This is a genomic window from Ferruginibacter profundus (assembly GCF_054783275.1).
This window is the reverse complement of sequence record NZ_BAAGQW010000002.1, coordinates 1,730,143-1,845,485: the sequence shown is the minus strand read 5'-3', so window position 1 is coordinate 1,845,485 and position 115,343 is coordinate 1,730,143. Positions and strand designations below refer to the sequence as shown.

Below are 115,343 nucleotides of genomic sequence, written 5' to 3'. Positions count from 1 at the left end.
CAGAAGATCATCATCAAAAAAAATGCACCACAACTGCTGCGTAAATTTTTAATGCATCCTAAATGGGATGCCACACCCATCATGCTTAGTGGCAATACCGATTGCTACCAGCCGGCTGAACAGAAATACCGCTTAACCAGGGGGCTACTCGAAGTTTGTAATGAATTCAATCAGCCGGTGGGCATACTTACTAAAAACGCATGGATATTAAAAGACAAAGATATACTGCAGGAGATGGGAAAGAAAGGCATTGTATCCGCCATGGTGTCAATCACTTCCTTTAATGAAGACCTGCGGCGGATGATGGAACCAAGAACGGTTACTGCCAGGCAAAAACTAAAAGTGATCAACGAACTCAGCAGTGCCGGTGTGCGCATGGGTATTATGATGGGGCCGATGATACCGGGCCTGAACGAACACGAAATGCAACGCATTATGAAAGCCGCAGCGGATAATGGTGCCACATTCACTGCCTATACTTTCATCCGTTTAAATGGTGCTATTAAATTTTTATTTCACGATTGGTTGTATAAAAACTTTCCTAACCATGCTGATAAGGTATGGCATTTGATAGAGCAAAGTCATGATGGTCAAGTAAACGATACCCGCTGGGGTGTGCGCATGCGTGGTGAAGGTGGCATTGCAGATATGGTGGCGCAGACCTACAAAAAATACGGCAAACTGTACAGGATGAATGCAGAAGAATGGCATTTGGATACAACTAAATTCAGGGTGCCGGGCGGGCAGGGAAAATTATTCTGATTCTTTAAATAAAAATTTATGAAGGGCATTACAAGAGAATATTTATTATATGTGATCAACGACTGTATCAGGATCACTATTCATTACCGGAGAAAAACGGCAGATAATTATTTTGCAAAAGAAATTACAGCAGCTACTGAAGAAGAGCTGATAGATTTTATTGCTACCATTCCTTACTTTACTATTGAGCTGAAAGATTTTTTAATGGGCAATTTAACCGTGCAAACCATCATCATCAGCCAGGATTGGGAAAAAGATTTTGCAAGAAAAAGTATTGCCTGGGCCACCAACCCCCAATGGACAGAAACCGATATGTCTTTTTTAGCAACTAATTTTAAGAATGTGATAGTAGGGGATGCGTTGACGATGCCGTATTAGGGGAGTAAAAGGAGAAATAAATGAGAAATTGTTTTGATGTATATTTAACAAACCCTAAAAAAGTACATGATGAATTATTTTGGTGGTAATTGGACAAAAATTAAAATAGAAATATTAGTAGAGTATGCAAGGGCATATTTAACAATTATGAAAAATAGGCGGTTTTTTAAATTACTTTACTTCGATGGTTTTGCAGGTTCTGGAGAAATAATAAAAGTTAGTGATGATCCTGAACAAGGAGTTTATGATGTTGATATAACTATTGGAGCTGCAAGGCGAATTATAGAGATTGAAGCGCCCCGTTCCTTTGATGAATATTATTTTGTTGAAAAGAAAGAAGAAAATTATAGGTTATTAGAACAAAGCACTAAGAATGCATTCCCAAAGAAAAAAATATTCACAATTCAAGAAGATTGTAATAAAAAACTTCTGGATTTAGCTAACTATTTAAGAAAGCCGTCAAATAAGAATTATAGGACATTGGCTTATGTTGATCCCTGTGGAATGCAAGTAGAATGGAGGTCTATAGAATGTCTGAGAGGACTGCCTATTGATTTATGGGTATTAGTTCCAACAGGTATGGGAGTAAATAGACTACTTAAAAAAAATGGACAAATATCTGATGCTTGGTTAGAAAGACTTGAGATTTTTCTGGGTTTAGAAAGACAAGAAATAGAAAAATATTTTTATAAAAAAAGTGAAACCTTATTTCCTGATATAACGGATGTTAAGAAAGAAACTGATGCAATTACTAAATCTGCTAAGCTTTATCGAAATAGATTAAAAGAAGTCTTTGAATTTGTTTCTAAGCCATATGAGTTAAGGAATTCTTCAAATTCTATAATGTTTCATTTATTTTTGACATCAAATAACGAAGCTGCTATAAAAATCGGAAACGACATTGTAAATAAATATACAAAATAAGCTATGGCACAATCATCAATTGAGTGGACAGAAATGACCTGGAATCCAACAACAGGTTGTACAAAAATTTCGGCAGGCTGCAAATTTTGCTATGCTGAAGTAATGACACGTCGCTTAATGGCAATGGGTATTGATAAATATAAAGATGGCTTTAAAGTAAGGACTCACGAGGATTCATTAATGACTCCCTATGAATGGAAAAAACCTAAGGTTGTTTTTGTGAATTCAATGAGTGATTTGTTTCACCCAAAAGTTCCAATCGAATTTATCAAAAAAGTATTTCATGTAATGAATGATACTCCGCTTCATACATACCAGGTTCTTACCAAAAGAGGCGACAGGCTTTTCCAGATTCATCACGAACTTACCTGGACAGATAATATCTGGATGGGTGTTTCTGTGGAAAATGAAAAAGTAACAGACCGGATTGATTTTTTAAGAGAAACAAATGCTAAAATAAAATTCCTTTCTTGCGAACCGTTGATCGGGCCTTTATCAAATTTAAACTTGGCTGGAATTAATTGGGTTATTGTTGGTGGCGAGAGCGGAAGAACACCAAGGAAAATGGATGAAGATTGGGTTTTAGATATACAGGATCAGTGTGCTAAAAATAAAGTAGCATTCTTTTTTAAACAATGGGGTGGAACAAATAAAAAGAAAGCTGGCAGAGAATTAAATGGTAAAATTTATGATGAAATGCCTTCAATTGAAATGGAAGCTGTATAGTTTTTAATTTGACACCAATGTTGGTAGCTGACGGAAATCTAACATGATAAAAGGTTACAATTGGAATACCGCTCAACAAATTGAGCGAATGGTAAATCTAAAAAATAAATGAAAAGTATAAAATACTATATTTAGAAAAAAATTATGCTATTAAGAAGAATCATTGCCGTTAGTTTTTTACTAAGCCCTGTACTTGCAAAATCACAAAATATAAAAATTCTTGACTCTATTATAAATGCTTCCAAATTAAGTTTTGAAATAGTAAACGATAAACCTGCAGGCAATGGATGGGATTTTTTAATGAAGCAATATGCCGAAAATAATTATGTGGGGTGGGGGGAGTATCACAATTCACCTTTAATTTCTTTACTTACTAAAGAAGCATTGGCAGAAGCGTCAAAGAATAACTATAATGCATGGGCAGTAGAAATAAGCCCGATGGCAGCAGCGGCTTTAGAAACTTATGCAGTGGATACATCAGCTTATCAAAAATACAGAAGGGCAAACGAGGTTTTCCAGGGCAAAAATTTTAAAGCCTTTACACTTACACCATTTTTTTATACTGCGCCAGATTCTTTAATGTTATTGGCTGCCGTAAAAAACAATATAAAACTCTGGGGTTTAGATCATGAGTTTCAGCTTAGTTTTCACTTGTATATAAACCAGGCGTATAATAATTTAACCAAAGCCAGCCAGGTGAAATGTAAAGCAGCCTACGATTCTGCTATAAAATACTGGTACATGCCGCTGCCTGAGGATATAGATGCAATAATTGCTTTGAGTAAAAGTAAAAAAGATATTGCCGATTTAAACGAGGTAAAAAAAGCAGTAGATATTTATACGAAACATGAAAGAAGAAAAACAATTTATCAATCGTTGACCGGCAGAACAGATTTGATGAAGCAACACTATTATACTTATTTAAAAGCATTTGAGGCTAAATACAAAAAAAGCCCGAAAGTATTTTTTAAAATGGGAGATAACCACCTGGCCAAAGGAATAAATATGGAAAAGCAACAGTATGATGTGGGCAATATGATTTACGAGTTATCGAAAATGGAAGGCGTGAATTTTACTAATATAGAATTTGTACCAAGAATGAGTAAAGACAATAACGATAAAATAGTGGATGAACTGGCGGATCCTAATACACCTTACTCGCCTTATTTTTTAAAGCAGTACGATGCCAAGAAATGGATTGTGATCGACCTCAGGCCTATGAGGGCTTTTATAACAAGAACCGATGGGTCAATAGACGAAAACGGGTACGAAATAATTAAGAAGTACGATATAATGGTACTATCGCCGGAAATAAACTAAAACAAAAATATCATTCGTGAATACCGGATGTTCTTTAATGATAAACAACATCCGGTATTCATCAATTTTACTGCAACATCCCCTTACCACCTCCTCCTCAGCTTATCCTTTAATAATTTTAGTTTACCGCATAAGGTAATAATCTGGCGGGCATCGTCCATTATAGAGAGCCGGTTCAGCGAGTCGTTGATCTTGTTAATTTCTTCGGTATAAAATGCAGCCCTGGTTTCAAATGAATCCCAGTTAAAATCAGTGTCGGCGGCGAGTTGTAATGCGGTAGCTCTTTTTTTTGTAGCCATAGTTTGTTTCATAACTTTTGCTTTAAGTAATAAGATAAAATCGCTGGCAATAAAAGGTTGTTAGGGAGATGCTGCTGTAAAGGTGCATCATGCACTATTGAAAAACAAGGGTAGCGCTACTGATAATGTCAGGTAGTTGTTACATTAAAAAAACGTAGTTCTACGCATGGGTATAAGCAGGTATATTTCTATTTTTAATCTTAAGTTTAAAAAATTCATACCATGCAACAATTTAAAAAACTAGTGTCTGCCGTAACACAACGGCCTTTAGTGCTACTGCTGACTGCGGTATTCTTTATTACCTCCTGTACAGAAGAAAAAGGTGATGGGGTGTTTGTCCCGGTGCCTAAAGACACTTCTGCGCTGGGCAAGATCGATCACTTTATTTCGAGGCAGCAAATAAAAGACTACCAGGCGGCTTTTGCCAGGGACAGGGATTCTCTGCAAAAATTCCGGCCGGGCTTCTCCATCCCCTTCAGCGAAGCCTTTAATAAAAAAGCGCTGATCGAAATTTTACAGATTCCGGATTGCGTAGGTATAAAAGTATTGTATGGATTGAAAAAAGATGGCGATAGCAGCAGCATGCGTTTGATGCTGGTAGGTGTAGATAGCAAAGGCAACAATTTGTATTTGCATGAAGACGGCAAATCGCACCAGGCAACTGATGAGCCTGTTGCAAAAAAAGATACCGCTGCCCCGGCTCCACGGGCTGCCAGGACTGCCAGCCGTATGCCCGGCGATAGTACCGGTGGAGTAGAGCAGGGCCAGTGCGACCCACCTTGTACAAGCTATTAAACCCTGAAGCCTTAAACCTTATCAACTTCGTACCTGATATATGAAAATCGAAGTAATACAATTTATTCTGAGTCTTAGTATAGCCCCTGCCGTAATTATAGGGATAATAAAATTTAAAACAATAGACAAATCTTATTATCCCTTTTTTTACCTGGCGGATATTGCATTACTGGTAGAAATTGTGAATTACCTGCTTCTTGAAAAAGAAACCTATGCAATAAAAGTTGTTCTGATAAATGTGTATTGTTTTGTCGAGTTTTTCTTTTACACCTGGTTATTTCATTTATGGGGCTTGTTTAATTTTAAGCAACGGTATTTTGTATATGTAACGGTATGTATGTTTGTGGTTTGGCTGGTATGCAGTTTTTACATTACCAGCTTTACAAGCCCTAATATGTATTTCAGGGTTATTTATGGTACAATACTTTTGTTTTTTGCGGTTACTGCTTTTAATAAACTGGTGATCCAGGACCGGGCTTATTTATTAAAAAACCCTAAATTCTGGATACTCCTGGGTGTCATTATTTTCTTTGCTTTTTATATTCTAAGCCGTACCGCCACTCTTTCGTTGTATGGTATTGATACCAGCAAACAATTGCAAAGAGGTTTACACGGAGTTATTGATTATTCAAATCTAATTGTTAATTTGATGTTTGCAATAGGCGCCTTATGCATACCCAGGAAGAAGAATTTTACCACGCTATTTTAATTGTTGCTTCACTGGTAAGCATCATTCTGTTATATTTTATTATAACGGCTATTGGCTACCATAGAAAAAGCATCCGTATGCACAAGGATAAAATTCAGGCAGAAATTGATACGCTGGAAAATGAAAGAAGAAGAATTGCATCCGACCTGCATGATGAGCTGGGCCCTTTACTATCTGCCGTAAAACTACAGATCAACAATATAGAAACTGTGGGTGCCGAAGATCAGCAACTGGTGGCAAAATCAAGCCAGCATATTGATAGTATCATTCATAAATTAAGGGAGATATCCAATAACCTTATGCCTAATACGCTATTGCGCAAAGGATTAAAAATTGCAATAGAAGAATTGGCTGAAACCTATAAAAAAGCCAGTAAACTGGAAATAAGGTTTACCTGCGAACAGGATATAAGGCTGGATCAGAATAAAGAAATTAATATCTACAGAATTGTGCAGGAGGTATTGCACAATACCATTAAACATTCCGGCGCAAATTTACTATTGATCAGTTTACGTAAAGACGATGGCCGCATACTGCTTGCTACTGCTGATAACGGAAAGGGGTTTGATTTTTTTTCGACCGTAAAAGAACTTAAAGGCCTTGGGTTGCGTAACTTGCAGAGCCGCACCGAAGTAATGGGCGGTGAAATGGTCTGTAATTCCCAATCCGGAAAAGGAGTTACCTATATTTTTGATATTCCTTTTTAGTAACTACAATGAATACACGTATTATTAAAGTTATAATAGCCGACGACCATGAGATATTCAGGGATGGTTTAAAATTAATGCTGCAAAAGCAACCTGATATTGAAGTGGCAGGAGAAGCAGGCGATGGCAAAGAACTGATTGCTATGGTAAAGCAAACTTTACCTGATGTGGTGATCACTGATGTAAAAATGCCTACCCTGGATGGCGTTACTGCAACAAAACATCTTACCGAACATTATCCTTCCATTGGCATTATTGCCTTAACTATGTTTGATGAAGAAGACCTGATTGTGGACATGCTGGAAGCTGGTGCTAAAGGATATCTTTTAAAAAATGCCGACAAAACAGAAATTATTGAAGCGGTGCATACCGTTGCTGACAACGAGCCGCATTACTGCCGTCTCACGTCGCAAAAGCTGGCCAGCATGGTGGCTAAAAGCAGGTTTCAACTGCTTCTGAAAAAAGACAAACCGGAATTTAATGAAAGGGAAAAAGAAATTATTCAGTACATCTGTGAAGGATTGACCAATAAAGAAATTGGCGAAAGAATATTTTTAAGTGTAAGAACGGTGGAAGGGCTTCGCATGAAAATTATTGAAAAGATGGACGTGAAAAATACTGCGGGTATTATCATTTACGCTATCAGGGAACATCTTTACCTGCCTAAAATATAATTTCTTCAACACAATTAACGCACCTGATTTTTGTTTTATTCTGTCACATTTTTTATTCAGACTAATGGCTGAAAAAAAATATTTTTAATTTTTTTGAAAAAAATTTGGCAGTATCGAAAAAATAAATTCATCTTTGCATTGCAAAACAAAATTTAAAAACAACAAAACATGTTACGCATACAACTACATATGGAGTGCACAAATTGGTTTAGTCCTAAAGGCTATGATACCAATTGCGGGGCATGTTACACTGTTGAATAGTACAAAAACTAATTCGCTATAACTTAAGCCCCGCCTGAATCAGCGGGGTTTTTTGTTGGTAACCGTTTAAAGTAACGTAACCCTGTGAGGCGGTTACAAATGCTGGCGGTGGTTGTACATGGCGAAGAAAAAAATATATCAATGCATCAACAACACAACAGACAAATAACAGAATGCCTGCAATCGGTAAAAGGTAAAACTGCGTTTATGCCTATAGGTAATAGTATGCCGTTTAATGAAAATATTGGTGATTATAACATAACACGACTGTGTAAAAGCGAATGAGTAAGTAAAAAACTTATTGAGCAGAAGCCCGGTCGTAATTAAAACGACCGGGCTTTTGTTTTTAACAATAGCCTCAAAAGAAAGGAGGGTAAAATGGAAACATTACACGTATTGAAATTTTTGCTGATCATGATACACTTACTGGCACCCATCATTGTAAAGGCAGAAAAAAGAAATCGTAAATACTAAGTATTTTAAAAACCAGGGTATGAAATTTATAATAGTGATATGGTTTATCAAAATAACGATCAGCACGGTGGATGACTGGATAACCCGGATCAATGAAAAAGAAAATAAGGTATTGTAAAATATCAGCTGCAGAAGGAGGAATAAAGCTTTCCCCGTGAGATGCAACGGGGAAGCTTTTTAATACTTCGACTGCTTAGCGAAAAAAAGCAAAAATATAGTAGCATTCCAATTGGTTGGATACTCCGCCTGGACCGGAGAGGCTGCAAGTTCGAATCTTGCCTACTATACCAGGCACATGGTCTCACGTCCCGTCTGACCATGTGAAAGAGAAATGGTCTGATGGTTCAGGATACTAAGCTTTCCGCTTAGTGATTCCGCCAGGAGCGGGACAAATACAAACCCCTGAAACGTAGTGTGCAGTACTGTTTCAGTCAGTACTCCACTATAATGGTTCGTTGGTGTAATGGCTAACATCACAGATTGTCGATCTGTTGTAACGGGTTCTCCCGATAGCTATCGGAACGTACGAACCGCAAAAAATATTGAGTGATGTAATGGTAACATGCCGGACTTTGACTCTGGATTTATTAGTTCGGATCTAATCTCGATAACAAAAAATTGCAGTATATGCGTTGATGGCGGCGTGCCGGTCTTCCACACCGGAGGAGAGTGTTCGAATCACTCATACTGCACAGGATTAAATGTTGGCTTTAGCTTATCTGGTAAAGTACCACACTGTGAATGTGGAGAACAAGGTTCGAGTCCTGGAGTCAACCAATGCGGTTGAGTGTAATGGTAACATGATCATCTTCCTCTTTTTCTAAGAGGTAAACATAAGAGGATTGTATCCGGACTGCCTGCCGGTAGCCAGGTTCAAATCCGGAAGCCGCACAAAATAGTCTGAACGGGGATTTGGGTAGATAAAAATGATTAAAAGGTTTTTATTGTGACTTGGTGTAATGGTAACATGTCGGTCTCATAAGCCGGAGGATGCAAGTTCGAATCTTGTGGTCGCAACAGATAAACTGACTCGTAGCTCAATGGTTAAAGCAAGAACCTTATGCGTTCGGGGGTAACAGTTCGGGTCTGTTCAGGTCAACAGAAAATAAAAATGCGGTTTAGCTCAACGGCAGAGTATTACCCTGATACGGTAAAGGTTACTGGTTCGAATCCATTAACCGCAACAAAACAGTTTCGTAGCTCAATGGTTAGATGCACCGGACTTTTAATTCGGGGGTTGTGAGTTCGAGTCTCACCGGAACTACAAATAATGGATGAATAGCTCAATGGCAGAGCGTCCCGTTGTTAGCGGGAGGGTTAAAAGTTCGAATCTTTTTTCATCCTCAAAACCCTGGCAGTGCCGATAAATCGGAACAAACCCTGTTGGTGTTTACAAAATGTGAGTGCGGCGAAGATGGCGATTCGTAGCAGACTGTAAATCTGTTGTTCAAAAGACTTAGGTGGTTCGAATCCACCCACTCACACAAAATGGAGAGCGTCCGGTTGGTCCGGGAAGCTGTCTTGAAAACAGTTGACTGTAAAAGGTTCGGTTCAAAGAACTCCTTCGGAGGGGTTCGAGTCTTTTACTCTCCGCAAATGTCCTGCTGGCAGACATGGCGTATGCATTCGACTGCAAATCGAAAGAAAGAAGTTCGAGTCTTCTGCAGGACTCAGGGAAATAAAAATTGTTTGATAACAGATGAATTCGAAGATGAGGAAATAAGGATCAATCAACAAATCTGTAGCAAACAATTATGGACGAATAACTCAATGGTAGAGTGCCTGTCTGAAGAGCTGGTAGTGCAAGTTCGAGTCTTGCTTCGTCCGCAAGATTGTTGGAACAGGGATTTGGGTGGATGAAAAAGATTAAAAGGATATTAAATTTCAGCATCCTTTTAATCCTGTCAATCTTTTAAAATCATCGTTCAGACAAAAAATAAAATGTGGAAAAAGATGACCAAAGAAAAAATGTTGAATGGAGCGTCGCCAATGTCGCTCAATTGAAAAACAAATGTTGGTAAACAAAAAAAGTAAAAAATAAAACAATGGAAACAGATCAACAGCAATGGAGAAAATTAAATGGGAAAAAAATATGCATACCAATTGAGGATGAGGTAAAAGCCACTATCATCAGAGAAAGAGCAATGGGGCACGAGCTGAAAGTGTGTATTGGTACCGATAGCCAGGTGAAAGGAAAGGAAACGGAATTTGCAACCGTGATAGTTTTTATCCGTAAAGGTAAAGGTGGATTTATGTACATCTGCAACGAAATCACTTTGCAAAAAATGAGTATCAAACAAAGGATGCTGACAGAAGTGGCAAAGAGCGTGGAAGTTGCTTATCCGTTGTGCAATATTTTCAGCAGGTACAGTGTGGATATGGAAGTACATGTTGATATCAATACCAATCCTAATTTTAAAAGTAATGATGCGTTGAAAGAAGCAATGGGGTATATCATGGGAATGGGCTTTGCTTTTAAAGCCAAGCCTGATGCTTTTGCAAGTTCCAGCTGTGCCAATAAAATTGTGCATTAGTGTATCAATAAAAAAGTGAAGAAAAAATTTATAAAGAATTAAAAACAAAAAGAATGGGACCGGTAATATTAGCTTTTGCAATGCTGTTTTTGATCTGGTTGGTGCCGGATGTAAAAAACTTTCTGCAAAGTGCATGGAGGCAGATAAAACAAAGGTTTAGCCGCAATAAAAATGCGTCCATCTTTGAATCTTATTACATAGAGGTAAAAGCCTTTTACATAAAAGAATTTAATGCAACACCTTGTATAACTGCCATTAGTAACATTGATGCAACAAAAGCATATGAGTATATCAACAGCGGACTGGCGGGAAAAATACTGGCGATTTATCAACGTAATTATTATAGTTGGCAGGATAGCCGGCAGAACTTTGGTACAACGGTATTTAAATTAGAAAACAAAGTGCTGGTGAAATTGAGTGATGAATATGCGGAAGTTTTGTTTGGTAATACCAACTATGAGTATGCAAACGCATTGATAGCCGCTTTTGCTGCTTTTAAAGTACCGGAAAAGGAAGATCCGTTTGAAATAAACATCATCACACAAACAAGTACAGGCCTTGATTTGAAGCAATTGGAAATAAAACCAACCGTACTGGATATCGATCTTTATTACAACGATGATTTTAAGCCGATAGATGCCATTATCAAACAACGTTTGGAAAAAGAAAATGATAAAGGGATTATTTTGTTACATGGTTTACCGGGTACAGGCAAAACTACTTACTTACGCCATTTGATAGGCAGCATGAAGAAAAAAGTATTGTTTGTTTCACCAGGTGTGGCGGGTAATTTGATGAACCCGGAATTTATTGATCTGCTGATCGATAATCCAAATGCAGTATTGATCATTGAAGATGCAGAGAATATCATCATGGATAGAAAATTCAGCAGCAACAGCAGTGTGAGTAATTTGCTGAACATCAGCGACGGCTTGCTGAGTGATTGCCTGAATGTGCAGATCATTTGCACTTTCAACAGTGCCTTAAGTATGGTTGATAGTGCGTTGCTGAGAAAAGGCAGATTGATAGCGAAGTATGAGTTTGATAAACTGAATGCCGAAAAAGCACAGCGGTTAAGCGATCACTTGGGATTTAAAAATCGCATTCATAAACCAATGACCATTGCTGAAATAGCCAACCCGGATGATATGGAAGTGAAACAGCCGGCAATGCAGGTAGTGGGTTTCAGGAGAGAAGCGGTGATGAATTAAGTCGTGGGCAAAGGAAGCCAGGTTTTAAAAAACTGACTTCCTTAATCCTGATATAGTTCCTGCATCAAACGCACTTTTCTTTTCATCTGCCTTACAATATTGCTAGGTGATAAAACTTTAAGTCCTTCACCAAAACCAATCAGCTCACGTTCCATTTCAAAATTGGGAATTACTTCAATACTGAAATGTGTACCGCCTTGTACCTCCTCCACAATTTTTTGTGAAGCGTGGATTGGTTTGGTTTTGATATAAGGTGCATGATAAGAGCTGGCCCAGAAAATAATGGTGGTGGGCTTTTCGGCAAAGTTCCGTGTAACGCCGATGATATCATCAAAATAACTGTGTGGCTCAAATTTTTTGTGCTGCACAAAAAGTTCTTTGTCTTGTGGTCTAATGTTTTGAATGCGGTCTAAAGCAAAAGTGATAATTTCTTTGCCTTGTTTTTTCATACCAAGAATAAACCAGCGGTTACGGAATTCTTTCAGCAGGTAAGGATAAAAAATAATATCGCTGGCCTGCCTGGCTTTAAAAGACTGATAGGTGAGCAGCAGGGGTGTTTTATGTACAATGGCTTTGTATAAAATGTCCAGCCATTCGATACCGGTGAGCAGGTCATTTTTTTCAAAATCAATTACAGACGCCTGTTGGTTTTGTTCGCTGTAAATCTTGTCTTCCAGCTTATTCACCATTTCACTCACTTCATTAAAGTGGCTGAAACCTTTAAACTGGCGGAGTAAATGTGATACCTCCTGCAATATGCCCAGGTCTTGTGTAGTAAGCGGACTGTTGGCAATGGAGTACTCCGGATCTTCATACGTATAAAACTTTTTGTTGTTTACGATGATGGGTGCATTATAGCCTAAAGAATCACTACGCATGGCGTTCAGGTCTGAGCGGATGGTACGCATGCTGATATTGGTATACACACCTTCGTACTCGTACAAGGCTTCGTTGCAGGCATCAATCAAATCCTCAATGGTCCATTTGCGGCGGCGGTTTTGGAGGCATTTGTCAATAGTGCGGTAACGGATCAAAGCATTGCGGTTTACAGGCATGGGGAAACTTTTTTTAAAAATAATGAAAATATTTTTTACTGTGCAAATAGGTTGCACAGATGCGATGGAAGTTTGTATTGTCAAAGCGATGACATAGTTCTTTACAAACATTCTTTAGCATAAAAGGAAGTGCTGCGGAAAAATTAAGCGTATCCGTGGAGTGGCCGGAAGATGGCGTTCAGACTGCTCGTTTGAATGAATATAATTTACAGTGCACCAAAATCTGAAAGATGAAAGTAGGGAAGCGTATTTACAGCCGGCCTGTTGCGAAAGCAAAGTGTGAGTTCGAATCTCACAAGAATGACAAAAAATAGTTCTTTAAAATATTGTTGAAGTAAAACTCAGCACAAAAGCTTGCTTAACAGCAAGACTGGTATACACCTGCAGAAAACAAACCAGGTTAGTGTTTTAAAACACAACAGTGCAGACGTAGTAACTATCTGTATGCTATTGTTGCTGTAAGGTATGCCAGCCATCACGTTGTGTGTCGAAGGTTTGAATCCTTCTCCCGGTAAAACGGGGTAGCTCAGTTGATTAGAGCAACAACTCCAGGCACAGGTTCGACTCCTGTTCCGGCTCAAAACCGGGTAGCTCAGTTGGTAGAGCACTACACTGTTAATGTAGCATGAAGAAGTACACCGCTTCTTAAAAAATGGTGATCTATAAAAGTTGAAATTGAGTTGCCTGCTGTTTGTAAATGGTTGCAACTTTTACAGCAAAGCAAATTCAGTAAACGCTTTGTAAATGATGAAATGGACTGATACCGAATAGCACTTTGTTTATTTAAACGATACTAAAATAGTTTGGTAAATAATAATAAACACAGTGTTATAACTTATCTGAAAAGAAATCATTTCCGTGATTACAGAATGGTAAACAATTTCAACTTTATTAAAAACAAAATTTAATCAGCGCCATCTGCGAAATCAGCGGGCAAAATAAAAAACAAAATGAAACAAGTAAAAATCAACGCCTACCAAATAGCATTGGTATTTAAAAATGGCGTGTACCAAAAAATGTTAACTGAAGGTAAATACCGGATGTGGTTTAATGAAACTGTAATGATATACGATGTAACCCAGCAGTTTAACGCACCCGTTGCATTAAATATTTTATTGCAGGATACTGCATTGGCCGATGCCTTGCAGGTAATTGAAGCCGGGGATAACGAAATTGTATTGCAATACCAGGATGGTTTATTAAAACAGGTGTTAACTGCAGGCCGTTATGCTTTTTGGAAAAACGCGGTCAACAACTACGAGTTTATAAAAGCAGATATCAGCAAAATAGACATTACTGAAAATATCAGCCGTGCTGTATTGCAAAACAAACTGGTAGCGCCATATGTGCGTAGCTATACTATAGAAAATTACGAGCAGGCCATCTTATTCATTGACGGTAAGTATGCACAAATATTGCCAGCGGGTATTTATTACTGGTGGAAAAACAACATTACCATTGTAGTTGGAAAAGCCGATACCCGTATGCAGCAAATTGAAATTAATGGCCAGGAGATCCTGACCAAAGACAAAGCGGCATTGCGTATCAACGGTTATGCCCAATACAAAGTGGCCGACATTGAAAAAGCTTTGTTGCAAAACAAAGATTACGAACGCCAGTTGTATGTAGCTTTTCAGTTGGCATTGCGGGAGTATATTGGTGCCTTGGGTTTTGATGAGTTGCTGGAGAAAAAAGATACCATCGTACCATTTATTTTGGAAGCCGTAAAAAACACTGCCGGTAATCTGGGTGTTGCGGTAAATGGTTTCGGTATCCGGGATATCATTTTGCCAGGCGATGTAAAAGACATCATGAACAAAGTGTTGGTGGCAGAAAAAAATGCACAAGCCAACAGCATCATGCGCCGTGAAGAAACCGCCAGTACCCGTAGTTTGTTAAACACTGCCAAATTAATGGAAGACAATACCATGTTGTGGAAATTGAAAGAGATGGAATACGTGGAAAAAATTGCCGACAAGATCAGCAATATCAGCGTAAGTGGTAATGGCGCCTTGATTGAACAGTTGAAACAGATTTTTGTGGCGCAGCAGTAGCCAAAGAAGTCAAGTTTTAAAAACTTGACTTCTTTAACCAGCAATAGCAACAACATCCGGTATCATTCCGGTACCGGATGTTTTTTCTTTTTTGAACCGAACTTTAGAAATTCTATTTAGCTTCATTCACGTCATCCCGGTGCATCGGGATACGACATATCTTTATTGCGCTTTTATGGCAACAGAGGATTGCAGACTATTAAAATACACCAGATGATTGATGATGTAATACATAAAATAAGGAATGAACTTACAACGGCGTTTGAAGAAGTGTACCGCTGGTTTAATATGAATGCAGGGCAATTAAATTATCAGCCCGCTAACAATGGGTGGAGTATCAGAAAAGTATTGGAACATATTTTACTTACCAATCATTTTCTTTTGATCTTGATTAAAAAAGGCACGGTAAAAGCTATTGCAAAAGCAGAGGATATTGATTACGCTGACTTGTTAGTTGATTATGATCTTGAATGGGATAAATTAAAAGCAATTGGTGAACATCAATCATTTTATTGGAACAGGCCTGAACATATGGAACCGTCGGGTACCGTGGATATGAATACAATAAAAAGTAAATTGGGGCACCAATTGAGTGAATGCCTCAACTGTTTAGCACAATTAAAAAATGGGGAAGGTATTTTGTACAAGACAACAATGTCAGTGAATGGTTTAGGTAAAATTGATGTATATCATTATATTTTATTTCTTGCACTGCATATTAAACGGCACCTGGCACAAATGGAAAAGATTAAAAAAGAATTTGAACAGCACTGAATTAAATGGAAAATATAAAAGACATACTCTCCGGAATAGAGCGAAAGAAAAACATCAAAATACTCTATGCCTGCGAAACGGGCAGCAGGGCATGGGGTTTTCCTTCGCCGGATAGCGATTTTGATATCCGCTTTATGTATATGCATGACAGAGATTGGTATTTATCGTTGAGTGTAAAAAAAGATACCGTGGAGATAATGGATGGTGACCTGGATATAACAGGCTGGGATCTTAAAAAATCTTTAACCCTGCTTAAAAAATCAAATGCGCCATTGATAGAAAGATTTAATTCACCAATAGAATATTTTTCTGTTCCGGGATTCAGGGATGAATTTCAAGATTTAATAGCAAATTATTATTCACCCATCGCAGTTTTCTTTCATCACTATTCCCTGGCAAAAAACTTTTGGGAAGAGTTGAAAGATAAAAAAGAACTGAAGCTGAAAAGTTATTTCTACCTGGTAAGGTCTTTACTTTCCTGCAATTGGATAATAAAAGACAATACAGTTTTACCCATGCACATAGAAGGATTGATGAAATATGTGGAAGAGGAATATAAAGAAAGGTTGAGAGCATTAATAGCAGTAAAGGCAACTGTGGGTGAAAAGTATGTACACAAAAAGGATGAAAAGTTAAATGAATGGATATTGCATTTGTTTGAATACGTAGAAGCCGGAAAAGAAAACCTGGCAGTAAACAACGCAGACATGGGATTATTAAATGATTTCTTTTTAAAAATGTTGTATGCAAAAGCTCACCATTGATTGGATAAAAGAAAACGGGCTGCTGGTTTTTGAAGTAATAACCGGTAGCAGATCTTATGGACTGGATACACCAACATCAGATACCGATATCAAGGGCGTGTTTGTGCTGCCGAAAAATATGTTCTATGGTTTGGAATATACAGCACAGGTTAATAACGATAGCAATGATATTGTGTATTACGAATTGAAAAGGTTTATGGAGTTGTTGTCGAAAAGTAACCCCAACATATTAGAAATGTTGAATGTGCCGGATGACTGTGTTTTGCAGAAACACCCCATCATGGACATGTTGCACCCGGAAATGTTTATATCCAAACAATGCGAACAGAGTTTTGCCAACTATGCTTTTACACAAATAAAAAAAGCATACGGACTGGAAAAGAAAATTGTTAATCCGGTGGAAGCAGAAAGAAGATCGGTGCTGGATTTTTGTTTTGTACATGAGGATAAGGAAGCGGTGCCTTTGAAAAAGTACCTGGAGGAAAAAGGGTTGGAGCAAAATAACATCGGCCTGGCAGCTATAGCGCACTTAAGGGATTGTTACAATTTGTATTATTCTGATGAATTGAATTATTCCGGCGTAGCAAAAAAGGATAATGCCAACGACGTAAGTTTAAGCAGCGTCCCTAAAGGCGAAAAGCCAATCGGTATGTTGTATTTTAATAAAGATGCGTATTCTATCTATTGCAAACAATACAAAGAGTATTGGGATTGGGTGGCAAAGCGTAATGAACAACGCTATGATACCACCATACTGCATGGCAAAAAGTACGACTCAAAAAATATGATGCATGTATTCAGGCTTTTACTGATGGCAAAGGAAATTGCTGTTGAGGGAAAAATAAATGTTTTAAGGCATGACAGAGATTTTTTGCTGGCGATAAAAGCAGGCAAATTTGAGTACGATGAATTGGTGCAAAAGGCAGAAGCATTAAAAGATGAATTGCCCCTGTTGTACCGGCAATCGAACCTGGTAAATGAGCCCGGTGTGGCAGCTATCAATGAATTGCTGGTGAAAATGAGAGAGAAATATTATTCAGAATTTTAAAACAAAAACAATGAGTTACATTATAGTAGATGTTGAATCAGACGGCCCCATACCACATGCCTATTCGATGGTATGTTTTGGTGCGGTAGTACTGGAGCCAACTCTAAGCAAAACCTTTTATGGCAAAACAAAACCCATTTCGGAGCAATGGATTCCCGAAGCATTGGCCGTAAGTGGTATCAGCCGGCAGGAACACGAACAATTTGAAACACCGAAAAAAGTAATGGAGGATTTTGCCAAATGGTTAGCAGAAAATTCAAAGAACAGACCGGTTTTTATCAGCGATAACCCTGCTTTCGACTGGCAATGGATCAACTGGTATTTTCATACTTACCTGGGTAAAAATCCTTTTGGGTTTTCAGCAAGGCGCATTGGCGATCTGTATTGCGGCATGAAGATGGACACCGGTTTAAATGCAGAATGGAAAAAATTGTTCCGTAAAACAACACATGATCACAACCCGGTAAATGATGCCTTAGGCAATGCAGAAGCTTTGCTGGCCATGAAAGCGATGGGGTTGAAGATACCAGCACATTAAAAAATAAAACAGGAAAGAGAAGTCAGGTTTTTAAAACCTGCCTTCTCTGGAAAAAAAAATCAGCACCCTCAGCGAAAGCTGCGGGCAAATTAAAAAATGAGCAAATTAAAATTAACCGGAAAACAGATCCGTGCTATTGGCTACGAAGAAGGGCCTGTGGTAAGTGTAGCCATGCATACCATGTGTACACATTTTAAACATTCCACTGAAGACGAAGCGTTAACGATATTAAAAGATATTTTAGCTGCACCGGAAAATTACCTGGCAGATGAAGTGTTGCGTAAGATTGCCGAAAAATTAATTGTAGTGGCAGAAGAAGTTGCAACAGAAATTCCGCTGCATGAAAAAGGAGTGGCATATAACGTCTTTGGTGCAAAACATATTGAGGAGGGCGCTTTAGCACAAATGCAGGTGGCCGTTAAATTACCTGTGGCTGTTGCCGGCGCATTAATGCCCGATGCACACCAGGGTTATGGTTTACCTATTGGCGGTGTGCTGGCAACAAACAATGCCATCATTCCCTATGCAGTAGGTGTGGATATTGGTTGCAGAATGTGCCTGAGTATTTTTGCAATTGATCCTGATGAATTGAAAAAAAGGGAAGCGAACTTTCAAAGAGAATTAGTAGCCCATACCTTGTTTGGTGCAGGAAGGGAATTTACAGAAAGAACAGAACATGCAGTACTGGATAGAAATGAATTCAATGATATCGCTTTCTTGCAACCATTGCAGCATAAAGCATTAAAGCAACTAGGTTCTTCAGGAAGTGGTAATCATTTTGTAGAATTTGGTAAAGTAGAAATTACTGATGCCAACAATCCAATGAGTTTACCCATTGGAAATTATGTGGGTTTGTTAAGCCATAGCGGAAGCCGTGGACTGGGCGCCAACATTGCCAATCACTACACACAAATTGCGATGCAGAAAACAGTGTTGCCAAAAGAAGCAAAACATCTGGCATGGCTTGGCCTCGATACTCAGGAAGGAATGGAATATTGGTTAGCGATGAATTTAGCAGGTGATTATGCAAGTGCCTGTCATCATACCATACATGAAAAAATTGCAAAGGCCATTGGAGAAAAACCATTGGCAAGAGTAGAGAACCACCACAACTTTGCATGGAAAGAAATGTTCGAAGGAAATGAAGTGATCGTTCACCGTAAAGGTGCCACACCTGCAGGTAAAGATGTATTGGGCATTATTCCCGGCTCTATGACGGCACCGGGGTTTATCGTAAAAGGTAAGGGTGAAGCAGCGGCCTTAAATTCTGCTTCTCATGGCGCCGGAAGAAAAATGAGCAGGAGCAAAGCGTTGGCCAACATTACGCATGAAGCATTAAAAAAAGAATTGAAAGACCATGGCGTAAAATTAATTGGCGGCGGCCTGGATGAAGCGCCATTTGCCTACAAGGATATTAATGAAGTTATGCAAAGCCAGACCACCCTGGTGGATGTGCTGGGAAAATTCTATCCTGCTATTGTGCAAATGGATGGCAGCGATCCCCAAAAATTCAGGAAGAGAAAAGACGAGACGGCCGGAGAGTAAAATGCAGATTTAATATTGTGGTAACATTGGCGGAGTAATTTTGTGTAAGATGAATGAAAGGTTAGCAAAGAGGAAAGAAAATTATACAAGGTACTTAAGAGAGGAATTTGAAAAAAAGCCACAACGATGGTGGCAGCAAAGAACGGCAGAATACATCGCCACAGCAGATGCCGGTGGCGGAAACAGGTACCAGCCGGATTGGAACGAGATAATAATACGATACGATTTAAAAAGAGCGCTTAAACAAAGCGCTCTTTTTGTTATAATTAACTTCCTGATTGTTTTTATTGTGGACATAAACCGGAAGGAAATAAATGCTTCATTTTTATTTTTCAACTTCCTTATATTCATAGTAATGTTGTGTATTTCCCTTGGCGCTTATTTTAAAGGACCTTATGTTATTTTTAATAGTGCCGGATTTTGGATAAACGGTATGGAAAAAAGAATGCCATGGCAAAACCTTGTCGCTTCCTATATAAAAATAGATGACAACGGCGAAAGTGCCAGCTATTATTTACAATTGCATTACTACGATGAAGGGCAGGATTGCTTTGTATATGACGAGTGTACGCTGGATGGCCTGGAGATACAGCGTGAAGAAATAGCTTTTTATATCGAATGCTGGAAAATGAAAATCCAATAAAATCTATTTGTCATTCCTGTTGCTCCATTGCAGCCTCACTCACATTGGTTACAACATAACGGCAACCATTACAAGCTGCAGCACCTTCCTGCGAAAACCATCGGCAGGTTTCTCTGATAGAACAAGCCGGCAGGTCGTTGCCGGCAGGGATGCTTTCTAAAGCCAGTACTGCTTTTATCACACCACATTCTTTACCTGTCCATTGCCTGCAACCACTTTGTATACATTTATTACTAAACCTGAAGCGGCGCTCCAGCGATTCATTATCACCTGCGTCTTCTAAAAACTCAGGCGTTACTTCAATAGGTGCTCCAAAAAAGCCTACGGTTCCGGAGGGGTTTACCACACCTAATAAATTTGAACCAACCTGCCCCAATGAACTGGGACAGGTTTTGTTTTGATTCGTTTCCATACTACTTACTTTAAAATTTCTTAAACCCGCCTGCTTTAAGTGCGGCCAGGTCTTTAAAATTTTTCATCCAGATGCCGAGCCATTCAGGGTTCTTCATACCCCAGATGCTTTCTTTTGGAAAAGCCCGTGCATTTTTAGCAATGAAAGAAGCAGCCGTTGCCGTAATTGCTTTTTGCAAGCCGTCAGCCTGTGCCTTTGAAAGTTCAACGCCATCCAATTGCACTTTGAAAATTTGTTTTGCCATAATGAATTAGTTTAAAATATTGTGTGGTAAAAGTATTGTGCAGGTATTATTGCTGCAATACCCTAAACTGGTATTTCTTTGGAGAAGGCAGTAATGCTGCCTGCAAAAACGAATAGCCAATGATGCCGGGAAAAACACTGCTTTTAAATCGTTTGGGGGCTGTTTTATTTTAAACTATTTTTACCTGCGTAAAACCGATCAATGTATACTACTACAGACAGAATAAAGGAACTCTTTACAGGTTATTCAAAAGAAGCCATCACTTCAATTGATAAACTGCCACAGGCCGGAAGTGAGCGGCATTATTTCCGTATTCACACAGCGGCTAAAAATTATATTGCAACTTATGGTGCCAATATAAAAGAAAATGATGCCTTCATTTATTTTTCAGAACATTTTAAAAAGAAGGGGCTTGCCACAGCGCAGATACTGGCTATCAATAAAGAAAAAGATATTTATATACAGCAGGATTTTGGTGATGTATCATTGCTGAATAAACTGGAAGAACATGGCTATACCGAAACGGTATATGCATTGTATAAAGAAAGTTTGCACCAACTGGCATTGCTGCAGGTAAAAGGCCACGAGGGGCTGGATTATAAAAAATGCCTTACCAACAGTTCCTTTGGTAAAGAGGCCATCATGGCGGATCTCTTGTATTTTAAATATTATTTTTTAGATGCTTTGCGCAGGCCTTACGATAAACAAAAACTCATTAAGGATTTTGAAGCACTGAGTAATTATTTATCGCATACCGAGTATAAATTTTTTATGTTCCGTGATTTTCAAAGCCGGAATATTATGGTAACTCCTCCTCTTCTTAAGGAGGGGCCGGGGGAGGTTCACTTTATAGATTACCAGGGTGGTATGAAGGGGGCACCACAATATGATGTGGCTTCTTTGCTCTCGCAGGCAAAAGCTAACTTACCCGACGACTGGAAACATAATTTATTGGAGGATTACATTAATTCTTTTGAAACCATTGTTGGCGAAACGGTGGACAGAGATGTTTTTCGCAGCCAATACAATGGTTATGTACTGATACGTTTGTTACAGGTACTGGGCGCTTATGGCTTCCGTGGTTTGTTTGAACGCAAGGCACATTTTCTAACCAGCATTCCGTTGGCTTTGCAGAATTTGAAATCATTTATTACACACCAGAGTATTGGTATATCAGTAACGGAATTTAAAAAAGTACTGGAGCTTTGCATCAGTGACGAAGTGATAGAAGAATTTACTCCTGTACAAGCTACTGATGATACACCACTGGTGGTTACCATCAATAGTTTTTCTTTTATTAAAACAGGTTATCCAAAAGATGATACAGCCAACGGCGGTGGTTTTGTTTTTGATATGAGAGGTATTTTAAATCCCGGAAGATTTGATGATTACAAACATTTATCAGGCCTGGATAAACCGGTAAAAGATTTTTTAGAACAACAAACCAAGATGCCGGAATTTTTAAACAGTGTGTATAGCATTGTCGATATTGCAGTAGAAGATTACATCAGGCGTGGCTTTGAGAGCCTGATGATCAATTTTGGCTGCACCGGTGGCCAGCACCGTAGTGTGTATGCGGCAGAGGCAATTGCCCGGCATTTAAGAAATAAGTTTAAAGTTAAAATTGTATTGAATCACACCAACAAAGAAAATTGGAAAACCGAGATACCCCCCCGCCCCTAAAAAGGAGCTTTGCCTAAAATTTGTTACAGGAATTAAAATAGAAATTTAGTGATTGAAATTGGTGATACAGTGCATAATAAAGAAGATGTAAAAATAAATGATGCCATCAGGCAAAAAAATTGATGCACCTGGTATAACAGTAATCCTTTTCACAAATTCACAAGTAAAAAATAGTATTGAAAAAATAGTGGATACAATAAACAAAAAAATAATAGTGTTACAAAATATCAGAGACCAAAGCTCCCATTTAGAGGCGGCGGGGCTAAAGCTTCGTGCAATAATATTCTCAGCTGGTTTAGGCACCCGCTTTAAACCCTGGACTGATGCTCATCCTAAAGCATTGGCTATTGTAAATGGTAAATCTTTATTGCAACGTAATATTGAATACCTGCAACAATACGGTATTACAGATGTGGTGGTAAATATTCATCATTTTCCTCAGCAGATTATTGATGCTGTTAATGAAAATAAAGGTTGGGGAAGTAATATTATCATTAGTGATGAAAGTGATAAAGTACTGGAAACAGGCGGCGGGTTAATGAAGGCAAAAGCGTTGCTGGATAATGGCCGGCCTTTTTTTTCATTGAATGTAGATATTCTTACTAACCTGGATTTAAATAAACTGATGGCTTTTCATCAGCAACATAAACCTTTGGTTACATTCGGCGTAACTAACAGGAAGTCATCAAGGGTTTTATTATTTGATAATGATAACCGTTTATGCGGCTGGAAAAATGTGCAGACTGGTGAAACTAAAATTTCCATTGATAAACCCGGGCTTATTGAAAAAGCATACAGTTGTGTGGTGATTTACGAACCACAAATTTTTTCTTTAATAAAACAGAAGGGCAAATTTTCTATCATGGATGCTTATCTTGACCTGGCGGCTGAGCATATCATACTTGGTTACGATCATAGCGGCGATAATCTGGTGGATGTTGGTAAACCGGAAAGTGTTGCTGTTGCAGAGAAATTATTTTCATAGGGTAGGTCACCCCAATAAGGGTGGCTCACCCATAATTTTCCAGGGTGAGTCACTTTTTATGAGGAGCTTCACCCTAATTACTCTCCACCGGCGCAGCGCCAAATGCTGCATTCTCCTTCGGTTTACTCAGTCCAAAATTATACCGTAAAGTAAGTCCCAATCTTCTGGTATCATTTACTCTTGAACCGGCACTGTTAACATTGCCTTGTTTTAAAGTAAAGTCTACATGATTGGTTTGTAAAGCATCATTTACAGAAAGAATGATGTTGGCTTTTTTCTTCAACACACTTTTATTAACAGAAAGAAATAATCCGCCAAAATTATTAAGCTCATAAAAATTCTGTACGGCTTTGGTACGCATAAAACCCTGTGCACTTACAATAACAGAAGGCGTGGCTTTAAACTCCTGGTACATAAAAAATAACCAGCTGCCTCGTTTGTAATTAAAAGGCAGGTTTTGATAAATACCATCATAGGCATTGTAGTTATATTGGCTACCCATATAAAAAAAATATTTTCCGCCCGGTGGTATACCGGCAATTATGCGAAAATACACTTCTTTGTTCTTGCCTAAATTATCATACGTACGGTAAACAATTTTTGTGCTGTTATCCTGGTAGGTAACATTGCTGAAAATATCTTTCGTTTGATTTACACCCACCGCAAATACAGGAAAATCCTGGAACATTACATTGAACTCATAGTTGGTAGTAAACTGTGGCCGTAAATTCGGATTACCTGTATCAAACAGATACTGGTCGATGTATTTTGGATAAGGATTCAGTATTTCATAATAAGGCCGCCTGATGCTGCGGCGGTAAATGGCACTCGCCATCAGGTCGGTTTTAAATAAAGTAAATAATTTGTGGCGCAGAAAAACATAGGGAAAAAGATCAGTACGTTTTATAGATAAAGTAGTGTCTTTTGGAATCGTTTGCCGGCCATAGATATCCGTGGTTTCCAAACGCAGGCCGGGTTTTAAAGTAAAGCCATAAAATGTTTTTGACGCCTGCAGGTAAGCTGCGGTTATTGTTTCTTTATATCTGAAAGTATTGGTTTGGTACAGATCGGGCCTTCTGCCCGTAGCGGCACTATCAAAAAAATACACCGCACTGTTATTGCTATTACTGATGGTTGCTTTAAACCCGGTTTCTACAGTAAACTTTTTGGGCAATTTAAGTACCAGGTCTGTTTGTGCCACAAAAATATTCTTATCATTTTTATTGATACCATCACCCACCACAGCGGGCTTTGCCGGTAAAGTATAGGTGTTGGTATAATCCTGTGTATTATGATTATTAAAATAGTTGTAATCAAACTCTGTTGTCCACTCACTGCCAACGGAATCAATTTTATATTTTGATGTAAGGGTGTTGCTGAGGAAAAAGGCATCTGTGGCATTTAAAATAGCAGAGCGGTTATTACCGAGCAAGGCTTGCGTGGAATTTTTCAGGATATCAATATTATTAAGGGCATTACTTTTACTATTGGTATTGCTTAACCTGAAATCGCAGGCAACATTAAATTTTTTGGTAAATGCCAAATCAACACCACCGCCCAGGTAATTATTTACAGAAGGATAAGTAGTGTAAGAATTCTGAGCCAGTAAAGAATCGGTTTTTGCAAAACGATCAGAATTTAATTGTTCATAATTTTTCCTGTTGGTGTACTGGTAACTCAGATAGGTGTTAGCCTTACCAATGCTCTTATTAATATTGGCACCGGCGGTAACAGTTGCGTATACGCCCTGAAAGTAGCCGATATTGGCGCTGCCGCTGCTGCCTAATTTTACGCCTTTCTTCAATACAATATTTACAATGCCGCCACTGCTTGCTGCATCATACTTTGCAGAAGGGCTGCGTAATATTTCTATTTTACTTACGCTGCCGGCGGGCAAACTTTTTAATAAAGAAGCCAGGTCGGCACTGCTCAGTTTCATTTCTCTTCCATTAATAAAAACAGTTGCGGGGCTCATGCTGCTCAGGTATACATTGCCATCCTGGTCTACAATGGCACCGGGTGTTTTTTCCAGCACTTCGTAGGCATTGGTACTGCTGTTGGCTAATACGGTAGCATCCACTACGGTTTTATCATCATCCTGTTTTATCAATGGTTTTTTTGAAACCACCGTAACACTTTGCAAACTGCTGGTATTTCTTTTTAGTACACATGTTGTTACAACCGGCTTATCAATAATGCTGATCGTTTTACTGGTAGTTTCAAAACCAATACAGGAAATAGTAATAATGTATTTAGATAATTGGGTTACAGTAAAACCGTTGCCACTTTTATTATAGAGCTGCGATGTTATTAAAATGGTATCGGGTAACAGGTACAATTGTACGGTGGCATTATTTACAGAATCGTTTTTTGCAACCTGCACAAAAACTTTAAGTGTGGTGGTTTTGATTTGGGCATTCACATGCCGAATGCAGAACAGCATCAGCAGTGCTGTACATAATTTTGTTTTCAATATCCGGCTCTCTTTAAATGATGTTAAATAAGTACGTTATAAACAAAAAATTGAAAAACAATATTATTTTGCTTTTCAATTTTTTTATAAATGATAATAATTATCTTACCCGGGCCCGCCTTTTTAGGGTGGGGGAGATGGTTTTACTTCTTCTCAAACAACTCTTTCTTATCTACTACTTTTACTTTATCACCTTCCTTTAAAGTTTTGCTCACCACATCGTAAGGGCCGGTAATTACTTCATCGCCAGCCTTAAGGCCGCTGGTAATTTCTATGTTGTTAATATCCTGTATGTCTGTTTTTACTTTTACTTTTTTTATTTTACCTTCTTTGTCCAAAACAAAAACCACTACTTCAAGGTCATCATAAGAATTAGCAGTAACGTTTGCTGTTGTATTACCATCTACAGGTTTTGTTTTGTTTGCTTTGGTGCTGTCATTTTTATCCCTTGTGGTAACAGCATTAATAGGAATGCTTAAAACATTCTGGTGTGTTTTGGTTTGTATATCTGCATTGGCACTCATGCCCGGCCTGAAGGGGAAACTGCCTTTGCCGATCAGGTCCATATAACTTTCGGGTAACAGGCGTACATATACTTTGTATTGTGTAACATCTGTACTGGTGCTGCTTAATGCACTTTGTGTGGCAGCACCGTTATTACTGCTGGCTATTTGTGTTACCAGGCCTTTAAATTTTCTGTCACTGTAAGCATCCACAGTTATTACTGCACTATCGCCCAGTTTAACTTTAGGAATATCATTTTCTCCAACATCAACCCTTACTTCAATTTTTTGCATGTCAGCAATTCGCATCATTTCGGTACCCACATTAAAACTATTACCGGCTACTTTTTCACCTTTCTTTACATTTAATAAAGAGATCACACCATCAGTAGGTGCAGTTATCACTGTGCGGCCAAGGTCTTTATTAGCTTTTTGTAAACTGGCCTGAGCACTCTGTACACTCGCCTGCCCGCCACGTATACCTTGCACAGCAGCGTTATAATTTGCTTTAGAAGTTTTGTAATTGGCTTCGGCAATATTGAATTCATTTCGGCTGATCACTTTGTCATCAAACAATTGCTTTTGCATGGTATAGGTTTTCTCTGCCTGCTCCAGCTGTGCTTTTAAAGCATCTAACGCTGCGGTTGAATTACTTACCTGTGCCTGGCTTTGCGCTACGCCGCTTGCCGCCTGGTTACGTTGTATATCATAGATATCTGCATAAATGCGTGCCAGCACCTGGCCTTTTTTTACAGTATCACCTTCCTGCACATTCAGTTCAGTGATCTCGCCACTGATATCCGGGCTCACTTTTACTTCTATTTCCGGGTAAATTTTTCCACTGGCATTTACTATTTCTGTAATGGTTCTTTGCTGTACTTTTTCTGAAGTAACTTTTATTCCTTCATTTTTACCAAATACCCCGGCCTTAGAAAGTGCTACCATGGCTGCAAGCAGAATACCGGCAGCAATCAAGATCCATTTAAGCGTTTTACTCATTGTTTATTTTTTGTGAGCCGGGGCAATGTTTTTTAGATTTCATCGACAGCTGACTCTTGTACAATTTCCTTTTAGTTAATCTATTTAAATCGTTACAGTTTTAATTTGAAAATAAGGTACAATTATCCTGCACCAGGTTTCCCTTCAGGGGCGGAGGGGTATGTGGATTCTACAATTTCAATCCCTGCCCTTTATAAAATTCCAGCACTTTCATTTTAAAAACATAATCAAACTGGTTGAGTGCATTTTGCAAACGTTGTGTAAATAAATTATTTTGATTGGTAATTAATTCAAAAGTTGATAGCATACCTACATCAGCTCTTTTTTGAGCAAAGGAATAACTACGTTCTGCAGTTTCCACACTTTTTTTACTGGCATTATATTTTTCCAATGCAACAAGGGCATTATTGTAAGCCGTATAAATATCCTGTTTTGTTTTTTGATTGTCTACCTGTTTCTGCAACTCCAGGTTTACAAGGGTAAGTTTGCTTCTCTCCAGCGCAGTACGGGTACTGCCGCCGTTAAAAATAGGAACACTCAAACTAATACCAACCGACTTCCTGAAATTATCATTCAGCTGCGGAAAAAAACTTCTTTTGCCAACAACTGCGTTCACCCTCGTAAAAGTATTCAGGGAAAGCACATCATAAGGCGTGGCACCCACTGTAACAGAACCAATCTTGTAAGGAGTTATAGGAAGTACCAGGGTATCAGCGCCACGCACTTCATAGGTTTTATCATTAAAGCCCGAGTTTAAACTACCAAACCCTGATAAAGTAGGATATAAACTTCCCTTGGCGGCATCCCTGTTTTTTTGAGCGGCTTTAAGTTTTAATTCGTTATAACGTTGCTGAGGTAAATTGGCCAGGGCAGAGGCATACACAATTTCCGGTTGCAGGTCGGCAATTTTTTCTACCGGTATCATATCCACGGGAGGTGTTTCTACTTCAAAAGGCTCGGCAGCATCAACGCTCATATAAGCCTTTAAAGAAAGTATATTGGTAGTTACATTTCCTTTGGCTGCAATTACATTGGCACTGTCTTTTGCAATCTGTGCTTCCAGTTCGGCGGCATTCAATTCCGGTAATGATCCTGCATCCACCAGCTTACGGGTATTACTGTATTGTGCCTGGCTTTGCAGTAATTGTCTCTCCGCAATCTGCACCTGTTCCTGGGCCAGCAACACCTGCAAATAAAAATTAGCTACCGTTAAAGCAATATCATTTTTTAATTTATCGGTATTGGCTTTTGCAGCCTGGGCTTCCCATTCATTGGCAGCAATGGTATTTTTTTTGCTGAACCAGTTAAAAATTTCAACGCTGCTTTGCAGGCTGCCACTATAGGAAAATGACCCGCCATTCACCCGGTTAAAAGCAGCATCCTGCACAATGCCATAATTATAGCTTAAGTTATTATTAAAGTTGGCAGTAGGGTATTGTGATAACTCACTTTGTTTAAGTGTAAGGTCGCTGAATTTCTCCTGTAATGCGGTTTGCTTAATAGTAAGATTATTTGCCATTGCATAATCCACGCACTTGCGCAAATCCCATTTTTGCTGGGCATTTGCCTGAAAACCAGTTATTATAAACAGCAGGAAGAGAGGGGATTTATAACGCATGCTACAAAAATAATCCATCTGCCTGAGAACTTAATGAACCTTTTTATGACTGGTATCAGCTCTATTAACTCATATTTAACTTTTCTGTATGCAACTAATTGGCATTCTGTTTGTCCTTAGGGTTGTATAGCCATAAGTTTATGATAATCAAAGAAGACTACTTTCAGTATATTACCGAAGGCGTAAAGCCTATTAATGATGGTAAAAACCGTATCTATTACGGCGAGGTAAACGAGTTTTTCAGTACCGAAGTGTTCAGGAATTTCAGTATCAAACTGGCGCTCCAGGGTACTATACATTATAAGACACAACAACAGGAATACCGCCTTAGTTCCAATAATTTTTTGCTCAGCAACCGGCAGCCGGGTACTGTAGTGGTAGATTCCGCCAGCCTGGTAAGGGGTATTTTTATTGATATACAACAGGAAACCATTGATGAAGCCTGCAATGTAATAACAGCAGGCGATGATTGCGATTTTGATAACCTGCAGGCGGGTTATTTTTTCTCCCCTGCTTTTTTTGAAAATACATATACTTTAAAAAATAAGGCTTTGGATAAAGCCTTAAAGCAGCTGGTATATGATCTTACTACAAATACGCTAAGGCCTGGTGAAGAAACTTTTTTATCGCTGGCAGAAAAAGTAGTGGAACAGGAAACTGGGAATTATAAGAGCCTGGCTAACCTTAAATCGGTACGCTCTTCTACAAAGCAGGAATTATTAAAGCGCCTGCTGCAGGGTAAAGATTATATTGACGATAACTTTCTTAAAACTCCAGGCATTGCAGAAATTGTGAAGCACTGCAACATGTCTTCCTTTCATTTTTTCAGAAGTTTTAAACAGGCTTTTGGCTGCTCGCCCTATCAGTACATCATTAATAAACGGTTGGAACATGCTAAAATACTGATCCGTACCGGCGAATCATTTACTTCAATTGCATTGCAATGCGGTTTTGCCGACCTCTTCTCTTTCAGTAAAGCGTTTAAGAAATTATACGGCGCTTCCCCATCAGATTATAAAGCAAAAAAATTACAGTTAGCTGTTACCAGGTAGTCTTTTTTTGAGGCTAAAATTTTCAACAGTTTATTTAATTGCCGTAATAAAAATAGGGCGGGTAGTAAAAACAACCCACCGGGGTATGTAAACTTATAGTTCACATGAGAAGCTCTTATTTATAGGTAGTAAATGTATTCTTGTTAAATGAGAGCATAAAATTATGCATTAGTTAAACGCTGCAATATTTGATTTTACTAAACCCGATAAAACAAGTGATGAAACCGAAATGCGAATTAATGGTAGTTTGATTTGGCATGATTAGACATGCCGTTTTAATTGTTTTCGATCCATTCTTTCAATCTCGAAAATTTTTGCTGGTTAATATCAATGTGCAATGAATCTACTGCATCAATAATTATTTCAAACCTGCCTTCATCTAATTGCTTTATTTTATTGATGTATTTCCTGTTGATCAGTGATTGCCTGTTGGCGCGAAAAAAACTTTTAGAACTTAACTGGCTTTCTAATTCTATAAGTGTAGATTGAATGATAAACTTGCTGCCATTACTGTTGTACGCAAAAGTCAACTTATTATCGGTGTAAAATAAAGTGATATCATCGGTATTGATCAGCTGAAACTCCTTGCCTTTTTTTATAAGAAATGTTTTTGAGCCGTTACCCGTTACCGTATTGTCGTGATTGTGGTTTGATATTTTAGCTTCAAAATGTTTTTTAATGATCTCTATCTTCCTCACCGTCTTTTCAATTTTCTTTAAATTGAAGGGCATGCGTATGGTGTCGAAAATCACGTTGTGTAAGGGTTGCAGCTCAAAAGAGTCGTCAGTAAAAATAATCAAGGGTACCGTAATTTTACTTTCCTGTTCCTCCAGTTCTATAAAAGAAGCCTGGTCGGCAACAATAAAATCAACCGCATCCATGTCAATCGGGGAAGTGATGGAAGGTTTGGCAGAATAATAGGTTTGTGTTAATATTATTCTCAAAGAAATTTCGCTAAATGCAGTTTTTATAGCTTCAATATTTTTTGCGTTACCGGCAATAATAGAGAATCTCAAAACAGTCGTTAAGTTTTCAGGCATATGATTTCGTATGTTTTTCTGGCTGCTGTAAAATTAAAAAAATCTATCGCACCAATTTTACCGCTTAAGTAATTTAACAGGATGTTTTATGCAATAACAATTGCATAACTTTTTCTTTCTTTTTTTAAATTTTAATCAAATTTTAATTTCAACGCTGTTTTTTATTTTTTATTCAACAAAGAGAAAAGATTGTCTTTCAAAAGTTGCATTCATCAAATTTGAAAATTGCACTTGTCAAAAAATGCTTGCTTTTACTTTCAGTTATTTTTATTAACCGTTTAACAACCTATTTTATTTTGTCGGTTTTTTATTGAATTTACCGAAGCATCTTATTGATTAATTAGCATGCCCTAATCAAATGTTTGAAATATGTGTTGGCATATTTTAAATGATTTTAAACAATAACTATATAATCAATGACTATGCGAAAAATTAAACTAGTGATGCTGTTGTTGTTCTTTAACCTTGCAGGTGCATTGGCACAAACACATGTTGTGTCGGGTAAGGTTATTGATAATGATGGTGCTGCGGTTCCTTCAGCTTCAATTCTTGTAAGCGGAACAAAGACCGGTGTTAATGCCGATGTGAATGGTGCTTATACCATCAGGGTAAAAGATGGTGCTATACTTCTTATTTCAGCTACCGGCTTTAAAGATGTATCAGTGAATGTTGGTAATCAAACAAGTATTACCACCGTATTGGAAAAAACAGGTACTTACTTAAAAGAAGTAGTGGTAACCGGTGCATTTAATACCAAACGTACTGCACGTAGCACAGCTTCGGGAGTACAAACCGTTAGTGCTGAGCAATTGAACGTGGCCCGTGTAACCAATGTAAATAATGCACTGGCCGGTAAGGTAGCCGGTGTGCAGGTGCGTAGCCAATCAGGTGCGGCACTGGGCAAAGCTCCTGTGGTAAGGTTGCGTGGAGAGAATGGTTTGTTACCGGGTGCCGGCGCATTGTATGTAGTGGATGGTACAATCATGCCTGCTTCAACCGATATCATTCCGGATGATGTGGAAGATATTTCTGTATTGCAGGGTCCGGCTGCTTCTGCATTGTTTGGCCCGCAGGGAAAAAACGGTGCTATTGTAGTAACTACTAAAAAAGGCAAAAAAAATAACGGTGTCGGTATCGAGATCAACAGCGGCGTAAAATTTGATAACGTGTATATCCTGCCTGATTATCAAAACTCTTATGCAGGTGGTGGTACTTCTGTATTAAACAAATACAGTTATAAACCAGGTGATCCTGAAGGATGGAAAGCATTAGACGGAAAATATTATCCCGACTACGAAGATGATGCCAGCTGGGGACCACGTATGAACGGTCAGGAATACATTCCATGGTATGCATGGTATGGCGGGCACGAACGTGCTTTTAAAACAACCAGCCTGGTGGCACAACCCAATAATGCAAAAGATTTTTACCAGACAGGTGTTACCAAAACCAATAACTTCAGTTTTTCAAAAGCAGCAGATAATTATAATCTCCGTGCTTCCTATACCAATCTTGATATAAGAGGTGTGGTACCCAACAGTTATTTAAAAAGAAATTCTTTAAACTTAAATACTTCTGTTGACTTAAGCAGCAAATGGATGCTGAGTGCTAATGTAAATTACCTGGCCGAATTGTCTAATTCAGAAGATGATGATGGCTATGGTAACCAAACCACAGGTAGCTTTAACTCATGGTTTCACAGAGACCTGGATATGGGAATATTAAAAGAGTTAAGGAACCTGCGTTCACCGGACGGTTCTGTACTGGCCTCATGGAATTTGCATAACCCTGCTTCCTATGATGCATCAAATCCTAATGCTACTTACCGTGCCAACTACTGGTATAACTTCTATTCATTTGAAGATAATATCTCCAACACTTTCCGTAAAGACAGGCTGTCTGGCGATATAGGGCTTACTTATAAGTTCAATAACGACCTTAAGATAAAAGCCACTTATCGTAAAAATCAGCTGACCACTTTTGGCGAAAGCATTTACAAAGATGTATTACAGAACAGTGGTGTACAAACATCAGTAACACCATACGAATTGAACAGTAATAAAGCTGCTTACGGTACCACCAGCAGTTTCAGCAATCGCCAGAACTACGAATTACTGGCTACGTATACTAAAAAGCTGAGAGAATTTGCATTAAATGCTAACGCAGGTGTTGACATACTTAAAACACAGTTGAAACAATTTCAGGCCAATACCATGGGAGGCTTAAGCTATCCTGATCTGTATTCGTTAGAAAATTCAGTAAACCCGATCACTAATGCATTGCGTGGTGATGGTGCCAAGGATTATAAAGAACAATCCACACAAAGAGGCATGTTCGTGAGGGCTGATGTGGGCTATCGCAATTTTGCATTCCTGGAAGGATCTTACAGAAGAGATTATTTGTCTACACAACCGGCATCTAATCCCTATATCGATTCAAAATCATTTGGTGCATCGTTTGTTTTCAGCGACCTGATCAAAAGTAAAAAGATACTGAGCTTTGGAAAGTTAAGGGCTTCATGGGGTGAAGTGGTGGAAGACCTTGCTATTTACAGGTTAGGTACTTATTATACATTAGGTACACAATGGTTGGGTAACATTTTAATGAGCGAACCTAATTCTATTGTATCTCCGTCACTGACCGGTGCGGTAAATACAGAAAAAGAAATTGGTATTGATCTCAGGTTCCTTAAAAACAGGATCGGTTTCAGTGCTACTTACTGGGACAGAACCAACAAAGACTTCCCTGTAACCGTAAGCACTTCACAAACCGGTGGCTATACCAGTTTTGTGACCAATGCAGGTGAAATTGCAAAAAAAGGTGTTGAACTTACTTTTAATGTTAAACCTGTAATGACTAAGAACTTTCAATGGGATATCAATGCAACATGGGGCAGGCTGATCAAAAATGAAGTGGTATCTATTTATCCGGGTATTCCAAGGCTTACTGCTGCTACAGGATCTTACGCCGGCAGCTATGCAGCATACCTTGTTAACGAACCAGGTAAACCATGGGGCGAAATGTTTGGAACAGGTATTAAAAAAATAAATGGTGTTCCTCAACTGGATGCTAATGGTTTATACCTGAGACAAGCTGATGTTGATTTCGGTAGTGCTTTACCCGACTACACCGGTGGTGTTCAGAATACATTTACTGTATTTAATAACTTCCTCATCAACTTTAATATTGATTACTCTCACGGAGGAAAATTCTTTTCACTATCTGATTTCTGGGGTACACAATCAGGTTTAATGGCCAAAACTGCCACACTTAACGACAAAGGAAATTCTGTAAGGGATGCTGTTGAAAACGGCGGTGGTGTACACGTGTTTGGTGTGGATGCAACAGGCAAACCGATGGATAAATATGTAGATGCCTTTACATACTATCACCAGTTTGTAAACAACCAGATCAACGAAGCCAGCATTTATGATCTCACATTTGTAAAATTAAGAGAAGTGAGTGTTGGGTATAAAATACCTGTAGAAAAAATGGGCTTGAGTAAATATATCAAGAACGCTACTTTCTCCATTGTATCTAACAATACCTGGCTGATCTATGCTAAACAAAAAGGTTTTGACCCGTCAGAGATCAGTAATACCTATGGTGAAAATGGCCAGTATCCTGGTACAAGATCATTGGGTGTGAATTTAAAAGTTGGGTTTTAATTAAAAACGATCGGTAAATAGAAATATAATTATGAAATGAGCCTTAGCAGAAAAGTTGATAACAACTGAGATGTTAACCGGCGAATTCCATGTGACTTAAAACATTAAATATAAACACATGAAAAATGTACAACGGCTTCGTAACATTGCCCTGATTGGTTTGTCAACCGCAATGATTGCTACCAGTTGCAACAAGGTTGATCAGTTTGGTAACACCAACATCAACCCTAACGGTGCCACACAACCTATTACAGGCGCACTTTTAACTACTGTAGAATCGCAGATAGGCCATATCAACGCAATAGATAATTTTTTCAACTTTGGCGCATTGTATAGCCAGTACTCTACTCAAACCCAGTACGGCGATAAAGGAAGATATGGTATACCACAGGTGGAATATAGTATGACCGCATATAATGAAAGTGGTACTGGTGCCACTATCGGATTATATTCCGGCCCGATGGCAGATTGTCAGACCATCATTAATAAAAATACCGATCCGGCAACGGCTCCGTTTGCAGGGCAATCAGGGTCTAACGTAAACCAGATCGCTATTGCAAAAATTCTAAAATCTTATATTATCTGGACAATAACCGACAGATGGGGTGATGTGCCTTATTCAGAGGCATTGATCGCTAATGTTACCGGTAATGTAACACCTAAATATGATGCACAAAAAGACATTTATACGCAGATGTTCACCGACCTGAAAAGCGCAGTGAATTCATTTGATGTAAATGGTGCGGCAATAAAAGGTGATATCATTTTTGGCGGCGATATTGATAAATGGAAAAAAACGGCTAACTCATTACGTATGCTGATGGCTTTGCGTTTAAGTAAAGTGTATCCTAATGCAGGTGATGTGGCAGCAACAGAATTCGCCAGCGCCAATGCAGCCGGGGGAATTACAGATAATGCAGATAATTTTCAACTTAGCTATGCAGGCGGAAATTTAAAGAATCCCTACTTTGCTTTGTATGATGGCAGATCTGATTTTGGCGAATGCAAAACATTTTATGATATACTGGTTGGCTTAGGTGATACCAGGCAAGCGGCTTTCGGTACTTCATCTACTGCATTTCCTTATGGTATGACAGATGATGCGGCACGTAGTTTTGGAACAGCAAATCCCGGCTACTCAAAAAACCTTGCTGCTTCGTTCCGTACAGCTACTTCAACTATTGTGATCATTCCTGCTTCTATTGTTTTATTAGCAAAAGCTGAGGCAATTGAAAGAGGCTGGATCAGCGGAAGCGGACGTGCTAATTATGAAGCGGCTATCACTGCCTCATATGCACAGTGGGGTTTAACAGTACCTGCCGGTTATATGTCTTCCTCTACTGTTGATTACGACCTGGGTTCAGGTGTTACTACTCCAGTAGGGCAAAATGCTGCCAATACAATTCCAGCCACTTCAAAAGCAGTAACAGCAACAAAAATTGACCGTATTGCATTGCAACGTTATATCGCTTTATATCCTGATGGTGGCCAGTCGTGGGCAGAATGGAAAAGAACCGGTATTCCGCAATTGCAACCAACAGCCGAAGCACTGGGCAAGGGCATTCCAAGAAGATATGTGTACCCCGTAAATGAAAGAGCGTATAACCCCAATTCTGTTAATGATGCTGTAAGCAAAATGCCTTACTCAGGTAAAGATGACCAGGACAGCAGGGTTTGGTGGGATAAGCCTTAATGGAAATATCTTTAAAATTGAAAGACAATAATTATTTCGACAAAAAACAACCAATATTATGAAGTATATAAAATTAACCAGGCTATTTTTCGCTGTATTTTTTTGCGGAATTATTTTAAGCTCATGTGATAAAGTTGAAGTGCCTGCACCAATTGGCGACGGTGGACAAAAAATTATCGGTTTTTTGCAGTATGGAGGACTGAGTAATTTTGGAAACAGTAGTTTGAGTTTTGATAATAGTAAACCTATTGATTCCATACCTGTCAGTTTAGAATTTTCCGGTCCGAAAGTATTTGACAAAGATGTCACAGTTACTATTGGATTAGATAATGCAGCTTTAACTGCATACAATGCAACTGTTCCTGCAGGAGGAATCCGTTACACATTAATAACCAATGCTCAATTTAATTTAAGGACAACTACTACCACAATTAAAGCAGGCAATACAGTTTCTGAACCTATATATCTTATCTTTTACCCTGATCAAATTGACCTTGCAACAAGCTATATGATTCCTTTGAGTGTTACAAATATCACAGGAGCTTCAAGTGATGTTAAGAAAGCTTCTGGAACCGGAACCGCCTATCTGCACATCATTGGCAATCCTTTGGCTGGGTCTTATAATGTGGATGGTTATTTTTATCATCCTGCTACGCCAAGAGCATTCACACGAACTGGTGCTTCTGGTTTTTTAACACCGGTTAGTGATAAATCATTGGTTACTGAACTGGGAGATCTTGGAAGCTCCGGGTATTACGCAGTGCTCTCGGTAGACGATCCTTATTCAACGTCAATACAGCATGTAACAATTTCCGATTATCCAGGTAGTATCAGCCCGATTGTACAATTTGACTCGGGATTGCCGTCTTCAAATCCCGGCTATACTCCAGGCTGGTCTTCATCAGGATTATGCAATAATACATATGATCCTGCTACAAAGACTTTTTATTTGCGATATGGCTATCTTGGAGGAACCGGTTATCGTGTAACCGAAGAAGTGATAAAAAAGAATTAGATAAAAAATTTTAAAAAGGTAATATTCAATTAGGCGGAAGCTGTACAAAACAGCTTCCGCCTTTTTATTACGATATAAATGCTCTCTCTATGGTTAGATAAGTCTCTCAAAAGCCTGGTCAAGATCTTTAATTAAATAATCCGGATCTTCTAAACCCACATACAAGCGTAGCATCCGGTGCTCCCTGTTGCCGGCATCAAAAGCGGCAGGCTGAATGCCGGAACATTTTGGAATGATCAAACTTTCGTGGCCACCCCAGCTGACTGCCATAAAAAAATGTTTAAGGTCTTCACAAAATTTTTCTACCTGGTTAATGGTATCTGCTTTAATAATAAAAGTCATAAGGCCGCAGGCACCACTCATTTGCTGTTTGGCTAATTGGTACTGCGGAAAACTTTCATCAAAAGGGAAGATGACGCCTTCTACTTTAGGATGATTTTTTAAATAAGTCACTACTTTATTGGTAGAAGCTGTGATACGGTCGAGCCTTGCAGGTAAAGTTCTCAATCCCCTTATTAATAGCCAGGCATTAAAAGGTTGTATACCGCTGCCGATGTTCATGTATTCGCTGTTGAAAATTCTTTCGATCATTTCTTTTTTACCACTGAGCACACCACCTAAGGTATCACTGTGGCCGCCGATATATTTGGTGGCTGTTTGCATGGCAAGGTCAATACCGTATTCAATGGGCCGCTGATAAATGGGTGTGCAGTAACTGTTGTCAATGATGGTAACAATACCTTCTGCTTTGGCTAATTCTGCAACGGCTTTCAGGTCCTGTAATTTATAATCCCAGCTGTTAGGACTTTCTAAATAAATCAATGTAGTGTTAGGCAGGATGGCCCGCTCAAAATTTTCGATAGCAGTACCATCAATATAGGTAGTGCTTACATTAAAACGTGGCAGGATGTCGTTGCAGAGTTTCTGCGTCCAGGTATAAGGCTTATCTACACAAACAATATGATCGCCGCTTTTTACATTGGCCAGTACGGCTGCAAAAGTTGCTGCTGCGCCATTATTAAAAACCAGGCAATCTTCGGCACCATCCAATGCCGCTAATTTTTTTCTCAGAATGTCTACTGTCGGATTTCTGCCCCTGCTGTACAGATATGTGCTGTACTCGTCAGCAAAAGCGCTGCGCATTTCACCTACTGTTTTAAAAACAAAATTGCTGCTTTGTATGATAGGAGGAGAAACAGCATTGAAATAATTTTCCCTGTCTTCGGCCAGTTCGTTAATGATGTAGGAAATATCCATGAATAAAGATTTTTAGACAACGTTAGCTTTTATTTTTTTTTCAGTTGTGCCAGCGCAAAATACAAGCCGGTAAAGGTTGCCATTACCGAAAGCCCGGTTAATGCTGCGTAATCATTTTTTTCGTAATCGAGTGCTATACTGATGGCAACAAAAATATAAGCTGCGATAAAAATAAGTGGCAATACAGGAAATAACCTCATTTTATAAATGCCGGTACCATCAAGGTGTTTTGTTTTTTTTCTTAAAATAAAAATAGTGGCTGCAGAAAGTACCATGCCGGAACAATCCAGAAAGATGGTGAAACTTAAAATCTTATCAAATTCTTTTGCCCAGAAAATAATGATGATACAAATAGCGGCAAACACCGAAAGCGAAACCGTAAGCACATCTGTTTTAGGATTGCGCTTTTTAAAAACAGGCGGCAGTATATTATCTTCACTCATAGCATACATCACCCTCGGGTTACTCATCAGCAGTACATTTACATAGGCCAGTACACTTAAAAATAAAAAACCTGATAAAATCCTTTCTGCATTTACACCAAATATCTTTGACGCCATGATGGCTGCAATATTTTTTGTTTCGGGTTGATGTAAAGTATCAAAACCAATTACTTTAATATAAGCGTAGTTAATAGTAAGGTATAAGGTTACAATAATAGTGATGCCAAAGAAAATACCACGGGGAACATTTTTTGCAGCCTTATCTACTTCTGCACCAAAATTTATCGTTTGCTGGTAACCGCCATACGTAAAACTTACAGCCACCAGGCCAATACCAAATGCTTTAATATATTCCCTGAAAGTAGGGGAAATGGTAGCTGTTTTAACCTGGTTCATCACCGCACTGTTATCCGCAAAAAATAAAGGTGTTATCAATAACAAAATTAAAATGATCTTTATTACTGTTAAAACATTTTGTGTTTTAGCGCTCATTTTTAACCCGGCTAAATTAACGCCGTAAAAAATTATTATAGCGGTAATAGCAATAATGATATGGATAGTTTGGATATAGCTGGCATTGGCAGCAACTTTTATCCATTCAGCATCTTTTGACAGCGGAATAAAAATACCGGTAATATATTCTCCGCCCACCAATGCTACAGCAGCCAGCGAGGCTGCATTGCTGACCAATATCACACAGTTAATGGCAAAAGCGATAGAGGGGTGATACGCATAAGAGAAAACTTTGTAATACCCGCCTGTTACCGGAAGCCGGCTGCCAATTTCGGCATAGGTTAATGCGCCGCACAATGCCACCACACCACCTGCAATCCATGCTGCAAAAAATAAAAAGGTATCCGGCGAAGCCTTAGCCACATTGGCCGGCGTACGAAAAATACCCATGCCAATAACAAGGCTTACCACAATCATGGTAAAATCAAAAAGGTTAAGCTTATTGGTTTTTGCTGTCATGCTCTCAAGATACAGAAAGCAACTAATAAATGCATGCCTGTCATAAAAAAACTACCGGCATTTATGAGCAGCATCATAAACCAGGTTTTAAAATCAATTATCTTTGTACCCATGTTTAAGCAAATAGCTGCCATATTTTTAATTATTGCATTTACAGCCCAGGCTTTTAGCGGAGGTTTTGTACTGCTTAATTATTACAGCAATACAGCCGCCTTTGCAAAAAATTGTGAAAATAAGGCCCGGCCTAAAATGCATTGTAATGGTAAGTGCCAGATGATGAAGAAGCTGAAGCAAGAGGAAAAACAGGATCAGCAAAACCCCGAAAGAAAATCAGATAATAAAATTGAAGTATTATCTTCAAAATCTTTTTTCTATAGTACTGCAACAATATTTTTGGTAATAGCATGTAAAGCAGTACCTGTAGAAAAGGATTACCCGCTTACTGATATTCCTTATTCCTTCTTTCACCCGCCACAGGCGTAATTATTCCCATACAGTTTTATTCTCTTTTTTGATTTACACGTCATTCATTTACCTGCCATAAAGTAAATAACGCATGGAGCATAGGAGCTGTTTGCAAAAAACCGGAAACGATATACGTTTGAAAAGCCGAAGCGAATGCTGCAATGGCTTACTGCAATAACTATTGCTGCAGTGGCAGTAATGGAAATACAATTTTATACATCTTTAAATAATAAAAATGAAAAAAATAATTTTAGCAATAGTCGTACTCTCTTTTTCTTATAATGCTACAAAGGCCTGCGAAATATGCGGCTGCGGATTAGGCAATTACTATATCGGCTTGTTGCCACAGTTCAATCACAAATTTATCGGGTTGCGTTACCAGTACCAGCGCTATACAACAACAATGGCTGATGCACCGTCACAATTCAGCAAAGATTATTACAAAACTGCTGAGTTATGGGCCGGTTGGAATATTGGAAAAAAATGGCAACTGCTTGCAATACTGCCTTATAATTATATTCACCAGGTTTCTGATGATGGCATTACCAATAAGAATGGTATTGGCGATATTGCGGTAATGGCTAATTACAAGGTATTTGAAAAAAACAGCGTTGCTGCCAATGGCAGTGCTGTGGCACAACAGGTGTGGTTTGGTGCCGGCATTAAACTGCCTACCGGAAAATTTAATATCGATGCCGGTGATCCTGCCATTGTTGCAATTGCCAATACACAAACCGGTAGCGCCAGTACCGATTTTATGCTCAATGCGATGTACAATGTAAAGATCAGTAAAATTGGAATTAATACCGGGGCTTCTTATAAGATCAATACCGGCAATAGTGACCAATATGTGTTTGGTAATAAATTTTCTGCCAACTCGTTTTTATCTTATGCTGTTAATAAGGGCAATACTACCGTGATACCTAATGCAGGTGTATTATTTGAAACCTCCGCCGCTAATACATTAGATAAGCAAAGTATAGCACAAACAGGAGGCCATTTACTGGCTGCTGCTGCCGGGCTGGAGCTGAGTTTTAAAAACTTTACAGTAGGAGGAAATGTGCAATTACCCGTTAACCAGGATTTTTCTGCCGGGCAAACCGACATGAAAATTAAAGGTATGGCGCATATCAGCTTCTCTTTCTGATGCGCAACACCATATTAATAATCATTACAGGTTTATACTGTTACAAGCAAAAGTATAAACCTGTATTTTTGTACCGGAATAAAAATAATACCATGAAAAAATATACAGGAGTTTTAATTATTGCAGCCGCATGTAGTTGCAACCAACCCAACACCACAGTTCCTGAAAAAAAGATGGCACCCATGGCCGTAAAAGACACCACGAAAAATGATCTGGCTAAACTGGCTTTTGATTCACCAAAGGATCTGTCCTGCGGCATGCCCATTTCTGCAGGCGTATCAGACACTGCCACCTACAAAGGAAAATTATACGGCTTTTGTTCTGCAGAATGTAAAGCAGATTTTTTAAAAAATGCGGAGACATTGCTAAAAGCAAAATAGTTTACAGTAAAAGACTGTAAATTGCACGTCCTTATAAGATGACTCCTTAGCTCAGCTGGTTAGAGCTACTGACTCTTAATCAGTAGGTCCAGGGTTCGAGCCCCTGAGGGGTCACATATCGTAAAACACGTAAAAGCAGTTGCAGTTTTCAGCAACTGCTTTTTTTATACTCTTTTCTTTTTGTATTTAAAATACCTTAGCGTAATAAAATCAGAATGAAAAAAATTCCTGTAAGACATATTGCTGAAAAGGAACAGGCGGCTGCTGAAAAATTTACCATACGTGCTGTTAAAGATCTGCTGGGTGGAAAAGAACTTTTTCACGAACTGCACCGGCATGATTTCTTTTTCATTCTTGTTTTACAAAAGGGAAATGGTATGCATGAAATAGATTTTACAAAGCATACCGTTTGTGATAATGCAGTTTTTATCCTGAGGCCGGGACAGGTACACCAGCTTATGCTTAAAAAAGATTGCACGGGTTACTTACTGGAATTTAATGCGGCATTTTATAAGCCTGCTACCAAAGCCGGCATTCAACGTTTTAGAAAAGCCGGCAATAAAAATTTTTGTAAAACAGGAAATGACAGGTTTAAAAAATTGCTTTCTGTTTTGAGTTATGTTTTAGAAGAGTATACCGAAATGAAAGAAGGTTACCAGGATGCCATAAAAGCGGGACTGGATATTTTTTTCATCGAACTGGTAAGGCAAAGTCAAAATCCTAAAGCGATACCCGGCACTACTAATGCTTATGCGCAGGAAAGGCTGGAAGAGTTTTTATCACTTTTAGAATTACATATCACTACGCATAAGCAGGTGTCTCATTACAGTGAGCTGATGCGCCTTTCTCCCTACCAGCTTAATGAGATCACAAAGGCAACAATTGGCAAAACATCTTCTGCAATTATAAATGAACATATCACCCTGGAAGCAAAAAGATACTTGTTGGCTACGCCCAATCAAATTAAAGACATAGCCGGCCAGCTGGGGTATGAAGATGTTTCTTATTTTATCCGTTTCTTTAAAAAGCATACCGGGTATTCTCCTGAAGCATTCAGAAACAAGTACGCATAAATCCTGCACAACCAGGTTTTTGTCCTACACCGCAACCTGCTGCTGAAATTACTTTTGTATAAATAAACTTTTAAAATTTATACAAATGAAAATTATTATCGTAGGTGCAACAGGCACTATGGGAAAGCACTTAGCCGGTGCATTTGAAAAAGAACATGAAGTGATAAAGGCAGCTTCAACAGGTGGAGATATACAGGTAGATATCACCGCTGCTGAATCCATAGAACACATGTACAAACAGGTGGGCGCTTTTGATGCACTCATTTGTACAGCAGGCCCCACCCATGTAGGCCCGTGGAAAAAAATGACCGGCAAAGAATTCAGTAAAGGTATTGAGGGCAAATTAATGGGGCAGGTTAACCTGGTGCTTATAGGGCAACATTATATTAATGCCAAAGGTTCTTTTACCTTGATCACCGGCGCATTAACGCATGAACCACAATTGCACTTCGCCAATGCATCAACAGCAAACGGCGCTGTGGATGGATTTGTAAGAGCTGCGGCAATTGAATTAGAAAACGGTATTCGTATCAATGCAGTGAGTCCTACTGTTATTGAAAATTCGCCGCAATATTTTCCTTTTTTCCCCGGAGATATCCCTGTTACCATGCAACAACTGGAATATGGTTTTCGCAAAGCCGTGTTCGGGGCTAATACCGGGCAAATAATTAAACCATATTAATTTTTAATTACCGGGTAATAAAAATTATTCAGCGCCGGGTAAATGCAGAAATACCTGCATCAGCATTCAATATAATTTACTATATCACAAAAACAATGCACATGAAAACAAAAATGAAATTGATGGCAGCTTTTAAAATATGGATTGTGATCTATCCTTCTGTCACCCTGATTCTTTACCTGTTGGGTAAACCACTATCAGCGTTGCCACTGTACCAGCAAACTTTTTCACTCACTGTTTTATTGGTGCCCTGGATGGTATTTGCCGGTATTCCGTTTGTTGATGCGGCGATAAAAATAATGGCAAACAAAATCAATAAACCTAAACAATACATTAAAAATGACAACGCAGAAAAATTTTGATGTGATCATTATTGGGGGAAGTTATGCCGGGCTTGCTGCAGCCATGACTTTGGGCAGGGCATTGCGGCAGGTCTTAATTATTGATAGTGGTGCGCCCTGTAACGCGTCCACGCCTCATTCGCATAACTTTCTTACGCAGGATGGCAACAGCCCGGCAGCCATTGCAGCTCTTGCAAAACAACAAGTGGAGAAATATAATACCGTGCAATTTTATAAAGCTATAGCAACAAGGGCTATAAAAAATGAAAAGGGTTTTGAAATTCACCTGGCATCAGGAGAAGTGTTTTATGCCGGCAAGTTAATTTTTGCAACAGGTATCAGGGATATATTGCCCGGCATTGAAGGCTTTGCTGCATGTTGGGGTATATCGGTGCTGCATTGTCCGTATTGCCATGGCTACGAAGTACGGGATCAAAAAACCGGTATCATCGGCAATAGAGAATATGGGTATGAATTGGCTGTATTGATTTCAAACTGGACAAACGATTTAACCCTATACACAAACGGGGCATCAGCAATTTCAATGGAACAAAAAAGTAAACTTGAAAAGCATCATATTGCTATAGTAGAAAAAGAAATTGACAGATTGGAGCATACCAATGGCTATGTGCAACACATCATTTTTAAAGATGGTACAAAAACTTCCGTTAAGGCAATATATGCACCACAGCCTTTTAAGCAACATAGCCTGGTTGCGGAATTGCCGGGCTGCCAATTAACTGACGAAGGCTATATTAAAACTGATGCCTTGCAGGAAACCACCGTAAAAGGAGTTTTTGCCTGCGGTGATAATGCAACACGTATGCGAACGCTTGCCAATGCAGTAGCAATGGGTACAACGGCAGGTATAGCGGTAAATAAAAAAATAATTTTTGAAGAATTTTAAAACCAGGGATCAGGTCCATAACGGATTGCATACTTCAGGTGCGGAAAATTTCTGCAATATTTTTCTTCCATCGTTTGATAAGTAAGATAAAAATTGGGTAACTTTGCCCGGGTTGCAAAACAACCCTTTATTTATTGCCCGATAGTATAATGGTAGTACTGCAGATTCTGATTCTGCCTGTCTTGGTTCGAATCCAGGTCGGGTAACCAAACTGGACATTTTTTTACTTATTGACTAAAAGCCTCGCCGGTACTGGTTTACAGACGGTTCGAGGCTTTTTTCATGTCAGCCCAAATCCATATTAAAGTAGATAAAGAATTTCAGCCTCAAATTCATTACCGGCAACAAATACAGCCCTAAAATGAGATTTTAAAATTGTTTTGATTCGAACAATAGCAAACCGGATTTGAACCGCTTATTTTATTGGCCCTCACTATTGCATACAGCATCAGATAAGGCAATTTTAATTAACGGGCACATTAAATCAAAAAATTTTACTCTTGTTCAATCTTTATGATGGTTCAAGCACACTTACCACTCTTTATAAATATCTACGTTACTATGCAACATATATGATATCGTCTTGTCCCTATAATTGTATTCGTTAAGTGTAGTTTTGCCGCACTGCGAATTATAAGTATAGCATTTTTAATATAGCCATTCAACAACTGAATTAAAAAAATGAAAAACATTTTACTGCTTTTTATGTGCATAGCCATTTGCACAACAGCCTTTTCGCAGGCAACACTTAAGGGAAAATTGATAGACAGTACAGCAAAAACACCGCTGGGTTTAGCTACCGTAACTGTTTTTAAGGCAGCTGATACTGCCATTATTACTTACAGGTTAAGTAACCCTGAAGGTGAATTTAAAATTCCGGGTTTACCGTTTGATGTGAATTGCAGAGTGGTAGTTTCGTATAGTGGTTACAGTGGGTACAGGAAAGAGTTTATGCTTAGACACGATCAGCCTGTTTTAGATCTTGGCAATGTTTACCTGTCTCCCGTTTCCGCAGCAATGGAGGAAGTGGTGGTATACGCAGAGCGGCCACCGGTTAAAATTAAAAAGGATACGGTTGAATTTAATGCAGCTGCTTTTAAAACATTGCCCAATGCATTGGTAGAAGATCTTTTAAAAAAATTACCTGGCGTACAGGTAGATAAAGATGGAAATATCATGGTTAACGGCAAACCTGTAAACAGGATATTGGTTGATGGCAAAACATTTTTTGGCGATGACCCAAAGATGGCTACCCGTAATTTACCATCCCAGGTAATCGATAAAGTACAGGTAACGGATGATAAAGAAGAAATGTTGCGTAATGGAGATGATAATGCAAACAATGTAGGCAAAGTGATCAATCTTACATTAAAAAAGGGCATAAAGAAAAGCATGTTCGGTAAAGCCTATGCCGGTGGCGGTGGCGGGCCGCAGGGTGGCCGGTATGAAATGGGAGCCATAGCAAATATTTTCAGGGATACCCTGCAGGTAAGTGTAATGGGCTATTCCAATAATCTTAACCGCCCCGGCTTTAGTGTAACTGATATGCGGCAAACAATGGGTATCAGCCGTTCGATAGAAACGATGGGAGGCAACTCTAACAATAATAATAATACCAGCAATTACGGTTCCTCGTTCAGCATCAATGATATCAATTTTGGTGGAGAGTCACGGAACGGCGGCATCACAAAAAGCGATGGCGTAGGTATTAACATCAACCATTCGCCCAGCAATAAACGATCTGTCTACGGCCAGTATTTTTATGGACGTGTTCATACAGATGTGCAAACGGAGAACAGAACTGATATCTATAAAGAAGATACCGTAATAAGTAATTTTTCAAAACAACAATACACCGAGATCGGTAATTCGCATGTGTTTGGAGCCGGTGCCAATTTAAAGCCCGACTCTACTGTAAACCTCATCATTGGCTTAAACTATGTACTATCCGGAACCACATCTGAAAAAAATGATGACAGAAGTGGCGTCAATAATTTTCTTGGGAATTTAAATAACGGTTTTGTAAATAATACCGGTGACCTGAAAACCGGCATGTATAGTCATAATATACTATTTACCCAACTTTCCAGGAGTAAAAAAGGGCGGCGATTGAATATTACACATTACATGGGATGGAGCAAAAGAGACAGGGACGACTATACAAATGCTACCATTGCCTATCTGCAGCCCGTTAGCAAAGACACCGCTTACAATCAATTTCGTAATGAGTTGGTACCAACCTGGACGGCTAACGTTGCCGGTAATTACAGCGAACCGCTGATCAAAAACTTTTTCTTCAGGTTAGGTGCACGCTACGATTATGAAAAACTGGATGACAAGGTTGGCACTTTTGCCAATAAATCCAATGACCCTATCAAAGGTTTGAGCAGCAGGTTTACCAGGGAAAGCAATAAGTACAGCGTTTCCGGAGGAGTTGAATACCGGTACAAAGGTTTTACTTTCCGGCCAGGCATACGTTACCAGTCTCAAAAATTCGAGAATAATATATACTCATTAAATCAGTCCATCATACAGGAGCAGCGTAATATGCTGCCACAGTTTGATTTTGTATATAAAAAATTATCGCTTTCGTATAACCGTGATGTAGTGTTACCCTATTACACCAACCTGGTACCGGTATTGAACAATAGCAATCCTTATATGACAAGGTTGGGTAATCCTGATCTTCAGCCGGCGTTACAAGACAGGGTACGTATAACTTTGAACACGTATAGCCCTAAAAGCACTTTGGGTGTATGGTCGTGGTTTGAAGCCTCGCAATCGAAAAATGTGATAGTAGATAGTATTACTTTAGACCAGGGTGGTATACAAACCGTATACCCCGTAAATGCAAATGGATATAAACGTGTGGCAACTAATTTTGGTTTGTACCAGAATAAAAGGAATGCCAGGAATTTTATGATCCCATGGAACTTTGGTACCTGGACTGAATATGTTCAAAATTATTTTTACTATAATGGCGTTAGAAGCCTGCAAAACAGGTTGAATTGTAATTTCTGGAGTGGTATTGGATTTAACTGGGATGATAAGCTGGAGCTTAACCAGGAGTACTCCTTTGGTTACCGGTTTGTAAGGAACAGCAATGCTGGTTTTGAAGACATCAAAACATTTAGCCAAACGATCGGTACAGAGGTGATAGTCCGTTATATAAAACATGTAATATTCGATACCAGATTGCGTTTGATCACGAACGATATGTTTGAAGAACCGGCATTGAAAAAGATATACCTATGGAATGCTGCAGTAAATTTTACTTTCTTTAAAGATGAAAGAGCAGTATTGAGGATAAGTGCAAATGATATATTGAACCAGGGGAAAAATGTGTACATGTCTCCCAATCAAAATACAGCCTTCTTTTCTAAAGGAGATGTGCTGGCGCAGTATTTTTTGAGCACCTTCACCTATAACCTGAGGCCTGCAGGCGCAAAGAAAACAGCTGCAGGCGGAAAGTGGTCGTTGTTTTAAATTGTGGTGCAAAAAATAATTGGCCCGGGAGGCCAGGCAAAATTTTCTATGCATTCTTGCGTAGCCTAACTGAAGCGCTACAGGTAACAAAGAAACGGTATGAGATTTTTATCCGGTAAATAGTATCGCAAGCCTCTTCAAATCAGCCATAAAACGATTCGGAATCTGTTTAACTTAGCTAACTTCTCCGGACAAACTGAAACGCTCTTCGGTTTGTCCTTTTTTATTTTTGTCGGGGACTTTACGGATATTATGTACCAGCCCGACGCAGCCTTGTTTCAGCTCACGCAAAAATAAAAACGGGCTGGCCAGATCCTGTACTTAAAAATATAGCAGTTCAAAGCAGGTAAAGGCACTCTAAATTTAAATGAGGCCCATCTTTGTTGCCTTGCCAATAAGGGTAGCCGTATTCTTTACTTCAAATTTTTCTAAAATACTTTTACGATGTGTATTTACGGTGGCAATGCTGATAAAAAGCTGCTCCGATATTTCGCTATTGGTAAATCCTTCGGCAATTAATTGCAATACTTCTTTCTCACGCCGGGTGATCAGTGGTTGCTGTGTTTGAGATGCTTTCAATGCATGGGTTGCTTCTTTGCTGAAATAAGTATTGCCTTTCAGTACCATGCCTATGGCTTCCAGCAATTCATTTTTTGTAGCGTTCTTCAATACATACCCCGATGCACCATTATCCATCATATTGCGGATGATGGCCTGTTGATTAAATGTGCTGAGCCCTAATACTAAAACTGCAGGGTATAATTGTTTTACCTCTTTGCACAATGCTGTTCCGCTTTTGTCTGGCAGGTTTACATCCATCAGTATGATATCCGGTTGCTGTTGTTTAAGGAAGCTTAAGCAGGAAGCGGCATTGGTAGCATGCCCCAGCCATTCGATATCTCTTTCATTGTATAGTAAGGAGCGGATACCTTCTATTACCATAAAATGATCGTCTACTATAAATATGCCTGCTTTCATTAAATTATAATTTCAATCATTACAGATGTGCCTTTACCCGCAGAAGATTGTATGTCAACTTTTCCCTTTAAAAAATCTACGCGGTTTTTAATACTCTGCCAGCCTAATCCTCCCGGTTGGTTTAATATGCTGGTATCAAAACCTTGTCCATCATCTTCAATAGTAATAGCCAGTAGTTTTTCCTGTGCAGATTGATGTAGTTGCACCAGTATATTTTCTGCCCGGGCATGTTTAATAGTATTGTTTACCAGTTCCTGTACCATGCGGTAAATAGTTACAGCCGTGGTTTGCTCAATTACCGCTTTTTGCATACCAACAGACTGGTAATTTACATGAATAACACCACTGTGGTCTATTTCGCTGCAAAATTCTTTCAAGGCAGTATCCAGTCCGTATTTTATCAATATCTCCGGCATCATGTTATGTGCAACGCGGCGCATTTCTTTAATAGAACTGTCGAGCATATCAATACTCCGTTCAAAAGCCTGCGCATTGCCGGGTGTCATTACCAGGTTTTCTTTCACGCTGGTTAAAGAATATTTTATACCGCTCAGCATACCCCCTAATCCATCGTGTAAATCTTTTGCCAACCGGGTGCGTTCCTGCTCTTCGCCTTTTAGTACTGCTTCGGTGGCGGTGAGTTTCTTTTCTGATTCCAGTTCATCAATTTTTGATTGTTGTAATTTTTGACGGTTACGGTAATTGCGGTAACCCAAAAGGAAAATAAGCAGCAGCGCAAAGATTCCTGTAGCTAAAAAATAATTTAGAATGGACCTTTGTTTTAGTTGCGACTGTTGCAGTTTTATCTGCGTTTCTTTTTTTTCTGTTTCGTATTGAACTCCTAAATCCTCAATATAAAAATTCAATTCTTTCAGGTTAGCCACACTTTGTAGGGAATCATATCTATAAGCATAGTTTTCGGCTTCCTTCACTTTGTTTTGCATAAAATACAACTTTGCATAAGTGTTGTAAGCGTTTCCTAATGCACTCTCTGCTTTTACTTTTATCGCCAAACCAATACTGCTGTCTAATAACATTTTAGCAGGGGTATAATTTCCTTTTAAAATATGCGCAAGCGCTTTGGCAACGTACATTTCAGCAATAATAGTTGTGTCAGCAGTTTGGTTTTCAAATTCGTTCAGTATAGCTAATGTTTTTTCTACGCCTTGCAAGTCGCCATTTAAAAAATACCTATAAGATAAATTGATAGATGCATAAATGATACCTTCCGTATAATTTTCTTTTTTTGCAAAATCCAATTGTTTCATGCCAAAATAAATAGCGCTGTCCATTTTATGTTGGCCTGAATAACCAGACCCAATATTATTTAAACCTGCCCACAGTTCCTCTTTCTGATCAAATTGTAATGCTAATTCAATGGCTTTTTTTGAATAAAAAATTGTTTTATCATTTTGCTTTAGGTTAAGATAAGTGTTGGAAACGGTAGCATAGCGTGCTGCAAAATTGATGCTGTCTTTGAGTTTTTCAGATAATGCAAGACATTTTAATGAATAATCAACAGCCTGCTTATAATTCCCAAAATGATTATATACAGCGGTAAGGTTATTATAAGCTTTTGCCATCAACACATCGTCGTGATTCTTTTCGGCAATAGCCAAATTTTTTAAAGCATACTCCTTCGACTTATTGTAATTGCTGTTGTTGTAATAATATTGGATATATGCAGTATTAATACGGGGAATAAATGCAGTAAGATTTTTTTTCTCTGCCAATTGTTGCGCTTTTTCTAAATACAAAAGTCCGCTGTCCATGTGCCCATCATTATTGTAAGCAGCATTGATTTTAAGTAAAAGGTTTACCATATTGCTGTCTTCCTTTGCTGTCTTCAGCACTTGCAACAGGCTGTCTTTATTTACTGCACTTTGCGCTGTTGCACTGATGCTTACAATTAAAAACCCAATAGTGTATAACAGTAGTTGCTTCATATAAGCTTCATGAATAGTTTTTTTCGATTACAAAATAAGTAATAAACCTGTTTTTTTGTATCATTCTTTTTAATGATTTTTTGAATGCTGCTGAAAAATCATCTTTTTTAATGATTGTGTTGCCTGCACTACTCAATTATTTTTACAGCATAAAAGTTAAAAAATGAAAAGATACTTTTTTTTAGCCTTTCTTGTTATAAACGTAATAGAAGCTAAAACACAAATTAAGATTTCAACTATTACTCCTAAACAGGCGTTGCCGGCATCAGGAGCAGCAAAGCAACCCATATCTAAAATAAATCTCAATCCGGCGAAAGATTTAACGGTATTAATTGACAGTGTTGTAGACAACTCAACAAACACCAACACTGATGTGAAAGTTTATTTTTCAGTTGCTAATACAGGGATAGCAGATATAGATATAAAAGGTATTACTATTCAATCCTATTTAGATGGGGCTCCCCTGGGAGGTTTTGTACTAATAGCATCTTTGTTTAATAATTCTTCATCTGTAATTCATTCCGGAGAAAAATGGAATGACAGGGTTTATTCAACTGTATTTCCGTATAAAGTAACCCGGATGAATATATCAAATCCATTACAACCTTTAATTGTAAACCGTACTTACAATTATTCTATTAAAGCAGATGCAAATAATTTGATTGCAGAAACAAATGAAGGCAATAACACCGCCAGTGTATCTATTGCTGGTCGTTTTGTTCCTAAGACCAAAGATTTAGCGATAGCTGGTTTAAAAGTTGAGTATAATGCTGTTAATAAAGAATACGGTGTCAGCTGTGCCATTGGCAATATAGGAACTACCAATATTGATTTGAATGCACTTAAATATTGGGATTGTGTTAATGGGGGCGGATACGTTGGTTATGCAGTCCCAATAATATTAGGAAATGTAACCCAGGCAAGTTGCGGGGCATCAGTATGCGGCTTTTCTGTACGTCTTAATATAAATTTTCCAAGTAACATTATCAGCCCGGGACAGGTTTTTACTGCCTCAGGAGTGGCTTACGGTTATCACGGTGCTTGTGGCGGCCCATTAGTATTTACTTATGTTCTTGATCCTGATAATAAAACGGGAGATCAGGATCTGAGCAATAACAGCGTCATACTCTCAATACTCCAACCGTAGTACCATTACTCAAAGGTTTTATAAACACATCTATTATATGAAAAAAATATTTTCCGTTGTATTCGTGGCACTCATTTCCATTTCCGCATTTGCCCAAAAACAAACTTTTGATGTATTAAATTATACTATACCTAAAGGTTGGGATAAAACAGAAATGCCAACAGGCATACAACTGTCTACAAAAAACGATGGTAAAGGAAACTATGCAACTATTATTGTTTTAAGTTCGGCAGCAACCACGGCATCGGCAGAAGAAAACTTTAATAACAGTTGGGAGAAATTAGTAAAAGGTACTGTATCTGTTTCCGGAGAACCAACCATGCAGGAGCCGGCTATTGAAAAAGGATGGAGCATTTTGTCGGGACAAGCCAGCTATACTGATGGCGCCAATAAAGGATTAGTAACACTGATAACCGCTACAGGCAACGGCAAAATGGCGAACGTGCTAATTATGACCAACACCGAAAAATATCAAAACCAAATACTGGATTTTATAAAAAGCGTAGACTTGAACGAAACGGCAACTGCACTTAACAACAAAACAAACTCAGTTTCTCCAACAAATGCTGCAACCGGTTCAGGAAACAAAAACATTTATTCCATCACGGTTCCGCCTACATGGAGTTTAAATGCAGGGGGAAATAGTTTGACGCTGGAAAAAAATACACCTACAGGAAAAAGAATTGTTGAGTTTATGAATATGGTAAAATCATCGGGCAGTTTAGAAAAAGATATGGAACATATTTTCTTTGAGGTCTTTGATGGCTGGAGCCTGTATAACAGCACCAACGACCTTTTGTTTGAAAAGGGGGATCATGAAAAAGGGGTTACCAGCCAGGGTTTGCCTTATTATATGTTAAGCAATAGCATTACTAAAAGTGCAGGAGGCAATGGTGATGTTATAAAAGGTACCGTGCTGCTGATACAGGCAGGAGCAAATGTAGCGGTGATTAATTCGGCCGATAAGATATTGGGCAGTGAATCTGAAATGGCGTTGAATTTTCTTTTATTCACTTTAAAAATAAATGGTGTTGCCGGAAAAAATGTGGACTATAAAAAACAGCTAATAGGTACATGGGCTTCAGGCAGCGGGTCATACGGAAATAGTTTAATTGCTGCTACCAGTTACACAGCAGAAGGAAAATATTATGTGTTAACACAATCATCTTACACTGTCGGTTATGATTATTATAATGATTTAATTAAGAGTAAACAATTTAAAAGCGAAGGTGTATTTGCCTTTAAAGGAAATGTGCTGGAAAGAAAAACCGTTTCCGGCTCAACTACAAAATACTTCACCAGATTTTATTCCAAAAAATATGGCAATAATGAGTGGAGTAATGTTATGGGTTTGTATCAATATGATTATGATAAGAACAAAATAGAAACCCTCATTCCTTTTCATAAGATTTGATTACAATGCCAATTTGAATAAAGGAAACAACCAGTTGCTCTACCGGTTAAATAAAATCTTTGTACCACAATTAATATTACATCATGTATGCAGGATCTGATAAAATGATCTTTTTTAATGATTGATTTGCCTTGTGACTCAAAGTATTTTTACCACATAAAAAATAAAGATGAAACCTGCATTAATCTTAACCCTATTTATTGCTTTTGTTATAACCGCATGTGCGCAAAAACAAACTTTCGATGTTGTTTCATTTGTCTTGCCTGAAGGTTGGCAGCAGCAGCAAAATGAAGGAGGTCTGCAACTTTCTGTAAGTGATAAAAAAACAGGCACCTATGCTATTGCAGTTATTACCAAAGCAACGGCATCCACAGCATCTGCCAATGAAAATTTTAATACTGATTGGATTAAACTGGTGAAAAGTTCGGTACAGGTAAATGGCGAACCCACTATGCAGGCACCTGTAAATGAAAATGGATGGAATGTTATTTCTGGTAGTGCAGATTATACTGATGGGGCTAATAAAGGTACGGCTACTTTATTAACTACTACCGGTGGCAAACAAACGGTAAGTGTGGTATTGATGACCAATACAAAACAATATCAAAAGGAGTTGCTGGCATTTTTAAATTCATTGCAGTTGTCAAAAGCTTCGCAAAGTACAACAGCAGGCAATACAATCAATTCGCCACTTGCAGGAAAAATATGGGAAGGCAGTTCATCAGAAAAATTCACGGGTGCAGGAACAATGACGGGCCATTATACCGGAGGTTTTTCCACTACGCAATATAAATTCAATGCAGATGGTACTTATCGTTTTGTAAAAGTTCGTGCCTCTCATTACAATGATACTAAAACACTGGAATACGAAACAGGAACCTATTCAATAAACAGCAACCAACTTGCTATCACTCCAACTAAAGGGCAAAATGAAGAATGGAGTAAAGTTGGAAAAACATCAAACGGCAACAGCGATGTAACCAATCGTGCCATTAATGAAACCTGGGGCAAAAAAAATAAAACCAGTGGAAGAAAGTCAGAACAATACACTTACAGTTTCACCATTGGTAAAAACGGGGATAAGAATGCACTCATCCTGCAACGTAGCGGCCGCACCGAAAAGGAAGGCGAAGGTAAAATTTCTTATTACAATGAAACAGCGCCTGGCAAATCGGCAATATTACCATCCGGAATAAAATAATTATTAAGATGAAAACAATAACCAACTTCTTTTTGTGTGTATTCTTATCTGCTTTAGCTTTTTCTCAAAAGCCATCTAAAGAACAAATGGAAGCTGATAAAAAGCGGTTGGCTGAAGCTATGAAGAAGCTGAATGAGAAAACATCAGGCATGGACCCAAAAGCCAAAAAGAATTATGACAGTTTACTCAATCAATATGGCATAGGGCAAAAGATGGATAATGCTGTACAGCAGGTAAATAACAATAAAGCAACTACATCGAAAAATACCTTTGGACTTGCTAAAAGCCAAAGCACAGCAATGCCGGAAAAGCAATTGACTTTATTGAGTGCACTTCCTAAAATCAATAATGCCCTTCAATACGAAACATACCTGAACCGGTTGAAGACATCAGTGGCTGCTAAAGTTTCGCAGGCCTGTAAGAATAATGTTGACCTGCTTATGAATAAATATAAGAATGATGCAACGCAGCTTAATAACGTGCCCACTTTATTTTTTATGGAAGAAAATATTGAGGCGTCGGTATATGCGGCAATATGTGTGGCCATCATCAATAAAGATGTTGCCTTATCGCAGGAAAATGTAACGGCCATTCTTCACCAGTCCGGATATCCGCAATATGCTTTACCGCTGTTGGAATACCTGAATACCAAATTTAAGTCGGATATATTGTTGAGCAATATGGGGCAGTCCTATTTATCATTAGGTGAAAAGGATAAAGCGAAAGCCTGTTTTATGCGTGCCCTGGCAACTAATACACAAAATGTTTCGGCTAATTGTGGCATGGGGTTTATTGAGGCCAACAGCTCCGATCCTGCTGCTGCCGCTCCCTATATTGAGAAAGCAATGAAGAACGGATATTCTGAAACTTTGGAAAAACTGGCGGCACAAAAAAATATCCAACTGAATTATACTTCTATGAGAGTGAAAGTGCCGGATATCTTTTCCCCTGAAAAATATAAGGTGCGCCCCTGTGCTTTCAATTTTGAAGAAGTAGAGGAATCCATTGAAAAAAGATTACAGATACATCGTTCAGAAGAGGACTGGGTAAGAAAGTTACAAAAGGCCAACACCGACTTTGATGCACAGACAGCCAAAATGAATAATAATGAAAAATTGTCGATGATGGCCGGATATGCCAGTAATGCTTTTATGGCAAAAAAAGCAAGATTTATGAGTGCCCATGCTGATCTGTATTTCAATGATCTTGCCATGCGTATCGTACCGGCGTATAACAGTCTTCGCATACAGATCGATAAAATGCAGAATGAATTAAAAGCAAAAACAAAACAAATCCGTATCGATCTGCCGGATGCGTTTGAAGCTTGCCAGGCTATGAAGAAGGAGTTGAATGACTATTTAAAGAAATCAACAGAGCTCGTTGATGAATTTGTAAGCAGGTATATATTTGATTGCTACGATTACACCAATCAACAATTATACTGGAATAAGTTTTTGGTCAATCAAACCATGTACAACCAAAAATTTTATCAATATGCACATAGCTTACTGAAAACAGTAGACGATTATGGAAACCTGCAGGCATTGGATGTGGCACATACTATTGTGTATGATTGCGAAAAACAGGTGGCTGCAAAAAAGCCTGAATTGAATGGTAGTGAAAATCCTGCTAATTGCCCTTTCTCTTATAAGATAGCTTTAGGCGCAGGCGCATTCAGAGCAAGCTGCAGTGGCTGGAGTATTGAAGGCGGCGAACTGGTTACCGGCAGTCTCTCTAAAAATTATAAAACAGGCGAATTTACTATTGCCATGGGAATGGGTGGAAATATAGAGGCCCCGTTTTTAGGGGGCAGCATCGGTGCACAAATGTTTATTACTGTTGGCAGTGATTTTATTCCCAGCGATCTGGGGATACGTGGCTCAGGCGGTATTGAAGCATCGGCCGGGCCGGTGGTTATTGGAGAAGAAAGTGCTACTGCAACAATGAGTATCGCCAGCGGATTGAATATAGATGCCGTTCATGCAGGCCAGGACATAAAAATATTATCGCTCTCTCCTAAAGAATAATCATTTTTTTTTGACAGCACAGAATTGCAACAATACAACTAGTAGTTATTTTAAATGATCATAATGAAAAAAATATTTTTTATCAGCCTTACGCTTTATGCATTTGTTGCACAGGCACAAACTACTTTTAAAGCATGGGAGAAACTAATCACTAAGGATTGCACTGATGAATCGGTGCAAAATGAACCGAGCCGGTTTTGGGATAACCATATTGGCGGGGCAATGGGCGGAGGCACACAGGGTTTTACTTCAACCGAAATGGCCAAAGCTAAAAAAATGATGACGGCATTTGAAAACGTATGCAAATCCAAACTGCAATTTACCGGCGGGCTTGCAAAAGCCAGTTTTGCAATGAATTCAAAGTCATTTTACAACCAATCGATCACGAATACATACATGTACAACCTGGGCTTTCATCAGTTTGTTTGTAATATACAAACACATAAACTGGCCATCGTTGATGAATACCAGGGCGTGCTTAGAATAACGGCGAATCCATCGTTTCAAACGTCATTTCATTCTTTTGAGGGTAAAGCTGCTGCCTATAAAATTCCTCAAAACAGCCAGAATATCAACGCACCCTTTATTGCTGTATTTAATTACTGTGCTTTTATAGATAACAGGCTGGTGAATGCAATCAATAACGGCAATGGTTTTATAGATCTGACCACTGAAGAAGTAGGTGATCAACTAACCCAAAGCCAGGGACTGGTGCTTGAAAATAAATCTGGTAAAGGGTATGGCTGGAATGGCAGCAATGGCTTTGTGGCAATGGGTACCGTTAGTTTTATATTTCGCCATGCCTTTATTATGCACACCGATATTCCTTTTTTTATTCCTGTAAGCAGGAAAAAATTTCTTACCGATCTGCTTGAATTTTATGACCGGGAAAAACCTGAGTTGGTGGCGAATATGCAGGACAGGATAAAGAACCTGGCTAAAACAATAATAGAATCAGAGAAAAATAACAGCAGCTATTTGCAGGGGCAAAAAGACAAACAGGCTATACAGGAACAAGCTGTCAAAGATATATTGACCATCAGTGAGCAGAAAAAACAAACCGTGACCAAATTGCTGCAATCGAAAGATGAAAAATGGCTGAACCAGCAGGCAATTGTTCAGGGAGATAATAAGGCTTTTATTGTGCCTTACAACCGCAACATCAGTGCAAAAGAAATATACGGTAATTTTTACTTCACAGAATTTTATACCGGCAGCGAAGGTTTAAAATTGTACCAGGTCAACCCGGAATACCTGAAAAAATATCCGCCAGGCGGCGCCAAACCTGCTCTTATAGATGTGATGTACCGTTTCAGAACAGGGGACAAATTTTTAACGGGAGTAAATGAATCCTTTATTAACCAGCTCGACCTGGATGGGTTTAGAAAATTGCTGCAATAAATAGGTGAAGTGAATAACAGGTTTGATCAATAAAACAGTAAGCAATGGCGACAAAAATCTCTCAGATAAAATTATTGATTACCCAGTTTTGTTTAACTGCATTGCTGCAATTGGCCCATGCGCAGGATTGCAAAACCAATGCAGACTTAGATGCAATTCCCGGTAAATACTTAACTGCGGCTGAATATCCCTGGCCTGCAGTAAGAGCGGAATATTTTAATAACATGACTACGCCTGGCGATAAAGCCATGGCCAGACAAACGCTGGCACAAATAGAAACTATTGAACAAAAAAGTCATACAGGTTTTAATCTCACCGGCGGTAATTGGGAAAACGTTTATTCTACTGAAGGCTATAACTATTTTGGCAATACCAGGTTGGGTAAATATACTTTTCAATCTGCCCTGCATGAATTTTTTTGTGTAAAAGGAAAATCAGTAAGAAATAGTGAGTACAGTTCTGTTTTACGGGTATACGTGAACGCAATACCACTTAACACACTGGACCGCTTTTTACGAAACTCTTTTGGCAGCAGTATGGGTGAATATGATCTCGGCTTTCAGTATAAAGATTGGAAAAATCATAAGCCTGTTGATGTACAGGCACAATTGATACCGCTATTTACTTATATGGGTTGCAACAGCCAGGCACTTGTAGATGCGATAAATACCGGCAACAATTATTTCCAGGATGTACCCGAAAAAGATGCCAGGCCAAACAACCGCAGCAATTATATTTATCGCTATTGGTTTATAAAGAAAAATAACCTGCCAGTGCTGCTGCCGGTAAGCCGCAAAGAATACCTGGAAAGCCTGCTGGAATATTACGAAAGAGAAAAATTATATTTTTCAAAGCTGATCCCGGAATTGATAAGTGAGCATAACAGCGGCATAAAGCTGTACAGCAATTGGGAAGCTGATGTTACAGATAAAATTGCTGTTGTTAAAAAGGCATTAAGCGAACACAACGGAGAATGGCTGGCTGCTCCTGCAGTGATAAACCGTATTGAAGATGCCTCACAAACTTATAAAGCCAACCTGGCTGAAAGAACGAACTATAACAGGTTTTGGGGGTTTTACAGTGGTGAAAGCAAAAGCGAATCGCTTTATAAATATAACCCTGGGTATTTTAAAACAGCAACGGCGCAAGCTACGGCCCGCCCCTGTGTTGTAACGATTGCTTTTCGTTATGTGTCCATGCCTTCATCAATAAGGATGGTAAACAACTTTACTAAAAATTTTGAACTGGATGCGGTGAAGAAAATGCTGGAATAAAAGCAATGGCATAGTACCATTATAATTTTAGTTTTTACTGAGTGATATACTTTTTTTGGGGTGGCAGGACTTAAATAGTTTGATACCGGCAGTTAAGTTTTCAATTTCCCTATCTTCCCTGTAATTATTACTTTTACAAGGCTAACAAAAAGGTATGATTAATTTCCAGGAAAAAGTATTAAGCTATCCGCAATATTGCAGGCAGTTAACCTGCAGCGAATCGCTGATCACTATCTTTAACTGCCCGGCAGAAGCAAGGTTGATGAAAAATAAATTTGCCGACCTGTGGAGCCATGAGAATTATATTTTTTATGTACTGGAAGGTAAAAAAGTATGGCACACGGCACAGGGGGCCTACGAAATTGGGGCCGGAGACTGCGTGCTGGTTAGAAAAGGAGCGTGGATACTGGAACAGTTTTTTGATATCGGTTTTTGCCTGGTATTGTTTTTTATACCTGATGAATTTATTTGCGATACACTTAAAAACAAATCCATACCACTTGTAAAGACAGATAAAACATATAGCCCTGTCCTCAGGTTGAATGCAAGTGAAACGCTCCGGTCTTTTTTCACTTCTATGTATGCCTATTTTTCCAGTACCACAGCTCCTGACAGCTCACTGTTAGAACTCAAATTCAGGGAGCTTATCCTGAATATTGCAGGTGATCCGGCTAATGTAGAAGCGCTGTCTTATTTCTGTTCCCTGGTCAATGAACCGCAATCCTTATCACTGGAAAGAGTGATGAATGACAATTATTGTTTTAACCTGAAACTGGAACAATATGCCCTGTTGAGCAACCGCAGCCTTTCTGCATTCAAAAGAGATTTTCAAAAAATATTTGCTACCACGCCCGGTAAATGGCTCATGGAAAAAAGATTGCTCCATGCAAAATTTCTGTTGGGTAAAAGGGATAAACAGGTAAGTGAAGCAGCTTTTGAAAGTGGCTTTGAAAATCTCTCACATTTCAGCCGTGCATTCAAAATGCGCTTCAATATGACCCCACTGGCATTTAAACAGTTGCCGGTCAGCTGAACTTTTCAGCAAAAAGAATGAACGCTGCAGCAATACAATGGCATGGTTAAAGAAATAATTTTGGGCTGTACTTGATCATGTTCGTGTTGAATAAGATCGAATTGTAAACCTTTAAATTTTATCAAATGAATCCAAACAAAGCATTGTGGGAAAAGGGTGATTTTACCCGTATTGCCGAAACCATGAGAGAAAGCGGTACCCTGCTGGTATCTAAACTGGCAATTGCAAAAGGTATGGATGTACTTGACCTGGGCTGTGGCGACGGTACCACTGCAATACCCGAAGCAAAGCTGGGTGCCAATGTTTTAGGTGTTGACATTGCCCAAAACCTGGTAGAAGCAGGGAATGCCCGATCAAAAAAAGAAGGCCTGGCTAATTGTACTTTTAAAGAAGGCGACGCCACCGATCTTAACGAATTGAAAGACGGAAGCTTCGACCTCGTGGTCAGCATATTCGGCGCAATGTTTGCCCCCAAACCATTTGATGTGGCAAAAGAAATGGTTCGTGTAACGCGGAAGGGTGGACGCGTTGTGATGGGCAACTGGATACCCGGTGACCCGACATTAGTGGCACAAATATTAAAGATCAGTTCTGCCTATACACCGCCGCCGCCGGAAGGTTTTATCAGCCCGATGCTATGGGGTGTTGAGGAGCATGTAGCAGAACGTTTTGCCAATGCCGGAATACCAAAAGAAAATATTTCATTTACAAGGGATACTTTTACCTTCAATGCATCGTATCCGCCGCAGGCATTCCTGCATAATTTTAAAAATTACTACGGCCCTACCATGAATGCTTTTGAAGCGGCTGAAAAAAATGGTAAGGCACAGCAACTGGAGCAGGAACTACAAACTTTATTTAACAACTGCAACCAGAGTTCAGATGCCAACAGTACCGTAATTCCGGCTACTTTTTTAAGGGTAATGGTGAACTGCTGACAGCAGGATTTAATGAGCGCCGGTAAAGGGTTGTGTAATTCACGAACTTTATTTTCTGAATAAAAAAATATTGGCCGGAATTTGCCAGATACCGGTCTTATATAAACCTTGTTGGGGCAGTTGAAATGGACGAAAAGAAAGAGTGGCAGGCCGTTATTTTTTGTGTAGCTATAAGATTTTCATCATCTGCCTTGAATTAATTGCTGCTGGTACTTTACCGCTAATAGTTTTAGAGCCCCAGTCTGAAGAATTGATTCAGGCAGGGGCTTTTGTTTTAAAGAGAACGGTTTTTTCAGTACCCGTAATTACTGTATTTATCCGCTATTTTACGTCATTCATCCACTTCAGATTGCAAAACCTGTTTTACAGCCTGATATTTACATCATAAAAGCAACGCAGTTTATTTTTACAGCGATAGCCATCTTCCTAATAGTGTTTGTTTTTTATATTTAGCAGGCCATTATGAAGGGCCTGCCGCCAATAAAAAATGAAGCGGTGGATATAATGACTACAGAAAAATTATCAATGCCCCTTGTTAACCTGCCGTATTAAAATAATAAATTTATAATTTGCATTAGCCTATATGCCTGCCACTAAAAACATAAAAAAAATTATTTCAAGTGTGCATTTCTGGCTACCGTTATCCGGCTTTACTGCTTTCTGGCTGCTGCTTATACAATTAAGGTTTATCAATACAGGAAGTTTCTTTACCGGGTGGGAATTAAAACCTTTGATCAGGGAAGGCAGTTTGATTCTTTTGCAAATGATAGTTGTAATGTATTTTGTTTATTACGCCATACGTTTTTTTGATAAAAAATTTCCAGCTGTCGGTTTTTCCTTACGTCGATACATTTATGAGTTAATGGTAGTAGTGCTTGTGGGCTTTGTGATCAATAAATGTTTTCATTATCTTTTTATAAAAACAGTGGTTGTTCCGGAAGATGATGTAGCTTCTTTAGACAGGAAGTTGCGTAATATTTTACTGGTAACACAAAGTCTTATTGTGGTAATGTATGGTTTACTTACTGCTTTCAGGATATTTAATAACCTCAGGCAAAAACAAACTGAAGTATTACAATGGCAAAGGGAATATGCTATAACGCAATTTGAGGCATTAAAGAACCAGCTGAATCCGCATTTTCTTTTTAACAGTCTTAGTGCATTAACATCCCTTGTGTACACAGATGCAGGTAAGGCGGAGTTATTTATAGAGAAATTATCAAAAACATACCGCTACCTGCTCGATCAGAGAGAAAAAGAAGCCGTTCCGATTGCCGAAGAATTTGATTTTTTAAACAACTATAATTTTTTAATTGAACAACGATATGGAAGTAAAGTAAGCATTTTGCAACAAGGTGAAGTATTAAATGAACCCTTATACATGTTGCCGCATAGCTTTTTGATCATACTTGAATATATCATTGGCAGTAATACCATGTCTGTAAATCAGCCGCTGAAAATTGTAATTGAAATTCAGCGAAAAACTCTTCTGGTGCACTTTAATCAACAGCCTAAGGGGATTATTAATAAACACCTGGAGCAGCAATTCAGCAGCCTGCAGCAACGGTACCAGGAAATGAATACAAAAATCTCTATCGTAAAAGATGATCTGTCTCAACAACAAACCATTACGGTGCAATTAATTCAGCAGCATGATTAATAAACCTTCAATACAAGCCAGGAAACTGCCGGTACTAAAATTTACCGTGGTACTTATGATTGTTATCAGCATACTGTTTCCTTCTTTGTTTGCCTATATCAATCATGACATAAAACCCTGGACCCTTGCCACTGATATTTTGGTAACAAGTGGAGTGATGGCCTTCCTGGCATTTTTTATTTATGGCACTATCTGGTTGTGGGGTAAAATACAATTGCCGGGATTAACATATTGGGTGAGGCAGCTGGCTGAATTAATTATAATATTCGCAGGTAGTTTTTATTTTTTGTACGCTGTTTATATGGTCACCAGGGATAATTATAAAAGCCCTTCCGAACTTTTTCGACAAATGCAATTCAGGCTGAATATCAGTGTTAACCTGCTGGGAGCATTATTTATTTATATACTGGAAAAATCATTTGCACTTTATGAGTTGATGCTCATAAAATCTGCGCAGGCAGAAAAACTGCAGGAAGAATATTCACAAGTAAGGCTGCTGGCATTAAAAAGCCAGGTAAACCCCCATTTTCTTTTCAATAGTTTAAGCGTTTTATCGTCATTGGTACACAGCGACGCTGAAACCTCCGAAAAATTTATTATTCAGTTATCAAAGGCCTATCGATATATACTGGAGCAAAAAGATGCGGCATTGATCAGTCTTAAGGAAGAACTCAGTTTTTTGGAGGCTTATTTTTTTTTGTTGCAAATAAGATTTGGGAAAAAGATTGAACTTAAAAAAAACATATCCGTTGAACCTGAAATATTCCAATTACCACCATTAACATTACAGCTGCTGGTGGAAAATGCTGTAAAGCATAATAAAATGTCGGTGGCAGAACCATTGATAATAGAAATATCTGCCCATGATAAGGCAATTGAAGTGAAAAATAATTTTAATCCAAGAGAGGCAGAAGAAAGATCAACAGGTATTGGATTAGATAATATTACCAAAAGGGTAGCCTACGTAACCAACGATCCGGTTCAGGTAATTCAAAATGATAATTGGTTCAATGTAATTATCCCATTGAATAAACCGGCTTGAATTTTTTTATGATGCATAATGTGTGATTATTAATACGCTAAAACTAAACCAATGAAAGTTGTAATTATTGAAGATGAATTTTTAACTGCACAGCGTTTGGACAGCATGATAAATAAATATGATGCTGCAATTGAGGTGCAGGCCATATTACCATCAGTAAGTGATGCTGTTACCTGGTTTAAAAACAATCCTGATCCCGACTTGATTTTTATGGATATCCATCTTGAAGATGGCCAGAGTTTCAGCATATTTGAAACCATTAACCTGGAAGTGCCGGTGATATTTACCACTGCCTATGACGAGTACATGATCAAAGCCTTTAAAGTGAATAGTGTGGATTATTTAATGAAACCAATTAATTATGAAGAACTGGTAAAAGCTATTGATAAGTATAAGAAATTTCATGAGCACCCTGCGGAGGAACAGGATAATATGAGTGCTTTGATACAGGCTATTCAGTCTAAAGAAACATTGTATAAAGAGAGATTTCTTATTTCAGTGGGCTCAAGATTAAAAACCGTGGAGCTTGCTGAGGTGCAATACTTTTATAGCGCCGAAAAAATAACTTTTTTGGTTACCAAAGATAATCAGCGGTACCCGGTGGATTATAGTTTGGATAAACTGGTATTGATGCTAAACCCCAAAGATTTTTTCCGTATCAACAGGCAGATGATAGTGAAACTGCAGGCAATAAGCAACATTCATGTTTACCCCAAGGGCAAATTGAAGGTTGATCTGATACCAGCAGGCAAAGAGGAAGTATTTATTAGCCTGGATAAAGTAGCAGAGTTTAAAGAATGGTTAGGCAAATGATGCATTGTATTCACCTTAAAAAATAAGTCTGTCCTGATAATGTAATATATAACAGGCTTAATTAGTTTTTATCTACTCTAATTATTAATAAAATGAAAGCAACTCAATTCAGAATAGCAAGGCCAACTGACAGGTTAAAAGAAGTAGTGCGGTTTTATCATGATGCTCTGGAATTACCCATTATCGGCTCATTTGAAAATCATGCCGGATATGACGGTGTGATGTTTGGCTTGCCGGGTGTTCAATATCACCTGGAATTTACACAATATAAAAACCCAAGCCCTTGCCCTGCACCAACAAAAGATAATTTACTGGTATTGTATTTTGAAACCACATTACTTTATAATGAGGCGATTGTAAAACTGATATCATTAGGATACGCTCCTGTAGCGCCGGAGAATCCGTACTGGTTAAATAAGAGTGAAACATTTGAAGACCCGGATGGATGGCGGATTGTTTTATTCAATGGAATTTATAAACAATAAAAATATAAAGTTATGTTTCTTGGACATTTTGCAGTTGCATTGGCAGCTAAAAAAGCCGACAACAAACCTTCATTGGGCATTAGTTTTATGGCTGCACAATGGCTGGACCTGTTATGGCCGGTGCTGCTTTTAACCGGAACAGAAAAAGTAGCCATCAATACGGATTCATCTGCTACCATACCATTGAGCTTTACACACTACCCGGTATCTCACAGTCTGCTTGCTGTGCTGGGATGGGCCGTTTTATTTGCAACCGTATATTTTTTGGTTAAAAAAAATTGGAAAAGTGCCCTGCTTACCGGTACCCTGGTATTAAGCCATTGGGTGCTCGATTGGCTGGTGCATATTCCTGATCTTCCTGTTACTCCATTTGCCGAAACTAAAACAGGTCTCGGCCTGTGGAATTATAAATACCTGGAATTAGCAATAGAATTGATGCTTTTTGCAGCAGGCGTTTATCTGTATATAAATTCAACTACAGCAATAAATAAAAAAGGCAAAACAATTTTCTGGTCACTTATTATTTTTCTTGTTGCCATTCATATAATGAATGTATTTGGCCCGCCACCAACAGCTGTGCAGCCGATAGCGATTGTAGGATTATCACAGTGGTTGCTGGTGTTATGGGCCTGGTGGGCAGATAGGAACAGGGTTTGATTTTTTATTGGAAATAAAGAGCTTTAATGAATAGTACCTGGTTGCCACTTAAGGCAACCTTTTTTATTTCATCTGCCAAAAACCGGCATCCGTCGTTATTCATTTTCTGAAAATCGTTTTCTGTTGTCATTTTGTGGTATAAAAATTATGATATGAAAAAGCTAACCATTGCCAAGATCATTACCGGTTTTATTATCCTCTTTGGCATTTACCATGCTGCAGAATATATGATGTTATTTAAAAACAGTGCAGCCGGGTTGCTGGCCTTACAAGGCGTTTTCTTTATTGCAGCATGGATAATTGCCCGCTGGCAAACGGGTGAAGGCCTTAGTGCATGGGGGCTTGCAATAAATAAAAAAGCTATGCGCCAACTAGCGTATGGTTTAATAGCCGGCTTTTTTATTTATAGCCTGTATTTTTTTACCTGTATAAAATTGCAGGTGGAACATATCGTAAATATGCCATCCTTTGGAGTATTTATAATGCAGTTCTGTTACCTGGGTTTTGGTACTGCATTAACTTCCTTATCGGAGGATATTTTTACGAGGGCATACCTGTACAGGTTTCTGCATAATACAATAAGCCGGGTTTTACTCATCATTATTTCGGCTCTTGTGTATGTGTTAAACCATATCTACAGGTTGCAGGATGGTTGGCATGTATGGGCCTATCTCTTTATCATTGGTGTTTTTTTAATGCTGGCCTTTGTAAATACAAAAAGCATCTGGCTTACTTTTGGGCTTCACTGGTCGGGTAATATGGTTTATCATAGCACCAGTAATATCATCACAACCGAAAACAGTGTTCATCATGCAATCGGTTTATACGTGTACATTTTATTTCTGTTGCTTTTGATACCGGTTACCGCAATTATCAGCAGAAAAAAAACAGCCGTGCTAACAAATTTACACCAGCAACTATCCTGAGTGGCTTGCCGGAATCAGTCATTCAGCAACAAGAAAAGCCACTGCTTTTTTCATTCAATAAAAATTAAAAAGAAAATACCTGTTCATCAAATCACTAAACATCATGCAAAAAAATTTATTTAATGCAACTGCTATTGAGAAAATGATCGCAAGAGTTAACCGGCTAGATAGTAATACCCGGCCACAATGGGGTATAATGACTGCAACTGAAATGCTGTTGCATTGTAATTTATGTAATAATCAAATTTTAGATGGAGAAACTGAATACTGCAAGCCCGGCTTTAAAAAGAAATTGGTCAAATTTCTTGCGTTGTATATCGTACCTCAGTTTCCTAAATATATGAAAGCTGCGGAAAGAAATATTACCACTGGTAAAGTGGAATCCGAATCATTCAATGCTCAAAAACAAATTTTCATTGCAACATTAAATAAATTTTCGGAAAACGTTGCTATTGATAAATTACCACATCCTGCTTTTGGCGTATTGAATAAAAATGAATGGGGTATTGCAGCCTGGAAACATACCGACCATCACCTGCGGCAATTTAATTTGTAATTTCGTTATTACTAAAGCAATTTTATTTTTCCCCACTGCATAAAAAATTATCCGCTAACTAAAAATCAAACGCCCTACATTTGCAGCAGATTTGGTTGCCGATGTCAAATCGGTATTAAAAGGGAATCCCGTTAAAATCGGGAGCTATCCCCGTAGCTGTAAGCTCTGTATACTGTTTGTTCTTCAAGCCACTGTTTAAATGACGGGAAGGCAATAAACAGGGAGTAAGCCAGAAGACCTGCCAGGTCTGTCAACAATCATTCAAAGCTTTCGGGTGAAAGGCATGGAGTGTAAAAGCTGTAAGGCATTTATATTTCTTTCTTTTTTATTTTCTCGGAAGCAGTCACAACAAAAATTTTTCAAAAAAATGAAAAGAAAATTTTTTATTGCGGCTGCTGTATTTTTCAGCAGTCAGGCGTATGGCCAGGACAGTACAAAACTTTTAAATGAAGTGGTGGTGGAAACAGCCACCAAAGCACCTGTAAAACAATCGCAGACAGGTAAGGTAGTAACCGTAATTACTAAAGAACAAATTGAAAAGAGCGGTGGTAAAACAGTGGCTCAGATTTTAAATGAGCAAGCCGGCATTACCGTTAACGGTGCATACAATGCGCCGGGTAGTGTGCAAACCATTTTTTTAAGAGGCGCTTCATCGGGCAGAACATTGATATTACTGGATGGTATCCCGGTAAGCGATCCATCAATGATCAACAACGAATTTGACCTGAATCTTTTTTCTATCAACGATGTGGAAAGAATTGAAGTGTGTAAAGGCGCCCAGTCTACTTTATATGGCAGCGATGCTGTTGCCGGTGTGGTAAATATCATTACGGTAAAAAAAGATACCAATAAACCTTTCAACGTTAAAGCCACCACAGGCTTTGGTAATAAAAATACCACCCGTAATAACCTGCAGTTATATGGTAAAGAAGGAAAAATTACCTACACCACACGTTTTGCAAAACTAAAGACCAATGGCTTTTCTTCTGCATACGATAGCACCGGTGCAAACAATTTTGATAATGATGGCTATGATGGCAATGTGATCAGTGCGGCGGTGCAGTACCAGGTAGTACCCTCTTTATTGGTAAAAACATTTATCATGCACAGCCAGTATAAAGCCGATATTGATGCCGGTATTTTTGCAGATGAAAAAGATTACACCATAAAAAACAGTAACCTCAGCTCAGGCTTTGGTGTAAATTTTAAAAAAGGCATTGTAAATATTACAGGTAATTATCAATACGGTGAATTGAAACGAACTTACCGCAACGACAGTTTATTTGTTCGTCCTTTTGGAACAAAGTTTGAAAGCAACCGCTATGGTGGCCGCACACAATTTGCAGAGTTGTTTGGTACTACTACAGCAACAAAATGGTTAACGGTAATTACAGGTGTTGATTACAGGTGGGGCAATATGAACCAGCAATATTATTCGCTGAGCAGCTTTGGCCCCTACAGCAGCAATTTTGCTGATAGTTCGCTGCACCAGACCTCTTTCTATTCTTCTTTATTTTTTACTGCGCTCAATAAAAAATTACATGTTGAAGTTGGCGAAAGAACCAATAGACATTCCCGCTATGGTACCAATAGTACGTATACTTTCAACCCTTCTTATGCTGTAAATAAAAGCTGGCGGGTGTTTGGAAGTATTGCATCAGGATTTAAAGCGCCCTCTGTTTTTCAATTATTGGATAAATTCAGCGGCAATCCTGAATTAGCTCCCGAAAAATCTACCAACTACGAATTGGGTGTACAGCAATCCAGCGAAAAGATCAGCAGCCGTGTGGTATATTTTCACCGGGATATAAAAAATGGTATCGATTACGATAATATTAATTTTAAGTATTTCAATTATGTAAAGCAAATTGTGGATGGTGTGGAAGTGGAACTTACTGCAGAACCGGTAAAAAATTTAAGTGTATCAGCCAACTATACCTTAATTACCGGTGATGAACAGACACAAAGCAGGAAAAATACACATGACACTACCTACAGCTATTTATTGCGCCGCCCCAAAAATAATTTCAATTGTAATATCGGGTACCAGTTTACCAAAGCCATTTATGCCAGCATCACCGGTAAATCAGTAAGCAGCCGCTACGATGTGGGGGGATACAGGAAAGAAGATATATTACTGGATAGTTATTTTATCCTCAGTGCTTATGCAGAATATAAGTATAACAGCAATGTAAAATTCTTTGCCAACGGTCAGAATATCACCAATAAAAAATTCTTCGATCTCAGGGGGTATAATGCCATGCCATTTTTAATTAATGGCGGGGTAACCTTCAATTTGTAGATAGAGTAGTGAGTAAATCCGCCACTGGCGTATAGTTCACCCATTTAAAGATAATTCCCTTTGAATGACTGTTTTAAAACCCCGGATGGGCATTCTTTTTAAGATGTTTCATCCGGGGTTTCATGCTTTAAAAAATCTTCTCCAACTTTCCTAAAATGTTTCTAACATTAGGTGTATAACAAATTAACACAAAAATAATTTTCTCCTTTACTTTGCAACCAGATTTTTGGTTTTCGCTTTAATAACAATTGAAATGGAATTAAAAGGGAATCCTGTGAAAAACAGGAACTATCCCCGTAGCTGTAAGCTCCTTAAAATTGTTTAAACTTCAAGCCACTGTTACATTTGACGGGAAGGCAATAAACAACGGAGTAAGTCAGAAGACCTGCCAGAAATCTGCACCTAAGTAACCGCTTTCGGGTGAAAAGCAATGGTACTGCAAGTTTTTAGCCGCTTTATTGCCGGTGTCACACTTTCAGCACTATACCCTTCATCTAAAGCCAGGTTTTTAAGCAAATTAAAAATAAAACGGATCTGTTTTTTATTCGTGAAAATTCGTGTCATTAGTGGCCAAAAATTCACGCAGTAAGGTATAAAATTTTATTATGGAGCACACCGACGAAATATTATTGAAAGAGAATAAAGACCGCTTTGTTATACTGCCTATCAATTATCCCAAAATATGGGAGCAATATAAAAGGCATGAAGCCAGCTTTTGGACCGCAGAAGAAATTGATCTGAGTGGCGATATGAAAGACTGGGAAAACCTGAACGATGGCGAACGGCATTTTATCAGCCATGTACTGGCTTTTTTTGCAGCCAGCGATGGTATTGTAAATGAAAACCTTGCCGTAAACTTTATGAGCGAAGTGCAGTTGCCGGAAGCAAGGTGTTTTTATGGTTTCCAGATCATGATGGAAAATATACACAGCGAAACCTATGCTTTGCTGATTGATACCTACATTAAAAATGCGGAGGAGAAACACAAATTATTTCATGCTATTGATACCATACCTGCAGTAAAGAAAAAAGCAGAATGGGCTTTGCGCTGGATCGATAACGGCACATTTGCAGAAAGATTAGTGGCATTTGCTGCAGTAGAAGGTATATTTTTCAGTGGTAGCTTCTGTTCTATTTTCTGGTTGAAGAAAAGAGGTTTAATGCCCGGCCTTACATTCAGTAATGAACTGATCAGCCGTGATGAAGGTTTGCATTGTGAGTTTGCCTGTTTGTTATATAAAATGCTGAAGAATCAGCTGACAGAGCAACAGGTGCAAAAGATAATTACTGATGCGGTAACCATCGAAAAAGAATTTATTACCGAAGCATTGCCGGTGGGGTTAATTGGAATGAATGCAGAACTGATGCAGCAATACATTGAGTTTGTTGCCGACAGGTGGTTGAGTGAGTTAGGATATGCAACCGTATTCAACACCACCAACCCATTTGATTTTATGGAGATGATCTCTTTGCAGGGCAAAACCAACTTTTTTGAAAAAAGAGTAGGCGATTATCAAAAGGCAGGGGTGATGGGAACAAAAGAAACGCAGTCGTTTTCTTTGGAGGAAGACTTTTAAAACGTCAATCGTGAGACGTGAGTGAGACACTCACAACAATAGGCCTCTTTCATTCACGACTGACGATTCACAATTCACGATACTAACTATTTAAATTATATAAGCACTATGTTCGTAGTAAAGAGAAACGGCAAAACAGAATCAGTAAAATTTGATAAAGTAACCGCAAGAATAGAAAAATTATCATACGGCCTTAGCCCGATGGTAAATGCAATTGATGTAGCTAAAAAAACTATCGGAGGTATTTATGAAGGGGTACCTACTACCGAACTGGATAACCTGGCCGCAGAAACTGCAGCATCGTTAACCATCACACATCCTGATTATGCCATTCTTGCATCCAGGATTGCGGTGAGTAACCTGCATAAAAATACAGTGAAGAGTTTTTCGGCAACCATGAGGAAGCTGTATGACTATATAGATACAAAATCAGGTAAAGCATTGCCATTGATTGCTGATGATGTAATGGAAATTATTGAAGCCAATGCAGACCTGCTGGACAGCACCATTATTTACGACCGTGATTTTGCATTTGATTATTTTGGATTTAAGACTTTAGAAAAATCTTACCTGCTGAAAGTTGACGGTAAAATTGTAGAGCGTCCGCAACACATGTATATGAGAGTTGCAGTAGGCATTCATAAACATGATATGGAAAATGTGGTTAAAACCTATCACTTAATGAGTGAACGCTGGATGACGCATGCTACGCCAACTTTGTTTAATGCAGGCACACCCAAACCACAAATGAGTTCCTGCTTTTTGTTAACCATGAAGGATGACAGCATTGATGGCATTTATGATACGTTGAAGCAAACAGCAAAAATTTCTCAGAGTGCCGGTGGTATTGGTTTAGCCATACATAATGTCAGGGCAACAGGCAGTTATATTGGCGGCACTAACGGTACCAGCAATGGTATCATCCCGATGTTAAGAGTGTTTAACGATACGGCAAGATATGTAGACCAGGGTGGTGGAAAACGCAAAGGAGCTTTTGCCATTTATTTAGAACCATGGCATGCTGATGTGTTTGAATTTTTAGACCTGAGAAAAAATCATGGTAAAGAAGAAATGAGAGCAAGGGATCTGTTCTTTGCATTGTGGATGAGTGACCTGTTTATGAAAAGGGTAGAAGCCAATGAAGAGTGGAGTTTATTTTGCCCGAATGAAGCACCGGGCCTGAGCGAATGCTGGGGCGCTGAATTTGAAAAACTGTATACCGGTTACGAAGCTGCAGGCAAAGCCAGAAGAACGGTAAAGGCGCAGGAATTATGGTTTAAAATTTTAGAATCGCAGATTGAAACCGGTACGCCTTATTTATTGTATAAAGATGCAGCTAACGGTAAAAGTAATCAGCAGAATTTAGGTACTATAAAAAGCAGTAACCTATGCACGGAAATTATGGAATACACCAGCCCCGAAGAAGTGGCGGTGTGTAACCTGGCTTCATTGGCATTACCACGCTTTGTTATTGATGGTAAGTTTGATCATGAAAAATTATATGAAGTAACCTACCAGGTAACCAAAAACCTGAATGCGGTGATTGATAATAATTACTACCCGGTGCCCGAAGCTAAAACTTCTAACATGAAGCATCGCCCCGTAGGCTTAGGTGTACAAGGTTTGGCAGATGTATTTATTATGTTGCGTTTGCCATTTGAAAGTGAGCTGGCAAAAATTCTGAATAAAAATATTTTTGAGACCATTTATTTTGCTGCCATGACAGCAAGTAAAGACCTGGCAAAAAAAGAAGGTACTTACCAGACCTATGAAGGCTCACCTGTTTCAAAAGGTATTTTTCAATTTGATATGTGGGGTGTGACACCAAGCGACCGTTGGGACTGGGCTGCATTAAAAGCAGAAGTGAAAGAACACGGTGTAAGAAATTCTTTATTGGTGGCACCAATGCCTACGGCATCTACCTCCCAGATATTTGGTAACAACGAATGTTTTGAACCCTACACTTCTAACATTTATACAAGAAGGGTATTGAGCGGAGAATTCATCATTGTAAATAAGCATTTATTAAAAGACCTGGTGCAATTAGGTTTGTGGACTAACAGCATGAAGAATAAAATTATTGCTGCCAATGGTTCTATTCAGCATATAAGTGAAATTCCTGCTGATATTAAAGAGCTGTACAAAACCGTTTGGGAAATAAAACAACGTAATATCATTGATATGGCTGCCGACAGGGGAGCTTACATCTGCCAGTCGCAATCGCTGAATTTATTTGTAGATAATCCATCTGCATCTAAACTAACCTCCATGCATTTTTACGCCTGGAAAAAAGGATTGAAAACCGGTATGTATTACCTGCGTTCACAGGCAGCAACACAGGCCGTTCAGTTTACGGTAGAAAAGCAAGGCAGCGAAGAAATTGTGCCTGTAATGCCTAATGCAGAAATAGTGAACAATACGGCTGCCATTATTGATACTGTAGAAGCTACCCAGGTTGACGGACCTACCTGCAGTATGGAAGATGGTTGTGTAAGTTGCGGTTCTTAAAAGTTATACATGAGTGTTCATGAAGATAAATATTGCCCACGTTGCAACAAGGTTTTTGAATGCAAAGTGGGCAATATTACCCAATGCCAATGCTACGGCCTGCCCTTATCTGCTGAAGAAAGGGCATTTATCAATGCTGCATTCAGTGATTGTATCTGCAGGGAATGTTTGCTGCAAATGAAAAACGACTTTGTAAACTCCAGGCACCCGTTCCTCTCTCAGGCAAAAAGCCACCGGTAAATAAGCTGGCACAAATGTTTTAAACACTCACTGCAGAACTTTATCTTTGCAAAAACCTTCATTATGCAATGGGGCGAATACAGTTTTAAGCAATTGCTTTCAGTTACATTTACACTATTTGCAATAATAGATGTGATAGGTTCTGTACCTGTGCTGGCTTCATTACGGGCAAAGATGGGGGGGCATATAAAATCCACGCAGGCCACATTGGTAAGCGGCGGATTGATGATACTGTTTTTATTTGTAGGCAACCAGTTTTTGAATATATTAGGACTGGATGTAAAAAGCTTTGCAGTAGCGGGTAGTATAGTGATTTTTATATTGGGATTGGAAATGGTATTGGGCATGGAGTTTTTTAAACCCGATACAGGTACTGCTAAAAGCAGCAGCGTGGTGCCCATTGCATTTCCGCTGATTGCCGGAAGCGGAACACTTACCACCATAATGAGTTTGAAAGCGAATTATGATGATATCAATATTTTACTGGGCATTTTAATTAACTGCGTAATTATTTACATTGTATTAAAATCGCTGAAGTGGATAGAGAAAGTTTTAGGTCCTAATGGTATGGTAGTAATAAGAAAATTTTTCGGTGTAATATTAATTGCCATTGCCGTTAAAATTTTTGGAACTAATATTGTAAAGTTTGGAAGATAAAATTGTTAACCGGTTAAGTTGTTAATTGGTTTATTCGTATAAATGCAAAAGGGTTTAGTTAATGTAGGACTTACTAATAAAAAAGTAAACCAATTAACCAATAAATTAAATAGGCCTTGTAGTACAATGGATAGTATAAGAGTTTCCGAAGCTCCAGATCCAGGTTCGATTCCTGGCGAGGCCACAAGATATAAAAGCTGCTCTCAACTACTTGAGAGCAGCTTTTCCTTATAATTTTATTACACCGTTGTGGTAGCCATCATTTTTTCTGCCAAAGGAAACAGCAGGTTATTTTCTAAATGCACATGCTTGTGCAGGTCTTCTTCAAATTCTTTTAATTCGGCAAGGGCTACTTTAAATGTGGTACAGGCATCAAATGGTGGGGTATAGTTATTGGTGAGTTGTCTTATTTCATACAACAAGTCGCCTGCATGCTCATGCTCCTGTTCCATCACATTTACGGGACCGCTGATATAACCGCCTGCAAGGCCGGCCTTTTGTTGAGTGTTATACAATTGTCCTACTTCTTTAATTCTTGGAAACAGGATCATTTCTTCTTTCTGCATATGCAAGGTCATTTCTTCTTTTATCTCGGTAAAGAGTTGTAACACTTTAACCATATAAGGATAACGGTCGCCATGTTTGGCCGCCACTTTTTCTACATGCGATATAATAGCCGGCATGCTTTGCTTTACATAAAAATGGTGATGGATAAGGATATAACTGATCAGTTGTTGTTCATCCATTTCAGTAAAGGGCAATTGATTCTTTGGTGCATTGTCTGTTGCATTTTCCAGCTCTGCCAGTAATGCTTCAACAGAAATACCTTTTTCTATACAGGCATCCGATAATGTTCTTTTTCCTTTACAGCAAAAATCAAGATTATACTTTTCCAGTACCGGTACTGTTTGGTGGTTTTGTGTTACGATAGTGGCTAATGTTTGTTCAGATAAATTTTTCATAATAATTATTTTTACAAAGGTGTTACTCTTTGCAATCATCATTTGTGATTGAAATCACTTTTGTATTTTTTATTTTGACTTACCAGTAAAAGTAGTAAACCGGTAAACATGATAAGAGCAGCAATTAATAAAGCTTCATTGATAAAAGGAATATTGGTATACGTTAATGCTGCCACACCCTGCGTCATTAAAAATATTTCGTTAACGATAATACCGGAAGTAAAAATAATAACGCCGGCTATGGTCTTTTTATTAATAGTTATTGCGTTATACGCAAGCATATAGCCAATGAGAAATAAAGTGATCACACCTAATAAAACCAAATGCAGGTAACCGATCACAATGGGCCTGAAACCAAAGGCAAGATTGCTGAGCGAAGGAATGGTAGAGCCCAGTTGCAGCAGCAATTTAATGGTTAAAGCAATACCTGAAAAAACAAGTAACCATTTGGCAACAAGCGGCATACTGTTTTTTAAAATGAGTAACTGTTTTTTTATAACGCTTAATGTATACAGCCATGCTATCACTTGCGCAAAGGCGGCAATTATTACCAATATATATACCCAAACAGGAATGTTCATCCACAAGGCAGATAAAAAATATGCCGGTACAACTGCAGTAACAAACAATAAAAAAATTCTTTTTAAAATAAGCGGGTCGGCATGGGCAGAAAGCTTTGCAGTGAGTAAGCCCATGCAGGCAAAAAAGAACCAGCCGTTATACTGAAAGTGCAGATAAAAATATTCTGCCGCCAGGTACCAGTTTTGATGAACAATCTTTGCTACCATCATTGCTGCCAAAGCAAAAGCGCCCAATGATGATAGCGCATTAAAGAAAACAGCCGCTTTAAGCCAATGCTGTGCAGTGGTTTTAGTTTTTAATTGGTTCAGGTCTCTCCAGTAATACACGGCAAAAAAATAAGTTACAAAAATAGAAAGGGTAGAAAAGATGATCGAATACAATCCATAACCTTCTATGGGAAAAGTAATGAGCATACCATAAGCCGTAAACAGGTTGGCATACAATAACCAGCGGTATCTTTTGTAAATGGTTTCGTCAATTTGCGTAGCCAGGTAAGCTACCAGTAATATCATTATAGCCTGCGATATCCATCCTGCAAATGCAAAATGAGAGTGGCCATGTAATAAATGTTTCTGATCGATAAAGGGAAGCGAAAAAGCAATTTTATACCGTAACACCACTCCGATAGAAGCTACAATAAATAAATTGAACAGGGCAATTTTTATCCGGCGCTGTACGTACAAAGGCATAAAAAATATTTGCACAAAGAAACAACGCTTAAAAAGCGGCGGCTATGATTCAAATCATAATCAGCAATATACTTTTCCTTTTTCTATGGTTAGCTGGCCTTTCAGTTGCAGGCTTTTAATGGTACGGATTACGGTTTCTACCCTAAGCCCTGTCATATCGGCAATTTGCTGGCGGGTGAGTTTTATTCGGTTGCACTTGGTGCAGATATTCTTACGGGTTTGTTTAAAATAACTAAGTAAGGTAGAAATGCTGTGTTCAGGGTCATGATTAGCCATCTCTTTTAAAATAAAAAACTTAAAACGTAATCTTTCACTCAATAGTTTACTGAATGCAAAATGTATTTCGGGGTTCTCTTTTATCAATTCGTGAAAAGTGCTGCGGTGTAATCTTATAATTACAGCATCTTCATCGGCAATGGCAGTGGCTGCAAAGGGCTCATCGTCAAAAAGCGGTAATTCCCCAAAGCATTCACCGGGTTCAATCATCACCTGTAAAAATTCTTTTCCTTCATCATTGATATTTACCCAGCGTATGCTACCACTTACCAGCTGGTAGTAAAATTGCGCTGTTGTTCCTTCACGGAAGATTACTTCATTGGCAGAGAGCTTTTTAAAAGCAGCCCCCCAGGCAAGCAATGTATCAACGTCAATCATGGCCATAGTTTATTGTCTTGGATAAGGTATAAAAATATTTCTCCTGTGTATTTCAGACGCTGACATTGGTTATCTCCGGGTATGATTATAATCACATTAAGCAAAGAACAACGGCAAAATCCCCTTTAAATCTACAAAATATACCCGGCTTTTCCTAAATACCCGGTATTATCCGGTACTTATGATTCAACGCATAAATAAAAAAAAGCAGCTGCTGTAATCTTGTGGTATCATTTAAAATCAAAAAAGAATTATCATGAAAAAATTAGCAATCATTGTAAGTATAGTAGCTTTTATATCAGCATGTGGCGGATCTGGCAGCGATAAAAAAGGTACTGATCCTTATGATTCAAAATCAACCGGTTCAAATGGCAATCCCTCTTATGATCCCAACAGGGGCGAAGGAAAATTTACCAAGGTGGATGTTGGCGCCACACTGGATGCCACCCTTGCAGCAAACGGCGAAAAAGTGTACGGCGTAAAATGCAGCAGTTGCCATAAGCTTACCGAAGAAAAATTGGTTGGCCCGGGTTGGAAAGGCGTTACCAGCCGCCACACAGGGGTGTGGATCATGAATTTTATTACCAACACCGATGAAATGCTGAATAAAGATCCTAAAGCACAGGCGCAACTGGAAATATGCCTGGTACGCATGCCCAACCAGAATTTATCAGATGATGATGCAAGAGCGCTGTATGAATTTCAGCGTAAGAACGATGGCGTGAAATAAGAATAACTATTTAAAACAAACAATATGAAAAGTATAAGACTAATAGCTGCTGCCGCACTCAGTGTAAGCTTAATGATGAGTTTTAATTCCTGTAAACCCAAAAATGCCGGTAATGCGGTAAGTGCCGATGCTGCCCAAAAGGCCTATGTGGCACCGGGTAAATATGATGAGTTCTATAATTTTGTATCCGGAGGCTTCAGCGGGCAACTGGCTACCTATGGATTGCCATCGGGCAGATTGCTTCGTGTGATCCCTGTTTTTTCCGTTGACCCGGAAAAAGGTTGGGGCTACAGCGAAGAAACAAAACCTATGTTAAACACATCACATGGTTTTGTACCCTGGGACGATCTGCATCATACAGAACTTTCTCAAACCAACGGAGAAATTGATGGCCGATGGGTTTTTGGTAATGCTAATAATACACCACGTGTGGCGAGGATCGATCTGAAAACATTCCGCACTGCAGAAATCATTGAATTACCCAACAGTGCCGGCAACCACAGCTCGCCTTTTATAACAGAAAATACAGAGTATGTTGTTGCCGGTACAAGATTCAGCGTGCCGCCGGATGATAAAAACGGTGATGTTCCTATCAATACCTATAAACAAAATTTTAAAGGCACTATAAGTTTCATCAGCGTAGCTAAAGAAGATGGTAAGATGGATATTGCTTTTCAGATTCAATGTCCCGGCGTAAACTTCGATCTGAGCCATGCCGGTAAAGGAAAATCTCATGGCTGGTTTTTCTTCAGTTGTTATAATACTGAACAGGCCAATACTTTATTGGAAGTAAATGCTTCGCAGAAGGATAAGGATTTTATCATGGCAGTAAACTGGAAAAAAGCAGAAGAATATTTAAAAGCCGGTAAAGGAAGAAAGCAGGCGGTTAAATATGCACACAACACTTACAGCGATAAAACACATTCTGCTACTTCAGAAATAAAAACAGAAGTTACTGTGCTGGATGCAAAGGAATTGAAAGACATCTGTTATTTTATTCCCTGCCCTAAATCACCGCATGGTTGCGATGTGGACCCAACAGGCGAATACATTGTAGGTAGTGGAAAATTAGCGGCCTTAATTCCGGTGTTCAGTTTTGATAAAATGATAAAAGCCATTGCTGATAAAGCTTATGCAGGCGACTATGATGGCATTCCTGTAATAAAATACGAAGCTGCTTTATATGGCGAAGTGCAGAAACCAGGCCTTGGCCCTTTACACACAGAATTTGATGGTAAAGGTAACGCCTACACTACTTTCTTTGTATCCAGCGAAGTGGTAAAATGGAATATAAAAGACCTGAAAGTGCTGGACAGGGCGCCTACTTATTATTCTGTTGGCCACTTATGTATCCCTGGTGGCGATAGTAAAAAACCCAATGCAAAATATTTAATTGCTTATAATAAAATTACTAAAGACAGGTATTTGCCAACCGGGCCAGAACTGGCGCAAAGTGCACAGCTCTATGATATCAGTGGCGATAAAATGCAACTGATACTCGACTTTCCCACTATTGGTGAACCACACTATGCACAAGCAGTTTCAGCTGATCTGATAAAAGGCAACTCTGTTAAGTTTTTTAAGATTGATGAAAACCAGAATCCTTATGTATCTAAAGGAGAAGGCACAACAAAAGTAGTTAGAACCGGCAATAGGGTAGATGTAAACATGACTTGTATCCGGTCTCATTTTTCTCCTGATAATATTGAAGGCATAAAAGCAGGCGATGAAGTATATTTTCATGTTACCAACCTGGAACAGGATTGGGATGTACCACATGGCTTTGCTATAAAAGGAGCCAACACCGGGGAGCTTTTAATTATGCCTGGTGAAACACAAACATTAAAATGGACAGCAGAAAAATCAGGTATTTTCCCATTCTATTGTACAGATTTCTGTAGTGCATTGCACCAGGAAATGCAGGGTTATATAAGAGTATCACCGGCGGGCAGCACTGTGCCATTATTATTCAGCACAGGTAAAAATTATCCTGTTGCCGATACCACAACTAAAAAATAGGTTTTTGAGCAGGTGAAAAGGGGCAGGCGTTTACCTGCTCCTTTCTCCCGCTCTTCATAATAAATTAAAAAAGATGAAAACTGTAAGGATACAAAACTGGGTGAGATTGATCCTGCTGCTTTGCGGGGGAGGATTGATTGCAGTTTTGTTTGTTCCGATGTGGAGAATTGACCTGCAGGCACCGCAATACCCTGAAGGATTAATGCTGATGATCTATCCCAACAAATTAGCCGGCAATGTAGATATCATTAATGGCTTGAATCATTATATTGGCATGAAAACTCTGCACAGCGAAGATTTTGTGGAGTTTAAAATATTGCAATACATCATCGGTTTTTTTGCATTGCTTTTTTTTATTGTTGCCATTTCAGGCAAAAGGAAATTACTCAATATCCTGTTTTTACTTTTTGTAGGTTTTGGCGTTCTGGCGATGTATGATTTCTGGAGATGGGAATATAATTATGGCCATAACTTAAATCCTGATGCAGCTATCATTGTTCCGGGAATGGCTTATCAGCCACCATTGATAGGCTTTAAACAACTATTGAATTTTGGCGCTTACTCAATGCCTGATATTGGCGGATGGATCTTCATTAGCGTTGGTGCTTTATTACTTCTGGCGGTGGTGGCAGCATGGAAAAAAAATAAAGGGCAGCTGATAAAATTTAACACTGCCGTTATTGCACTGCTCTTATCCATTTCGCTGGCTTCCTGTAATGCAGGACCGGAGCCGATTAAAGCAGGTATTGATAATTGTTATTTCTGCAAGATGACTGTTACCGACAGCAGGTTTGGTGCAGAACTGGTGACAACAAAAGGTAAAATTTACAAGTTTGATGATGTGCATTGTATTTTATCTTACCTCAAAACAAAAGATGTTGAACCGGCTAATATAAAAGATATTTACCTCACCGATTTTTGCAACTCCCATCAACTGATCAATGTAAACCAATTGTCTTTATTAAAAAGCGAAGACCTCAGAAGCCCGATGGGTGGAAATATTGCTGCCTTTGATAATAAGGACAGCCTGGCAAAAGCACAACAACGTTTTACAGGTACTATTGTTAACTGGAATGAATTGATAAAAGAATGAAGTCGTTTATTGCAATATTGCTGTCTTTGATTTTTATCAACGCTGTTGATGCAACAATAATACACGCCGGCAAACAACGGCCTGTAAAATCTGTTCAGCAGGCAATACAAATGGCTGCAAAAGGAGATACCGTAATGGTGGATGCAGGTGAGTACCACGAAAAAAATCTTGTTATCAACAAAACCATTTTTTTAATTGGTATCGGTTACCCGGTGCTGGATGGCGATCATCAGTACGAGATCATTTCCATTAAAGCCGGCGGTGTGGTGGTAGATGGTTTTAAAGTAATTCATTCCGGTGTATCAAGTATTGAAGATTTTGCCGGTATTAAAATTTATAATACCAGGGATGTGGTGATAAAAAACAATATCCTGGATGATACCTTCTTCGGTATATATTCACAATACGGTACCAATTGCACCATAGAAAACAATACATTAACGGCTTACAGCAAACAAGAGCAGCAAAGTGGCAATGGTATCCATTGCTGGAAGAGTGATAGTATGCGTATCATCGCCAATACCATATCGGGCCACAGGGATGGTATCTATTTTGAGTTTGTAACCAATTCTGTTATCTGGCGCAATACCTCATTCAGTAACCTGCGCTATGGATTACATTTTATGTTCAGTAATAATGATGCGTATATCACCAATATTTTTAAAAATAACGGCGCCGGTGTTGCTGTAATGTTCAGCAACCATGTAAAAATGTTTCATAATTTTTTTGAAGAGAACTGGGGCGATGCTTCTTATGGTTTATTGCTGAAAGAAATTTCTGACAGTTATATTGATAATAATCATTTTACAAAAAATACCACCGGCATACATATGGAAGGCACCAGCCGTATCAGTATGGAAAAAAATGTATTTGATAATAATGGCTGGGCATTAAAAATACAGGCCAGCTGTATGGACATTGCTTTAACCAATAACAATTTTCTCAACAATACTTTTGATATAGGTACAAACGGAAGTTTGGTGTTGAATACTTTTAATCATAATTACTGGGATAAATATGATGGCTACGATTTAAATAAAGATAAGATAGGCGATGTGCCCTATCGCCCGGTTAGTATGTATTCCATGATCATTGAACAAAATCCGCCGGCCATGATGCTGTTCAGGAGTTTTATGACAGCACTGCTGGATAAGACAGAAAAGATCATTCCCACACTAACACCGGAAAATTTAAAAGACGATCATCCATTAATGAAACCTTTACCACTATGATCATCGCAAGTAATGTATCTAAAAGATTCGGTAAGCTAACGGCATTAGATAATGTTTCGGTTACCTGCAATAAAGGTGAATGTATTGCATTGATCGGCCCCAATGGCAGCGGCAAAACAACACTCATCAAAACTATTTTGGGAATGGTGGTGTGCAACAGCGGCTTTATCACTTTCAATGGAAAAAATATTCTGCACGACTGGCAATACAGGGCACACATTGGTTATATGCCGCAGATCGGGCGCTATCCTGATAATATGAGTATTGGCCAGATGTTATCGATGATGAAAGATATACGTCACCAGGAAAATGCCGTGCTTGACGAAGACCTGGTGACAGCATTTAAACTGAATGAAGTGCTGGATAAACGCATGCGTACTTTATCAGGCGGCACCAGGCAAAAAGTAAGTGCAGCGTTGGCATTCCTGTTTAATCCTGATGTATTGATACTGGATGAACCTACCGCAGGATTAGACCCCGTGGCAGCAGAAATTTTAAAAGAAAAGATCACCAAAGAAAAACAAAAAGGAAAACTGATACTGATCACCTCCCATATTTTAAGCGAACTGGATGACCTTGTAACACAGGTAATTTATATGCAGGATGGCGTATTGCAATTTCATAAAAGTATTGAAGACCTGCGCAAAGACACCGGCCAGGAAAAATTATCGAAAGCCATTGCAAGCGTAATGATAAAAATTAACGGGTAAAATAAAAACAGTACGTACTGATGAAAAAAATAATTAAATATGTGGTCATCGATATCCTGCGTAATAAAATTATGCTGGCGTATACTTTATTTCTGTTGCTGATCTCTTTAAGTGTGTTTAACCTGGAAGATAATACAGCAAAAGGTTTGCTTAGTTTGCTCAACATTATTTTAATTATTGTGCCATTGGTAAGCATTATGTTTTCCGCCATCTATGTGTACAACAGTGCAGAGTTTTTAGAGCTGTTGGTGAGTCAGCCATTAAAAAGAAGAACCATCTGGCTAAGTGTATTTACAGGACTGGGCACTTCTTTGGCTTTGGCATTTTTTGTTGGCGCCGGCATTCCTATTTTATTGTACGAGCCTACAGCTACGGGTTTTATGATGCCGGGCACGGGTTTACTCTTATCGGTGATTTTTGTGGCTATTGCCATGCTGGCCGCTGTAAAAACAAGAGATAAAGCAAAAGGCATTGGGGTAACAATTTTACTGTGGCTGTATTTTTCATTATTGTTTGATGGCCTTGTATTGTTTTTATTATTCCAGTTTGCTGATTACCCTATGGAAAAATTTATGGTGGGTGTAAGCGCACTAAACCCGATTGACCTGAGCCGGATATTAATTTTACTAAAGATGGATGTATCTGCACTGATGGGTTATACAGGCGCTATTTTTAAAAATTTCTTTGGTACGCAAACGGGTGTTGCTTTATCGTTTTTAATATTGATCATGTGGATTGTGATACCCACCTGGTTATCGCTGCGAAAGTTTAACCGTAAAGACCTGTAATTTTTTGTTATGAAAAGACACGAAACACTAGCGCCTTTGTCAAGAGAACATCATGGTGCTTTAATATTGGCCAGGTTATTGCAAAAAGATGCGCCTGCTTACAAGGGCCTGCCGCAGGAGCCGGGGGCAAAAGCTGTATATGCGGTAAATTTTTTTACGGACAATCTCCGGCAACATTTTGATAAAGAAGAAATATTACTGCACCAGGTAAAAAAATACAATAGTGCCATTGAAATTTTAACAGGCGAAATAATACTTGAGCACCTGCAGTTAACAGCCCTGTTTGATGCACTGCCCAATGCAAAGGAATTACCTGCTGCATTAGATAAACTGGGAAGATTACTGGAAGATCATATCAGGAAGGAAGAGCGCATCTTATTTCCTTTGATACAGGAACATTGCCCGGGAAACGTATTGAATGCTATCGAATGGTGAGTAATGGAAATAAACAAGGCAACATGAAAAAAGATATTGAGTCAAAAAATGATATAGAATTACTGGTGAATACCTTTTACGAAAAAGTAAAAGCAGATGAAAGCATTGGTTATATTTTTACTGACCTGGTAAAAGTAAACTGGCAAAAACATTTGCCTGTGATGTATAATTTTTGGGAGAACAGTTTGTTTTATACCGGCTCTTACGAGGGAAACCCTATGGAAATGCATAAACATTTACATCGTGCTATACCTTTATCTGCGGCGCATTTTAAACAATGGATATTGCTTTTTACCAATACCGTAGATGAGTTGTTTGAGGGGAAAACGGCTGACCTTGCAAAACAACGGGCCATCAGCATTGCCACAGTTATGCAAATAAAAATTCTTGCAGATCGTTCTGCTGCAGATAAAATATTTTAAGCGATTACTGGTTTAAGGTAACACTAAGAAAGCAGCTTTACTAAAGCTGCTTTCTTGTTTCCATGCTGTTGGATGTAGCAAATATTATTTTGCAGGAGGGAGTAATACTGCATCTATAACGTATACAATGCCATTGGATGCCGGAATGGTAGCAATAACATTGGCCACTCCATTTACTTTCAGCTTTCCATCTTTTTTACTGATGGTGATATTGCCGCCGTTTACCTGGCCGATCGATTGCCCGTCCTGCAGCATGTCTTCTTTAAATACACCTACCGAAACATGATATTGCAAAATATCAGTCAGCGCATCTTTCTTTTCGGGTTTTAATAAACCGTCCACAGTACCTGCAGGCAATTTATCAAATGCAGCATTGGTGGGCGCAAATACAGTAAATGGGCCTGCATTGCTTAATGCATCTACTAATTCAGCTGCTTTTACAGCAGCTACTAAAGTGGTGTGGTCTTTACTGCCAATGGCAACCTGCACCACGTTTTTGGCCGACTGGTCATCCTGAACTCCTGATTGCCCCGAAGGTGGAGTTGCTGCTGAAGATGCCGCCGCGGTGTTGTCTTTTGTGTCGGAAGAATTGCAGCTGAGCGTAAATAATAATGTACCAAAGGCGAGGGCAGTTTTTATTGAACTTTTCATATTCCTGGTTTTTAATTACAAATAAAATGACCCGGTAAATCTACTCCCGGCAAGTAATTTTAAATATGATTGCAATCACAATTCAACAGGTAATTGCAGCAGCGTTTTACCAACCTGACAAAACTTCGGTATGCTTTCACTGATTTTTATATTTCTTGGATAGCTATCATATCCTTCCTAATTTCGTTTTAAATATGTATTGCAATAACTATGTTTGATGTAGTAACAATAACTGAGGCAGGTTTTGATAAAATCATTCTGAAAGAAGCCGCAACAGGTACCAGGGTGGAGATTATTCCTTCCTGCGGTGCCATACTAAATGCATTTACAGTGGCAGCCAACGGTGGTTTTATTAATGTAATTGATGGGTTTGAAAATGAAGCTGATTTTAAAACCAATGTGGAAGCCAAAGGCTTTAAAAGCAGTAAGCTCTCGCCTTTTGCCTGCAGAATAGATAAGGCTACGTATACATTTGGCGAAAAGAATTATGCCATTGAAAAGTTTTTACTCAATGGCAGTGCTTTGCATGGTTTACTATACGACGTTGTGTTTACTGTAACTGCAACATGGGCCAGCGAAAAAAGTGCAGGGGTTAGTTTACAACATCAATATACTGGGAGCGATAAAGGTTATCCGTTTAAATATTCCTGTACTGTTACCTACGAATTAAAAAATGATAACGCATTAACTATTACCACAGCTGTTACCAATAATGATGAAGGTTTGATACCCATACAGGATGGGTGGCATCCATACTTTACTTTTGGTGGAAGCATTAATGAGCTGCAACTGGAATTTCAGAGTAAGGAAATAGTGGAGTTTGATGCGGCGTTAATACCCACCGGTACCTTACATCCCTACCAGGAATACGGGGCGCTGAAAAAGATCGGTACTGCTGAATTTGATAATTGCTTCACCGTAAATTTTGCAGAGTGTCAGCCGCTTTGTGTTTTAAGAGACCCCGAAAAAAAATTACAACTAGCAATTTATCCCGCTGCAACTTACCCGTATTTACAAATATATACGCCACCACACCGCAAAAGTATTGCCATTGAAAATCTTAGTGCAGCACCTGATGCATTTAATAATGGCATGGGCTTAAAAGTACTGGCGCCAGGCGCTACCGAAAGTTTTATCACCACATATACCATCACTTCTTTACCTTAGTTACATGAACAGTATCGCAACCAGTGTAGTCAACATTTTTAAAGAAAAATTTTCTACCGTACCCAATGTATATTATTCTCCCGGACGCATTAATTTAATAGGCGAACATATCGATTACAATGATGGCTATGTAATGCCTGCCGCAATAGACAAAGGCGTGTATTACGCAGTGGCTGCCAACGGCACTGATACCATTAATTTTTTTGCTGCCGACTTTAACGAAAGTTTATCCATCACCGTAAAAGAAATTGCCAGATCAGATAACTGGAAAAATTATGTGCTGAGTGTAGTAAATGAATTTGTATTACTGGGTAAAACGGTGAACGGATTCGATTGTGTTTTTGGCGGCGATATTCCCCGTGGCAGCGGCATGAGTTCATCAGCTGCCGTGGAAGGCGGCTTGGCTTATGCACTGAATGATATTTTTAATTACGGCATGAGCCGTGTGGAACTGGCTTTACTTTGTCAACGTGCCGAACATAATTTTCCCGGGGTAAAATGTGGTATCATGGATATGTATGCCAGCCTGAACGGAAAAAAAGACCATGTGCTTTTGCTGGATTGTAAAAAAAATGAACATCAGTATTTTCCACTACAATTAAATGGCTACAAAATTGTGCTGTTAAATAGTAAGGTTCATCATTCACTTGCAAGTGGCGAATACAATGTTCGCAGGCAACAATGCGCAGAAGGGCTGTTGATAATGTGTAGCGATAGTGCTGTAAGGTCTTTCAGGGACGTTACAAAATGGGAAGACCTTTTATCTTATGAAGGAGCAATGGGAAAGGAAGTATTTATGCGTTGCAAATATGTGGTGCAGGAGATTGACAGAACAAGGCAGGCCGGAAAATTACTGGAACAAAACGATTTAAAAGGGTTCGGTAAATTAATGTATGCCACGCATGAAGGGTTAAGTAAACTGTATCATGTCAGCTGTGCAGAATTGGATTTTTTGGTAGCACAGGCAAGCCTTAATGAAAATGTAATTGGGGCAAGGCTGATGGGTGGCGGCTTTGGCGGTTGTACCATCAATATTATAAAAGAAGAAGCGATTGATGATTTTATAGCCACCACAACTGCTGCTTATAAAAAAGAGTTTGATATTTTGTTAGAGGCCTATGTAATGCAGTTGAGTAATGGAACAGAAAAAATAAGTGGGTAAATAATAGCGCTGCCTCCGTGTTCGGTGTCATCAACGATGACAGTGAAAAAATAAATAGCTTCTTTATTGATCACTTTGTTTGGTAAAATCTAAAATTACATCTGCCGAATCATTCCAACCTGTTGCCGCAGATTTTAAACCCAGGTGTTTACCATCAAAAGAAACCACATTGTAAATATCAATTTTAGGCGGGCAGTTTTGATCTATTCTTACCGTGGTTTTCGTCATAAAAGTTGTATTATCCAGCCAGTGGATTTTTAAAGTGTCAGGATCATCGCAGGCAATTTCATTTGTCCAGAGTACAGTAGTGTTATTAATGAAATTGAAGCCGGCGCAATTGGATTGTGCTAAAATAAAACGACCCGAAATAGTGGTGTTATTAAAATTTCCGGCCATTGTAGTTTTATGGGTGTCAGTATTTTTCAGCGTGTCTGCAAAGCCCGAAATTATTAAGCCATCATTATTTTTACCGGGATAGTTGAATATACTGCGAAGAAACCATCCCGACAGAAAGGTTACTATTGCGATTATAGTTGTGATAAAAATTATTTTCCGGTTCATATAATATGTACTCTTTTATACCAGCTCAATAGTTTGCAACCAAAGTTTAGTATTTACAGAATTAGAATTAATGCTATTTTTTTATTTTCATTAAAAGAAAGCCGTTACAAAATTTCGCATTTTAAAAACGTTAACAAGGAGGATGATATATTATCCTGAATACTACTACACTCTTATATAGATCTTCTTCCTGTCCAGCAGCCACGCAAAAAACCACATCATCGTAATAAAACATAAAGCATAAATCAAGGAGCCTATATTGGGTTGCGACGGAAAGACAGGTTTGCATAAATGCTCGTAAAACCAGCCGAACGGCGTAAGATAATTTGGTTTGCCTGCACTATTAAAACCATTATTAATTCTTATTAATCCCATTAATCTTGGTAGTATACCGCTCATGGCAAAAATGAACAAGGCGTTTTTACCAAATACATCAAAGAACCTGCTCCAGGTACCTTTGCGGTTCTTAAATTCTACCAGGTAGATCATTACCGATAAAATCAGAGTGGCTAACCCTGTAGTGTACACGGTGTAACTGCTGGTCCATATTTTTTTGTTGATGGGAAAAACCATATCCCAGCAAAAGCCGGTGAGTATTAAAACGCAGGCGGCAACAAATAAGCCATTCAGCATTTCGGGTGTTTTGCCTTTTTGTACAATGTAATTACCAATTAAATACCCCATTACTACCTGTACAATGGCAGCAAAGGTATTCATCAATCCTTCGGGGTCAAAGGCAATGCCTTCGCCATGGTACATATGCGTTTCGCCTAAAATGGCTTTGTCTACAGCCGTGCCAAACCAGCCGGTGATGCTGAAGGGATCGGCAGGGTTTGCAGCCACACATAAAAACCAGTAGAACAATAAAATAAATGCACTGGCAATAAAAGAACCTCTTACTTTAAAAAAATGAACAATGATGGAAGCGAAAAAATAACTGAGTGCAATACGTTGCAGCACGCCAAAAATGCGCAGGCCCGCAAATGGCTTACCCACAATATTTCCGGCATCATTATATTTTATAAAAGGAAACCAGTTTAAAAATAACCCGATGCAAAAAATAATAACAGTCCTGCTGATAATTTTTCTCCACAAAGCAGCTTCACCTGCAGCTTCTAACTTAGGCATCACAAAAGCCATGGCATTACCCACTGCAAATAAAAAAAACGGGAATACTAAATCGGTGGGTGTACAGCCATGCCAGCTGGCATGGTCCAGTGGTGCGTATATATGCGCCCAACTACCGGGATTATTTACCAATATCATCAATGCTACAGTAGCACCACGAAAAACATCAAGTGAATAAAAGCGTTGGTTCATGAAGTATTTTTACTTGTAATAGCGATTTTGTTTCGGATTTCTTCTGATGTCTTTGAGATTAAGTATTATTAGTTTATTATTTTCAACACGATAATAAATTTTATTTTGAAAACCTTTACCTGCAAGAATAGCTTTGGTGTCTCTAATTGCAGTAATTGCCCCAATGTTTGGTTGCGACGCCAGTACAGCTATTTTTTTATCTACCAGAGTAACGAAATTTTCAGCAACAGATTTATCCCACTCCTGTTTCAGATAATTAGTGGTTTTCTTCATGCTGGCAATAAATCTTTTCTTCATTACAATTTGGAGAGCCATTCCTTCATTTCTTTTTTATACTCCTCAAATGTAATCGTGTCTTTGTCGGGGTCTTCCGTAGCAAGCTCTTCCAGCTCAGCCCTGTCTTCGGGAGAAAGATCAGAAAGGTCATCAAAGTTTTCTTTTGCTTTGGTTTGATAAGCAACAATATCTTCTTTAACCATATTTAATAACTCCTCGTCATCCAGGTTATCTATAAGTTGATGGAGTTCTTTTTTTAAAGCTTCTTTGCTCATACAAAGTGTTTTACCAAATTTACTAAAAAGCTTTGTAAACAAAGCAACCGGACTTATCAGCCCGGTTGCTTTATTTATTCTAGTTGGCTTTTATTCACCATTCACGCCTCACACTATCACATCCGCTCACTCAATTCCAGCCAGCGCATTTCTTTTTCATCTAACAACGTCACAATTTCACCAATTCTTGCCGCTGCTTTTTGCAGCTCGTCAAAGTTTAAACTGCCACTATTCATTTTTTCTTCCAGTGTGGCTTTTTCTTTTTGTAATGCAGGCATTTCTTTTTCTATTGTTTCAAATTCGTGTTTTTCTTTAAAAGATAACTTCTGGTTACGGTTTACGGGCTGTTGATTGCTTTTGTTTTTTTCTTCGCTAACGTTCAATAACTCGTCACTGGTAACAGGTTTTACCTCATAGCCGGTAAATTTTGCATTCGCTACCGCCTCCCGGTATTGTGTATAGTTGCCGGGAAAATCCTTTATCACACCATCGCCTTCAAAGGCAAATAAATGATCTACCATGCGGTCCATAAAATACCTGTCGTGACTTACAATTAAAATACAACCGGGGTAATCCAATAAAAATTCTTCGAGCGTTCTCAGGGTTTGTAAATCAAGATCGTTGGTAGGTTCATCTAAAATTAAAAAATTAGGATTCACGAACAATACACTTAATAAATGCAGCCTTCGTTTTTCACCACCACTTAATTTACTTAACGGCGTGTATTGTTGCTCTGCATTAAAACCAAACTTTTCCATGAATTGAGAAGCAGATATTTTACTGCCATCGGCCAGGGGAAAAAATTCTGCAAAATCTTTTACGTATTCAATAGCCCGTTTATCTTCTTTATACTTTAATCCTTCCTGGTCAAAATTGCCAAACACTACCGTATCTCCATGATTGATCTTGCCGCTATCCGGCTGTTCCTGGTGCAAGGCAATCTTTAAAAAAGTAGATTTACCCACACCATTCTTTCCAACAATACCTACCCGTTCGCCTCTTTTAAAAGTATAATCAAATCCTTTTATCAAAACTTTATCACCATAACTTTTGTTGATCTTTTTCATCTCTAATATCTTGCCACCCAGTCTCGTCATCTTTACCTGCAGGCTTACTTCTGTATCATCTTTTTTCTGGCTTACTCTTTCTTCTACTTCGGCAAACGCATCCTGCCGGCTTTTACTCTTTGTAGTTCTTGCCTTGGGTTGCTTGCGCATCCATTCCAGTTCCTTACGGAAAATATTTTTATCTTTTTGTAATTCACTGGCCTGCACTTCCTGCCGTAAACTTTTTTGCTCTAAAAAATAATCGTAATCGCCTTTGTACGTAAATATTTTTTCCTCATCCATTTCCAATATCTCGTTACAAACGGCATCTAAAAAATAGCGGTCATGCGTTACTAAAAGCAAAGTAACTTTTTGTGCACTTAAATAATCTTCCAGCCATTCAATCATGCCAACATCCAGGTGGTTGGTTGGCTCATCCAGTATTAATAAACAACGGCCTTCATGTAATTGCATTTCTATCAATGCCTGCGCAAGCGCTACTCTTTTGCGCTGGCCTCCGCTTAAATTTTTAACCGGTTCATTTAAGTGATGCAGATTAAGTTTGCCTAATATCTGCTGCAATTCACTTTCAAAATTCCAGGCATTATTTTCATCTACCAATGCCATCAGGTTGGTAAGCTTTTCAATATTATCCGGGTCTTCCTCTAAACATTGTTCGTAAGCTTTTACCACTTTTACCACAGGATTGTCCATCCGCAACACATTATCCCAGATACTTTTGTTTTCTTCAAAAGGCGTATCCTGCTGTAACATGATCACTTTAATATCTTTATGTACCCATACCGTTCCGCTGTCGGCATGATCGAGCCCGGCAATAATTTTTAATAAAGTGGATTTGCCGCTGCCATTGCGGGCTACAAAAGCAATTTTATCACCTTCTTCCACATGAAAGCTGATATTCTTAAAAAGGGTGCGTATCCCAAAAGATTTACTTAAATTTTCTACTGAAGCGTAATGCATAGCCGGCAAAGGTACTGCACGAATGCCTATTCTGATGATTGATTTGAATTTGTATGGGTTATTTTTGTAAAAGGCTGAGGGCCACAAAAATAATTAGTTAATAATCCAGCATAAAATGAGGGCAGGCATGTTTTTTAAATACTGGTATATCAGAATTTGCAGGTACCTGTTGCAAAAAAAATACCTTACCATTATGGCCGGCCCGTTAAAAGGTTACCGGTGGCCGGTTAGCAGAAGTTATGATTATATTACCGGCACCAATGAATCTGATGAAGTGATGGCTGAATTTTGCTCCTGGCTTGGCCCCGGCACAGTTTTTTATGATATCGGCAGCAATATTGGTTATTATTCATTTATTGCCAATACCTTTATCAGCACCGGAAAAATTTACGCCATTGAACCTACAGCGTTTAATAACCAATTGTTTCACCAACTGGTACTCATTAACAAAAACAAGCTGCAGCATAACACAATACAACTTTGCCCCTTTGCCGTTGCTGATACGGCAAAAGAAGTCCTGTTCTCTAATAATACTGTTTTTGCAGAAGGCAATAGTTATATACCGGTTGCTAATAATAATAAAGCAGAAAAAATAAAAGTACAATGTTATTCCATTGATGGGTTATTGCAAATGGGCTATGCTGCCCCGGATGTAATAAAACTGGATGTGGAAGGTGCGGAATATGATGCATTGATTGGGGCAACCCAAACACTACAACAATACAAACCGAATCTTTTAGTGGCTACACATGATTGCATTGTACCTGGTATAAAAGAAAAAGTGGTGGTCCATTTACAGGCGTTGGGATACATCGTAAAACACACCGGCTATCATAATAAAGCAATGGCAGGTTTGGATGATTATATTGCAGTACATAAAGAAAAATTGAAAAAGGCAGATGGATGAAAATAAAAATAAAATAAAATTGCTCGTCATTACGCCTACCCTGCAATGTGGCGGATCAGAAAAATATGTGGCGCTGCTATGTAACCACCTTAATATGCAGCAATTTGATGTTACTGTGGCAGTGCTTAATAACAGTCATCCGTTTTATACCATTAACACCACAGTAGCAGACTTAAAAATAAAACACGTTAGAAATTCTATATTCAGGATAAGGGCCCTGGTAAAGAAACTTGAACCTGGTATTGTTTTTTCCACCGCCAACCATCTTAATATTTACCTGGCTGTTTTTCGTTGGTTATTTCCTGCAAAAACAATATTTATTGCAAGAGAATCCAGCGTGGTAAGCATTAACAGCAAAAGGGCAAAGCTGCCGCTATTTTATAACTGGCTGATAAAAAAATATTACCGCCGTTTCAATGGTATCATTTGCCAGTCGCAATACATGCAGCAAGACCTGGTTGAGCACTACAATATTAAAAAAGAACAAACGGTTGTTATTAATAATGCAGTGGAAGAAGAATTCAAAAAAAACAGTGTGTGTATGGCTGCAAAAAATAAACTGATCACTGTTGCCCGTTTGTCGCCTGAAAAAGGTATCGACAGGTTGATACGGGCAGTAGCAGATCTTACCATACCATTCAGCTTTCACATTATTGGTGATGGCGGGGAGATGGTAACATTAAAAAAACTGGTCACCGGTCTTCAACTCAATGATAAAGTTTTCTTTCACGGCAAAAAAGACAAACCATTTACAGCAATGGAAGATGCCCGCCTTTTTTTAATGGCATCGCAGTACGAAGGTTTTCCCAACACTTTGCTCGAAGCAGGAGCATTGGGCATTCCGGTGGTAGCTTTTAATGCACCCGGTGGTATCAGCGAAATTATACGGGATGGCGAAAACGGCTTGCTGGTAAATGACAATGGCGAAAAAGCATTTGCCCAGGCAATAGAAAAAGCTTTGCAGATTAATTTTAACCGGCAGCAAATAAGTGAGTATACATTGCAACGTTTTTCTTTACAGCAAAGCATTGAAAAAACAGAAGCTGTTTTTACCCGGCTTTATCACCAGGCACAAAACGGGCATTAGCTATTGAAAACATCTTTCAGCGAATAAAAAAAATGACTCATATTTGCGGTTATTAGATAGCCGAATAAATGAAAACAAATGAACGGAGTAAGACCAAAGCTATTGATATTCATTAACACCTTACAATCTGGTGGTGCCGAAAGGGTGGTATCACTTTTACTGGAACATTTGCGGGCCGATTTTGAAATTCACCTGGGATTGTACACCAATATGGTCGATTATGCTATTCCTGCCGAAATAAAAATACTGGACCTTAAACAACCACTGCAGCAAAATAAGTTCATCCGGTTTTTAAAAATGCCCTACCAATCTTACAAAGTGTACAGCTATTGTAAAAAAAATAACATTAAAATTTCTGTTGCTTTTTTATACCGGCCCTGTTATATCAATGCTTTAATGAAAAGCCTCTGGGGCTATAAGGGCAAAGTGATCATGTGCGAAAGAACACATCAAACCACCATGCAGCAAAGCCATTCTGCTATTTACAGGATGTTTTCCAAATTTATGGTGATGTTCTCTTACAAACGGGCCGACCTGGTGCTGGCCAATTCTTACGCCATGCAAACCGACCTGGTAGAAAATTTCAGGATAAAAACACCGGTAAAAGTAATTTACAATCCTATCGATCTGGGTTTTATCAGGTCACATATTGATGAAGCGCCGCCTTTTGTTTTTGATAAAAATATTTTCTATTTCATCAATGTTGGGGGCTTTCGAAAAGAAAAAAATCATTTACTGCTCTTACAGGCATTCTTTATCATGAAAAACCTGCCTTGCAAATTACTTATAGTGGGCGGCGGCGTAATGGAAGACGACCTGAAACAAAAAGTATCTGATTTTGGTATGAACGACAAAGTGGTTTTTTGTGGCTGGGATAATAACCCTTTTAAGTATGTAAGCCGCTCCAGTTGTTTTGTATTAAGCAGCGATGTGGAGGGTTTTCCTAATGTATTAATAGAAGCGCTGGCCTGTGGCAAAGCGGTTATCTCTACGGATTGCAGCTCGGGCCCCCGGGAATTGCTGGCACCAGCCACCGATCTGCACCACCGGGCCATTACCAATTACGAAATTGGAGAATACGGAATTTTAACCCCGGTTAATGATGTGGCGGCATTGGCCGCTGCCATGAAAAAAATGTTTGAAGATGTAACCTTACGCTCCCGTTTTGAAGAAAAAGCCAAAGGCCGGGCCCAGCAGTTTGATGTTGATGAAATAAAACAATACTTCCATGTAGCATTTACCGCAGTTTAATCGGTCATTAGCCAATCCCTTTGGGTAATATTGTCTATTTTTGCCACCTCATATAATATTTAAATGCATACTATTTTATTAACCGGCGGGGCCGGATTTATCGGATCGCACTTAACCCGTCTATTTGTTACTAAATACCCGGATTACAAAATTGTAAACCTGGATAAGCTTACTTATGCCGGCAACCTCGAAAATTTAAAAGATATAGAAGATAAACCCAATTACCATTTTGTAAAAGGCGATATTACCGACCTGGCACTGCTACGGGATCTTTTTACAACACACCAATTTACTGCAGTATTGCATTGCGCTGCCGAAAGCCATGTAGACCGGTCTATTACCGATCCGCTGGCCTTCATTAATACCAATGTGGTAGGTACGGCCTCTTTATTGCAGGCGGCAAAAGAATCATGGGGCGCAGATATTGACGGCAAAATATTTTACCATATTTCTACCGATGAAGTGTATGGCTCATTAGGCGAAACAGGTTTTTTTACAGAACAAACCGCTTACGATCCCCGTAGCCCGTACTCAGCCTCCAAAGCGGCTTCCGATCATATTGTAAGGGCATTTTATCATACCTATCATTTTCCGGTTAAGATCAGCAATTGCAGTAATAATTACGGCCCTTATCATTTTCCCGAAAAGCTCATTCCGCTTTGTATTCATAATATCATCAATAATAAGCCACTGCCCATTTATGGCAAAGGCGAAAATGTGCGTGACTGGTTATTTGTAGAAGACCACGCCAGGGCCATTGACCTTATTTTTCATAAAGGAAAAATTGGCGAAACCTACAATATCGGCGGCCATAATGAATGGACCAATATTGCTTTGGTAAAGGAATTGTGTAAACAGATGGATGAAAAACTGGGAAGGGAAAAAGGCGCATCTGAAAAACTGATCACTTATGTAAAAGACAGGGCTGGTCATGATTTGCGTTATGCCATTGATGCCACTAAATTAAAAAATGAACTGGGCTGGTTGCCTTCTTTACAATTTGAAGAAGGGATCAGTAAAACAATAGATTGGTATTTAAATAATAAAGAATGGCTGGATGAAGTAACTTCTGGTAACTATCAGAAATATTATGCGAAACAGTATGATGGGGTTTAGGAGTGTAAGGGTTTAGAGGTTTAGCAAGTTTAGAGGTTTAGAAAGTTTAGGGTTTAGGTGGATTTAAAGTATTTTGTATCATTAATATAGTACCATGAAAATTTATTCATTTGAAAAACTGGAATGTTGGCAGCATGCCCGTCAATTGGCTGTTTGGACATACAGTATGACGAAAGATTTTCCTGGAGAGGAAAAATTCGGGATGGTATCTCAAATGCGCAGGGCGGCTATTTCTGTAGCATCAAATATTGCAGAAGGAACTTCAAGGAAAACTGCCAAAGACCAGGCTAATTTTAGTACCATTGCGTACAGCAGTACTATTGAATTATTGAACGATTTAATAATAGCACACGATTTAGAATATTTGTCGGATGAAAATTATAAGGCGGGTAGAGAAATGATTGAAAAGCAAACTTTATTAATTGCAGGATTAAGGAAGTCGCAACAGCGAACAAGGTTGCTTTCTTTCCTAAACTTTCTAAACCTCTAAACCCTAAACTAAACTTAAATGAAAGGAATTATTTTAGCCGGAGGATCAGGTACAAGACTATATCCCATAACTATGGGAATAAGTAAACAATTGATGCCTATTTACGATAAGCCGATGATCTATTATCCATTGAGTACATTGATGCTTGCAGGAATAAAAGAAATACTGATCATTACCACCCCAGATGACCAGGCCCAATTTGTCAGATTGCTGGGTGATGGCAGCCAATGGGGATGTGCCATTGAATATGCAGTACAGGCAGTACCCAACGGACTGGCACAAGCCTTTGTAATTGGAGAAAAATTTATTGGTACCGATAGTGTGGCATTGGTGTTAGGAGATAATATTTTTTACGGCAGCGGTTTTAGTAAATTATTGCAGGAAAGCATTGACCCTGACGGAGCAGTAATTTTTGCTTACCCTGTAAGCGACCCGGAACGTTATGGCGTAGTGGAATTTGATAAGGATTTTAATGCCATCAGTATTGAAGAAAAACCGGAAACCCCCAAAAGCCAGTACGCGGTACCCGGCTTATATTTTTATAATAATGAAGTGGTGGAAATTGCAAAAAACATACAACCCAGTGCAAGAGGGGAATACGAAATTACCACTGTTAATGACACTTACCTGCAACAGAAAAAACTGAAAGTTGGGGTACTGAACAGGGGTTTTGCCTGGCTGGATACCGGCACTTTTGATTCTTTAAGTGATGCCAGCGAATATGTGAGGGTGATAGAAAAACGGCAGGGTTTAAAAATCGGTTGCCCCGAAGAAATTGCTTACCGCAGGGGGTTTATTACCAAAGAACAATTAATGACCCTGGCAGAAGGGTTAAAGAAAAGCGGCTATGGCGAATACCTTAAAAAAATAACAGCATAATATTTACCCATGGCATATTTTGCTCACCCTACAGCAGTTATTGACGATAATTGTACCATTGGAGAGGGTACTAAGATCTGGCACTTTTCTCATATTATGACAGGCGCCGTAATTGGTAACCATTGCAACCTGGGCCAGAATGTGGTGGTATCGCCAAAAGTAATTTTAGGTAATAATGTAAGGGTGCAGAATAATGTAAGCATTTACGAAGGGGTAATTTGCGAAGATGATGTTTTTTTAGGCCCCAGTATGGTATTAACCAACGTGATCAACCCACGCAGCGCCGTGAGCAGAAAAAATGAGTTCAAAACAACTTTAATTAAAAAAGGGGCGTCTATAGGGGCAAATGCAACCATCGTTTGTGGCAATACCATTGGCAGTTATGCGTTTATTGGTGCCGGCACCGTGGTTACTAAAGATGTACCGGATTACGCCTTAATAGTAGGCAACCCCGGCAGGCAAACGGGCTGGATGAGTGAATATGGGCATAAATTAAAATTTGATAAAAATAATATGGCCATTTGTGAAGAAAGCCAACAGGAGTATATATTGGAAAATAATACAGTAAGAAGGGTTTAGAAGTTCAGGTTTTAGGGGTTTAGTTTGGAGATCCTTAAATTGCCTGAACCCTAAACTTCTAAACGCTAAACTCCTGAACTTGTCCTAAACCTAAAAACAATTTGTACATGAAGAATTTTGCATTGATCGGCGCCGGCGGGTACATTGCCCCAAGGCATATGAAGGCAATAAAAGATACCGGCAATAATTTGCTGGCAGCTTTGGATAAACATGATTCTGTAGGTATATTAGATAGTTATTTTCCTTCGGCTGATTTTTTTACCGAGTTTGAAAGGTTTGACCGCCACCTGGAAAAATTAAAGCGCCAGAATATCAAAACCGATTTTGTAAGTGTGTGCAGCCCCAATTATTTACACGATGCCCACATTCGCTTTGGTCTGCGTATAGGTGCCGATGTGATTTGCGAAAAACCGGTGGTGTTAAACCCCTGGAACATTGAGGCGCTTATGGAAATTGAAAAAGAAACCGGTAAAAAAATATATACTATCCTGCAATTGCGCCTGCATCCGGCCATTATTGCATTAAAAGAAAAAATTGCTGCGGCACCAGCCAATAAAAGATACGCTATCAATTTACAATACATCACTTCCCGTGGCAACTGGTACCATACCAGCTGGAAAGGAGATATACAAAAAAGCGGGGGAATAGCTACTAATATCGGGGTACACTTTTTTGATATGTTAATGTGGATCTTTGGCCCTGTAAAGGAAAATAATGTTACAATGCATTCGGATGATACCGCAAAGGGCAACCTGGTATTGGAAAAAGCCAATATCAGCTGGATGCTGAGCATTGATGCCAATACCCTGCCGGCAGATATAAAAGCGGCAGGCAAACGTACTTACAGAACATTAAGTATTGATGGCGATGAATTTGAATTCAGCGAAGGCTTTACGGAGCTGCATACCAAAAGCTATGAGGAGATCATCAAAGGTAATGGCTTTGGTATTGAGGAAACACTGGCGGCAATACAGTTGGTGCATGATATAAGAAAAGAGCGGTAGTTTTTTGTAATATCGCAACAAACAAGATTTAATTTAAAAAATAAAAAATGCCAGATCAAACAAGCACTTATACACAACCCTATATTATTGAATTCCCAAAAATCGGCAATTCGGGTTTGGGCTATATTTCAGTTGCCGAAAATGACAATCTTCCTTTTGCAGTAAAAAGAATTTACTGGACGTATTACACACCTGAAGATGTGGAAAGGGGCGGACATGCTCATTATGACCTGGAGCAAATTTTAGTAGCCGTATCAGGAAAGATAATTGTAAATACAGAGATGCCTGGCGGAATAAAAGAAAGGTTTATACTGGAAACACCAAACGTTGGATTATTTCTGCCAAAATTTTGCTGGCATGTTATGAGGTACAGCCATAACTCAGCACAAATGTGTATTGCCAATATGGTATACGAAGAAAAAGACTATATCAGGGATTATGAAAAATTTAAAATGGTCAGGTAATGATACATCCTTTATCAGACGTACAAAGTAAAAACATTGGAGAAGGAACCACAGTGTGGCAGTTTGCCATTGTGTTAGCCGGAGCAGTGATAGGCAAGAACTGTAATGTTAATTGCCATACTTTTATTGAAAATGATGTAAATATCGGCGACAGGGTTACTATAAAAGCCGGCGTGTATTTATGGGATGGTATAAGCATTGCAGATGACGTATTTATTGGACCTAATGTAACTTTTGTAAATGATAAATATCCCAAGTCTAAAATATACCCCGAACAATTTCAACGCACTGTAATTAATCGCGGAGCCTCAATAGGCGCAGCCAGTACTTTGTTAGGTGGTATTACCATTGGCGAGTATGCATTAGTGGGAGCAGGTAGTGTGGTTACCAAAGATATACCGGCATATAGCCTGGTGTATGGTAACCCGGCTAAGGTAATGGGCAAAGTAGACGAAAAGGGAACGGTAACAGAAAAATATTAAATAAATGATTGAGTTTTTAAGTCTTAAAAAAGTAAATGAACGGCATAAGCAGGAATTGCTTGATGCAACCGGACAGGTAATCAATTCGGGATGGTTTATTTTGGGAGCGCAGGTAAAAAAGTTTGAACAGGAATTTGCTGCCTATTGCGGCACAAAACATTGTATTGGTGTAGCTAATGGATTAGATGCGCTGATACTAATACTGGAAGCATATAAAGAAATGGGATTGATGCAGGATGGCGATGAAGTGATTGTTCCGTCCAACACCTATATAGCCAGTATATTAGCTATTTCCAGAGCCGGGCTTACCCCGGTAATGGCCGAGCCGGATATTACTACTTATTTACTGGATCCTGAAGCAATAGAAGCAAAAATCACTGCAAAAACCAGGGCCATCTTACCTGTACACCTGTACGGACAGTTGTGCAATATGGAAGCTATAAACGCCATTGCCAAAAAATATAATTTAAAAGTAATTGAAGATAGTGCACAATCGCATGGCGCTATTCAAAATGGAAAGCGGAGCGGAAACCTGGCAGATGCCAGCGGCTTTAGTTTTTATCCCGGTAAAAACCTGGGGGCATTGGGTGATGGAGGGGCTGTTACCAGCAACGATGATGAACTTGCTACAGTTTTGCTGGCCCTGCGTAATTATGGTTCTCATGTAAAATACCGCAATCTGTATAGGGGTATCAACAGCCGGCTGGATGAATTGCAGGCCATTTATCTTTCCATAAAACTGCGGGTATTGGATAGTGATAATGATGTAAGAAGAAAAATTGCGCAATACTATACTGCAGGCATTACCAACACAAAAATAATATTACCTGCAGTTAAGGACAAAGTAGAAAGCGACTTATCTCATGTATGGCATGTATTTACAGTTCGTGTTGAAGACAGGGCACATTTTCAACAATACCTTTCTGATAATGGTATTCAAACGGTCATTCATTACCCGATACCACCACATCATCAACCTGCTTACAGCCAATGGAAAGAGCTGTCTTTTCCTGTTTCAGAAAAAATTCACAACGAGATCATTTCCTTACCTATAAGCCCGGTGATGACAGAGGATGAAATAAAGACTGTGGTGGAAATAATTAACAAATACTGAAAATGATTAACCGAAGTAGTTTTTCTAAATATAAAATATTTCAATTACCCCGTATTTGGAAGTACAGGTTTTTATCCACCAATAAAAAAATACAGGGTAAACCTATATTAAATCAACCGGCTTTACTAATTGGTGCAGGTAAAATTATATTTGGAAGCCGTGTTAAGCTAGGCTATTATCCTTCTCCATTTTTTTTTAACGGCTATATCCATTTGGAAGCAAGAAACGAAAGCGCTTATATTCTGATAGGGAACGACGTATTTATTAACAATAATTTTTTTGCGATCAGCGAAAGAGAAGGAATAGAAATTGGAGACAATACTCTTATCGGAACAAACTGCGAAATAATTGACAGCGATTTTCATGATCTTTCGCCCGATAAAAGAACCAGTGGTATAGCAATTTCAAAAAAAGTGGTATTGGGTAAAAATATTTTTCTGGGGAATAATGTTAAAATTACCAAAGGTGTGGTGCTCGGCGATAATGTTGTTGTAGCTAATGGGTCGTTGGTAGTAAGCTCGTTTAAAGAAAATGTAATTATTGGAGGAATACCGGCAAAAATAATTGGTAATTTATGAATTTATTAAAAACCAGTTTTTATACCAGTATATCCACCGCAATAACTTTTATCAGTGGTTTTATTGTTACTAAAGTGGTGGCAGTAAAAATAGGCCCTTCCGGTATGGCTTATGTTGGGCAGTTTCAGAATTCCATTGCTATTCTTGCCATGTTTTCTACCTGCGCCATTACTTCGGGGGTAGTTAAATATTTATCAACCTATAAAGAGGATAAAGAAAAACAGCAGCAGGTGGTCACTACTGCTATCTCCATTATTTTGTTGTGTTCGCTTGCAGTGTCATTATTTGTATTGCTTACAAGTGGCTATTTATCTAAAGCCGCTTTTCATACTACAGATTTCTGGATGGTATATTTATTGTATGGCATATTTGTAAGTTTAATTTCATTAAATAGTTTTTTTGCCTCGGTATTAAACGGATTTAAAGAGATCGAAAAACTGACTATTATTAATATCATCAGTTCACTAAGCGGAATTGTTTTTACAGTAAGCTTTGCTTACCTTATGGGTGTAAAAGGCGTTTTAATTGCCAGTAATGCAGTAGCTGTAATTGTTTTTATTGTAAATGTGAATTTCATCAAAAAAATTAAAGGCATTAACTGGATGCCAAGTTTTAAAAAATGGAATCCGCAAATGACCAGGCTGCTTTTTGCATTTACGTTAATGGGCATAGTAACCGGTTTTGCAAGCCCTGCTATGCAATTGATGGTAAGAGACAGGATCATCAGTAAATTTTCGGTAACAGATGCAGGCTGCTGGCAGGCTGTTACAAGAATATCTGATTATTATCTGGCATTTATTACTACAGTGCTGGGTGTTTATTATCTGCCCCGTTTATCAGAAATAACTTCAAAGGATGAACTGAGAAAGGAGATCATAAAAGGGTATAAAATTATTTTACCTGCTGTAGGTTTCTTAGCACTTATCATATGGCTTTGCAAAGTATGGGTGGTGCACATATTGTTTACTGCAGATTTTTTACCAATGCTCCCCTTATTTAAATACCAGTTGCTGGGTGATTTTTTAAAGATCGGCAGTTGGTTACTAGGATTTATAATGGTTTCAAAAGCACTTACCCAAGCCTATATCATAACAGAAATAGCATTTAGTGCTAGTTTTGTAATCCTGAGCTTTTTTTTTATGGACAGGTACGGCGTAATAGGAACTACTTACGCCTTTTGTATTAACTATGCGTTGCATTGGATTACAATGTGGTTTTTAATGAAAAAATATATTGTGTAATTATGGAGGTAAAGCCATTGGTAAGTATCATTTGTGTTTCGATGAATCATGAGAAGTATATTTTGCAGGGGGTAAGTTCTTTTACCGGGCAGACCTATCCTGATATTGAATTTCTTTATGTTGATAATAATTCATCTGATAAAACATTTGAAATAGCAGACAAAATATTTTCAGCATCTGCCCGCCCCTACAGGGGTTTTAAAAGAGAGCGTTCTTTTAGCCTGCCGGCAAATTTCAATCTGCTGGTTAAGGAAGCTAAAGGAGATTATTTATGTTTTATTTCCTGTGATGACTGGATGGAGCCTGGGTTTATAGCAGCAATGGTAGAGCAATACCAGCAACAGCCAAATGCTGGCCTGGTGTATTCAAATGGCTGGAGGTATTACGAAGACACCGGAACAAGTGAAATTGCAGCAGACAAAAAGTTTATATCGGGCAGGATATTTGACCATATTTTTTTGAACGGCGTCATATTTCCTGTTGGTGTAATGATAAAAAAGGAAGTGATTGCAGAAGTAGGTTTATTTGATGAAACTTTGCCGATAGAAGATTATGATATGTGGCTTAAGATTGCCAGTCGTTTTGAGATTGCCTATTCCGCTACGCCATTAATTTATTACCGGCTTCATAAAAAAAGTTTAAGCCATCTTCATGGTAATAAAAACATTAAATACTATTTACAAATAGCTGATAAATATAAAGGCAATAAATTGTACAAAAGAGTATGCCGCAACTTCAGGAAATTTTCTATTTACGAACAGTTTCAATCGGGCAATAATAAGCAGGCATTACAATTGATAAAAAAAGATTTTCGTTTCGAACGGTTTTATTTTTCCGTATTGCTGAAAATGCTTCTTGGAAAGAAAAGTTGATAATTTACCATTCTATTTTTTTTAAATGTGCCGGGTTGATAAAACCCATGTCTGATGTGTATTTCAACCTGCCATTAAAAACATCGTTCCAGTTTTTTAATTTATTTTTCAACCCGGCTGGGATGATTTTTTTTATTGCTTCTTTTATAGTTTTTTTTCTACTGTTGTTTGTGTTGCTGCCATTCTTGCTGCCACATTGCCATATATGAGTATAATCACTTTGATAAGGGGAATTTAAAAATATTTCTTTATCTCCTGTTTTTTCGGCTATTACCATTAAACGTGTTGATGCCTTATTCGTAAACAGCACCCTGCTTTTTGCTTCGTGTGGGTCTGTAACTTCATACCAGTTTTTGTCATCAGGGGTAAGGATCATTTTAATAACCCTAAAACCATTTTCTGCAGAAAATATTCTGAAATATAATTCGGGGCTGAACTGGTAAAAGCCGTGTCCGTTCTGGTTGTTTGCAGGTGTAATACCAATAAAATGCCCCCCGGTCTTAATGGCTTTCATGCAACTTTTAATAGCCACAGGAAAGTTAAAAACATGTTCTAGTGTACCACCATCAAAAACAACTGAAAAGTTTTTATCGTATTGTGAAGGCCAGGCCATATTCAGGTCCTGGGTTATATCCGCATTTTCATATGCTGAATAATCAAGGCTTTTAAGACTTTTGGTACCCAATAATTCAAAAACAGCTTCGGCATAGTTGCTTTGCAGTTTTTTTTCCGACATGGGGCTTAAAACTGATTTATGGTTTTCGTATAGCTGTTGCAGGTACCTGTTGTCAGCATAGGTCAACATTCTGCCCAGGGTCAGCGTATTATCAAAAGATACCCCACCGGCTTTTGCATAAGCAAGAAACTTAGCGCAATTATTAGTGATAGCCATGCCTTTTATGTGAGTGTAAAAAATCAAAAATAACCTTTAGGAGGGGTCGCCTGAAATTTTTCTTTTCCGGCTTAAAAGGCTTGTAAATATTAGTGTAGCAAAGGCGGCATTTGGCTATACTTTTTGTAGTTTTGCCAATCTTTTGTAAAGAAGCATCAATATTGAGATATATACCAGGTGTTATGTATAAAAATATTATCTAACCGGCAAATAACGGCTTTCATCTTTTTTTAGTGACTTTTAATGAATATATTAATCTTTTCCCCAAGTAATTTACGTGCTGTAGACCAACAATCACAAGCCATTTTGTTTAAAAAAATGGGGCACGAACCTTTTTTATTAACCTGTTTGCCCGAAGGTATTTTGCATAAAAATTTCCAGGCGCACGGATTTAAAACGTTCAGCAGCAATATTAAAGCAAGGGGGGTAATGTATTTTATAAAGCAGATCATCTTTTTAGTAAAATTCTGTAAAAAAAATAATATTGCCGTAGTGGTAAGCCATCTCCAAAGTTCTGCTATTATCACAGGTTTTGCCAGGTATTTTATGAAGACCAAAGTGGTGTATATGCGACACCACACCGATTATGTGGGGATCTATAATTCTCCTAAGGAAAAATTACAGAACTGGCTGGCCAATACATTCTCTCCAAAGATCATTGCTATATCGGAAGATGTTAAAGTAATGCTGCTTAAAGAAGGGGTGCCGGAAAGTAAAATTGCCCGGATAAACCTGTGTTATGATTTTGGTGAATACAAAAATGATTTTACAGATCAGTTTGACGCAGTTAAAGAAGAGATGAAATCTAACTTATCTTTATTGTATGTTGCCAGGCTGGACCCTGTTAAAAGACATACACTGGCTTTTGAAGTGGTTGAAAAGTTGCTGAGCCAGGGAATTGATTGTAAGCTAACCTGCATTGGCCGGGGAAATATAGAAGACCAACTGCGTAAATATATTGCAGAACGGGGGTTGGAGAAGAATATCATTATCCGGGGTTTTGTTACCAATGTGTTTGATTATATAAAAGCGGCGGATATTTTATTGCTCATATCCGAAACAGAAGCCAGCAGCCATATGCTGAAAGAAGCAGGTGTTTGTGGTAAAACACTGATAGCCTGCAACGGCGTGGGAGATTTTAACGACTATCTCGTGAACGGAGAAAATGGGTTTTTAGTGGATAAAAATAACCCGGTTGATGAAACGGTGAATATTTTAAAAAAGATCAACCAGGATAAATCACTTATAACAATACTTGGCGATAATTTAAAAAAAACGGTATACCGGAATTTTAGTATTGATAGTAATTTTGAGCAATTGTATTCCCAATTATTTAAAGCAATGAAAATTAAATTATGAGAAAAATTTTAGTTACAGGTGGTGCCGGAAATGTAGCCGGCGCATTAGTAAAAAAACTCGTTCAAAATAGCGACAATCATGTGGTGGTGGTTGATAATCTTATTACCGGATCGGTACATAAATTACCTTTTGGGAAAACAAGCGGCGAAAACTGGCAATTTATTAAAGGCGATGTTAACCATTTTGGAGATATATCTGCTGTAATGACACGTTATGGTTTTGACTATGTTTTTCATTATGCGGCTTTGGTAGGGGTAAAGCGTACACTGGAAAATCCGGATAAAGTACTGGAAGATATACAGGGCATAAAAAATATACTGGACCTTGCCAAAAACACCGGGGTTAAAAGAGTTTTTTATTCCTCCTCTTCTGAAGTATATGGGGAGCCGGTGGAGTTTCCGCAGAATGAAGATACCACTCCATTAAATTCAAAATTACCTTATGCCATTGTAAAAAACGTGGGAGAGGCTTTTTTAAAAACCTACAAAAAAATATACGGCCTTGATTATACCATTTTCCGTTTTTTTAATACGTATGGTCCAGATCAGAGCCAGGATTTTGTAATGTCTAAATTCATTAACGCAGCCCTTCGCAATCAACCCATAACACTCTATGGCGATGGCTCTCAGAGCAGAACATTTTGTTATGTGGATGATAATATTGAAACCACCACCAAGGCATTATACGAAGACCTTTTCATTAACGATGTGGTAAATGTAGGTTCGGATGTGGAAATGAGTATTAAGCAACTGGCTGAAAAAGTAATTGCATTAACCGGCTCATCATCACAAATAGAACATTTACCGGCTTTAACAGAAGGAGATATGACTAGGCGCAAGCCCGATAATTCAAAAATGAAAGCAATATTGAACAGGGAACTGGTAAGCGTTGATGACGGGATACATAATATGATTAAGCATATAAAACAAACATTGTAATGAATACACCGGTTTTATTTTCCATTATTATCCCTACTTATAACAGGGCCTCCTTTATACTAAAAACTGTAAATGCTTTTATTGCCCAGTCTTACAGTAATTTTGAAGTTATAATAGTTGATGACGGAAGTAAAGATAATACAGATGAAGTTGTGAAGGAAATTACGGATAAGCGTATCAGTTACTATAAAAAAGTAAATGCAGAAAGAGGAGCGGCACGTAATTACGGGTTGGATATTGCCAAGGGCGATTATGTTAATTTTTTCGACAGTGATGACCTGGCCTATCCCAATCACCTGGAAACTGCATTTAAGGTAATAACACAATTTAATAATCCTGATATATTTAATCTTGGATATGATATTAAAACTCCGGAAGGGAAGTTACTATCTGAATGCAGGAATTTTGACGGCAATGTGGAAGCCTATGCCATTAAAACAAAGAGGGTAAGTATCAATGCCTTATTTGTAAAGCGAACAGTAGCCCTGGAAATAAGATTTTCTGAAAACCGCCTGTTATCAGCATCAGAAGATGCTTTGTTTCTTTGCCAGTTATGTGCAAGGTACACTTTGCAATACAACAATACCATTACCTCCACCATTGTAGAACATGATAGCAGGAGTATGGTAGTTGCATCGGAGCAGCAGCTGCTAAACCGGCAGAAATACCTGGATGAAGGGCTGAAGGCTGACGCTGTTTTTATGAATAAGTATGGCCAATATGTTGACCAGATAAAGGGTGAAATGGATTACCTGCTTTGTTTAAGTTGCCTTAGCAATAAGGATAACGGGAAAGCGTGGACTTACTATAAAAATTTTCTTGCAAAAAGCGGCATGCCTGTATTGAGTAAACGTACGTTAGTTGTGCTTAAAAAAATTGTGCAGAATAAACTGGGCAAGTAGCAATATTTACAATGATACCAACCAACACACCAGCTGCTCAGCCAAAACCTGATTTTAAAGTATTGGACGGCCTGAGAGGAATTGCCGCCACTTATGTGGTCATTAATCATTGCAGGGGAAATCTTTTAATGGGGGGTGCCCAGTATTCTAAAATGGTGCCTGTGGAGCAATGGAGTATCTGGGAGAAGATCTATTTCGGTGCATTACAATTTACGGCACTCGGTACTGAATTTGTAATTTTCTTTTTTGTATTGTCTGGTTTTTCTATTGCCTATTCTTTAAGAAACAAACAGAACACTTTAAAGTTTTACAGCCGACGGTTGGTGAGGCTTTATCCGCCCTACATCACCGCATTGATTTGGGCCGCGGTAGTATTCTGGTTTGCATCTATCTATGCACCTGTATTAACGAGGGACCTGGTATCGGTTTTTGCCAGCCCAGGAAATATTTTGTCCAATATATTTTATATTCCTAGAGGAGCATTTATAGCCCAGTTCTGGTCGTTGACGCACGAAGTTATTTTTTACCTGTTAATTCCTTTCCTCATACTCAGGCGCAGGTATTATTATTGGGCATCACTGGCTGCCTATATTGCAGGATGGTGCATATACGGTTACGGCAGGTCTGATGAAAATATCCTGGTGTCTTTTTTGGTGAATTATAATATTTACTTTGCCGCAGGCATCTGGCTTTTTCATAATTACAGCAAGGTAATTCCGGTTTTTAATACCAGCACGCTTAAAATGTGTGTTGGAAGCATACTTTTAATAACCGGTATGGTAGCAGTAAAGTATTTTATACCCGGCGATGTAAAAATTACTTTTATCATATCGGCATTGTTATCGGTATTACTGATCGTGAATTTTTTAACTAAAAAGATAACCAACTGGTTATTCTCTTTTTTAGGATCCATGAGCTATACGATCTATATAACTCACTTTGCAACAATTATGCTTTTTAAAACAATACTTTTAAAAACAGGATTAGTGCAAAGTACCGGTATAACACAGTTCTGGATATGGCCAATTGGTGTAATGGTATGCATATTGTTCAGTTATTTAATTTACCAGGTAGCAGAAAAGCCAAGTAAAACGGTTTTAAACAGGTGGAGAGGTTAAAATCTGCTTTTGCCGGAACCGGATTATGTAATCGATAATAATGGAGTTAAAACAAAAAAATTTACAGCTTATACAAATGTTACGGGGCTTCGCCAGTATGCTGGTGGTACTGTTGCATATCACCTATAACTGTAAAATAAACCTGGGGTATAATTTTTTGTCGGGTATTTTTATGTTTGGCGGCAGCGGTGTTGATATTTTTTTTGTATTAAGCGGCTTTATAATTGCCTACTCCAACCGGAAGTATATAGGAAAACCTTCTTCTGTACCAGTGTTTTTAAAACGGCGTTTTATAAGGGTATTCCCTATTTACTGGCTTGTGATCACGGTATTCCTGCTGCTCCAGATCGCGTTGCCTTATTTTTATAAATCGCATTTTGATACCAGCCTAACCAATATACTGCAAACCTTTTTGTTATTACCCGGCCATGAAATGCTGAATGGTGTAAGCTGGTCACTTACCAATGAAATTTTTTTCTATCTTTTATTTACACTAGCCCTTATTATACCCAATAAAAAATATCTGTTCTTTTTATTTGCGGGCTATTTTATTTTGCTGGTAGTTTTTGCGGTACCCGGTATCAGCCTGGGAAATAATATTTATTTAAACATGCTGGTATATCCCATGAATATAGAGTTCTTGCTGGGTATACTGGTGGTAATTATTGTGCAGAAAATTTCAGCAAAAATAATTTACCCCTTTCTGGCTATTGGTGTACTTTACTTTACAGGATCGGCAATATTAAGTTATAATGGTGCCAGTGCTACCGAGCCTGGCCCAGGGGGCGCCCTAAACAGGGTTATCCTGTATGGGGTACCTTCGTTTTTTATTATTTTATCCCTGGTAAAAATGGAACTTACTAAAACGGTTAAACTAAAAAGTATTTTTTTATCCCTGGGTGATGCTTCTTATTCGATTTACTTAATCCATCTGCCTATAGTAGCGGCTTATTTTAAACTTATTGCCAAACTGAATATTCAAAGTAATATGTTGTTATTTTTTTTAACCCTATTGTTATTTATTGCTGTTTGCCTGTTGGGCATCGTTGTATATAATAAAATAGAGAAGCCTGTAATAAATAAATTAAATAGAAAATCGATATAGATGGAAGCCCGGTTTAAAATATTACATGTATTATATTCTGGCTTAGGCGGGCATGGAAATGTTTTCTTTTCTTTGGTAAATGCCGATAAACAAAGAGAATTTGTGCATGAGGCTTTATTTAACGGGGTGGAGGAAATGAGGGAGGAATATAAGGAACGTTGCCGGCACAATAATATTCGTTTTGATTTTGTAAAAAAGAAACCCGGCCTGGATCTGCGCTTTTATAAAAACCTTGTGGCTACGATAAAAAAAGCCGAACCGGACATAGTTTTTTTACATGGCAGCACGCAGGTACTATGGGCAAAGCTGGCGCTGCTACCGGGCAAAAAAAAATGCAGGCTGATAGTAAGGGAAACCCAGGCCAATAGCCTGAAAACAAAACAAGACTGGTTCTGGCTGTCAGCAGCATTATTGCTGGCTGATAAAATTGTTTTTTTATCTGCTGCGTACGATCTTGAAATAAAGAAAAAACTATCCTTGTTGTACAGTGCAAAAAAGGCAACGGTAATACCTAACGGAATTGACCTTAGCGAGTACCAGCCAAAGCAAAAAGAGCATAGCAGCCAATTGGTAATAGGTATGCAAAGCAGGATCGTAAAGATCAAAGATCATGTTACTTTGCTGCATGCTTTTGCCGGTTTACTTAAGGATGTACCGGCATCAGATAAAAAAATATTTTTAAAAATTGCAGGTGACGGAGAATGCAGGCAATCGCTGGAACAACTGGCCGGCCAGTTAGGCATATCAGCAGCGGTTGAATTTACAGGGATGCTTACAGAACAGCAACTGATACAATTTCTTACCGGCCTGGATATTTATGTGCATGCATCATTTGGTGAAACCATGAGTACGGCAATTATGCAGGCTATGGCTTGCGGTTTGCCTATCATTGCTTCGGATGTGCCGGGGATAAATAATATGATAAGTAATAAAGTTACAGGTCTGCTGGTACCGGTACAGGATGTACAGCAAATGACAGCTGCCCTGAAACTTTATTTACAAAACGAAAAATACAGGGCCGGGCTTGCAGAAAATGCCTATAAATTTGCTGAACGGCATTACAGCAATCAAAAGATGTTTGCTGCTTACAAGGCAGTATTTGAAATAAGGTAGAACTTTATTTAAAAAAATACCCGTGCTGTTTTAATTATTAAGTGCTTATAAACCGGTAAAAGTATACTATCATGCTTACAATTTTGGTTACAGGTTGTGCAGGCTTCATTGGCAGCCATGTTTGCGAAAAATTATTGCAACAGGGATATCGTGTAATTGGTATCGACAATTTTGACCCGTTTTACGACAAGGCTGTAAAAGTAAAAAATCTGGAATCTTTTACAGGCCATGAACACTTTACATTTTATCCATTTGATATTACGGTGGATATGGGAAAGGTACCCCGGCAGCAAATTGATGCCATTATTCACCTGGCAGCAAAAGCGGGTGTAAGGCCTTCAATAGAAGATCCGGCAGGATATATTAATACCAACATTGTTGGTACGGAAAAAATACTGGAATTTATGAAAGATAATGCCATTACCAAACTGGTATTTGCTTCATCTTCATCAGTATATGGCAACAATAAAAAAACGCCTTTCAGTGAAACTGATAGTGTAGACAATCCGATATCACCTTATGCCTTTACCAAAAAGGCGGGCGAATTATTAAACTACAATTACCATCACCTGTATAATTTCGATATTATTAATCTCCGTTTTTTTACCGTTTACGGCCCCAGGCAAAGGCCCGACCTTGCTATTCACAAGTTCATTAAAAAAATAGCACAGGATGAAAAAATAGTTTTATTTGGCAACGGAGATACAGCCCGTGACTATACATATATTGATGATACAGTGCAGGGAATTTTAAAGAGCCTTGACTACTGCCTGAAAAATAATCCTGTTTACCGTACTCTTAATTTAGGGAACAACAGCCCGGTAAAACTTAACGACCTTGTAAATATGATTTACGAAGCAATGGGGAAAGAGAAAAATATAAGTTATACCGAAATGCAGCCCGGTGATGTGGACATAACCTTTGCCGATATTGAACTTGCCCGGCAATTACTTGACTACAGCCCATCAACTGATATTAAAACCGGGCTCAGTAATTTTATAGCGTGGATGGCAGCAAAAAATAAAATATTAAGTTAAATGCGCAAAAGAATTTTAATTGATGCCACTACTATCGTTGAAAAAAAAGATGGTTTATCCCAATATATAATCAGCCTGCTTGATAATTTACCCGAAGAGGCTTTTGTAAGGTTTGATTTTTTAGTGCTGGTACATACCAACGTAAAAAGAAAAGAATTATGGGATGTATTGGATAAGAAAAAGTTCAAGGTAATTAAAGCAGCTATTGCCCCTATTGGTCCCAGGCGTGAGTGGGATATGTTCTGGTTTTTAAGGCAACAAAAAAGAACATTTGACCTTTTTCACAGCACTTCAAACCAGTATCCGCTGAGCTTAAAGAATGGCCTTGCCACGGTGCATGATATTACCTTTAAAAATTACCTCGATTCTAAATGGTGGACATTTAATATGGCCAAACGTTTTCTTAATCTGGTAATAAAAAATGCTTTATACAGGTCGGCTGCAGTAATTGCCGTATCTGAATATACCAGGCAAGACCTGGTGAATAATTATAAGCTGAATAATGTAATCAGCAATAAGATCAGTGTTATATACGAAGGCTGGGAACACCTTAAAGCCAATGCAGAAGAAAAAGAAACAGGAGATACTGTGCCAACCTTTAAAAATTATCTTTTTTATGTCGGCACCACCAGGCTGCATAAGAATATGAAGAACCTGCTGCAGGCATTTAATATAGCCTGTAAAAAATTGCCGGCTGATATTAAGCTGGTAATTACGGGAAATGAAACATACCTGGATGAAACTGATAAGGCCGTTGTAAGCGAAATAAATGCTGGAGGGGAGCGTATTTATTTTACCGGTTTTGTATCCGGATTTGTGCTGGAACATTTATTTAAAAATGCTGATGCTTTTATTTTTCCTTCGCTTTCAGAGGGCTTTGGTATTCCGGTTTTGGAAGCTTTTTATTTTAAAAAGCCATTGCTGTGTTCCAATACTACTTCGTTACCGGAGATTGCCGGGCCTGCAGCCCTGTATTTTAATCCTGCCGATACTGCTGATATTGCGGTGGCTATTGTAAAATTTTATACAGAACCTTCTATCGGGCCAGAACTGGTAATGAAGGGAACAAAACAATTGGAATTATTTTCGTGGAAAAAAATGGCAACTGAAACGGTTCAACTGTATAGAAAATTATTGCCAACAGACTAAGTTTTTTCTATTATCACCGCAGTGGTCGTTTCTGCATTCCTTTGCTGATGCTTTCTGTAAACGGCTAACAACATGAAAAAATAAAAAGGCATAATTGGTAAACGATACCTTACCAGGGTACCAAAATTAAAAGTTGTAAAACCAACTATAGCAGCCAGTAACATTACAAAAACAAAAGAAAAGAATATCTCCGGGTTAATGGCAACGTAATAAAAGAAACGAAAGAATTTTGTTTTTATCAGTACATACAAAAGAGCCACCAGCATTAACAAAGATTCTAAAGCAGATAATAACACTATTGGCTTTCGGGTTTCCCATACAAATGGCCTGAATAAGGTAGAGGTGACTTTTACAGGTGTTCTTAGAATGATGCCTCCAATTGTAAAGTCAAAATCG

General features: G+C 38.6%; 107 protein-coding genes, 14 tRNA genes and 2 riboswitches (2 of these 123 only partly in view). Of the genes, 98 read left to right on the top strand and 23 right to left on the bottom strand.

The window, feature by feature from the left end; genetic code table 11:
• From ACYVM0_RS18025 to ACYVM0_RS18005, 5 genes are all read left to right on the top strand, one after another.
• Nucleotides 1-762: the 3' portion of a radical SAM family protein gene (locus ACYVM0_RS18025; protein ID WP_460559237.1), read on the top strand. The gene continues 351 nt to the left of window position 1, outside the view; the window shows 762 of its 1,113 coding nt (coding positions 352-1,113); the start codon falls outside the window, past its left edge; its stop codon occupies nucleotides 760-762.
• An 18-nt stretch (nucleotides 763-780) separates the two neighbouring features.
• Nucleotides 781-1,140, top strand: a complete 360-nt coding sequence (locus ACYVM0_RS18020) for a hypothetical protein (RefSeq protein ID WP_460559235.1) — start codon at nucleotides 781-783, stop codon at nucleotides 1,138-1,140.
• 66 nt (nucleotides 1,141-1,206) lie between these two features.
• Entirely contained in the window at nucleotides 1,207-2,064 is an 858-nt protein-coding gene (tcmP, locus tag ACYVM0_RS18015) for a class I SAM-dependent methyltransferase (protein ID WP_460559233.1), read from the top strand.
• Nucleotides 2,065-2,067: 3 nt separating this feature from the next.
• Nucleotides 2,068-2,790 (top strand): DUF5131 family protein, encoded by a 723-nt coding sequence (locus ACYVM0_RS18010; protein ID WP_460559231.1) that lies wholly within the window; start codon nucleotides 2,068-2,070, stop codon nucleotides 2,788-2,790.
• Nucleotides 2,791-2,934: 144 nt separating this feature from the next.
• Nucleotides 2,935-4,110: a hypothetical protein gene (locus ACYVM0_RS18005; RefSeq protein ID WP_460559229.1), complete on the top strand. Its 1,176-nt coding sequence runs from the start codon at nucleotides 2,935-2,937 to the stop codon at nucleotides 4,108-4,110.
• Nucleotides 4,111-4,193: 83 nt separating this feature from the next.
• Here the strand turns inward: ACYVM0_RS18005 and ACYVM0_RS18000 are convergent, their stop codons facing one another.
• Complete coding sequence (locus ACYVM0_RS18000; RefSeq protein WP_460559227.1) at nucleotides 4,194-4,421, bottom strand: hypothetical protein; 228 nt, start codon at nucleotides 4,419-4,421, stop codon at nucleotides 4,194-4,196.
• Between the two features lie 210 nt (nucleotides 4,422-4,631).
• Here ACYVM0_RS18000 and ACYVM0_RS17995 point away from each other — a divergent pair, with 210 nt between their 5' ends.
• The 16 genes from ACYVM0_RS17995 (at nucleotide 4,632) to ACYVM0_RS17920 (ending at nucleotide 11,774) form a co-directional block, all read left to right on the top strand.
• On the top strand, nucleotides 4,632-5,204 hold the full coding sequence (locus ACYVM0_RS17995; protein WP_460559225.1) for a hypothetical protein: 573 nt from the start codon (nucleotides 4,632-4,634) through the stop codon (nucleotides 5,202-5,204).
• A gap of 40 nt (nucleotides 5,205-5,244) precedes the next feature.
• Nucleotides 5,245-5,913 carry a hypothetical protein gene (locus ACYVM0_RS17990; RefSeq protein ID WP_460559223.1) on the top strand — a complete coding sequence of 223 codons (669 nt, stop codon included), beginning with the start codon at nucleotides 5,245-5,247 and terminating at the stop codon, nucleotides 5,911-5,913.
• Complete coding sequence (locus ACYVM0_RS17985; RefSeq protein WP_460559221.1) at nucleotides 5,874-6,620, top strand: sensor histidine kinase; 747 nt, start codon at nucleotides 5,874-5,876, stop codon at nucleotides 6,618-6,620. Before ACYVM0_RS17990 ends, ACYVM0_RS17985 begins: the two co-directional genes overlap by 40 nt.
• Before the next feature lie 8 nt (nucleotides 6,621-6,628).
• The gene (locus tag ACYVM0_RS17980) at nucleotides 6,629-7,294 is read left to right on the top strand and encodes a response regulator (protein WP_460559219.1); all 666 of its coding nucleotides are present in this window, start codon (nucleotides 6,629-6,631) and stop codon (nucleotides 7,292-7,294) included.
• 949 nt (nucleotides 7,295-8,243) lie between these two features.
• Nucleotides 8,244-8,319, top strand: a tRNA-Pro gene (locus ACYVM0_RS17975).
• Nucleotides 8,320-8,649: 330 nt separating this feature from the next.
• Nucleotides 8,650-8,721, top strand: a tRNA-Gly gene (locus ACYVM0_RS17970).
• 11 nt (nucleotides 8,722-8,732) lie between these two features.
• A tRNA-His gene (locus ACYVM0_RS17965) sits at nucleotides 8,733-8,805 on the top strand.
• 169 nt (nucleotides 8,806-8,974) lie between these two features.
• A tRNA-Met gene (locus ACYVM0_RS17960) sits at nucleotides 8,975-9,046 on the top strand.
• Between the two features lie 9 nt (nucleotides 9,047-9,055).
• Nucleotides 9,056-9,128 (top strand) — tRNA-Ile (locus tag ACYVM0_RS17955).
• Nucleotides 9,129-9,141: 13 nt separating this feature from the next.
• Nucleotides 9,142-9,213, top strand: a tRNA-Ile gene (locus ACYVM0_RS17950).
• A gap of 6 nt (nucleotides 9,214-9,219) precedes the next feature.
• Nucleotides 9,220-9,293 (top strand) — tRNA-Lys (locus tag ACYVM0_RS17945).
• Nucleotides 9,294-9,301: 8 nt separating this feature from the next.
• Nucleotides 9,302-9,373 (top strand) — tRNA-Asn (locus ACYVM0_RS17940).
• 55 nt (nucleotides 9,374-9,428) lie between these two features.
• Nucleotides 9,429-9,513 (top strand) — tRNA-Tyr (locus ACYVM0_RS17935).
• Nucleotides 9,514-9,785: 272 nt separating this feature from the next.
• Nucleotides 9,786-9,856 (top strand) — tRNA-Phe (locus tag ACYVM0_RS17930).
• A gap of 218 nt (nucleotides 9,857-10,074) precedes the next feature.
• Nucleotides 10,075-10,563 carry a ribonuclease H-like YkuK family protein gene (locus tag ACYVM0_RS17925; RefSeq protein ID WP_460559217.1) on the top strand — a complete coding sequence of 163 codons (489 nt, stop codon included), beginning with the start codon at nucleotides 10,075-10,077 and terminating at the stop codon, nucleotides 10,561-10,563.
• A gap of 53 nt (nucleotides 10,564-10,616) precedes the next feature.
• Nucleotides 10,617-11,774 (top strand): P-loop NTPase family protein, encoded by a 1,158-nt coding sequence (locus ACYVM0_RS17920; protein ID WP_460559215.1) that lies wholly within the window; start codon nucleotides 10,617-10,619, stop codon nucleotides 11,772-11,774.
• 41 nt (nucleotides 11,775-11,815) lie between these two features.
• Here ACYVM0_RS17920 and ACYVM0_RS17915 read toward each other — a convergent pair whose 3' ends face one another.
• Nucleotides 11,816-12,829 (bottom strand): helix-turn-helix transcriptional regulator, encoded by a 1,014-nt coding sequence (locus tag ACYVM0_RS17915; protein WP_460559213.1) that lies wholly within the window; start codon nucleotides 12,827-12,829, stop codon nucleotides 11,816-11,818.
• Between the two features lie 518 nt (nucleotides 12,830-13,347).
• On the opposite strand from ACYVM0_RS17915, the gene ACYVM0_RS17910 reads away from it, so the two are divergent.
• The 8 genes from ACYVM0_RS17910 to ACYVM0_RS17875 all read left to right on the top strand — a co-directional run bounded on the left by ACYVM0_RS17910 (nucleotide 13,348) and on the right by ACYVM0_RS17875 (nucleotide 20,195).
• Nucleotides 13,348-13,409, top strand: a tRNA-Ser gene (locus ACYVM0_RS17910).
• A gap of 370 nt (nucleotides 13,410-13,779) precedes the next feature.
• A complete protein-coding gene (locus tag ACYVM0_RS17905) occupies nucleotides 13,780-14,883 on the top strand; it encodes a slipin family protein (RefSeq protein ID WP_460559211.1) in 1,104 nt (367 codons plus the stop codon).
• A gap of 213 nt (nucleotides 14,884-15,096) precedes the next feature.
• Nucleotides 15,097-15,657: a DinB family protein gene (locus tag ACYVM0_RS17900; RefSeq protein WP_460559209.1), complete on the top strand. Its 561-nt coding sequence runs from the start codon at nucleotides 15,097-15,099 to the stop codon at nucleotides 15,655-15,657.
• A 5-nt stretch (nucleotides 15,658-15,662) separates the two neighbouring features.
• Nucleotides 15,663-16,421, top strand: a complete 759-nt coding sequence (locus tag ACYVM0_RS17895; RefSeq protein WP_460559207.1) for a nucleotidyltransferase domain-containing protein — start codon at nucleotides 15,663-15,665, stop codon at nucleotides 16,419-16,421.
• A complete protein-coding gene (locus ACYVM0_RS17890) occupies nucleotides 16,402-17,469 on the top strand; it encodes a DNA polymerase beta superfamily protein (protein WP_460559205.1) in 1,068 nt (355 codons plus the stop codon). Before ACYVM0_RS17895 ends, ACYVM0_RS17890 begins: the two co-directional genes overlap by 20 nt.
• A 10-nt stretch (nucleotides 17,470-17,479) precedes the next feature.
• Nucleotides 17,480-18,007: a 3'-5' exonuclease gene (locus ACYVM0_RS17885; RefSeq protein WP_460559203.1), complete on the top strand. Its 528-nt coding sequence runs from the start codon at nucleotides 17,480-17,482 to the stop codon at nucleotides 18,005-18,007.
• 96 nt (nucleotides 18,008-18,103) lie between these two features.
• Nucleotides 18,104-19,552, top strand: a complete 1,449-nt coding sequence (locus ACYVM0_RS17880) for an RtcB family protein (RefSeq protein WP_460559201.1) — start codon at nucleotides 18,104-18,106, stop codon at nucleotides 19,550-19,552.
• Nucleotides 19,553-19,601: 49 nt separating this feature from the next.
• Nucleotides 19,602-20,195 (top strand): hypothetical protein, encoded by a 594-nt coding sequence (locus tag ACYVM0_RS17875; RefSeq protein ID WP_460559199.1) that lies wholly within the window; start codon nucleotides 19,602-19,604, stop codon nucleotides 20,193-20,195.
• Nucleotides 20,196-20,205: 10 nt separating this feature from the next.
• On the opposite strand, the gene ACYVM0_RS17870 is transcribed toward ACYVM0_RS17875, so the two are convergent.
• Both ACYVM0_RS17870 and ACYVM0_RS17865 read right to left on the bottom strand, forming a co-directional pair.
• A complete protein-coding gene (locus ACYVM0_RS17870; RefSeq protein ID WP_460559197.1) occupies nucleotides 20,206-20,607 on the bottom strand; it encodes a hypothetical protein in 402 nt (133 codons plus the stop codon).
• A 10-nt stretch (nucleotides 20,608-20,617) separates the two neighbouring features.
• Complete coding sequence (locus ACYVM0_RS17865) at nucleotides 20,618-20,851, bottom strand: hypothetical protein (RefSeq protein WP_460559195.1); 234 nt, start codon at nucleotides 20,849-20,851, stop codon at nucleotides 20,618-20,620.
• A 201-nt stretch (nucleotides 20,852-21,052) separates the two neighbouring features.
• On the opposite strand from ACYVM0_RS17865, the gene ACYVM0_RS17860 reads away from it, so the two are divergent.
• The gene (locus tag ACYVM0_RS17860) at nucleotides 21,053-22,534 is read left to right on the top strand and encodes a RapZ C-terminal domain-containing protein (RefSeq protein ID WP_460559193.1); all 1,482 of its coding nucleotides are present in this window, start codon (nucleotides 21,053-21,055) and stop codon (nucleotides 22,532-22,534) included.
• 214 nt (nucleotides 22,535-22,748) lie between these two features.
• A complete protein-coding gene (locus ACYVM0_RS17855) occupies nucleotides 22,749-23,519 on the top strand; it encodes a sugar phosphate nucleotidyltransferase (RefSeq protein WP_460559191.1) in 771 nt (256 codons plus the stop codon).
• Between the two features lie 73 nt (nucleotides 23,520-23,592).
• Here the strand turns inward: ACYVM0_RS17855 and ACYVM0_RS17850 are convergent, their stop codons facing one another.
• The 3 genes from ACYVM0_RS17850 to ACYVM0_RS17840 form a co-directional block, all read right to left on the bottom strand.
• A complete protein-coding gene (locus tag ACYVM0_RS17850; RefSeq protein WP_460559189.1) occupies nucleotides 23,593-25,941 on the bottom strand; it encodes an outer membrane beta-barrel protein in 2,349 nt (782 codons plus the stop codon).
• 194 nt (nucleotides 25,942-26,135) lie between these two features.
• The gene (locus ACYVM0_RS17845) at nucleotides 26,136-27,494 is read right to left on the bottom strand and encodes an efflux RND transporter periplasmic adaptor subunit (RefSeq protein ID WP_460559187.1); all 1,359 of its coding nucleotides are present in this window, start codon (nucleotides 27,492-27,494) and stop codon (nucleotides 26,136-26,138) included.
• Between the two features lie 169 nt (nucleotides 27,495-27,663).
• Entirely contained in the window at nucleotides 27,664-29,112 is a 1,449-nt protein-coding gene (locus ACYVM0_RS17840) for a TolC family protein (RefSeq protein ID WP_460559185.1), read from the bottom strand.
• Between the two features lie 140 nt (nucleotides 29,113-29,252).
• On the opposite strand from ACYVM0_RS17840, the gene ACYVM0_RS17835 reads away from it, so the two are divergent.
• Complete coding sequence (locus ACYVM0_RS17835; RefSeq protein WP_460559183.1) at nucleotides 29,253-30,164, top strand: helix-turn-helix domain-containing protein; 912 nt, start codon at nucleotides 29,253-29,255, stop codon at nucleotides 30,162-30,164.
• Nucleotides 30,165-30,439: 275 nt separating this feature from the next.
• Here ACYVM0_RS17835 and ACYVM0_RS17830 read toward each other — a convergent pair whose 3' ends face one another.
• Entirely contained in the window at nucleotides 30,440-31,180 is a 741-nt protein-coding gene (locus tag ACYVM0_RS17830) for a LytR/AlgR family response regulator transcription factor (RefSeq protein WP_460559181.1), read from the bottom strand.
• A gap of 446 nt (nucleotides 31,181-31,626) precedes the next feature.
• Between ACYVM0_RS17830 and ACYVM0_RS17825 the strand changes: the two genes are divergently transcribed.
• The 3 genes from ACYVM0_RS17825 (at nucleotide 31,627) to ACYVM0_RS17815 (ending at nucleotide 37,580) form a co-directional block, all read left to right on the top strand.
• Entirely contained in the window at nucleotides 31,627-34,872 is a 3,246-nt protein-coding gene (locus ACYVM0_RS17825) for a SusC/RagA family TonB-linked outer membrane protein (protein WP_460559179.1), read from the top strand.
• Between the two features lie 118 nt (nucleotides 34,873-34,990).
• Complete coding sequence (locus ACYVM0_RS17820) at nucleotides 34,991-36,565, top strand: RagB/SusD family nutrient uptake outer membrane protein (RefSeq protein ID WP_460559177.1); 1,575 nt, start codon at nucleotides 34,991-34,993, stop codon at nucleotides 36,563-36,565.
• 58 nt (nucleotides 36,566-36,623) lie between these two features.
• Nucleotides 36,624-37,580, top strand: coding sequence for a DUF1735 domain-containing protein (locus ACYVM0_RS17815; protein WP_460559175.1), 957 nt, complete (start codon nucleotides 36,624-36,626; stop codon nucleotides 37,578-37,580).
• Nucleotides 37,581-37,673: 93 nt separating this feature from the next.
• On the opposite strand, the gene ACYVM0_RS17810 is transcribed toward ACYVM0_RS17815, so the two are convergent.
• The gene (locus tag ACYVM0_RS17810) at nucleotides 37,674-38,837 is read right to left on the bottom strand and encodes a trans-sulfuration enzyme family protein (RefSeq protein WP_460559173.1); all 1,164 of its coding nucleotides are present in this window, start codon (nucleotides 38,835-38,837) and stop codon (nucleotides 37,674-37,676) included.
• A 29-nt stretch (nucleotides 38,838-38,866) separates the two neighbouring features.
• On the bottom strand, nucleotides 38,867-40,252 hold the full coding sequence (locus ACYVM0_RS17805) for an APC family permease (RefSeq protein WP_460559171.1): 1,386 nt from the start codon (nucleotides 40,250-40,252) through the stop codon (nucleotides 38,867-38,869).
• A 63-nt stretch (nucleotides 40,253-40,315) separates the two neighbouring features.
• Between ACYVM0_RS17805 and ACYVM0_RS17800 the strand changes: the two genes are divergently transcribed.
• The 10 genes from ACYVM0_RS17800 (at nucleotide 40,316) to ACYVM0_RS17755 (ending at nucleotide 48,733) form a co-directional block, all read left to right on the top strand.
• Nucleotides 40,316-40,735 (top strand): hypothetical protein, encoded by a 420-nt coding sequence (locus ACYVM0_RS17800; protein WP_460559169.1) that lies wholly within the window; start codon nucleotides 40,316-40,318, stop codon nucleotides 40,733-40,735.
• A 217-nt stretch (nucleotides 40,736-40,952) separates the two neighbouring features.
• Nucleotides 40,953-41,864 (top strand): transporter family protein, encoded by a 912-nt coding sequence (locus ACYVM0_RS17795; protein ID WP_460559167.1) that lies wholly within the window; start codon nucleotides 40,953-40,955, stop codon nucleotides 41,862-41,864.
• Between the two features lie 92 nt (nucleotides 41,865-41,956).
• Nucleotides 41,957-42,244, top strand: coding sequence for a YHS domain-containing protein (locus ACYVM0_RS17790; RefSeq protein WP_460559165.1), 288 nt, complete (start codon nucleotides 41,957-41,959; stop codon nucleotides 42,242-42,244).
• Nucleotides 42,245-42,284: 40 nt separating this feature from the next.
• Nucleotides 42,285-42,358: transfer RNA gene (locus ACYVM0_RS17785), tRNA-Lys, on the top strand.
• A gap of 101 nt (nucleotides 42,359-42,459) precedes the next feature.
• The gene (locus tag ACYVM0_RS17780) at nucleotides 42,460-43,317 is read left to right on the top strand and encodes a helix-turn-helix domain-containing protein (RefSeq protein ID WP_460559164.1); all 858 of its coding nucleotides are present in this window, start codon (nucleotides 42,460-42,462) and stop codon (nucleotides 43,315-43,317) included.
• 85 nt (nucleotides 43,318-43,402) lie between these two features.
• Complete coding sequence (locus ACYVM0_RS17775; protein ID WP_460559162.1) at nucleotides 43,403-43,999, top strand: NAD(P)-dependent oxidoreductase; 597 nt, start codon at nucleotides 43,403-43,405, stop codon at nucleotides 43,997-43,999.
• A gap of 101 nt (nucleotides 44,000-44,100) precedes the next feature.
• On the top strand, nucleotides 44,101-44,361 hold the full coding sequence (locus ACYVM0_RS17770) for a hypothetical protein (protein WP_460559160.1): 261 nt from the start codon (nucleotides 44,101-44,103) through the stop codon (nucleotides 44,359-44,361).
• Complete coding sequence (locus ACYVM0_RS17765) at nucleotides 44,339-45,247, top strand: NAD(P)/FAD-dependent oxidoreductase (RefSeq protein WP_460559158.1); 909 nt, start codon at nucleotides 44,339-44,341, stop codon at nucleotides 45,245-45,247. Before ACYVM0_RS17770 ends, ACYVM0_RS17765 begins: the two co-directional genes overlap by 23 nt.
• A 135-nt stretch (nucleotides 45,248-45,382) precedes the next feature.
• A tRNA-Gln gene (locus ACYVM0_RS17760) sits at nucleotides 45,383-45,456 on the top strand.
• Between the two features lie 472 nt (nucleotides 45,457-45,928).
• On the top strand, nucleotides 45,929-48,733 hold the full coding sequence (locus ACYVM0_RS17755; RefSeq protein ID WP_460559157.1) for an outer membrane beta-barrel protein: 2,805 nt from the start codon (nucleotides 45,929-45,931) through the stop codon (nucleotides 48,731-48,733).
• A 363-nt stretch (nucleotides 48,734-49,096) separates the two neighbouring features.
• On the opposite strand, the gene ACYVM0_RS17750 is transcribed toward ACYVM0_RS17755, so the two are convergent.
• Together ACYVM0_RS17750 and ACYVM0_RS17745 are read right to left on the bottom strand one after the other, a co-directional pair.
• Nucleotides 49,097-49,711, bottom strand: a complete 615-nt coding sequence (locus ACYVM0_RS17750; protein ID WP_460559155.1) for a response regulator transcription factor — start codon at nucleotides 49,709-49,711, stop codon at nucleotides 49,097-49,099.
• The gene (locus ACYVM0_RS17745) at nucleotides 49,711-51,657 is read right to left on the bottom strand and encodes a tetratricopeptide repeat-containing sensor histidine kinase (protein WP_460559153.1); all 1,947 of its coding nucleotides are present in this window, start codon (nucleotides 51,655-51,657) and stop codon (nucleotides 49,711-49,713) included. Before ACYVM0_RS17745 ends, ACYVM0_RS17750 begins: the two co-directional genes overlap by 1 nt.
• Nucleotides 51,658-51,820: 163 nt before the next feature.
• Between ACYVM0_RS17745 and ACYVM0_RS17740 the strand changes: the two genes are divergently transcribed.
• From ACYVM0_RS17740 to ACYVM0_RS17640, 21 genes are all read left to right on the top strand, one after another.
• The gene (locus ACYVM0_RS17740) at nucleotides 51,821-52,804 is read left to right on the top strand and encodes a CARDB domain-containing protein (RefSeq protein WP_460559151.1); all 984 of its coding nucleotides are present in this window, start codon (nucleotides 51,821-51,823) and stop codon (nucleotides 52,802-52,804) included.
• A 37-nt stretch (nucleotides 52,805-52,841) separates the two neighbouring features.
• Complete coding sequence (locus ACYVM0_RS17735; RefSeq protein WP_460559149.1) at nucleotides 52,842-54,218, top strand: hypothetical protein; 1,377 nt, start codon at nucleotides 52,842-52,844, stop codon at nucleotides 54,216-54,218.
• Between the two features lie 169 nt (nucleotides 54,219-54,387).
• Entirely contained in the window at nucleotides 54,388-55,419 is a 1,032-nt protein-coding gene (locus ACYVM0_RS17730; RefSeq protein ID WP_460559147.1) for a hypothetical protein, read from the top strand.
• A gap of 8 nt (nucleotides 55,420-55,427) precedes the next feature.
• Nucleotides 55,428-57,446, top strand: a complete 2,019-nt coding sequence (locus ACYVM0_RS17725; RefSeq protein ID WP_460559145.1) for a hypothetical protein — start codon at nucleotides 55,428-55,430, stop codon at nucleotides 57,444-57,446.
• A 63-nt stretch (nucleotides 57,447-57,509) separates the two neighbouring features.
• Nucleotides 57,510-58,847 carry a hypothetical protein gene (locus ACYVM0_RS17720; protein WP_460559143.1) on the top strand — a complete coding sequence of 446 codons (1,338 nt, stop codon included), beginning with the start codon at nucleotides 57,510-57,512 and terminating at the stop codon, nucleotides 58,845-58,847.
• Nucleotides 58,848-58,891: 44 nt separating this feature from the next.
• Nucleotides 58,892-60,121: a hypothetical protein gene (locus ACYVM0_RS17715; RefSeq protein ID WP_460559141.1), complete on the top strand. Its 1,230-nt coding sequence runs from the start codon at nucleotides 58,892-58,894 to the stop codon at nucleotides 60,119-60,121.
• A gap of 154 nt (nucleotides 60,122-60,275) precedes the next feature.
• On the top strand, nucleotides 60,276-61,154 hold the full coding sequence (locus ACYVM0_RS17710) for a helix-turn-helix domain-containing protein (protein WP_460559139.1): 879 nt from the start codon (nucleotides 60,276-60,278) through the stop codon (nucleotides 61,152-61,154).
• 125 nt (nucleotides 61,155-61,279) lie between these two features.
• Nucleotides 61,280-62,092: a class I SAM-dependent methyltransferase gene (locus tag ACYVM0_RS17705; protein ID WP_460559137.1), complete on the top strand. Its 813-nt coding sequence runs from the start codon at nucleotides 61,280-61,282 to the stop codon at nucleotides 62,090-62,092.
• A 583-nt stretch (nucleotides 62,093-62,675) separates the two neighbouring features.
• Nucleotides 62,676-63,752 carry a LytS family sensor histidine kinase gene (locus ACYVM0_RS17700; RefSeq protein WP_460559135.1) on the top strand — a complete coding sequence of 359 codons (1,077 nt, stop codon included), beginning with the start codon at nucleotides 62,676-62,678 and terminating at the stop codon, nucleotides 63,750-63,752.
• A complete protein-coding gene (locus tag ACYVM0_RS17695; RefSeq protein ID WP_460559133.1) occupies nucleotides 63,745-64,794 on the top strand; it encodes a sensor histidine kinase in 1,050 nt (349 codons plus the stop codon). Before ACYVM0_RS17700 ends, ACYVM0_RS17695 begins: the two co-directional genes overlap by 8 nt.
• 51 nt (nucleotides 64,795-64,845) lie before the next feature.
• A complete protein-coding gene (locus ACYVM0_RS17690; protein WP_460559131.1) occupies nucleotides 64,846-65,607 on the top strand; it encodes a LytR/AlgR family response regulator transcription factor in 762 nt (253 codons plus the stop codon).
• A gap of 92 nt (nucleotides 65,608-65,699) precedes the next feature.
• Nucleotides 65,700-66,092 carry a VOC family protein gene (locus ACYVM0_RS17685; RefSeq protein WP_460559129.1) on the top strand — a complete coding sequence of 131 codons (393 nt, stop codon included), beginning with the start codon at nucleotides 65,700-65,702 and terminating at the stop codon, nucleotides 66,090-66,092.
• A gap of 12 nt (nucleotides 66,093-66,104) precedes the next feature.
• A complete protein-coding gene (locus ACYVM0_RS17680) occupies nucleotides 66,105-66,749 on the top strand; it encodes a metal-dependent hydrolase (protein ID WP_460559127.1) in 645 nt (214 codons plus the stop codon).
• Nucleotides 66,750-66,901: 152 nt separating this feature from the next.
• A complete protein-coding gene (locus tag ACYVM0_RS17675; protein WP_460559125.1) occupies nucleotides 66,902-67,675 on the top strand; it encodes a CPBP family intramembrane glutamic endopeptidase in 774 nt (257 codons plus the stop codon).
• Between the two features lie 103 nt (nucleotides 67,676-67,778).
• Nucleotides 67,779-68,231 (top strand): DUF1569 domain-containing protein, encoded by a 453-nt coding sequence (locus tag ACYVM0_RS17670; RefSeq protein WP_460559123.1) that lies wholly within the window; start codon nucleotides 67,779-67,781, stop codon nucleotides 68,229-68,231.
• Between the two features lie 75 nt (nucleotides 68,232-68,306).
• A riboswitch (cobalamin riboswitch) is annotated at nucleotides 68,307-68,491 on the top strand.
• Nucleotides 68,492-68,598: 107 nt separating this feature from the next.
• Entirely contained in the window at nucleotides 68,599-70,533 is a 1,935-nt protein-coding gene (locus ACYVM0_RS17665; RefSeq protein WP_460559121.1) for a TonB-dependent receptor plug domain-containing protein, read from the top strand.
• Nucleotides 70,534-70,743: 210 nt separating this feature from the next.
• Nucleotides 70,744-70,940, top strand: a riboswitch (cobalamin riboswitch).
• Between the two features lie 198 nt (nucleotides 70,941-71,138).
• A complete protein-coding gene (locus ACYVM0_RS17660; RefSeq protein WP_460559119.1) occupies nucleotides 71,139-72,110 on the top strand; it encodes a ribonucleoside-diphosphate reductase small subunit in 972 nt (323 codons plus the stop codon).
• Between the two features lie 108 nt (nucleotides 72,111-72,218).
• Nucleotides 72,219-74,618 (top strand): ribonucleoside-diphosphate reductase large subunit, encoded by a 2,400-nt coding sequence (locus ACYVM0_RS17655; protein WP_460559117.1) that lies wholly within the window; start codon nucleotides 72,219-72,221, stop codon nucleotides 74,616-74,618.
• Nucleotides 74,619-74,627: 9 nt separating this feature from the next.
• Nucleotides 74,628-74,858, top strand: coding sequence for a cysteine-rich CWC family protein (locus ACYVM0_RS17650; protein ID WP_460559115.1), 231 nt, complete (start codon nucleotides 74,628-74,630; stop codon nucleotides 74,856-74,858).
• A gap of 63 nt (nucleotides 74,859-74,921) precedes the next feature.
• Nucleotides 74,922-75,515, top strand: coding sequence for a MarC family protein (locus ACYVM0_RS17645; RefSeq protein WP_460559113.1), 594 nt, complete (start codon nucleotides 74,922-74,924; stop codon nucleotides 75,513-75,515).
• 112 nt (nucleotides 75,516-75,627) lie between these two features.
• Nucleotides 75,628-75,699 (top strand) — tRNA-Arg (locus ACYVM0_RS17640).
• A 55-nt stretch (nucleotides 75,700-75,754) separates the two neighbouring features.
• On the opposite strand, the gene ric is transcribed toward ACYVM0_RS17640, so the two are convergent.
• From ric to ACYVM0_RS17625, 3 genes are read right to left on the bottom strand one after another with little or no spacing between them, the layout of a single operon-like run.
• Nucleotides 75,755-76,477, bottom strand: a complete 723-nt coding sequence (gene ric / locus ACYVM0_RS17635) for an iron-sulfur cluster repair di-iron protein (RefSeq protein ID WP_460559111.1) — start codon at nucleotides 76,475-76,477, stop codon at nucleotides 75,755-75,757.
• 38 nt (nucleotides 76,478-76,515) lie between these two features.
• Nucleotides 76,516-77,748 (bottom strand): hypothetical protein, encoded by a 1,233-nt coding sequence (locus tag ACYVM0_RS17630; RefSeq protein WP_460559109.1) that lies wholly within the window; start codon nucleotides 77,746-77,748, stop codon nucleotides 76,516-76,518.
• Between the two features lie 60 nt (nucleotides 77,749-77,808).
• Nucleotides 77,809-78,402 carry a Crp/Fnr family transcriptional regulator gene (locus ACYVM0_RS17625; protein ID WP_460559107.1) on the bottom strand — a complete coding sequence of 198 codons (594 nt, stop codon included), beginning with the start codon at nucleotides 78,400-78,402 and terminating at the stop codon, nucleotides 77,809-77,811.
• Nucleotides 78,403-78,658: 256 nt separating this feature from the next.
• Between ACYVM0_RS17625 and ACYVM0_RS17620 the strand changes: the two genes are divergently transcribed.
• From ACYVM0_RS17620 to ACYVM0_RS17585, 8 genes are all read left to right on the top strand, one after another.
• Nucleotides 78,659-79,132 carry a c-type cytochrome gene (locus ACYVM0_RS17620; RefSeq protein ID WP_460559105.1) on the top strand — a complete coding sequence of 158 codons (474 nt, stop codon included), beginning with the start codon at nucleotides 78,659-78,661 and terminating at the stop codon, nucleotides 79,130-79,132.
• Nucleotides 79,133-79,156: 24 nt separating this feature from the next.
• Nucleotides 79,157-81,151 (top strand): Sec-dependent nitrous-oxide reductase, encoded by a 1,995-nt coding sequence (nosZ, locus tag ACYVM0_RS17615; protein WP_460559103.1) that lies wholly within the window; start codon nucleotides 79,157-79,159, stop codon nucleotides 81,149-81,151.
• A gap of 73 nt (nucleotides 81,152-81,224) precedes the next feature.
• Nucleotides 81,225-82,244, top strand: a complete 1,020-nt coding sequence (locus tag ACYVM0_RS17610; protein WP_460559101.1) for a nitrous oxide reductase accessory protein NosL — start codon at nucleotides 81,225-81,227, stop codon at nucleotides 82,242-82,244.
• A complete protein-coding gene (gene nosD / locus ACYVM0_RS17605; RefSeq protein WP_460559099.1) occupies nucleotides 82,241-83,476 on the top strand; it encodes a nitrous oxide reductase family maturation protein NosD in 1,236 nt (411 codons plus the stop codon). The genes ACYVM0_RS17610 and nosD overlap by 4 nt, the downstream gene beginning before the upstream one ends.
• Nucleotides 83,473-84,186: an ABC transporter ATP-binding protein gene (locus ACYVM0_RS17600; RefSeq protein ID WP_460559097.1), complete on the top strand. Its 714-nt coding sequence runs from the start codon at nucleotides 83,473-83,475 to the stop codon at nucleotides 84,184-84,186. Before nosD ends, ACYVM0_RS17600 begins: the two co-directional genes overlap by 4 nt.
• A gap of 20 nt (nucleotides 84,187-84,206) precedes the next feature.
• The gene (locus ACYVM0_RS17595) at nucleotides 84,207-84,974 is read left to right on the top strand and encodes an ABC transporter permease subunit (RefSeq protein WP_460559095.1); all 768 of its coding nucleotides are present in this window, start codon (nucleotides 84,207-84,209) and stop codon (nucleotides 84,972-84,974) included.
• A 9-nt stretch (nucleotides 84,975-84,983) separates the two neighbouring features.
• Entirely contained in the window at nucleotides 84,984-85,409 is a 426-nt protein-coding gene (locus tag ACYVM0_RS17590; protein WP_460559093.1) for a hemerythrin domain-containing protein, read from the top strand.
• Between the two features lie 23 nt (nucleotides 85,410-85,432).
• Complete coding sequence (locus ACYVM0_RS17585; RefSeq protein ID WP_460559091.1) at nucleotides 85,433-85,831, top strand: group III truncated hemoglobin; 399 nt, start codon at nucleotides 85,433-85,435, stop codon at nucleotides 85,829-85,831.
• Nucleotides 85,832-85,915: 84 nt separating this feature from the next.
• Here the strand turns inward: ACYVM0_RS17585 and ACYVM0_RS17580 are convergent, their stop codons facing one another.
• Nucleotides 85,916-86,482 (bottom strand): fasciclin domain-containing protein, encoded by a 567-nt coding sequence (locus tag ACYVM0_RS17580; RefSeq protein WP_460559089.1) that lies wholly within the window; start codon nucleotides 86,480-86,482, stop codon nucleotides 85,916-85,918.
• A 210-nt stretch (nucleotides 86,483-86,692) separates the two neighbouring features.
• Between ACYVM0_RS17580 and ACYVM0_RS17575 the strand changes: the two genes are divergently transcribed.
• Together ACYVM0_RS17575 and galK are read left to right on the top strand one after the other, a co-directional pair.
• Nucleotides 86,693-87,649, top strand: coding sequence for an aldose 1-epimerase (locus ACYVM0_RS17575; RefSeq protein ID WP_460559087.1), 957 nt, complete (start codon nucleotides 86,693-86,695; stop codon nucleotides 87,647-87,649).
• Between the two features lie 4 nt (nucleotides 87,650-87,653).
• Nucleotides 87,654-88,811, top strand: a complete 1,158-nt coding sequence (gene galK / locus ACYVM0_RS17570) for a galactokinase (protein WP_460559085.1) — start codon at nucleotides 87,654-87,656, stop codon at nucleotides 88,809-88,811.
• 63 nt (nucleotides 88,812-88,874) lie between these two features.
• On the opposite strand, the gene ACYVM0_RS17565 is transcribed toward galK, so the two are convergent.
• The 5 genes from ACYVM0_RS17565 to ACYVM0_RS17545 all read right to left on the bottom strand — a co-directional run bounded on the left by ACYVM0_RS17565 (nucleotide 88,875) and on the right by ACYVM0_RS17545 (nucleotide 93,270).
• On the bottom strand, nucleotides 88,875-89,372 hold the full coding sequence (locus ACYVM0_RS17565) for a hypothetical protein (RefSeq protein ID WP_460559083.1): 498 nt from the start codon (nucleotides 89,370-89,372) through the stop codon (nucleotides 88,875-88,877).
• 165 nt (nucleotides 89,373-89,537) lie between these two features.
• Nucleotides 89,538-90,692: an acyltransferase family protein gene (locus ACYVM0_RS17560; protein WP_460559081.1), complete on the bottom strand. Its 1,155-nt coding sequence runs from the start codon at nucleotides 90,690-90,692 to the stop codon at nucleotides 89,538-89,540.
• Between the two features lie 9 nt (nucleotides 90,693-90,701).
• Nucleotides 90,702-90,989, bottom strand: a complete 288-nt coding sequence (locus ACYVM0_RS17555; protein WP_460559079.1) for a type II toxin-antitoxin system RelE/ParE family toxin — start codon at nucleotides 90,987-90,989, stop codon at nucleotides 90,702-90,704.
• A complete protein-coding gene (locus ACYVM0_RS17550; protein ID WP_460559077.1) occupies nucleotides 90,989-91,243 on the bottom strand; it encodes a hypothetical protein in 255 nt (84 codons plus the stop codon). Before ACYVM0_RS17550 ends, ACYVM0_RS17555 begins: the two co-directional genes overlap by 1 nt.
• A 116-nt stretch (nucleotides 91,244-91,359) precedes the next feature.
• Entirely contained in the window at nucleotides 91,360-93,270 is a 1,911-nt protein-coding gene (locus tag ACYVM0_RS17545) for an ABC-F family ATP-binding cassette domain-containing protein (protein WP_460559075.1), read from the bottom strand.
• A 127-nt stretch (nucleotides 93,271-93,397) separates the two neighbouring features.
• On the opposite strand from ACYVM0_RS17545, the gene ACYVM0_RS17540 reads away from it, so the two are divergent.
• From ACYVM0_RS17540 to ACYVM0_RS17475, 14 genes are all read left to right on the top strand, one after another.
• On the top strand, nucleotides 93,398-94,177 hold the full coding sequence (locus ACYVM0_RS17540) for an FkbM family methyltransferase (RefSeq protein WP_460559073.1): 780 nt from the start codon (nucleotides 93,398-93,400) through the stop codon (nucleotides 94,175-94,177).
• Complete coding sequence (locus ACYVM0_RS17535; RefSeq protein WP_460559071.1) at nucleotides 94,170-95,264, top strand: glycosyltransferase; 1,095 nt, start codon at nucleotides 94,170-94,172, stop codon at nucleotides 95,262-95,264. Before ACYVM0_RS17540 ends, ACYVM0_RS17535 begins: the two co-directional genes overlap by 8 nt.
• A gap of 78 nt (nucleotides 95,265-95,342) precedes the next feature.
• Nucleotides 95,343-96,515 carry a glycosyltransferase gene (locus ACYVM0_RS17530; RefSeq protein WP_460559069.1) on the top strand — a complete coding sequence of 391 codons (1,173 nt, stop codon included), beginning with the start codon at nucleotides 95,343-95,345 and terminating at the stop codon, nucleotides 96,513-96,515.
• 63 nt (nucleotides 96,516-96,578) lie between these two features.
• Complete coding sequence (rfbB, locus tag ACYVM0_RS17525) at nucleotides 96,579-97,631, top strand: dTDP-glucose 4,6-dehydratase (protein ID WP_460559067.1); 1,053 nt, start codon at nucleotides 96,579-96,581, stop codon at nucleotides 97,629-97,631.
• 94 nt (nucleotides 97,632-97,725) lie between these two features.
• Nucleotides 97,726-98,121 carry a four helix bundle protein gene (locus ACYVM0_RS17520; RefSeq protein ID WP_460559065.1) on the top strand — a complete coding sequence of 132 codons (396 nt, stop codon included), beginning with the start codon at nucleotides 97,726-97,728 and terminating at the stop codon, nucleotides 98,119-98,121.
• Nucleotides 98,122-98,139: 18 nt separating this feature from the next.
• Nucleotides 98,140-99,000 carry a sugar nucleotidyltransferase gene (rfbA, locus tag ACYVM0_RS17515; RefSeq protein WP_460559063.1) on the top strand — a complete coding sequence of 287 codons (861 nt, stop codon included), beginning with the start codon at nucleotides 98,140-98,142 and terminating at the stop codon, nucleotides 98,998-99,000.
• 9 nt (nucleotides 99,001-99,009) lie between these two features.
• On the top strand, nucleotides 99,010-99,579 hold the full coding sequence (locus ACYVM0_RS17510; protein WP_460559061.1) for an acyltransferase: 570 nt from the start codon (nucleotides 99,010-99,012) through the stop codon (nucleotides 99,577-99,579).
• A 107-nt stretch (nucleotides 99,580-99,686) separates the two neighbouring features.
• A complete protein-coding gene (locus tag ACYVM0_RS17505) occupies nucleotides 99,687-100,583 on the top strand; it encodes a Gfo/Idh/MocA family protein (RefSeq protein WP_460559059.1) in 897 nt (298 codons plus the stop codon).
• Nucleotides 100,584-100,630: 47 nt separating this feature from the next.
• Nucleotides 100,631-101,047 carry a sugar 3,4-ketoisomerase gene (locus tag ACYVM0_RS17500; protein WP_460559057.1) on the top strand — a complete coding sequence of 139 codons (417 nt, stop codon included), beginning with the start codon at nucleotides 100,631-100,633 and terminating at the stop codon, nucleotides 101,045-101,047.
• Nucleotides 101,047-101,529: an acyltransferase gene (locus tag ACYVM0_RS17495; RefSeq protein WP_460559055.1), complete on the top strand. Its 483-nt coding sequence runs from the start codon at nucleotides 101,047-101,049 to the stop codon at nucleotides 101,527-101,529. The genes ACYVM0_RS17500 and ACYVM0_RS17495 overlap by 1 nt, the downstream gene beginning before the upstream one ends.
• A gap of 4 nt (nucleotides 101,530-101,533) precedes the next feature.
• Entirely contained in the window at nucleotides 101,534-102,643 is a 1,110-nt protein-coding gene (locus tag ACYVM0_RS17490; RefSeq protein ID WP_460559053.1) for a DegT/DnrJ/EryC1/StrS family aminotransferase, read from the top strand.
• Between the two features lie 2 nt (nucleotides 102,644-102,645).
• The gene (locus ACYVM0_RS17485; RefSeq protein ID WP_460559051.1) at nucleotides 102,646-103,221 is read left to right on the top strand and encodes an acyltransferase; all 576 of its coding nucleotides are present in this window, start codon (nucleotides 102,646-102,648) and stop codon (nucleotides 103,219-103,221) included.
• Nucleotides 103,218-104,462, top strand: a complete 1,245-nt coding sequence (locus ACYVM0_RS17480; RefSeq protein WP_460559049.1) for an O-antigen translocase — start codon at nucleotides 103,218-103,220, stop codon at nucleotides 104,460-104,462. The genes ACYVM0_RS17485 and ACYVM0_RS17480 overlap by 4 nt, the downstream gene beginning before the upstream one ends.
• 2 nt (nucleotides 104,463-104,464) lie before the next feature.
• Nucleotides 104,465-105,334, top strand: a complete 870-nt coding sequence (locus ACYVM0_RS17475) for a glycosyltransferase family 2 protein (RefSeq protein WP_460559047.1) — start codon at nucleotides 104,465-104,467, stop codon at nucleotides 105,332-105,334.
• Between the two features lie 4 nt (nucleotides 105,335-105,338).
• Here the strand turns inward: ACYVM0_RS17475 and ACYVM0_RS17470 are convergent, their stop codons facing one another.
• Nucleotides 105,339-106,226 carry a methyltransferase domain-containing protein gene (locus ACYVM0_RS17470; RefSeq protein WP_460559045.1) on the bottom strand — a complete coding sequence of 296 codons (888 nt, stop codon included), beginning with the start codon at nucleotides 106,224-106,226 and terminating at the stop codon, nucleotides 105,339-105,341.
• A gap of 318 nt (nucleotides 106,227-106,544) precedes the next feature.
• Between ACYVM0_RS17470 and ACYVM0_RS17465 the strand changes: the two genes are divergently transcribed.
• From ACYVM0_RS17465 to ACYVM0_RS17430, 8 genes are all read left to right on the top strand, one after another.
• Complete coding sequence (locus tag ACYVM0_RS17465; RefSeq protein WP_460559043.1) at nucleotides 106,545-107,585, top strand: glycosyltransferase; 1,041 nt, start codon at nucleotides 106,545-106,547, stop codon at nucleotides 107,583-107,585.
• A complete protein-coding gene (locus ACYVM0_RS17460) occupies nucleotides 107,582-108,523 on the top strand; it encodes a Rossmann-fold NAD(P)-binding domain-containing protein (RefSeq protein ID WP_460559041.1) in 942 nt (313 codons plus the stop codon). Before ACYVM0_RS17465 ends, ACYVM0_RS17460 begins: the two co-directional genes overlap by 4 nt.
• On the top strand, nucleotides 108,523-109,425 hold the full coding sequence (locus tag ACYVM0_RS17455) for a glycosyltransferase family 2 protein (protein ID WP_460559039.1): 903 nt from the start codon (nucleotides 108,523-108,525) through the stop codon (nucleotides 109,423-109,425). The genes ACYVM0_RS17460 and ACYVM0_RS17455 overlap by 1 nt, the downstream gene beginning before the upstream one ends.
• A gap of 11 nt (nucleotides 109,426-109,436) precedes the next feature.
• Nucleotides 109,437-110,543, top strand: coding sequence for an acyltransferase family protein (locus ACYVM0_RS17450; protein WP_460559037.1), 1,107 nt, complete (start codon nucleotides 109,437-109,439; stop codon nucleotides 110,541-110,543).
• Between the two features lie 40 nt (nucleotides 110,544-110,583).
• Nucleotides 110,584-111,648, top strand: a complete 1,065-nt coding sequence (locus ACYVM0_RS17445; protein WP_460559035.1) for an acyltransferase family protein — start codon at nucleotides 110,584-110,586, stop codon at nucleotides 111,646-111,648.
• Entirely contained in the window at nucleotides 111,649-112,761 is a 1,113-nt protein-coding gene (locus tag ACYVM0_RS17440; protein WP_460559033.1) for a glycosyltransferase family 4 protein, read from the top strand. It begins immediately after the preceding gene.
• 71 nt (nucleotides 112,762-112,832) lie between these two features.
• Nucleotides 112,833-113,798 carry a Rossmann-fold NAD(P)-binding domain-containing protein gene (locus ACYVM0_RS17435; protein ID WP_460559031.1) on the top strand — a complete coding sequence of 322 codons (966 nt, stop codon included), beginning with the start codon at nucleotides 112,833-112,835 and terminating at the stop codon, nucleotides 113,796-113,798.
• On the top strand, nucleotides 113,799-114,947 hold the full coding sequence (locus ACYVM0_RS17430; RefSeq protein WP_460559029.1) for a glycosyltransferase family 4 protein: 1,149 nt from the start codon (nucleotides 113,799-113,801) through the stop codon (nucleotides 114,945-114,947).
• Here ACYVM0_RS17430 and ACYVM0_RS17425 read toward each other — a convergent pair.
• Nucleotides 114,944-115,343: the end of a hypothetical protein gene (locus ACYVM0_RS17425; protein WP_460559027.1), read on the bottom strand. It continues 956 nt past the right edge of the window; only the last 400 of its 1,356 coding nucleotides appear in the window; its start codon lies beyond the right edge, outside the window — the gene reads right to left on this strand; it ends in the stop codon at nucleotides 114,944-114,946. The genes ACYVM0_RS17430 and ACYVM0_RS17425 overlap by 4 nt on opposite strands.

Coding starts and splice junctions, on each gene's coding strand:
- ACYVM0_RS17775 (WP_460559162.1), top strand. CDS start 43,403: ATGAAAATTATTATCGTAGGTGCAACAGGCACTATGGGAAAGCACTTA.
- ACYVM0_RS17735 (WP_460559149.1), top strand. CDS start 52,842: ATGAAAAAAATATTTTCCGTTGTATTCGTGGCACTCATTTCCATTTCC.
- ACYVM0_RS17650 (WP_460559115.1), top strand. CDS start 74,628: ATGAGTGTTCATGAAGATAAATATTGCCCACGTTGCAACAAGGTTTTT.
- ACYVM0_RS17575 (WP_460559087.1), top strand. CDS start 86,693: ATGTTTGATGTAGTAACAATAACTGAGGCAGGTTTTGATAAAATCATT.
- ACYVM0_RS17680 (WP_460559127.1), top strand. CDS start 66,105: ATGTTTCTTGGACATTTTGCAGTTGCATTGGCAGCTAAAAAAGCCGAC.
- ACYVM0_RS17590 (WP_460559093.1), top strand. CDS start 84,984: ATGAAAAGACACGAAACACTAGCGCCTTTGTCAAGAGAACATCATGGT.
- ACYVM0_RS17805 (WP_460559171.1), bottom strand. CDS start 40,252: ATGACAGCAAAAACCAATAAGCTTAACCTTTTTGATTTTACCATGATT.
- ACYVM0_RS17990 (WP_460559223.1), top strand. CDS start 5,245: ATGAAAATCGAAGTAATACAATTTATTCTGAGTCTTAGTATAGCCCCT.
- ACYVM0_RS17685 (WP_460559129.1), top strand. CDS start 65,700: ATGAAAGCAACTCAATTCAGAATAGCAAGGCCAACTGACAGGTTAAAA.
- ACYVM0_RS17440 (WP_460559033.1), top strand. CDS start 111,649: ATGGAAGCCCGGTTTAAAATATTACATGTATTATATTCTGGCTTAGGC.
- ACYVM0_RS18000 (WP_460559227.1), bottom strand. CDS start 4,421: ATGAAACAAACTATGGCTACAAAAAAAAGAGCTACCGCATTACAACTC.
- ACYVM0_RS17995 (WP_460559225.1), top strand. CDS start 4,632: ATGCAACAATTTAAAAAACTAGTGTCTGCCGTAACACAACGGCCTTTA.
- ACYVM0_RS17825 (WP_460559179.1), top strand. CDS start 31,627: ATGCGAAAAATTAAACTAGTGATGCTGTTGTTGTTCTTTAACCTTGCA.
- ACYVM0_RS18005 (WP_460559229.1), top strand. CDS start 2,935: ATGCTATTAAGAAGAATCATTGCCGTTAGTTTTTTACTAAGCCCTGTA.
- ACYVM0_RS17820 (WP_460559177.1), top strand. CDS start 34,991: ATGAAAAATGTACAACGGCTTCGTAACATTGCCCTGATTGGTTTGTCA.
- ACYVM0_RS17500 (WP_460559057.1), top strand. CDS start 100,631: ATGCCAGATCAAACAAGCACTTATACACAACCCTATATTATTGAATTC.
- ACYVM0_RS17435 (WP_460559031.1), top strand. CDS start 112,833: ATGCTTACAATTTTGGTTACAGGTTGTGCAGGCTTCATTGGCAGCCAT.
- ACYVM0_RS17670 (WP_460559123.1), top strand. CDS start 67,779: ATGCAAAAAAATTTATTTAATGCAACTGCTATTGAGAAAATGATCGCA.
- nosD (WP_460559099.1), top strand. CDS start 82,241: ATGAAGTCGTTTATTGCAATATTGCTGTCTTTGATTTTTATCAACGCT.
- ACYVM0_RS17715 (WP_460559141.1), top strand. CDS start 58,892: ATGGCGACAAAAATCTCTCAGATAAAATTATTGATTACCCAGTTTTGT.
- ACYVM0_RS17790 (WP_460559165.1), top strand. CDS start 41,957: ATGAAAAAATATACAGGAGTTTTAATTATTGCAGCCGCATGTAGTTGC.
- ACYVM0_RS17695 (WP_460559133.1), top strand. CDS start 63,745: ATGATTAATAAACCTTCAATACAAGCCAGGAAACTGCCGGTACTAAAA.
- ACYVM0_RS17925 (WP_460559217.1), top strand. CDS start 10,075: ATGGAAACAGATCAACAGCAATGGAGAAAATTAAATGGGAAAAAAATA.
- ACYVM0_RS17840 (WP_460559185.1), bottom strand. CDS start 29,112: ATGCGTTATAAATCCCCTCTCTTCCTGCTGTTTATAATAACTGGTTTT.
- ACYVM0_RS17595 (WP_460559095.1), top strand. CDS start 84,207: ATGAAAAAAATAATTAAATATGTGGTCATCGATATCCTGCGTAATAAA.
- ACYVM0_RS17450 (WP_460559037.1), top strand. CDS start 109,437: ATGATACCAACCAACACACCAGCTGCTCAGCCAAAACCTGATTTTAAA.
- ACYVM0_RS17985 (WP_460559221.1), top strand. CDS start 5,874: ATGCATACCCAGGAAGAAGAATTTTACCACGCTATTTTAATTGTTGCT.
- ACYVM0_RS17885 (WP_460559203.1), top strand. CDS start 17,480: ATGAGTTACATTATAGTAGATGTTGAATCAGACGGCCCCATACCACAT.
- ACYVM0_RS17560 (WP_460559081.1), bottom strand. CDS start 90,692: ATGAACCAACGCTTTTATTCACTTGATGTTTTTCGTGGTGCTACTGTA.
- ACYVM0_RS17880 (WP_460559201.1), top strand. CDS start 18,104: ATGAGCAAATTAAAATTAACCGGAAAACAGATCCGTGCTATTGGCTAC.
- ACYVM0_RS17625 (WP_460559107.1), bottom strand. CDS start 78,402: ATGATTGACGTTGATACATTGCTTGCCTGGGGGGCTGCTTTTAAAAAG.
- ACYVM0_RS17815 (WP_460559175.1), top strand. CDS start 36,624: ATGAAGTATATAAAATTAACCAGGCTATTTTTCGCTGTATTTTTTTGC.
- ACYVM0_RS17980 (WP_460559219.1), top strand. CDS start 6,629: ATGAATACACGTATTATTAAAGTTATAATAGCCGACGACCATGAGATA.
- ACYVM0_RS17460 (WP_460559041.1), top strand. CDS start 107,582: ATGAGAAAAATTTTAGTTACAGGTGGTGCCGGAAATGTAGCCGGCGCA.
- ACYVM0_RS17620 (WP_460559105.1), top strand. CDS start 78,659: ATGAAAAAATTAGCAATCATTGTAAGTATAGTAGCTTTTATATCAGCA.
- ACYVM0_RS17505 (WP_460559059.1), top strand. CDS start 99,687: ATGAAGAATTTTGCATTGATCGGCGCCGGCGGGTACATTGCCCCAAGG.
- ACYVM0_RS17600 (WP_460559097.1), top strand. CDS start 83,473: ATGATCATCGCAAGTAATGTATCTAAAAGATTCGGTAAGCTAACGGCA.
- ACYVM0_RS17875 (WP_460559199.1), top strand. CDS start 19,602: ATGAATGAAAGGTTAGCAAAGAGGAAAGAAAATTATACAAGGTACTTA.
- ACYVM0_RS17445 (WP_460559035.1), top strand. CDS start 110,584: ATGGAGTTAAAACAAAAAAATTTACAGCTTATACAAATGTTACGGGGC.
- ACYVM0_RS17490 (WP_460559053.1), top strand. CDS start 101,534: ATGATTGAGTTTTTAAGTCTTAAAAAAGTAAATGAACGGCATAAGCAG.
- ACYVM0_RS17750 (WP_460559155.1), bottom strand. CDS start 49,711: ATGAAAGCAGGCATATTTATAGTAGACGATCATTTTATGGTAATAGAA.
- ACYVM0_RS17730 (WP_460559147.1), top strand. CDS start 54,388: ATGAAACCTGCATTAATCTTAACCCTATTTATTGCTTTTGTTATAACC.
- ACYVM0_RS17810 (WP_460559173.1), bottom strand. CDS start 38,837: ATGGATATTTCCTACATCATTAACGAACTGGCCGAAGACAGGGAAAAT.
- ACYVM0_RS17765 (WP_460559158.1), top strand. CDS start 44,339: ATGACAACGCAGAAAAATTTTGATGTGATCATTATTGGGGGAAGTTAT.
- ACYVM0_RS17665 (WP_460559121.1), top strand. CDS start 68,599: ATGAAAAGAAAATTTTTTATTGCGGCTGCTGTATTTTTCAGCAGTCAG.
- ACYVM0_RS17540 (WP_460559073.1), top strand. CDS start 93,398: ATGTTTTTTAAATACTGGTATATCAGAATTTGCAGGTACCTGTTGCAA.
- ACYVM0_RS17580 (WP_460559089.1), bottom strand. CDS start 86,482: ATGAAAAGTTCAATAAAAACTGCCCTCGCCTTTGGTACATTATTATTT.
- ACYVM0_RS17920 (WP_460559215.1), top strand. CDS start 10,617: ATGGGACCGGTAATATTAGCTTTTGCAATGCTGTTTTTGATCTGGTTG.
- ACYVM0_RS17480 (WP_460559049.1), top strand. CDS start 103,218: ATGAATTTATTAAAAACCAGTTTTTATACCAGTATATCCACCGCAATA.
- galK (WP_460559085.1), top strand. CDS start 87,654: ATGAACAGTATCGCAACCAGTGTAGTCAACATTTTTAAAGAAAAATTT.
- ACYVM0_RS17720 (WP_460559143.1), top strand. CDS start 57,510: ATGAAAAAAATATTTTTTATCAGCCTTACGCTTTATGCATTTGTTGCA.
- ACYVM0_RS17895 (WP_460559207.1), top strand. CDS start 15,663: ATGGAAAATATAAAAGACATACTCTCCGGAATAGAGCGAAAGAAAAAC.
- ACYVM0_RS17545 (WP_460559075.1), bottom strand. CDS start 93,270: ATGCATTACGCTTCAGTAGAAAATTTAAGTAAATCTTTTGGGATACGC.
- ACYVM0_RS17705 (WP_460559137.1), top strand. CDS start 61,280: ATGAATCCAAACAAAGCATTGTGGGAAAAGGGTGATTTTACCCGTATT.
- ACYVM0_RS17710 (WP_460559139.1), top strand. CDS start 60,276: ATGATTAATTTCCAGGAAAAAGTATTAAGCTATCCGCAATATTGCAGG.
- ACYVM0_RS17530 (WP_460559069.1), top strand. CDS start 95,343: ATGAACGGAGTAAGACCAAAGCTATTGATATTCATTAACACCTTACAA.
- ACYVM0_RS17485 (WP_460559051.1), top strand. CDS start 102,646: ATGATTAACCGAAGTAGTTTTTCTAAATATAAAATATTTCAATTACCC.
- ACYVM0_RS17755 (WP_460559157.1), top strand. CDS start 45,929: ATGAAAAACATTTTACTGCTTTTTATGTGCATAGCCATTTGCACAACA.
- tcmP (WP_460559233.1), top strand. CDS start 1,207: ATGATGAATTATTTTGGTGGTAATTGGACAAAAATTAAAATAGAAATA.
- ACYVM0_RS17890 (WP_460559205.1), top strand. CDS start 16,402: ATGCAAAAGCTCACCATTGATTGGATAAAAGAAAACGGGCTGCTGGTT.
- ACYVM0_RS17535 (WP_460559071.1), top strand. CDS start 94,170: ATGGATGAAAATAAAAATAAAATAAAATTGCTCGTCATTACGCCTACC.
- ACYVM0_RS17585 (WP_460559091.1), top strand. CDS start 85,433: ATGAAAAAAGATATTGAGTCAAAAAATGATATAGAATTACTGGTGAAT.
- ACYVM0_RS17725 (WP_460559145.1), top strand. CDS start 55,428: ATGAAAACAATAACCAACTTCTTTTTGTGTGTATTCTTATCTGCTTTA.
- ACYVM0_RS17645 (WP_460559113.1), top strand. CDS start 74,922: ATGCAATGGGGCGAATACAGTTTTAAGCAATTGCTTTCAGTTACATTT.
- ACYVM0_RS17675 (WP_460559125.1), top strand. CDS start 66,902: ATGAAAAAGCTAACCATTGCCAAGATCATTACCGGTTTTATTATCCTC.
- ACYVM0_RS17550 (WP_460559077.1), bottom strand. CDS start 91,243: ATGAGCAAAGAAGCTTTAAAAAAAGAACTCCATCAACTTATAGATAAC.
- ACYVM0_RS17455 (WP_460559039.1), top strand. CDS start 108,523: ATGAATACACCGGTTTTATTTTCCATTATTATCCCTACTTATAACAGG.
- nosZ (WP_460559103.1), top strand. CDS start 79,157: ATGAAAAGTATAAGACTAATAGCTGCTGCCGCACTCAGTGTAAGCTTA.
- ACYVM0_RS17690 (WP_460559131.1), top strand. CDS start 64,846: ATGAAAGTTGTAATTATTGAAGATGAATTTTTAACTGCACAGCGTTTG.
- ACYVM0_RS17865 (WP_460559195.1), bottom strand. CDS start 20,851: ATGGCAAAACAAATTTTCAAAGTGCAATTGGATGGCGTTGAACTTTCA.
- ACYVM0_RS17465 (WP_460559043.1), top strand. CDS start 106,545: ATGGGGCACGAACCTTTTTTATTAACCTGTTTGCCCGAAGGTATTTTG.
- ACYVM0_RS18020 (WP_460559235.1), top strand. CDS start 781: ATGAAGGGCATTACAAGAGAATATTTATTATATGTGATCAACGACTGT.
- ACYVM0_RS17630 (WP_460559109.1), bottom strand. CDS start 77,748: ATGCCTTTGTACGTACAGCGCCGGATAAAAATTGCCCTGTTCAATTTA.
- ACYVM0_RS17835 (WP_460559183.1), top strand. CDS start 29,253: ATGATAATCAAAGAAGACTACTTTCAGTATATTACCGAAGGCGTAAAG.
- ACYVM0_RS17915 (WP_460559213.1), bottom strand. CDS start 12,829: ATGCCTGTAAACCGCAATGCTTTGATCCGTTACCGCACTATTGACAAA.
- ACYVM0_RS17740 (WP_460559151.1), top strand. CDS start 51,821: ATGAAAAGATACTTTTTTTTAGCCTTTCTTGTTATAAACGTAATAGAA.
- ric (WP_460559111.1), bottom strand. CDS start 76,477: ATGAAAAATTTATCTGAACAAACATTAGCCACTATCGTAACACAAAAC.
- ACYVM0_RS17745 (WP_460559153.1), bottom strand. CDS start 51,657: ATGAAGCAACTACTGTTATACACTATTGGGTTTTTAATTGTAAGCATC.
- ACYVM0_RS17780 (WP_460559164.1), top strand. CDS start 42,460: ATGAAAAAAATTCCTGTAAGACATATTGCTGAAAAGGAACAGGCGGCT.
- ACYVM0_RS17770 (WP_460559160.1), top strand. CDS start 44,101: ATGAAAACAAAAATGAAATTGATGGCAGCTTTTAAAATATGGATTGTG.
- ACYVM0_RS17870 (WP_460559197.1), bottom strand. CDS start 20,607: ATGGAAACGAATCAAAACAAAACCTGTCCCAGTTCATTGGGGCAGGTT.
- ACYVM0_RS17430 (WP_460559029.1), top strand. CDS start 113,799: ATGCGCAAAAGAATTTTAATTGATGCCACTACTATCGTTGAAAAAAAA.
- ACYVM0_RS17795 (WP_460559167.1), top strand. CDS start 40,953: ATGAAAAAAATAATTTTAGCAATAGTCGTACTCTCTTTTTCTTATAAT.
- ACYVM0_RS17510 (WP_460559061.1), top strand. CDS start 99,010: ATGGCATATTTTGCTCACCCTACAGCAGTTATTGACGATAATTGTACC.
- ACYVM0_RS17495 (WP_460559055.1), top strand. CDS start 101,047: ATGATACATCCTTTATCAGACGTACAAAGTAAAAACATTGGAGAAGGA.
- ACYVM0_RS17610 (WP_460559101.1), top strand. CDS start 81,225: ATGAAAACTGTAAGGATACAAAACTGGGTGAGATTGATCCTGCTGCTT.
- ACYVM0_RS17565 (WP_460559083.1), bottom strand. CDS start 89,372: ATGAACCGGAAAATAATTTTTATCACAACTATAATCGCAATAGTAACC.
- ACYVM0_RS17700 (WP_460559135.1), top strand. CDS start 62,676: ATGCCTGCCACTAAAAACATAAAAAAAATTATTTCAAGTGTGCATTTC.
- rfbB (WP_460559067.1), top strand. CDS start 96,579: ATGCATACTATTTTATTAACCGGCGGGGCCGGATTTATCGGATCGCAC.
- ACYVM0_RS17655 (WP_460559117.1), top strand. CDS start 72,219: ATGTTCGTAGTAAAGAGAAACGGCAAAACAGAATCAGTAAAATTTGAT.
- ACYVM0_RS18010 (WP_460559231.1), top strand. CDS start 2,068: ATGGCACAATCATCAATTGAGTGGACAGAAATGACCTGGAATCCAACA.
- ACYVM0_RS17520 (WP_460559065.1), top strand. CDS start 97,726: ATGAAAATTTATTCATTTGAAAAACTGGAATGTTGGCAGCATGCCCGT.
- rfbA (WP_460559063.1), top strand. CDS start 98,140: ATGAAAGGAATTATTTTAGCCGGAGGATCAGGTACAAGACTATATCCC.
- ACYVM0_RS17800 (WP_460559169.1), top strand. CDS start 40,316: ATGAGCAGCATCATAAACCAGGTTTTAAAATCAATTATCTTTGTACCC.
- ACYVM0_RS17900 (WP_460559209.1), top strand. CDS start 15,097: ATGATTGATGATGTAATACATAAAATAAGGAATGAACTTACAACGGCG.
- ACYVM0_RS17905 (WP_460559211.1), top strand. CDS start 13,780: ATGAAACAAGTAAAAATCAACGCCTACCAAATAGCATTGGTATTTAAA.
- ACYVM0_RS17660 (WP_460559119.1), top strand. CDS start 71,139: ATGGAGCACACCGACGAAATATTATTGAAAGAGAATAAAGACCGCTTT.
- ACYVM0_RS17555 (WP_460559079.1), bottom strand. CDS start 90,989: ATGAAGAAAAGATTTATTGCCAGCATGAAGAAAACCACTAATTATCTG.
- ACYVM0_RS17470 (WP_460559045.1), bottom strand. CDS start 106,226: ATGGCTATCACTAATAATTGCGCTAAGTTTCTTGCTTATGCAAAAGCC.
- ACYVM0_RS17845 (WP_460559187.1), bottom strand. CDS start 27,494: ATGAGTAAAACGCTTAAATGGATCTTGATTGCTGCCGGTATTCTGCTT.
- ACYVM0_RS17860 (WP_460559193.1), top strand. CDS start 21,053: ATGTATACTACTACAGACAGAATAAAGGAACTCTTTACAGGTTATTCA.
- ACYVM0_RS17475 (WP_460559047.1), top strand. CDS start 104,465: ATGGAGGTAAAGCCATTGGTAAGTATCATTTGTGTTTCGATGAATCAT.